103 protein-coding genes and 1 tRNA gene (1 of these 104 running past the window's edge) are annotated in these 112,780 nt (G+C 67.7%); 61 read left to right on the plus strand and 43 right to left on the minus strand.

Annotation, left to right across the window (positions count from 1 at the left end):
• Positions 1–216: 216 nt before the first annotated feature.
• The 3 genes from AC1DZQ_RS02880 to AC1DZQ_RS02890 are packed head-to-tail and all read right to left on the minus strand — an operon-like array spanning position 217 to position 2,946.
• A complete protein-coding gene (locus AC1DZQ_RS02880; protein WP_476962074.1) occupies positions 217–1,161 on the minus strand; it encodes a COX15/CtaA family protein in 945 nt (314 codons plus the stop codon).
• A gap of 7 nt (positions 1,162–1,168) precedes the next feature.
• Positions 1,169–1,981 (minus strand): ABC transporter permease, encoded by an 813-nt coding sequence (locus AC1DZQ_RS02885; protein WP_476962075.1) that lies wholly within the window; start codon positions 1,979–1,981, stop codon positions 1,169–1,171.
• The gene (locus AC1DZQ_RS02890) at positions 1,978–2,946 is read right to left on the minus strand and encodes an ABC transporter ATP-binding protein (protein ID WP_476962076.1); all 969 of its coding nucleotides are present in this window, start codon (positions 2,944–2,946) and stop codon (positions 1,978–1,980) included. Before AC1DZQ_RS02890 ends, AC1DZQ_RS02885 begins: the two co-directional genes overlap by 4 nt.
• A 106-nt stretch (positions 2,947–3,052) precedes the next feature.
• Between AC1DZQ_RS02890 and AC1DZQ_RS02895 the strand changes: the two genes are divergently transcribed.
• The 7 genes from AC1DZQ_RS02895 to AC1DZQ_RS02925 all read left to right on the plus strand — a co-directional run bounded on the left by AC1DZQ_RS02895 (position 3,053) and on the right by AC1DZQ_RS02925 (position 9,112).
• Complete coding sequence (locus AC1DZQ_RS02895; protein ID WP_476962077.1) at positions 3,053–3,922, plus strand: helix-turn-helix transcriptional regulator; 870 nt, start codon at positions 3,053–3,055, stop codon at positions 3,920–3,922.
• Positions 3,922–5,385, plus strand: a complete 1,464-nt coding sequence (gene sufB, locus AC1DZQ_RS02900; protein WP_090577773.1) for a Fe-S cluster assembly protein SufB — start codon at positions 3,922–3,924, stop codon at positions 5,383–5,385. Before AC1DZQ_RS02895 ends, sufB begins: the two co-directional genes overlap by 1 nt.
• The gene (gene sufD, locus AC1DZQ_RS02905; RefSeq protein ID WP_476962078.1) at positions 5,385–6,671 is read left to right on the plus strand and encodes a Fe-S cluster assembly protein SufD; all 1,287 of its coding nucleotides are present in this window, start codon (positions 5,385–5,387) and stop codon (positions 6,669–6,671) included. The genes sufB and sufD overlap by 1 nt, the downstream gene beginning before the upstream one ends.
• A 31-nt stretch (positions 6,672–6,702) precedes the next feature.
• Entirely contained in the window at positions 6,703–7,062 is a 360-nt protein-coding gene (locus tag AC1DZQ_RS02910) for a non-heme iron oxygenase ferredoxin subunit (RefSeq protein ID WP_476962079.1), read from the plus strand.
• An 89-nt stretch (positions 7,063–7,151) separates the two neighbouring features.
• On the plus strand, positions 7,152–7,949 hold the full coding sequence (sufC, locus tag AC1DZQ_RS02915; RefSeq protein ID WP_476962080.1) for a Fe-S cluster assembly ATPase SufC: 798 nt from the start codon (positions 7,152–7,154) through the stop codon (positions 7,947–7,949).
• 13 nt (positions 7,950–7,962) lie between these two features.
• Positions 7,963–8,295: a metal-sulfur cluster assembly factor gene (locus AC1DZQ_RS02920; protein ID WP_018772973.1), complete on the plus strand. Its 333-nt coding sequence runs from the start codon at positions 7,963–7,965 to the stop codon at positions 8,293–8,295.
• Between the two features lie 217 nt (positions 8,296–8,512).
• Positions 8,513–9,112: a hypothetical protein gene (locus AC1DZQ_RS02925; RefSeq protein ID WP_476962081.1), complete on the plus strand. Its 600-nt coding sequence runs from the start codon at positions 8,513–8,515 to the stop codon at positions 9,110–9,112.
• Between the two features lie 43 nt (positions 9,113–9,155).
• On the opposite strand, the gene ypfJ is transcribed toward AC1DZQ_RS02925, so the two are convergent.
• A complete protein-coding gene (ypfJ, locus tag AC1DZQ_RS02930) occupies positions 9,156–10,043 on the minus strand; it encodes a KPN_02809 family neutral zinc metallopeptidase (RefSeq protein ID WP_476962082.1) in 888 nt (295 codons plus the stop codon).
• 58 nt (positions 10,044–10,101) lie between these two features.
• On the opposite strand from ypfJ, the gene AC1DZQ_RS02935 reads away from it, so the two are divergent.
• Together AC1DZQ_RS02935 and AC1DZQ_RS02940 are read left to right on the plus strand one after the other, a co-directional pair.
• The gene (locus AC1DZQ_RS02935; protein ID WP_476962083.1) at positions 10,102–11,499 is read left to right on the plus strand and encodes a class I adenylate-forming enzyme family protein; all 1,398 of its coding nucleotides are present in this window, start codon (positions 10,102–10,104) and stop codon (positions 11,497–11,499) included.
• 34 nt (positions 11,500–11,533) lie between these two features.
• The gene (locus AC1DZQ_RS02940; protein ID WP_476962406.1) at positions 11,534–12,748 is read left to right on the plus strand and encodes a thiolase family protein; all 1,215 of its coding nucleotides are present in this window, start codon (positions 11,534–11,536) and stop codon (positions 12,746–12,748) included.
• 380 nt (positions 12,749–13,128) lie between these two features.
• Here the strand turns inward: AC1DZQ_RS02940 and AC1DZQ_RS02945 are convergent, their stop codons facing one another.
• The 3 genes from AC1DZQ_RS02945 to AC1DZQ_RS02955 are packed head-to-tail and all read right to left on the minus strand — an operon-like array spanning position 13,129 to position 15,253.
• Positions 13,129–13,761 (minus strand): energy-coupling factor transporter transmembrane component T family protein, encoded by a 633-nt coding sequence (locus AC1DZQ_RS02945; protein WP_476962084.1) that lies wholly within the window; start codon positions 13,759–13,761, stop codon positions 13,129–13,131.
• Positions 13,758–14,609, minus strand: a complete 852-nt coding sequence (locus AC1DZQ_RS02950) for an energy-coupling factor ABC transporter ATP-binding protein (protein ID WP_476962085.1) — start codon at positions 14,607–14,609, stop codon at positions 13,758–13,760. The genes AC1DZQ_RS02945 and AC1DZQ_RS02950 overlap by 4 nt, the downstream gene beginning before the upstream one ends.
• Positions 14,606–15,253, minus strand: a complete 648-nt coding sequence (locus AC1DZQ_RS02955; protein ID WP_476962086.1) for a biotin transporter BioY — start codon at positions 15,251–15,253, stop codon at positions 14,606–14,608. Before AC1DZQ_RS02955 ends, AC1DZQ_RS02950 begins: the two co-directional genes overlap by 4 nt.
• A gap of 327 nt (positions 15,254–15,580) precedes the next feature.
• Here AC1DZQ_RS02955 and AC1DZQ_RS02960 point away from each other — a divergent pair, with 327 nt between their 5' ends.
• A complete protein-coding gene (locus AC1DZQ_RS02960; protein ID WP_476962087.1) occupies positions 15,581–17,179 on the plus strand; it encodes an ABC-F family ATP-binding cassette domain-containing protein in 1,599 nt (532 codons plus the stop codon).
• Between the two features lie 5 nt (positions 17,180–17,184).
• On the opposite strand, the gene AC1DZQ_RS02965 is transcribed toward AC1DZQ_RS02960, so the two are convergent.
• From AC1DZQ_RS02965 to AC1DZQ_RS02980, 4 genes are read right to left on the minus strand one after another with little or no spacing between them, the layout of a single operon-like run.
• Complete coding sequence (locus tag AC1DZQ_RS02965; RefSeq protein ID WP_476962088.1) at positions 17,185–17,664, minus strand: YbaK/EbsC family protein; 480 nt, start codon at positions 17,662–17,664, stop codon at positions 17,185–17,187.
• A 3-nt stretch (positions 17,665–17,667) separates the two neighbouring features.
• Positions 17,668–18,546 carry an SURF1 family cytochrome oxidase biogenesis protein gene (locus AC1DZQ_RS02970; RefSeq protein ID WP_476962089.1) on the minus strand — a complete coding sequence of 293 codons (879 nt, stop codon included), beginning with the start codon at positions 18,544–18,546 and terminating at the stop codon, positions 17,668–17,670.
• Positions 18,547–18,840: a hypothetical protein gene (locus AC1DZQ_RS02975; protein ID WP_476962090.1), complete on the minus strand. Its 294-nt coding sequence runs from the start codon at positions 18,838–18,840 to the stop codon at positions 18,547–18,549. It abuts the gene before it with no gap.
• Positions 18,837–19,289, minus strand: coding sequence for a DUF3099 domain-containing protein (locus tag AC1DZQ_RS02980; protein WP_476962091.1), 453 nt, complete (start codon positions 19,287–19,289; stop codon positions 18,837–18,839). The genes AC1DZQ_RS02975 and AC1DZQ_RS02980 overlap by 4 nt, the downstream gene beginning before the upstream one ends.
• 150 nt (positions 19,290–19,439) lie before the next feature.
• On the opposite strand from AC1DZQ_RS02980, the gene AC1DZQ_RS02985 reads away from it, so the two are divergent.
• From AC1DZQ_RS02985 to AC1DZQ_RS02995, 3 genes are all read left to right on the plus strand, one after another.
• Positions 19,440–20,165: a beta-ketoacyl-ACP reductase gene (locus tag AC1DZQ_RS02985; protein WP_230008961.1), complete on the plus strand. Its 726-nt coding sequence runs from the start codon at positions 19,440–19,442 to the stop codon at positions 20,163–20,165.
• A 248-nt stretch (positions 20,166–20,413) separates the two neighbouring features.
• Positions 20,414–20,833 (plus strand): Hsp20/alpha crystallin family protein, encoded by a 420-nt coding sequence (locus AC1DZQ_RS02990; RefSeq protein ID WP_476962092.1) that lies wholly within the window; start codon positions 20,414–20,416, stop codon positions 20,831–20,833.
• A 165-nt stretch (positions 20,834–20,998) separates the two neighbouring features.
• A complete protein-coding gene (locus AC1DZQ_RS02995; protein WP_476962093.1) occupies positions 20,999–21,763 on the plus strand; it encodes an SDR family oxidoreductase in 765 nt (254 codons plus the stop codon).
• Positions 21,764–21,865: 102 nt separating this feature from the next.
• On the opposite strand, the gene serB is transcribed toward AC1DZQ_RS02995, so the two are convergent.
• The gene (serB, locus tag AC1DZQ_RS03000; RefSeq protein WP_476962094.1) at positions 21,866–22,825 is read right to left on the minus strand and encodes a phosphoserine phosphatase SerB; all 960 of its coding nucleotides are present in this window, start codon (positions 22,823–22,825) and stop codon (positions 21,866–21,868) included.
• Between the two features lie 132 nt (positions 22,826–22,957).
• Between serB and AC1DZQ_RS03005 the strand changes: the two genes are divergently transcribed.
• From AC1DZQ_RS03005 to AC1DZQ_RS03025, 5 genes are all read left to right on the plus strand, one after another.
• Positions 22,958–23,743, plus strand: a complete 786-nt coding sequence (locus AC1DZQ_RS03005; protein ID WP_476962095.1) for an ABC transporter ATP-binding protein — start codon at positions 22,958–22,960, stop codon at positions 23,741–23,743.
• An 18-nt stretch (positions 23,744–23,761) separates the two neighbouring features.
• Complete coding sequence (locus tag AC1DZQ_RS03010) at positions 23,762–24,547, plus strand: sulfite exporter TauE/SafE family protein (protein ID WP_476962096.1); 786 nt, start codon at positions 23,762–23,764, stop codon at positions 24,545–24,547.
• A gap of 34 nt (positions 24,548–24,581) precedes the next feature.
• Positions 24,582–25,391 carry a TrmH family RNA methyltransferase gene (locus AC1DZQ_RS03015; RefSeq protein ID WP_476962097.1) on the plus strand — a complete coding sequence of 270 codons (810 nt, stop codon included), beginning with the start codon at positions 24,582–24,584 and terminating at the stop codon, positions 25,389–25,391.
• A 170-nt stretch (positions 25,392–25,561) separates the two neighbouring features.
• On the plus strand, positions 25,562–25,819 hold the full coding sequence (locus tag AC1DZQ_RS03020) for a type B 50S ribosomal protein L31 (RefSeq protein ID WP_011691973.1): 258 nt from the start codon (positions 25,562–25,564) through the stop codon (positions 25,817–25,819).
• A gap of 122 nt (positions 25,820–25,941) precedes the next feature.
• Entirely contained in the window at positions 25,942–27,045 is a 1,104-nt protein-coding gene (locus AC1DZQ_RS03025; protein WP_476962098.1) for a lipoate--protein ligase family protein, read from the plus strand.
• A 142-nt stretch (positions 27,046–27,187) separates the two neighbouring features.
• Here AC1DZQ_RS03025 and pepN read toward each other — a convergent pair whose 3' ends face one another.
• Positions 27,188–29,827: an aminopeptidase N gene (pepN, locus tag AC1DZQ_RS03030; RefSeq protein WP_476962099.1), complete on the minus strand. Its 2,640-nt coding sequence runs from the start codon at positions 29,825–29,827 to the stop codon at positions 27,188–27,190.
• Between the two features lie 34 nt (positions 29,828–29,861).
• The gene (locus tag AC1DZQ_RS03035) at positions 29,862–30,878 is read right to left on the minus strand and encodes a YeiH family protein (protein WP_476962100.1); all 1,017 of its coding nucleotides are present in this window, start codon (positions 30,876–30,878) and stop codon (positions 29,862–29,864) included.
• Between the two features lie 152 nt (positions 30,879–31,030).
• On the opposite strand from AC1DZQ_RS03035, the gene AC1DZQ_RS03040 reads away from it, so the two are divergent.
• From AC1DZQ_RS03040 to AC1DZQ_RS03050, 3 genes are read left to right on the plus strand one after another with little or no spacing between them, the layout of a single operon-like run.
• Positions 31,031–32,632: a circularly permuted type 2 ATP-grasp protein gene (locus tag AC1DZQ_RS03040; RefSeq protein ID WP_476962101.1), complete on the plus strand. Its 1,602-nt coding sequence runs from the start codon at positions 31,031–31,033 to the stop codon at positions 32,630–32,632.
• Positions 32,625–33,551 carry an alpha-E domain-containing protein gene (locus AC1DZQ_RS03045; RefSeq protein WP_026266338.1) on the plus strand — a complete coding sequence of 309 codons (927 nt, stop codon included), beginning with the start codon at positions 32,625–32,627 and terminating at the stop codon, positions 33,549–33,551. Before AC1DZQ_RS03040 ends, AC1DZQ_RS03045 begins: the two co-directional genes overlap by 8 nt.
• The gene (locus tag AC1DZQ_RS03050; RefSeq protein WP_476962102.1) at positions 33,548–34,399 is read left to right on the plus strand and encodes a transglutaminase family protein; all 852 of its coding nucleotides are present in this window, start codon (positions 33,548–33,550) and stop codon (positions 34,397–34,399) included. The genes AC1DZQ_RS03045 and AC1DZQ_RS03050 overlap by 4 nt, the downstream gene beginning before the upstream one ends.
• Before the next feature lie 94 nt (positions 34,400–34,493).
• On the opposite strand, the gene AC1DZQ_RS03055 is transcribed toward AC1DZQ_RS03050, so the two are convergent.
• Positions 34,494–34,991: a pyridoxamine 5'-phosphate oxidase family protein gene (locus tag AC1DZQ_RS03055; RefSeq protein ID WP_476962103.1), complete on the minus strand. Its 498-nt coding sequence runs from the start codon at positions 34,989–34,991 to the stop codon at positions 34,494–34,496.
• A gap of 157 nt (positions 34,992–35,148) precedes the next feature.
• Between AC1DZQ_RS03055 and AC1DZQ_RS03060 the strand changes: the two genes are divergently transcribed.
• A complete protein-coding gene (locus tag AC1DZQ_RS03060) occupies positions 35,149–36,849 on the plus strand; it encodes a GAF domain-containing sensor histidine kinase (protein WP_476962104.1) in 1,701 nt (566 codons plus the stop codon).
• Between the two features lie 86 nt (positions 36,850–36,935).
• On the opposite strand, the gene AC1DZQ_RS03065 is transcribed toward AC1DZQ_RS03060, so the two are convergent.
• A complete protein-coding gene (locus AC1DZQ_RS03065) occupies positions 36,936–37,667 on the minus strand; it encodes a response regulator (protein ID WP_476962105.1) in 732 nt (243 codons plus the stop codon).
• A gap of 294 nt (positions 37,668–37,961) precedes the next feature.
• Here AC1DZQ_RS03065 and AC1DZQ_RS03070 point away from each other — a divergent pair, with 294 nt between their 5' ends.
• Complete coding sequence (locus AC1DZQ_RS03070; RefSeq protein WP_476962106.1) at positions 37,962–38,405, plus strand: universal stress protein; 444 nt, start codon at positions 37,962–37,964, stop codon at positions 38,403–38,405.
• A 24-nt stretch (positions 38,406–38,429) separates the two neighbouring features.
• Here AC1DZQ_RS03070 and AC1DZQ_RS03075 read toward each other — a convergent pair whose 3' ends face one another.
• From AC1DZQ_RS03075 to glgC, 3 genes are all read right to left on the minus strand, one after another.
• Positions 38,430–38,897 carry a pyridoxamine 5'-phosphate oxidase family protein gene (locus AC1DZQ_RS03075; RefSeq protein ID WP_476962107.1) on the minus strand — a complete coding sequence of 156 codons (468 nt, stop codon included), beginning with the start codon at positions 38,895–38,897 and terminating at the stop codon, positions 38,430–38,432.
• A gap of 96 nt (positions 38,898–38,993) precedes the next feature.
• A complete protein-coding gene (locus AC1DZQ_RS03080) occupies positions 38,994–40,502 on the minus strand; it encodes an SDR family NAD(P)-dependent oxidoreductase (RefSeq protein WP_476962108.1) in 1,509 nt (502 codons plus the stop codon).
• 60 nt (positions 40,503–40,562) lie between these two features.
• A complete protein-coding gene (glgC, locus tag AC1DZQ_RS03085) occupies positions 40,563–41,978 on the minus strand; it encodes a glucose-1-phosphate adenylyltransferase (protein WP_476962109.1) in 1,416 nt (471 codons plus the stop codon).
• A gap of 102 nt (positions 41,979–42,080) precedes the next feature.
• Between glgC and glgA the strand changes: the two genes are divergently transcribed.
• Positions 42,081–43,286, plus strand: a complete 1,206-nt coding sequence (glgA, locus tag AC1DZQ_RS03090) for a glycogen synthase (protein ID WP_043423194.1) — start codon at positions 42,081–42,083, stop codon at positions 43,284–43,286.
• A 112-nt stretch (positions 43,287–43,398) separates the two neighbouring features.
• Here glgA and AC1DZQ_RS03095 read toward each other — a convergent pair whose 3' ends face one another.
• Together AC1DZQ_RS03095 and AC1DZQ_RS03100 are read right to left on the minus strand one after the other, a co-directional pair.
• Positions 43,399–45,588: an acyl-CoA dehydrogenase family protein gene (locus AC1DZQ_RS03095; RefSeq protein ID WP_476962110.1), complete on the minus strand. Its 2,190-nt coding sequence runs from the start codon at positions 45,586–45,588 to the stop codon at positions 43,399–43,401.
• A 73-nt stretch (positions 45,589–45,661) separates the two neighbouring features.
• A complete protein-coding gene (locus tag AC1DZQ_RS03100) occupies positions 45,662–46,387 on the minus strand; it encodes a TetR family transcriptional regulator (protein ID WP_476962111.1) in 726 nt (241 codons plus the stop codon).
• Positions 46,388–46,448: 61 nt separating this feature from the next.
• On the opposite strand from AC1DZQ_RS03100, the gene AC1DZQ_RS03105 reads away from it, so the two are divergent.
• Genes AC1DZQ_RS03105 through AC1DZQ_RS03115 form a run of 3 tightly spaced genes read left to right on the plus strand, consistent with a single transcriptional unit; the run spans position 46,449 to position 50,108 of the window.
• Entirely contained in the window at positions 46,449–47,831 is a 1,383-nt protein-coding gene (locus AC1DZQ_RS03105; RefSeq protein WP_476962112.1) for an acetyl-CoA C-acetyltransferase, read from the plus strand.
• Between the two features lie 10 nt (positions 47,832–47,841).
• Complete coding sequence (locus AC1DZQ_RS03110; RefSeq protein WP_476962113.1) at positions 47,842–49,182, plus strand: 3-oxoacyl-ACP reductase; 1,341 nt, start codon at positions 47,842–47,844, stop codon at positions 49,180–49,182.
• A 29-nt stretch (positions 49,183–49,211) separates the two neighbouring features.
• A complete protein-coding gene (locus AC1DZQ_RS03115) occupies positions 49,212–50,108 on the plus strand; it encodes a MaoC family dehydratase (RefSeq protein ID WP_476962407.1) in 897 nt (298 codons plus the stop codon).
• Between the two features lie 50 nt (positions 50,109–50,158).
• Here the strand turns inward: AC1DZQ_RS03115 and AC1DZQ_RS03120 are convergent, their stop codons facing one another.
• The 5 genes from AC1DZQ_RS03120 to AC1DZQ_RS03140 form a co-directional block, all read right to left on the minus strand.
• A complete protein-coding gene (locus AC1DZQ_RS03120; protein ID WP_476962114.1) occupies positions 50,159–51,310 on the minus strand; it encodes an FUSC family protein in 1,152 nt (383 codons plus the stop codon).
• 83 nt (positions 51,311–51,393) lie between these two features.
• Positions 51,394–52,536, minus strand: a complete 1,143-nt coding sequence (locus tag AC1DZQ_RS03125) for a serine hydrolase domain-containing protein (protein ID WP_476962408.1) — start codon at positions 52,534–52,536, stop codon at positions 51,394–51,396.
• Positions 52,537–52,606: 70 nt separating this feature from the next.
• The gene (locus tag AC1DZQ_RS03130; RefSeq protein WP_476962115.1) at positions 52,607–53,674 is read right to left on the minus strand and encodes a glutathione S-transferase family protein; all 1,068 of its coding nucleotides are present in this window, start codon (positions 53,672–53,674) and stop codon (positions 52,607–52,609) included.
• Between the two features lie 9 nt (positions 53,675–53,683).
• Positions 53,684–54,472, minus strand: a complete 789-nt coding sequence (locus tag AC1DZQ_RS03135) for a M50 family metallopeptidase (protein WP_476962116.1) — start codon at positions 54,470–54,472, stop codon at positions 53,684–53,686.
• On the minus strand, positions 54,469–54,822 hold the full coding sequence (locus tag AC1DZQ_RS03140; protein ID WP_476962117.1) for a TraR/DksA family transcriptional regulator: 354 nt from the start codon (positions 54,820–54,822) through the stop codon (positions 54,469–54,471). Before AC1DZQ_RS03140 ends, AC1DZQ_RS03135 begins: the two co-directional genes overlap by 4 nt.
• 155 nt (positions 54,823–54,977) lie before the next feature.
• On the opposite strand from AC1DZQ_RS03140, the gene malQ reads away from it, so the two are divergent.
• From malQ to AC1DZQ_RS03165, 5 genes are all read left to right on the plus strand, one after another.
• Complete coding sequence (gene malQ, locus AC1DZQ_RS03145; RefSeq protein WP_476962118.1) at positions 54,978–57,206, plus strand: 4-alpha-glucanotransferase; 2,229 nt, start codon at positions 54,978–54,980, stop codon at positions 57,204–57,206.
• Between the two features lie 187 nt (positions 57,207–57,393).
• Positions 57,394–58,446 carry an alkaline phosphatase family protein gene (locus tag AC1DZQ_RS03150; protein WP_476962119.1) on the plus strand — a complete coding sequence of 351 codons (1,053 nt, stop codon included), beginning with the start codon at positions 57,394–57,396 and terminating at the stop codon, positions 58,444–58,446.
• Between the two features lie 185 nt (positions 58,447–58,631).
• On the plus strand, positions 58,632–60,152 hold the full coding sequence (locus tag AC1DZQ_RS03155; RefSeq protein ID WP_476962120.1) for a CYTH and CHAD domain-containing protein: 1,521 nt from the start codon (positions 58,632–58,634) through the stop codon (positions 60,150–60,152).
• Positions 60,153–60,182: 30 nt separating this feature from the next.
• Positions 60,183–61,316, plus strand: a complete 1,134-nt coding sequence (locus AC1DZQ_RS03160) for an AI-2E family transporter (protein WP_476962121.1) — start codon at positions 60,183–60,185, stop codon at positions 61,314–61,316.
• A 120-nt stretch (positions 61,317–61,436) separates the two neighbouring features.
• A complete protein-coding gene (locus AC1DZQ_RS03165) occupies positions 61,437–63,416 on the plus strand; it encodes an APC family permease (protein ID WP_476962122.1) in 1,980 nt (659 codons plus the stop codon).
• Between the two features lie 152 nt (positions 63,417–63,568).
• Here AC1DZQ_RS03165 and AC1DZQ_RS03170 read toward each other — a convergent pair whose 3' ends face one another.
• On the minus strand, positions 63,569–64,819 hold the full coding sequence (locus tag AC1DZQ_RS03170) for an MFS transporter (protein ID WP_476962123.1): 1,251 nt from the start codon (positions 64,817–64,819) through the stop codon (positions 63,569–63,571).
• 74 nt (positions 64,820–64,893) lie between these two features.
• Here AC1DZQ_RS03170 and AC1DZQ_RS03175 point away from each other — a divergent pair, with 74 nt between their 5' ends.
• The gene (locus tag AC1DZQ_RS03175) at positions 64,894–65,436 is read left to right on the plus strand and encodes an ArsR/SmtB family transcription factor (RefSeq protein WP_476962124.1); all 543 of its coding nucleotides are present in this window, start codon (positions 64,894–64,896) and stop codon (positions 65,434–65,436) included.
• Positions 65,437–65,622: 186 nt separating this feature from the next.
• On the opposite strand, the gene AC1DZQ_RS03180 is transcribed toward AC1DZQ_RS03175, so the two are convergent.
• Positions 65,623–65,705, minus strand: a tRNA-Leu gene (locus AC1DZQ_RS03180).
• Positions 65,706–65,869: 164 nt separating this feature from the next.
• Here AC1DZQ_RS03180 and AC1DZQ_RS03185 point away from each other — a divergent pair.
• Together AC1DZQ_RS03185 and AC1DZQ_RS03190 are read left to right on the plus strand one after the other, a co-directional pair.
• Complete coding sequence (locus AC1DZQ_RS03185) at positions 65,870–67,186, plus strand: M20/M25/M40 family metallo-hydrolase (RefSeq protein ID WP_476962125.1); 1,317 nt, start codon at positions 65,870–65,872, stop codon at positions 67,184–67,186.
• 10 nt (positions 67,187–67,196) lie between these two features.
• Positions 67,197–68,360: an acyl-CoA dehydrogenase family protein gene (locus AC1DZQ_RS03190; protein WP_476962126.1), complete on the plus strand. Its 1,164-nt coding sequence runs from the start codon at positions 67,197–67,199 to the stop codon at positions 68,358–68,360.
• A gap of 85 nt (positions 68,361–68,445) precedes the next feature.
• On the opposite strand, the gene AC1DZQ_RS03195 is transcribed toward AC1DZQ_RS03190, so the two are convergent.
• Positions 68,446–68,679: a DUF5703 family protein gene (locus tag AC1DZQ_RS03195; protein ID WP_476962127.1), complete on the minus strand. Its 234-nt coding sequence runs from the start codon at positions 68,677–68,679 to the stop codon at positions 68,446–68,448.
• 40 nt (positions 68,680–68,719) lie between these two features.
• Here AC1DZQ_RS03195 and AC1DZQ_RS03200 point away from each other — a divergent pair, with 40 nt between their 5' ends.
• Positions 68,720–68,992, plus strand: coding sequence for a hypothetical protein (locus tag AC1DZQ_RS03200; protein ID WP_476962128.1), 273 nt, complete (start codon positions 68,720–68,722; stop codon positions 68,990–68,992).
• A 29-nt stretch (positions 68,993–69,021) separates the two neighbouring features.
• On the opposite strand, the gene AC1DZQ_RS03205 is transcribed toward AC1DZQ_RS03200, so the two are convergent.
• Positions 69,022–69,957: an aldo/keto reductase gene (locus tag AC1DZQ_RS03205; protein ID WP_476962129.1), complete on the minus strand. Its 936-nt coding sequence runs from the start codon at positions 69,955–69,957 to the stop codon at positions 69,022–69,024.
• A gap of 50 nt (positions 69,958–70,007) precedes the next feature.
• On the opposite strand from AC1DZQ_RS03205, the gene AC1DZQ_RS03210 reads away from it, so the two are divergent.
• Together AC1DZQ_RS03210 and mshC are read left to right on the plus strand one after the other, a co-directional pair.
• On the plus strand, positions 70,008–70,841 hold the full coding sequence (locus AC1DZQ_RS03210) for an undecaprenyl-diphosphate phosphatase (protein WP_476962130.1): 834 nt from the start codon (positions 70,008–70,010) through the stop codon (positions 70,839–70,841).
• A 15-nt stretch (positions 70,842–70,856) separates the two neighbouring features.
• A complete protein-coding gene (gene mshC, locus AC1DZQ_RS03215) occupies positions 70,857–72,137 on the plus strand; it encodes a cysteine--1-D-myo-inosityl 2-amino-2-deoxy-alpha-D-glucopyranoside ligase (RefSeq protein ID WP_476962131.1) in 1,281 nt (426 codons plus the stop codon).
• Positions 72,138–72,213: 76 nt separating this feature from the next.
• On the opposite strand, the gene AC1DZQ_RS03220 is transcribed toward mshC, so the two are convergent.
• Together AC1DZQ_RS03220 and AC1DZQ_RS03225 are read right to left on the minus strand one after the other, a co-directional pair.
• Positions 72,214–72,732, minus strand: a complete 519-nt coding sequence (locus AC1DZQ_RS03220) for a DUF1269 domain-containing protein (protein ID WP_476962132.1) — start codon at positions 72,730–72,732, stop codon at positions 72,214–72,216.
• 278 nt (positions 72,733–73,010) lie between these two features.
• Positions 73,011–73,916 (minus strand): PAC2 family protein, encoded by a 906-nt coding sequence (locus tag AC1DZQ_RS03225; RefSeq protein WP_476962133.1) that lies wholly within the window; start codon positions 73,914–73,916, stop codon positions 73,011–73,013.
• A gap of 153 nt (positions 73,917–74,069) precedes the next feature.
• Between AC1DZQ_RS03225 and AC1DZQ_RS03230 the strand changes: the two genes are divergently transcribed.
• The 19 genes from AC1DZQ_RS03230 to AC1DZQ_RS03320 all read left to right on the plus strand — a co-directional run bounded on the left by AC1DZQ_RS03230 (position 74,070) and on the right by AC1DZQ_RS03320 (position 96,119).
• The gene (locus AC1DZQ_RS03230) at positions 74,070–74,855 is read left to right on the plus strand and encodes an HAD family hydrolase (RefSeq protein WP_476962134.1); all 786 of its coding nucleotides are present in this window, start codon (positions 74,070–74,072) and stop codon (positions 74,853–74,855) included.
• A complete protein-coding gene (locus AC1DZQ_RS03235) occupies positions 74,848–76,035 on the plus strand; it encodes a site-2 protease family protein (protein ID WP_476962135.1) in 1,188 nt (395 codons plus the stop codon). Before AC1DZQ_RS03230 ends, AC1DZQ_RS03235 begins: the two co-directional genes overlap by 8 nt.
• Positions 76,036–76,137: 102 nt before the next feature.
• Entirely contained in the window at positions 76,138–77,214 is a 1,077-nt protein-coding gene (locus AC1DZQ_RS03240; RefSeq protein ID WP_476962136.1) for a tRNA (adenine-N1)-methyltransferase, read from the plus strand.
• A gap of 84 nt (positions 77,215–77,298) precedes the next feature.
• Positions 77,299–79,110, plus strand: coding sequence for a proteasome ATPase (arc, locus tag AC1DZQ_RS03245; protein WP_476962137.1), 1,812 nt, complete (start codon positions 77,299–77,301; stop codon positions 79,108–79,110).
• Positions 79,107–80,780: a depupylase/deamidase Dop gene (gene dop / locus AC1DZQ_RS03250; RefSeq protein WP_476962138.1), complete on the plus strand. Its 1,674-nt coding sequence runs from the start codon at positions 79,107–79,109 to the stop codon at positions 80,778–80,780. The genes arc and dop overlap by 4 nt, the downstream gene beginning before the upstream one ends.
• Positions 80,781–80,870: 90 nt before the next feature.
• Positions 80,871–81,074 (plus strand): ubiquitin-like protein Pup, encoded by a 204-nt coding sequence (locus AC1DZQ_RS03255; protein ID WP_026266331.1) that lies wholly within the window; start codon positions 80,871–80,873, stop codon positions 81,072–81,074.
• A gap of 86 nt (positions 81,075–81,160) precedes the next feature.
• Positions 81,161–81,991, plus strand: a complete 831-nt coding sequence (prcB, locus tag AC1DZQ_RS03260; RefSeq protein WP_476962139.1) for a proteasome subunit beta — start codon at positions 81,161–81,163, stop codon at positions 81,989–81,991.
• A 1-nt stretch (position 81,992) separates the two neighbouring features.
• Positions 81,993–82,700, plus strand: a complete 708-nt coding sequence (gene prcA / locus AC1DZQ_RS03265; RefSeq protein ID WP_476962140.1) for a proteasome subunit alpha — start codon at positions 81,993–81,995, stop codon at positions 82,698–82,700.
• A gap of 1 nt (position 82,701) precedes the next feature.
• The gene (gene pafA, locus AC1DZQ_RS03270) at positions 82,702–84,066 is read left to right on the plus strand and encodes a Pup--protein ligase (RefSeq protein WP_476962141.1); all 1,365 of its coding nucleotides are present in this window, start codon (positions 82,702–82,704) and stop codon (positions 84,064–84,066) included.
• Positions 84,067–84,177: 111 nt separating this feature from the next.
• Complete coding sequence (locus tag AC1DZQ_RS03275; protein ID WP_476962142.1) at positions 84,178–85,113, plus strand: FKBP-type peptidyl-prolyl cis-trans isomerase; 936 nt, start codon at positions 84,178–84,180, stop codon at positions 85,111–85,113.
• Between the two features lie 46 nt (positions 85,114–85,159).
• A complete protein-coding gene (locus AC1DZQ_RS03280) occupies positions 85,160–85,555 on the plus strand; it encodes an FKBP-type peptidyl-prolyl cis-trans isomerase (protein WP_229994972.1) in 396 nt (131 codons plus the stop codon).
• Positions 85,556–85,804: 249 nt separating this feature from the next.
• A complete protein-coding gene (locus AC1DZQ_RS03285) occupies positions 85,805–87,838 on the plus strand; it encodes a helix-turn-helix transcriptional regulator (RefSeq protein WP_476962143.1) in 2,034 nt (677 codons plus the stop codon).
• A gap of 5 nt (positions 87,839–87,843) precedes the next feature.
• The gene (locus AC1DZQ_RS03290; RefSeq protein WP_476962144.1) at positions 87,844–88,218 is read left to right on the plus strand and encodes a hypothetical protein; all 375 of its coding nucleotides are present in this window, start codon (positions 87,844–87,846) and stop codon (positions 88,216–88,218) included.
• Positions 88,219–88,253: 35 nt separating this feature from the next.
• Complete coding sequence (tatA, locus tag AC1DZQ_RS03295) at positions 88,254–88,523, plus strand: Sec-independent protein translocase subunit TatA (RefSeq protein WP_018772900.1); 270 nt, start codon at positions 88,254–88,256, stop codon at positions 88,521–88,523.
• 48 nt (positions 88,524–88,571) lie between these two features.
• Positions 88,572–89,366 (plus strand): twin-arginine translocase subunit TatC, encoded by a 795-nt coding sequence (tatC, locus tag AC1DZQ_RS03300; protein WP_476962409.1) that lies wholly within the window; start codon positions 88,572–88,574, stop codon positions 89,364–89,366.
• A 24-nt stretch (positions 89,367–89,390) separates the two neighbouring features.
• Complete coding sequence (locus AC1DZQ_RS03305) at positions 89,391–92,336, plus strand: DEAD/DEAH box helicase (protein WP_476962145.1); 2,946 nt, start codon at positions 89,391–89,393, stop codon at positions 92,334–92,336.
• A 117-nt stretch (positions 92,337–92,453) separates the two neighbouring features.
• Entirely contained in the window at positions 92,454–94,133 is a 1,680-nt protein-coding gene (locus tag AC1DZQ_RS03310) for an amidohydrolase (protein WP_476962146.1), read from the plus strand.
• 454 nt (positions 94,134–94,587) lie between these two features.
• The gene (locus AC1DZQ_RS03315; RefSeq protein WP_459384751.1) at positions 94,588–95,334 is read left to right on the plus strand and encodes a polyprenol monophosphomannose synthase; all 747 of its coding nucleotides are present in this window, start codon (positions 94,588–94,590) and stop codon (positions 95,332–95,334) included.
• Positions 95,335–95,381: 47 nt separating this feature from the next.
• Positions 95,382–96,119, plus strand: coding sequence for a VOC family protein (locus tag AC1DZQ_RS03320; RefSeq protein WP_476962147.1), 738 nt, complete (start codon positions 95,382–95,384; stop codon positions 96,117–96,119).
• A 131-nt stretch (positions 96,120–96,250) separates the two neighbouring features.
• Here the strand turns inward: AC1DZQ_RS03320 and AC1DZQ_RS03325 are convergent, their stop codons facing one another.
• The 4 genes from AC1DZQ_RS03325 to AC1DZQ_RS03340 form a co-directional block, all read right to left on the minus strand.
• On the minus strand, positions 96,251–96,598 hold the full coding sequence (locus AC1DZQ_RS03325) for an RNA polymerase-binding protein RbpA (protein WP_026266329.1): 348 nt from the start codon (positions 96,596–96,598) through the stop codon (positions 96,251–96,253).
• Positions 96,599–97,018: 420 nt separating this feature from the next.
• Positions 97,019–97,975, minus strand: a complete 957-nt coding sequence (locus tag AC1DZQ_RS03330) for an SPFH domain-containing protein (RefSeq protein WP_476962148.1) — start codon at positions 97,973–97,975, stop codon at positions 97,019–97,021.
• Between the two features lie 89 nt (positions 97,976–98,064).
• On the minus strand, positions 98,065–98,526 hold the full coding sequence (locus AC1DZQ_RS03335) for an NfeD family protein (RefSeq protein WP_476962149.1): 462 nt from the start codon (positions 98,524–98,526) through the stop codon (positions 98,065–98,067).
• 232 nt (positions 98,527–98,758) lie between these two features.
• A complete protein-coding gene (locus AC1DZQ_RS03340) occupies positions 98,759–99,625 on the minus strand; it encodes a methyltransferase domain-containing protein (protein ID WP_476962150.1) in 867 nt (288 codons plus the stop codon).
• Positions 99,626–99,763: 138 nt separating this feature from the next.
• On the opposite strand from AC1DZQ_RS03340, the gene AC1DZQ_RS03345 reads away from it, so the two are divergent.
• The gene (locus AC1DZQ_RS03345; RefSeq protein WP_476962151.1) at positions 99,764–101,848 is read left to right on the plus strand and encodes a S9 family peptidase; all 2,085 of its coding nucleotides are present in this window, start codon (positions 99,764–99,766) and stop codon (positions 101,846–101,848) included.
• On the opposite strand, the gene AC1DZQ_RS03350 is transcribed toward AC1DZQ_RS03345, so the two are convergent.
• The 6 genes from AC1DZQ_RS03350 to AC1DZQ_RS03375 all read right to left on the minus strand — a co-directional run bounded on the left by AC1DZQ_RS03350 (position 101,809) and on the right by AC1DZQ_RS03375 (position 107,712).
• Positions 101,809–102,516 carry a peptide deformylase gene (locus AC1DZQ_RS03350; RefSeq protein WP_476962152.1) on the minus strand — a complete coding sequence of 236 codons (708 nt, stop codon included), beginning with the start codon at positions 102,514–102,516 and terminating at the stop codon, positions 101,809–101,811. The genes AC1DZQ_RS03345 and AC1DZQ_RS03350 overlap by 40 nt on opposite strands.
• A gap of 9 nt (positions 102,517–102,525) precedes the next feature.
• A complete protein-coding gene (locus AC1DZQ_RS03355) occupies positions 102,526–103,515 on the minus strand; it encodes a hypothetical protein (protein ID WP_476962153.1) in 990 nt (329 codons plus the stop codon).
• Positions 103,516–103,536: 21 nt separating this feature from the next.
• The gene (locus AC1DZQ_RS03360; RefSeq protein WP_476962154.1) at positions 103,537–104,385 is read right to left on the minus strand and encodes a PhzF family phenazine biosynthesis protein; all 849 of its coding nucleotides are present in this window, start codon (positions 104,383–104,385) and stop codon (positions 103,537–103,539) included.
• Positions 104,386–104,532: 147 nt separating this feature from the next.
• Positions 104,533–105,711 carry an FAD-dependent oxidoreductase gene (locus AC1DZQ_RS03365; RefSeq protein WP_476962155.1) on the minus strand — a complete coding sequence of 393 codons (1,179 nt, stop codon included), beginning with the start codon at positions 105,709–105,711 and terminating at the stop codon, positions 104,533–104,535.
• Positions 105,704–106,414, minus strand: a complete 711-nt coding sequence (locus AC1DZQ_RS03370) for a class I SAM-dependent methyltransferase (protein WP_476962410.1) — start codon at positions 106,412–106,414, stop codon at positions 105,704–105,706. The genes AC1DZQ_RS03365 and AC1DZQ_RS03370 overlap by 8 nt, the downstream gene beginning before the upstream one ends.
• A gap of 62 nt (positions 106,415–106,476) precedes the next feature.
• Positions 106,477–107,712, minus strand: a complete 1,236-nt coding sequence (locus tag AC1DZQ_RS03375; protein WP_476962156.1) for a type III polyketide synthase — start codon at positions 107,710–107,712, stop codon at positions 106,477–106,479.
• Positions 107,713–107,816: 104 nt separating this feature from the next.
• Here AC1DZQ_RS03375 and AC1DZQ_RS03380 point away from each other — a divergent pair, with 104 nt between their 5' ends.
• From AC1DZQ_RS03380 to AC1DZQ_RS03390, 3 genes are all read left to right on the plus strand, one after another.
• Positions 107,817–108,266 carry a helix-turn-helix transcriptional regulator gene (locus AC1DZQ_RS03380; protein WP_476962157.1) on the plus strand — a complete coding sequence of 150 codons (450 nt, stop codon included), beginning with the start codon at positions 107,817–107,819 and terminating at the stop codon, positions 108,264–108,266.
• Positions 108,263–108,682, plus strand: coding sequence for a VOC family protein (locus tag AC1DZQ_RS03385; RefSeq protein ID WP_476962158.1), 420 nt, complete (start codon positions 108,263–108,265; stop codon positions 108,680–108,682). The genes AC1DZQ_RS03380 and AC1DZQ_RS03385 overlap by 4 nt, the downstream gene beginning before the upstream one ends.
• Positions 108,683–108,794: 112 nt before the next feature.
• A complete protein-coding gene (locus AC1DZQ_RS03390) occupies positions 108,795–111,188 on the plus strand; it encodes an ATP-binding cassette domain-containing protein (protein ID WP_476962159.1) in 2,394 nt (797 codons plus the stop codon).
• Here AC1DZQ_RS03390 and AC1DZQ_RS03395 read toward each other — a convergent pair.
• Positions 111,173–112,780 carry the 3' portion of a CocE/NonD family hydrolase gene (locus AC1DZQ_RS03395; RefSeq protein WP_476962160.1) on the minus strand. It continues 135 nt past the right edge of the window, so 1,608 of the gene's 1,743 nt are visible here — the last part of the coding sequence; its start codon lies off the right edge, out of view; its stop codon occupies positions 111,173–111,175. The two genes, AC1DZQ_RS03390 and AC1DZQ_RS03395, sit on opposite strands and share 16 nt — an antisense overlap.

The following is a 112,780-nucleotide window of genomic DNA, read 5'->3' on the forward strand; positions in this document are numbered from 1 at the left end:
TCAGCGTCACGGGAGTGAAAGAAAAGAACCCACGGCCGCGACGATCCATATCCATGCCATCCCATAGTCCTCCCGGTGTTCCCGTCAAGGCCAGCCCGCCGCACATATGACAAACGCGGGGTCACTTATGGCCCGTCCGGACGTGCCGGATGGGCCATACGTGACCTCGCGTTTCTGTGTTGAGGGGAAGTGCTGGGGGCTGTTCGGGTCGGGGGGCTACTCCACCGGGCTGTACCGGGCGAGGTCCGCCGCGTTGGTCGCTGCGCTCATCAGCAGCGCCGCTGCCAGCATGTGCGCACCGACCAGCAGCGCCGGGATGCCGTTGTAATACTGCGTGAAGCCGATGGCGGCCTGCAGCACCGTGACGCCCAGGAGCATGAACACCGCGGAGCGGAACGGCCCCTGGATCCGCCCGCGGACCACCAGGACCAACGCGAACAGCGCGCCGGCGGTCACCAGGTAGGCGGGCACGGCGTGGATGTGGGCGAACAGGTCCCAGTCGAGGTCATTGCGTGGGGCGTTCGCGTCGCCTGCATGCGGGCCGGCGCCGGTTACCACCACGCCCAGGCAGACGGCGACGGCGGAGAGGACGGCGACGGCGGTCATCACCGGGCGCGCAGCCCCCGGCAGGGCGGGAAGCTGCACGGTCCGGGCCATGCCCGTGCGGCCGTAAGCCCGGTTCACCAACAGGGTAGCGAGGACCACGAGGGCCATGGAAACGAGGAAGTGCAGGCCCACGACCCACGGGTTCAGTCCGGTCAGCACCGTGATGCCGCCGATGACGGCCTGGGCCGGGATGCTGGCGAGCAGGCCGAGGGCGAGCAGGAAGAGGTCGCGGCGCTCCTTGCGGAGGTTCCACAGGTAGACCAGCATCATCACCGCGACGGCCGCCAGCGCGAACGTCAGGAGCCGGTTGCCGAATTCGATGATTCCGTGGATCCCCATTTCCGGGGTGGTCGCCAGGGATCCTTCCGTGCAGCGCGGCCATGTGGGGCAGCCAAGGCCCGAGGCCGTCAGGCGCACGGCGCCGCCGGTCACCACCAGGACGATCTGGCCGATGAGGGACAGCACAGCCAGGCGCCTGATTGTCTTGTCGACGCGGACTGGCAGCCGGGAGGTGATTCCGGAGACGATCCGGGGGGTTCGTGACGCCGTGCTCACAGTTTTCTCAATTCCATTTGAACCAACGGGTTGCTGCGCCGCCGGCGATGGCGGTCCAGAGCAGCAGGACAAGCACGGCGGCACCATTGACGCTGCCGTACAGGAAAGCATCCCTCAACGCCTGGCCCAGCGCGCCGGAGGGGAGGAAATGCACCACGGCCTGGGCCAGCGCCGGGAGCCGTTCGGCCGGGATCACGATGCCGCCCAGCGCGCCGAGCAGAATCCAGAGCAGGTTGGTGATGGCCAGAGTCGCCTCCGGCCGGACCGTCCCGGCGACCAGCAGCCCGAGTGCTGTGAAGGCGGCGGCACCCAGGACCAGGATGGCCAGGCCGGGCACCCAGCCCGCGGGGTTGGGCTGCCAGCCCAGCGTCAGGGCCACTGCCGTCACGATCAGCACCTGCAGGAACAGCACCGCCAGGACTGCCAGGACCTTCCCCGCAATCAGGCCGGTGCGGCCCAGGGGAGTGGTGGAAAGAAAGCGCAGGACACCGTAACGGCGGTCGAAGCCGGTGGAGATGCCCTGGCCCGTGAAGGCCGTGGACATGGCGCACAGGGCCAGGATGCCGGGAACGGCGACGTTGATACGGCTCGAACCGACTCCGTCCAGCAGCGGCGTCACGGTCAGCCCGACCATGGCCAGCAGCGGCAGCACGATCGCGAGGATCAGCTGCTCGCCGTTCCTGAGCATGGTGATGGTTTCGTACTGCCCCTGCAGCAGGATGCGGCGCAGCAGGGAGGCGGGGGCGCTGCCATGCGCGGCAGGGGGCGCGCCGGCCCGGCGTGCGCTCTCCAGCGGGGCGCCACCTGTTACGCGGGTCATCGGATCTCCCTTCCGGAGATGTCCAAAAAGACGTCCTCGAGGCTGCGCGCTTCAAGGCTCAGGGAGCTGGGCATGATCCCGCGCTGGGCCCACCACGCGGTGATTGCGGCGAGGTCGGCGGGGGTCAGGGCGCCGGTCACGGCATAACTGCCGGCCCGCGCCTCGGTGACGTCGACGCCGTCGGGCAGCACGCCGGTGAAGTCCAGTCCGGGTTCGGTCTCGAACAGCAGCGTGCGGATGTGCTGCGACGCGTCGCCGGCGGGCAGCTGGTGCCGCAGGAGCTGGGCGACAGTGCCCTCGGCGACGTTGCGGCCGGCGTCGATGATGTAGACGTAGTCCGCGAGGCGTTGGGCGTCGTCCATCAGGTGCGTTGTCAGGATGATGCCCATGCCGCTGTTCCGCAGTTCGGAGATCAGATCGAAGACCATCTGGCGGGACTGCGGATCCAGGCCGGCGCTGGGCTCGTCGAGGAATAGAACCTCCGGATTGCCGACCAGCGCCGCGGCCAGGGCGAGGCGCTGTTTCTGCCCGCCGGACAGGCGCCGCACGTTGGTGCGGCTGAAAGAGTCGATCCCCAGGCGTCCGATGAGCTCATCTACCGGCCACGGGTCCTGGTACATGCCGGCGATGTGCCGCAACAGGGGGATGGGCCGGGCCGACGGCGGCAGGCCGCCGTCCTGCAGCATCACCCCCACGCGGGCGCGGAGACCCGCACCGGCCGAATCCGGGTCCTGGCCCAGTAGGCTGATGGCGCCGGCGGTGCGTTTTTGCAGCCCCTGGGCGCATTCGATGGTGGTGGTCTTGCCGGCGCCGTTGGCACCGAGCAGGGCCGTGACCTGGCCGCGTTCGGCGATGAGGGAAAGGCCGCTGACCACGCGCAGCATCTTGCCGTCGAGGGTGGGCAGTGGACCAACATCCTTGACAAGCCCGTTGATGGTCAGAACGGGGGATTCGGGAGATCGCACCACAGCATTCTACGCGATGTAGTACGTCGCCTCCCCGGAGGGGCCGGTCCGGCAGGCAAGCCATGCCTTACTGGAATGCCGGACTAAATTACGACATGATTGTGTTGTGTATTCCATGAGCCCCTCTGCGTCCGCAGTCCCGTCCGGGCGCGGCGCCGCGCGCGTCGGGTCCGTCCGGGCACACGTGGCGGCCGTACCGGACGTCGTTCCCGCGGCCGCCGGCAACCACACGCACGACGCCGAAGAGCGCACGCGTGACCGCGTCCTGAACGCGGTGCTGGAGCATGGACCCATCAGCGCAGCCGAACTCGGCGACCTCCTGGGCTTCACCCCGGCTGCCGTGCGCCGCCACCTCGACCACCTCGCGCGCAGCGGAGTGATTGAGGTCAAGCGGGTTGCCCGCGCCGGTGCCGGCGCCGGCCGGCCCGCCCGCCGCTACGTCCTGAGCTCCCAGGGCCAGTCGAACCTCGGCAACGACTACCTTGACATCGCCTCCGTGGCGCTGCGCCGCCTGGAAGAGGCGGCCGGCCCAGAGGCCGTGCGGCAGTTCGCCGTCGAGCGTTTCGCCGACATGGAGCGCCGCTACGCACCCGAGATCGAGCAGGCCGGACCGGACATCACAGCCCGCGCCCAGGCTCTCTCCGAGGCGCTGAGCCGCGACGGTTTCGTGGCCTCGGCGCAGTCACTTGTTGCCAAGGCGCCGCTTCCGGCCGCGCTCTCCAGCGTCCAGCTCTGCCAGGGGCACTGCCCCATCCAGCACCTGGCCGCCCAGTTCCCCGTGTTCTGCGACGTGGAGACCGAAATGTTCGCCCGGCTGGTCGGCGTCGATGTGCGCCGGCTCTCCACCCTGGCGCGCGGCGGGCACGTCTGCACCACCCACATACCTACGGGCCGTCCGGCCGCCGTCGGGACTTCCAGTCCCGCAGCCCCGGTCAACCCGGACGAAGTATCCAACCATCTCCAAGAAAGGCCGTGATGACGGACCAACTATCAGAGAAAAAGGTTGCTGACTCTACTGTGATTTCGGAGATTCTGGAAAAGAATCCCGAGCTCCACGGAATCGGCACCTATGAGTACGGCTGGGCCGACAAGAACGACGTCGGGGCCAACGCGCGCCGCGGCATCGATGAAGACGTTGTCCGCGACATTTCGGCCAAGAAGAACGAGCCGGAATGGATGCTCGACCTGCGCCTCAAGGGCCTGAAGTATTTCGACCGCAAGCCCATGCCCACCTGGGGCGCGGACCTGTCCGGCATCGACTTCGACAACATCAAGTACTTCGTGCGCTCCACCGAGAAGCAGGCCGCAACCTGGGAAGACCTCCCCGAGGACATCCGGAACACGTACGAGAAGCTCGGCATCCCGGAAGCCGAGCGCAGCCGCCTCGTCTCCGGCGTCGCCGCGCAGTACGAGTCTGAGGTTGTCTACCACCAGATCCGCGAGGACCTGGAACAGCAGGGCGTCATCTTCCTCGACACGGACACCGCGCTGCGCGAACACCCGGAGATCTTCCAGGAGTACTTCGGCACCATCATCCCGGTGGGCGACAACAAGTTCGCCTCGCTGAACACTGCAGTCTGGTCTGGCGGTTCGTTCGTGTACGTGCCCAAGGGCGTCCACGTGGACATCCCACTGCAGGCCTATTTCCGCATCAACACGGAAAACATGGGCCAGTTCGAGCGCACGCTGATCATCGCGGACGAGGACTCCTACGTCCACTACATCGAGGGCTGCACGGCGCCGATCTACACCTCGGACTCGCTGCACTCCGCCGTCGTGGAAATCATCGTGAAGAAGGGCGCCCGCGTCCGCTACACGACCATCCAGAACTGGTCCACGAACGTGTACAACCTGGTCACCAAGCGCGCCATCTGCGAAGAGAACGCCACGATGGAATGGATCGATGGCAACATCGGCTCCAAGGTCACCATGAAGTACCCGGCCGTCTACCTCGTGGGCGAAGGCGCCAAGGGCGAGACCTTGTCCATCGCGTTCGCCGGCGAAGGCCAGCACCAGGACACCGGCTCCAAGATGGTCCACATCGCGCCCAACACCAAGAGCTCGATCATCTCCAAGTCCGTGGCCCGCGGCGGCGGCCGTGCTGCCTACCGCGGCCTGGTCCAGGTCCGCGAAGGCGCCAAGCACTCGGCCAACACGGTCCGCTGCGACGCGCTTCTGGTGGACACCATCAGCCGGTCGGACACCTACCCGTACATCGACATCCGCGAGGACGACGTCACGATGGGCCACGAGGCTACGGTCTCGCGGGTCAGCGAAGAGCAGTTGTTCTACCTGATGTCCCGCGGCATGCGCGAAGACGAGGCCATGGCGATGATCGTCCGCGGCTTCATCGAGCCGATTGCCCGCGAACTGCCGATGGAATACGCCCTCGAGCTGAACCGACTGATTGAACTGCAGATGGAAGGATCGGTCGGTTAATGACTGACATCACTACTGAAAAGGCCCGCATCGGCGCGCCCTCAGCCCAGCCGTTCATCAACGGTTTCACCGAGGAAGGCGAAAGCCTTTCACCGCTGAACGCCGCGGAGTCCAAGGCGCCGCTGGCCGGCGAAGCCGTCAAGCGCCACTCGCACGGGGGCGGCGTCGGTATTCCGGACAGCTCGCGCGCCGGCCGCCTGACTTCCTACAAGCTGGCGGACTTCAAGCCGCTGACCGGCATGGAAGAGGACTGGCGGTTCACGCCGCTCAAGCGCCTCCGCGGCCTGCACACCGACATCCTCAACGGTGCGGCGCCGGCCGTGAGCGTCACCGCCCCGGACAGTGTCAGGGTCGAGACCGTCGGCCGCGACGACCGCCGGATCGGCTCCGCCGCCATCCCGGAGGACCGCGTCTCCGCGAACGCCTGGGAGAACTTCACCGAGGCCACCGTCATCACGGTCCCGTCCGAGGTCCAGGTGGACGGTGAGGTCAGCGTGCTGCTGACCGGCCAGGGCACCGAGGCTTCCGCGCAGCACATCGTGATCGTCGCGGAAAAGTTCTCCAAGTCCGTCGTCGTCCTGGACCACCAGGGCACCGCCGTCGTCTCGGAAAACGTCGAAATCCTCGTTGAGGACGGCGCGCAGCTGACCGTCATCTCGCTCCAGGAATGGAACGACGACGCCGTGCACGCCTCCTCCCAGCAGGTCAAGCTCGGCCGCGACGCCAAGTTCAAGCACATCGTTGTCAGCCTCGGCGGCGACCTCGTGCGCGTCACGCCCTCGGCACGGTTCACCGCCCCGGGCGCCGAAGTGGAACTGTTCGGCCTGTACTTCGCCGACGCCGGCCAGCACCTGGAGCAGCGCCTGTTCGTGGACCACGCCGTGGCCAACTGCAAGTCCAACGTCCTGTACAAGGGCGCCCTGCAGGGCCGCAACGCGCACACCGTGTGGGTGGGCGACGTTCTGATCCGCAAGGAAGCAGAGGGCACCGACACCTACGAGGCCAACCGCAACCTGGTCCTGACCGACGGTGCCCGCGCCGATTCCGTGCCGAACCTTGAGATCGAGACCGGCCTGATCGCCGGCGCCGGCCACGCCAGCGCCACCGGACGATTTGATGACCAGCACCTGTTCTACCTGATGGCCCGCGGCATCCCGGAAGAGGTGGCCCGCCGCCTGGTGGTCCGCGGGTTCCTGCACGAGATCATCCAGAAGATCAACGTTCCGGCCATCGAAGAGCGCCTCACGGAAGCCGTCGAGCGCGAACTCGCGGCGACCAACCACTAGTGCGCAGCACTAGAGAACACGGACTACATCAATGACTGAACAGCCAAAGGGCGAGCTAGTCTGCAACGCCAGCGAGATCCACCTCAAGCAGGCGCTGCGGATCCTGATCGACGACTACCCCGTAGCGATCGTGAAGGACTCGATGGGGGAGATCCACGCCATCGGCGACACCTGCTCGCACGCGGACATCTCCCTCTCCGAAGGAGAGGTTGAAGGCTGCAAGATCGAGTGCTGGGGCCACGGTTCCCAGTTCGACCTGCGCACCGGCGAGCCGCTCCAGCTGCCAGCCTATGATCCTGTTCCCGTGTTTGCCGTGACCGTCCTGGATGACGAGGTCTACGTGGACTTCACCAACGTCCTGAACGGCGCCGAGGCTCCAAACTTCAGCTAGCTGCCTGCAGCCGGCAACCCGCACAAGAAAACTTATCGCCAAGAAAACGCACCGTGCCGGAGGGCACGGTGCAGAGGAGAACAAGACATATGTCGACTCTTGAGATCAAGGACCTGCACGTCAGCATTGACACTGAGCAGGGCACCAAGGAAATCCTGAAGGGCGTCAGCCTGACCATCAGGACCGGCGAGACGCACGCCATCATGGGCCCGAACGGTTCCGGCAAGTCCACACTGGCGTCCACCATCGCCGGGCACCCGCGCTACAACGTCACCTCCGGCACGATCACCCTCGACGGTGAAGACGTCCTGGCGATGACCGTTGACCAGCGTGCCCGCGCCGGCCTGTTCCTTGCCATGCAGTACCCCGTCGAGGTCCCAGGCGTGAGCATGACCAACTTCCTGCGCACGGCCAAGACCGCGCTCGACGGCGAAGCACCCAAGCTGCGCACCTGGACCAAGGACGTCAAGGCTGCCATGGCGCAGCTGCGCATCGACGCCGACTTCACCCAGCGCAACGTCAATGAAGGCTTCTCCGGCGGCGAGAAGAAGCGCGTCGAGATCCTCCAGCTCGAGCTCTTCAAGCCGAAGTTCGCCATCCTCGACGAGACCGACTCCGGCCTGGACGTCGACGCGCTCAAGGTTGTCTCCGAGGGCGTCAACCGCGCGCACGGCGAAGGCAACATGGGCACCCTGCTCATCACCCACTACACCCGGATCCTGCGCTACATCAAGCCGGACTTCGTGCACGTGTTCGTCGATGGCCAGGTTGTGGAAGAGGGCGGCCCGGAGCTCGCCGACCGCCTCGAAGACGAAGGCTACGACCGCTACGCCACCGGCGCAGGGGCGGCCACCATCGCTGCCGCCTCGGCTGCAGCCCAGGCGTAGTTAGGACTCCGCGATGACCGAACTCAATGTGGCCCGCACGGGCCTCGAGGATGTCGAAGAGGCGCTCAAGGATGTGATCGACCCGGAACTCGGCGTCAACATCGTTGACCTGGGCCTGCTGTACGGTCTGAAGTACTCGGACGACGACGGCGCCCTGCTGATCGACATGACGCTCACCACGGCCGCCTGCCCGCTCACCGACGTGATCGAGGAGCAGGTCGGCAAGGCCCTGGACGGGATCGTCGACGATTGGCGGCTCAACTGGGTGTGGATGCCGCCATGGGGTCCGGAACGGATCACCGAGGACGGCCGCGACCAGATGCGCGCCCTGGGCTTCAACATCTAGCTCCGCACGCACAGCTGCACCCGCACGCCCGGGCCGGCACGACCCGGACTGCGAACGACGGCGGCCCCACCTCACCGAGGCGGGGCCGCCGTCGTCATTCCGTTCGTCATTCCGTTCGGCGTTCCCATATCGCCGTGGCGGTGGTCTGATAAAGACAACGGGTCCACGCGGGCACGCGCTGCGGACCGGCACACCGCCGAACAGGAGGCACACGGGAATGGATGCCACTCCACCGCCGCGGCCGTCCGGTGCCAGCGGGGACTTTGTGGTTGTCGAGGACAGCGGCGAGTTCTCCTACTACCGCTCCGGTGACGACCTCCTGGCCGACTTTGAATATGTTGGCGAGGCTCCGTGCATCTTTGACCGCGGCGCCACCACGTACCGGCTCGAGCTGGACGAGAACCGTCACCTGCGCATGGGACCGCCCCTGGGATCCGTTGAATTCCACTGGCTGCGCCAGGCCCTGGCTGAGGCGCGGGACGTGCATCCCGAGGAGCACCGGCTGCAGCGTGTCGACCCCGCCGGGCTCGCCGGGCTCGTGACCGGACTGTTCGAGACGCTGCAGCTGGAACGCGGAACGGATGCTGAGCTGGGGCTTTGGAGCCTGGACATCGACGGCCTGGCGACGCGGCGAAATGCGCTGGCCGACGTCGACCGCCTCCTGGCCGGAAACAACCGGCTGGACACGGTCCTGGTGACCGACCCGTTCGGGCACCAGTACCGCCCGGTATGGCACCCCAAGCACCGGCATCTGGGCCACGCCGGATTCCTCAGCTACGTCGAAGTCCCAATCCGGCGCTGGCCGCGCCGCGGCTGAGACCGGGCGGATGGGACCAGCCGGATGGGCCAGGGCGTTGGGACTAAGGGGTGGCCACCGCGAACGTGTCGCACTTGTTGATGTCCCCGGTCGTGTAGCCCTGGTAGAACCACTTCTGTCGCTGGGCACTTGACCCGTGGGTCCAGGCCTCCGGTGAGACGCGGCCCGTGGCGGCCTTCTGGATGCGGTCATCGCCCACGGCCGAGGCCGCCGAGAGCGCGTCCCGGATGTCCTGGTCCGTGAAGGGCTCGAGGTAGGGCTGGCCGGTCTTGGGATCCGCCTGCGTCGTCGCATAGTGCGCCCACAGCCCTGCATAGCAGTCGGCCTGCAGCTCAACCCGGACAGCTCCGGACCCGGGGCCCTGGGGATCCTGCTGCGCCCGGTCCAGGTTGCCGAGCAGGTTCTGGACGTGGTGGCCGAATTCGTGGGCCACGACATATTCCTGGGCCAGCGGCCCGCCGGAGGAGCCGAACCGGTCCACGAGTTCCTGGAAGAAGCCGGGATCGAAGTACGCCGTGGAATCCGTGGGGCAGTAGAACGGGCCTACTTCCGAGGTAGCGGCGCCGCAGCCGGTGTTGGTCGCGCGGGTGAAGATCACGGCCTCGGGCTGCGGGTACTTCGTGTTGTACTGGGCCAGATACGCCGGCCAGAACGCGTTCAGGCTGTTGACCGTGCCGGTGATCCGGCAGTCGAGGCGGGCGTCGGCGTCGGCGCCGGTCCGGCAGGCGGGGGCAGAGCCCTGGCTCTGTGACTGGGGGTCCTGGACGGTGCCGGCCAGGCCCTCGAGAAGCTGGGGGTTGATGCCGAAGAGGGCTGCCAGCAGCAGGATGATGCCGCCGCCGATCCCGCCGCCGATCATCGGGCCGCGGCCCATGCCTCGGCGGTCCTGGACCTGCGACGGATCCAGCGGGGCGTTGTCGTTAAAGCTCATGGAGTCACAATATCCCGCACWGGCCCCGGTGGCGGCCGGCAACGGTAAAGTTGGGGCGATGCCTTTTCTCGACAGACTCCAGCGCTGGGCCGATGACCGTCCCGACGAGACAGCCGTCGTCGTGGCCGGAGAGCACCTCAGCTGGTCCGGCGTGCGGGATCGGGCGGCGGCGCTGGTGCCCGCGGCGCCTGCGATCACCGTGCTGTGCGAACAAAATTCCACCCGCTTCGCCGTAGCGTTCGCGGCGGCCGTCGCTGGTGAGCGGCAGTGCGCGGTGTTGGACCCGGCCTGGCCGCAGCAACTCCAGGACGGCATCACCGCCCGCATCACCGGGACGGAAGCGGGTCCGGTGTCGAGGACCGAGCTCGTGGACGGGCCGCCCGACACATCGTTCCTGATTGGCCTGACCTCCGGCACCACCTCGGTGCCCAAGGCGTTCACCCGCTCCCGGCGCTCCTGGCAGGAATCGTTCGAGGCCTCCATTGAATTCTTCGGACTGACGCAGGACGACAAAACCCTGGCTCCCGGCCCGCTCGCGGCAAGCCTGAACCTCTACGCCCTCGCCGAATGCCTGTACGCCGGCGCGGAATTCCACAGCCTGGACCACTTCGACGTCGGCGCCGCCCACGCGGCCGTCAGCCACGACGGCATCACCCGCCTGGTCCTGGTGCCCACCATGCTCCGGCTGCTCAGCGAGCGGGGCCTGGCCGGCGGGGTCGACGCCTCCGGCATCCGCAGCATCATCTGCGCCGGTTCCAAGCTGGACGCCCGGACGCTGGAGGCGGCCCGGCGCTGGGCACCCAACGCGACCATTTTCGAGTACTACGGCGCCTCCGAACTCAGCTTCGTCTCGGGCGCCGGGTTGCGTCCTGGCGAGCCCGTTGAGCCAGGCGGGACCGGCATCGGGAAGCCATTTCCCGGCGTCGATATCCGCATCCTCGACGATCGCGGCGCCGAACTCCCGGACGGCCGCGACGGCAACATCTGCGTCCGCAGCGGGATGGTCAGCAACGGCTACCTTTGGGGTGACGACGGCCAGGCGCTGCGCTGTTTCGACGGCTGGTACACGGTGGGGGACCAGGGCTACCTCTCCGGAGGGACCCTGCACATGCTGGGCCGCCGCTCCGACATGATCATCACCGCTGGCACGAACGTCTACCCGCACGAGGTCGAGATGGCGCTGGCCTCCGTCCCGGGCGTCGCGGCGGCGGTGGCGGCCGGCATGATTGACGACCTTCGCGGCCAGCGTGTGGTGGCCGGCGTCGTGCCTTCGCACGGGGCGGTCACGGCCACCCAGCTGAGGTCCGGGATCGACGATGTGCTGGCACGGAACAAGCGCCCCCTGGAGTACTTTGTGCTGACCGAGCTGCCCCTGACGGACCGGGGCAAGATCAGCCGGCAGCTCCTGCTGGACTGGGTGGCCCGGAACGATCCCAGGATCCGGCGTCTTGGCTGAGCCGCGCGCGGGAGCGGGGCCGGCACCACTCGGGCTGCCCGTCCCCGGAACATCCTTCCCCGGGCTGCTGCCGGAGGACAGGCAGCCGGTGATCATCGGCGCGCGCCGGACGCCGCTCTGCCGGGCCAACGGGGCCCTGAAGAAGCTGCGCGCCCACGAACTCCTGGCTCCGGTGCTCCGCAGCCTGCTCGCCGACGCGGATACGGGTGCCGGCCCCGGCCCGGAGTCCGTGGCCGACGTCGTGATCGGCAACGCCGTGGGCGGCGGCGGGAACGTGGCCCGGCTCGCCGCGCTGGAGGCGGGCCTGCCCGTCACCGTCCCCGGCGTCACCGTGGACCGGCAATGCGGCTCCGGTCTGGACGCGATCGTCCTGGCCTCCCGGCTGGTCGCGGCGGGCGGCGGTGGCCTGTACCTTGCAGGCGGCGTGGAGAGCATCAGCACGGCTCCGCTCCGGGCCCACCGCAACGAGGACGGCAGCCCGGACTACTACAGCCGGGCCCAGTTCGCCCCGCTGAGCCTCGGCGATCCGGACATGGGGGTGGCGGCCGAGAACGTCGCCGCCCGCTTCGGCATCAGCCGGGAACGCCAGGACGCCTTCGCGCTCCGCAGCCACCAACGTGCCCTGGCCGCCGCGGCTGCCGGGAGGTTCGACGGCGAAATCGTGCCCCTCGCTGCCGGCTCCGGGGCGTCCGCGGCAGCCGACGACGGTCCCAGGCCGAGCCTTAGCCCAGCCCTGATGGCCCGTTTCCCGCCCGTGTTTGCCAGCGGCGGCACGGTCACGGCCGGGAACTCGTGCTTCGACGCTGACGGTGCTGCCGCCGTCGTGATCACGTCCATGGAACGGGCCCGGCAGCTGGGCGCCGCGGACGGGTTGCTGGTGCTGGGAACCGACACCGCCGGGGTGGCGCCGCAGCTCCTGGGCATCGGCGCGGCCGCAGCGGCCGAACGGCTCCTGGCGGCACACGGTTTGACGGCCGCGGACGTGGGCCTGGTGGAATTCAATGAGGCCTTCGCCGCCCAGACGCTCGCGTGCTTTGACCAGCTGGGGATCGACCCGGAGCAGGCCAACCTCGACGGCGGCGCCCTGGCCCTGGGGCACGCCTATGGAGCCTCGGGCGCGGTGCTGGTCACCCGGCTGCTGGCACAAGCCCGCAGGTCCGCGGACCCGGGCCAGCTAGCCTTGGCGATGATCAGCATTGCAGGCGGCATGGGCACGGCCGCGCTGCTGGGGTACACGCGCCTCACCTAACCCCGCCGGGGGACATGCCCATTCCTGGGCGCGAGGAGTGGACATGTAGGCCATATGTCCACTGGCTGCGGGCAGGGGAGGGCATGCCCAAATTCCGAACCAACGTGACGTCTTCTCCGCGGGAAACCTGAGTGGGACATGTCCATTCTTAGGGGAGAGGAATGGGCATTGCGGCCACATGTCCACTGGCTGCGGCCAGGGGAGGGCATGCTCAATATCCGAACCGGCGGGGCAGCTCTTCCGCCGGCAACCTGAATCGGACATGCCCATTCTTGAGTACGAGGAGTGGGCATGAGGGCCACATGTCCACTGGCTGCGGCCACGGGAGGACATGTCCGGTGGGGAGGCAGCGGGGAGCCGGGGCGCGGGCACCCGAGCGGCTAGTCCTCCGGGTCCTCTGGCTCACCCAGTCCACGGGCGGCGAGGGCTTCGCCGGTCTGCCGGGCGAAGGCCACCGTGCTGATGAAGACGGGCAACACAAGGGCCCTCGGATTGCGTTCGAGTCCGCGGGCCCGGGCCGAGTCGCGCACGTCCGTGTAGGCCTCGGCAATGAAGGGGATGCTGCGGAGCATGATGGCGATGGTCAGGGCGAAGCGTTCCGGGTCCGCACCGAAGCGACGGAACGGCCGGGCCAGGGATGCCACGCCGTCGAGCAGGGCCTGCACCGGGGTGGTGGCGGTCAGGATCGAGGCCGCGACGACGCAGACCAGGACGTTCAGCACGATCCGCGCGGCGGTCGGTGCGCCCAGCTGCCAGCACTGGAAGAGACCGATCGCCACGAGTACAGGAAGGACCGGGCGCACTGCGCGAAACAGCCGGGCCGGACCGGCGCCGCTGAGCAGGAACAGTCCGCACAGCAGCGCCAGCATGGCGGCCGACACGGCCCAGTCTGCGACGAGGAACGACGTCATTCCGCACCCAACTACCAGCAGGAACTTCAGCCACAGCGGCGCCCGGTGGATCAGGGACGAGCCCGGCACATACGCGGCCAGGAGGAAGCCGTGGCCGCTCACGCCTGCTCCAGCCGGGCCTGCTCCGGCACGGCCCGCTCGGGCCGGCCGCCATCCAGCCCGCCGCCGTCCAGCCGGACACCATCCAGCCCGCCACCAAGCCCGCCGCCGCCCGGTCCACCATCGATACCGCCACCCGGTGCGGGCAGGCCCGCAGCGCTCAGCGCGCGGTAGTGCGCGACGGCGGCCGCCGGTTCGCCGTCGAACACCACCTTCCCTGCGTCCACCACCAGGACGCGGTCCATGTCCCTGGCCAGCTCGAGGTCGTGGGTGGACAGAATCACCTGCTGGCGGAGCCCGGCCAGCGTGCGTCGCAAGAGTTCTCGGTTGCGCAGGTCCAGCAGAGTGGAGGGCTCGTCCAGGACCAGCACTTCCGGATCGACGGCCAGGACGGCGGCCAGCGCCAGGAGCTGGCGTTCGCCGCCGGAGAGTTCGTAGATGCTCTGGTCCGCCAGCGGCAGGAGGCCGAACCGTTCCAGGACTGACTCCGCGTGGGCACGGCGCTCCGTGGCGTTGCGGATGGAGCGCCGCAGGGACAGTTCCACATCCTCGCGTCCGGTGGGCATGACGAGCTRGGAGAGTGGGTCGGTGAAGACAAAACCCACGCGGCGGCGGACCTCCCGGACGGCCCGGACGGTATCGGCGCCGTCGACCCTCACGGTGCCGTCGCTGGGTGCCACGAGCCCGTTCAGGAGCCGCAGGAGGGTGGACTTGCCGGAGCCGTTGGCCCCGATCACCCCGATCCGCCGTTCCGTGAGGTCGAGCGAAAGCTCCTGGAGCAGCGTCTTGGGTGCGGGGCGGCCGTCAACCGGCACCCGCACCGAAACCCGGTCCAGGACGATGATGCTCACGGGCGGGTGTCAACCGTCCGGACGCGGCGCAGCAGCAGATCCGGGAAGGCCTTGTGCAGGGCCAGGGCGATGCTGACGGCGAGGACGTTCTTGATGATGTCGCCGGGGTAGAACACGAGATCGGCCAGGAAGGCTTTGGAGAAGTCCAGCTTGGCGTTGACCATCATGCCCAGGATGCCCAGGCCGTGGATGAAGACGATGCTGCTCACCATGGCGGCGGCGAACAGGAGGATGGCACGCAGCCTGCCTTTGCGGTTGGCGGTGCGCGCGAGCACGACGACGGTCAGCCAGCCGACAGCCGTGGCGGCCAGCAGGAACCCGATGATGTAGCCGGCGGAGGGTCCGGCGAGGACGCCCAGCCCGCTGCGGCCGCCGCTGAAGATCGGCAGGCCAGCGAAGCCCAGAAGGAGGTACAGGCCGACGGCGGCGAAGGCCCGGCCCGGGCCGAGGGCCAGGCCCGTGAGCATGACGGCAAGGGTCTGCAGCGTGATGGGCACGCCGAGCCCGCCCACGGGAATGGCGGCGATCAGTGCCGAAGCGGCCACAAGGGCAGCGAAGACGGCGATGAGGCCAAGGTCAGTGGCATTCCAGCGGACCCGGCGGCGCGGGGTCCTGGCTGCGGCGGGACGGTCGGTTTGCGTCATGATGTTCCTGTCAGGGTGCTGCTCAGGGAGCTGCGGCGGAAATATGGATTGTGATATTGACTGTACGGCCGCGGCGCGGACGGTTTTTTGTAGGCGCCCCACTAACCGGCGGGCCGGAAGCTGGAGGGCGCCGCCAATGAACACGGCCAGCTGGCCGGACGAGCACCGCGACGGCGGCTGCGTACTGCCATACGTGCCAATGTCATGGAGCCGGGGTGGTGCCGGTAGACTTGCAGAGGCCGTGCTCTCGCACCGCCCTGCCCCGGCCCCGCCCAGACTCCACCCGTCGTGCCGCGGCATTCCCTGTTGTGAAAGGCCTTAGCTGCATTGATTACCGTCCAGGATCTCGAACTTCGCGCCGGCGCCCGCCTCCTCATGGACCAGGTGAGCTTCCGGATCGACAAGGGAGACAAGATCGGTCTGGTCGGCCGTAACGGTGCAGGCAAGACGACGCTGACCCGGGTGCTCGCGGGCGAGGGCCTGCCCGCCGCCGGCAAGGTAACCCGCAGCGGCGAAATCGGCTACCTGCCGCAGGATCCCCGCACCCCGGACATGGAGCAGCTCGCGCGGGACCGGATCCTGTCCGTCCGCGGCCTGGACATCGCCGTGGGCAAGCTCCGCGTTGCGCACGAAGAGATGGCCAGCGAGGACGCCGCGGTCCAGCGCAAGGCGATGAATCGCTATGACCGGTTGGAATCCGAGTTCCTGGCCGCCGGCGGCTATGCCGCCGAAGCCGAGGCGGCAGCGATCTGCTCGAACCTCGCCCTGCCGGACCGGCTGCTGAACCAGCCGCTCAAGACCCTGTCCGGTGGACAGCGGCGCCGCGTGGAGCTTGCACGCATCCTGTACTCGGATGCCGAAACCATGCTCCTCGATGAGCCCACCAACCACCTCGACGCCGATTCCATCTCCTGGCTCCGTGAGTTCCTCAAGAACCACCAAGGCGGGCTGATTGTCATCAGCCACGACACCGAACTGCTTGAAGCGACTGTCAACAAGGTCTTCCTCCTCGATCCCAACCGCGCCCAGATCGACTTCTACAACATGGACTGGAAGCGCTACCTCACCCAGCGCGAAACGGACGAGCGCGCCCGCAAGCGTGAGCGTGCCAACGCGGAGAAGAAGGCCCAGGTCCTCATCGACCAGGCCAACAAGATGCGCGCCAAGGCCACCAAGGCCGTCGCTGCCCAGAACATGGCCAAGCGTGCCGAACGTCTGCTCGGCGGCCTCGAAGCCGTGCGCGCGACCGACCGCGTGGCAGCCCTGCGCTTCCCGGATCCTTCACCCTGCGGCAAAACCCCGCTCACCGCGGACGGCCTCAGCAAGTCCTACGGCTCGCTGGAGATCTTCACCGACGTCGACCTCGCGATCGACCGCGGTTCCAAGGTGGTCATCCTGGGCCTCAACGGCGCCGGCAAGACCACGCTGCTGCGGATGCTGGCCGGCGTCGACAAGCCGGACACCGGCGAAGTCGTTGCGGGCCACGGCCTGAAGGTGGGCTATTACGCGCAGGAGCACGAGACGCTCGACGTGGACCGCACCGTCCTGCAGAACATGCGCTCCTCCGCCCCGGACATGAACGACGCGGAAGTCCGCAACATCCTGGGCTCGTTCCTGTTCTCCGGCGACGACGTCGACAAGCCCGCCGGTGTGCTCTCCGGCGGCGAGAAGACCCGGCTGGCGCTGGCCACCATCGTGGCCTCGAGCGCGAACGTGCTGCTCCTTGACGAGCCCACCAACAACCTCGACCCCGCCAGCCGCGCGGAAATCCTCGGCGCCCTGAGCAACTACACCGGCGCCGTCGTCCTGGTCAGCCACGACGAGGGCGCCGTCGAGGCGCTCAACCCGGAGCGCGTCGTCCTGCTTCCCGACGGCATCGAGGACCACTGGAACGAAGACTACCTGGACCTCATCACGCTGGCGTAAGCCGGTCAGCGGACCGGCATCTCTTCCGCGCCCGTGATCCGGTGCAGGTCCTCGTAGCTGATGGAGAACATCGAGTTGTGGTCCCCTGCCCCTGCCCAGAGCACGCGGTGGGCTGACAGCGACTCGTCCAGCAGGGTCCGGATCCTCTCCGGGTGGCCTACCGGGGCCACGCCGCCTACCTCCTGGCCGGTGTGTTCCAGGACGAACTCGGGGGAGGCGCGGCGGATCTTTCCCGTGCCCAGCTGCTCTGCGACCTTGCGGACGTCCACCTTGGCCGCGCCGCTGGCCAGGATGAGCAGCGGCGTGCCCTCGACGTCGAACACCAGGCTGTTGGTGATCGCCGCGACGTCGCAGCCCAGCGTGGCGGCCGCCGCTGCCGCCGTCGGGACTTTTGATTCGAACACTGTCACCGTGTCCTTGGCGCCCAGGGCGGTCAGGGCACGCTTGACGTTTGCCACCGGTCCGGGCACGGCGTCAGGGCTCAACGTTCAGAACCCCTGGGCGTCGAGGATGGCGTCTTCCTCTTCTTCCGCCGTCGCGTTCTTGCGCTTGCGCGGAGCGGGACGACGGCGGGCCACCGGGCCGCTGGAGTGCAGGAACACGCCCTCGGCTGCTTCGGCTTCGGCGTCCTCCGCGTCGATCGCGGCGTTGCGGGCCTGCTGCCGGGCCGCGTAGCCGAACCCGAGGAACATCAGCACGCCGAACGCGAACCACTGCAGGGAGTAGGACAGGTGGGTGCCCTCATCGGTGGACGGTTTGGGGAACGGGAACGGCATGTCCTGCACCGCGGGTGACTCCGAGGCGAGCTGTCCGTAGGCGCCGGTAAGCAGTGGATACCCCAGCTGCGCGGAATAGGCAGCGAGATCGATTGAGGCCAGCTGGCCGTCGGGGGCGCCGCGCTGCAGCTCGGGCTCGGCCGGCTTCAGGCGGGCAACGACCGTCACCGGACCCTGCGGCGGGGCAGGCACTGAGTCGGGCCGGCCCGGGGTGTTGTTGCCGATGGGCAGCCAGCCGCGGTCGATCACCACGGTTTCGCCGGACTCGAGCTTGAACGGAACCACCACCTCGTAGCCGGGCTGGCCGTTGAGCGGGCGGTTGCGGACGATGCGCTGGCTGGCGGCGTCGTAGCTGCCCTTCAGTTCCACCTGGGTCCACTCGCGTTCCGGGTTCAGCCGGCTGAACTGGTCCCGGACATCGGCGAACGGCACAGGGGTGGCCGAGTAGTTGGAGACCACCCGGTTGATTTCGGCCAGGGTCTCGGCGCGACGGTCCATCTGCCACCGGCCCAGCCCAACGCAGCCGGCAGCGAAGATCGCGGCCAGCAACAAGTACCCCAGCCACTTACTAGAGAAGAGAAAGCGGTACATTCAGCCGATCCTGCCTGACGGGTCGAGGGGGGCGGTCGCTTCCGGGAGGGAGACGGTCTCGGCGCCGAGGACCACAGTCTCTTTCCACAGGCCGCGCGTCTGGAGGTAGTCCTCAAGCCAGGCGCGGTGCTCGCCGCACGCCAGCCAGATCTTGCGCCGCTCCGGGGTGTGGATCTTGGGGTTGTTCCACAGCAGCTGCCATTCCGCCGCCGCGCGGCAGGCCTTCCGCGAGCAGACGGTGCCGGGGCCCGTGGCGGTGTCGCCACCGGTCCCGGCCAGGTCAAAGAGGTTCATGAAGCTGCCCGTCCGTGGTCGTCGTCGTCGTTCTCATCTTCGATCAGCTCGCCTTGCAGCAGCGTCCCCGAGTCGTCTTCGCCGTCAGCCGGGTACTGCGCGGCCGGGTCTGCGGTGTCCGCGGCGTCCAGCTCTGCGAGCGGGGCATAGTCCAGGAGCGAGTCGCTATGGATTTCCGCCTTGTCGCTGCCGTTGGCGATCACCACCGCAATCCAGGGCAGGAAGACGGCGCCGGCAATCGGCAGGAGCCTGAACCAGCCATCCACGACAAAAATCAGGATCAGGCAGACCATGCGGATGCCCATGGCGACGGCGTACTTGACCATCCGCTGGTGCATCTCGTCCGAGTGGGCAGCAGCGGCGTCGGTGATGCTGTGCACCTCGGTACCGCCGGGCTCGGAGTCCGGCCTCCCGGGCACATGCGCACCGGGTCGGTTTTTGAGTGTCACGGCTGTCAGATCACGCTCCCAAGGCTTACTTCAATTCTCTCACCATCGGCGGAGCCGCCCAAACGGATGCGAACCGGGCGCTAAGATCGGAGGCAGGAAAAATCCAGCCCCCAGCGCGGCCCTCCCTGCCGCAGAATCCCGGAGCCCCATATGACTGACACATCCACCACCGGCCGCAGCGTTCTGATCACCGGCGGAAACCGGGGGATCGGCCTGGCCATTGCCGAGTCCTTCCTGGCCAACGGGGACAAGGTGGCCGTGACCTTCCGCAGCGAATCGTCCCTGCCCGAGGGCATCCTCGGCGTCAAGGCCGACGTCACCGACGAAGCTTCGGTTGACGCTGCGTTCGCGGAAGTCGAAGCCGCCCACGGCCCGGTGGAAGTACTCGTGGCCAACGCCGGCATCACCAAGGACACCCTCCTGATGCGCATGAGCGAAGACGACTTCACCTCGGTGATCGACACGAACCTCACGGGCGCCTTCCGGGTCATCAAGCGCGCGTCCAAGGGCATGATCCGGGCGCGCAAGGGCCGCGTGGTGCTGATTTCGTCCGTCTCTGGCCTGTACGGCGCGCCGGGCCAGATCAACTACTCTGCCTCGAAGGCAGGCCTGGTGGGCATCGCCCGGTCGCTCACCCGCGAGCTCGGCGCGCGCGGGATCACAGCGAACGTGGTCGCGCCCGGCTTCATCAACACGGACATGACGGCCGAGTTGCCCGAGGCCACGCAGAAGGATTACCTGACCAAGGTTCCCGCCGGTCGCTTCGCCGAGGCCTCCGAAGTTGCCAACGTTGTGCGCTGGATCGCCAGCGATGAGGCGTCCTACATTTCGGGTGCGGTCATTCCGGTCGATGGCGGCCTGGGAATGGGCCACTAGCCCGGTCCCCGCAGGACCACTCCGGATACAGCGGACGACGGCGGCTTCCGCCGTCGTCCGCTGTGCCCTGTCCTCTGCTGTGCCCTGTCCTCTGCAACCGGTACAACCGGCACCGCCGCCGGCAACGAGAGGCCTGCGGTCTTCCGCGCCGGGCCTTTTTGCCCTTGGCTCAGGGGCGCCGGAGGCGTGTAATGGGCTCACAGCCCCTGCCCATGCCGTGGCAGGGGCGTGGACTCAGGAGGAAAATCATGAGTGATCTCAGCAAATGGACGCCCTCGGACATGCTGGAACCGGTCCGCCGTTTCCTTGACGGTGATCTGTCCATAGCGCCAGGGATCAAAATCGAACAGTTCCAAGAGGGCACCACCTTGGTGGTTCGGGCGGAAGTGCCGGGAATCGACCCGGAGCGGGACGTCGACGTCTCGGTCGGTGAGGGGATGCTGAATATTGCCGTGGAGCGGCGGGAATCGTCCGAACACAAGAGCAAGGACGGCTACCGCTCGGAGTTCCGCTACGGCCGGGCTGCCCGGAGCATTGCGCTGCCCGCGGGGGTGAGGGAAGAAGACATCACCGCCACGTACAAGGACGGCGTCTTGGAAGTCCGCGCACCGGCTCCCAAGGTTGTGACCGGCGAAGCGACGACGAAGATCCGGATCGACCGCGGCTGACCGAACCGCCGGCCGGTTCCGGGCGCGGCGCCTTCCGGCGACGGCACGATGGAACTACGCCGCCGGGGCTTCTTTGTGGATGCTGAACAACTGTAATGGCGCGATCCGCTGGCATGATGGATGGCAGACCCACAGTATTTGGACGTTTGGAACAAAGGAGCTCGTATGGGACTGCTGGAGAACAAGACTGCGATCGTGACCGGTTCGTCGCGTGGAATCGGCGCCGAAGTGGCCAAGATCCTGGCCGCCGAAGGTGCGGCCGTCGTCGTCAACTACCGCCAGAAGGCGCCGCGCGCCAACAAGGTTGTCGCCGAGATCGAAGCCGACGGCGGCCGTGCCGCGGCCGTYGGGGCGGACCTCACCACCCAGGAAGGCGTCCAGGCCCTCGCCAGCGCCGCGATGGAGAACTTCGGCTCGCTCGACCTCCTGGTCCTCAACGCCTCCGGCGGCATGGAGACCGGCATGGAAGAGGGCTACGCGCTGAAGCTGAACCGCGACGCGCAGGTGAACATGCTCAACGCCGCCGTGGCGCTCATGCCCGAAGGCTCGCGCGTGGTCTTCGTGACCAGCCACCAGGCCCACTTCATCGACACGGTGCCCACCATGCCCGAGTACGAGCCCGTGGCCCGCAGCAAGCGTGCCGGCGAGGACGCCCTCCGCGCACTCGTCCCGAACCTGGCGGACAAGGGGATCACGCTGGTGGTCGTCTCCGGCGACATGATCGAGGGCACCGTCACGGCCACCCTGCTTGACCGGTCCAACCCCGGCGCCATTGAGGCCCGCCGTGCCGAAGCGGGCAAGCTGTACTCGGTCAAGGAGTTTGCCGCGGAGGTCGCCAAGATGGCCTCGGCCGATGTCGAGACCGGCCACACCGAATACGTCGGCGGCGCCGACTACTTCGGCAAGACAGCCGATACGAGCTCCAGCTAGGAGCGCACACCGCCAAGCGCGTCGGAATGGCGCGCCGGGATGGCGCGTCGCGGCAATGTTTACCCCAACATTGCCGCGACGTGCCATCTTGCGGTTAACGCGTCAGACTCCCGCGATGTACCGCACGGCGTCGAGATAGGGCAGGTTGACGGCGGCGTCCGCGGCCGCACGGACGGCCGGCTTCGCGTTGAAGGCGATGCCGATCCCGGCCGCGCCAAGCATGTCGAGGTCGTTGGCGCCGTCACCCACGGCAATCGTGTGTTCCATCGGGATGCCCTCGGCAGCGGCCCACTCGCGCAGGTACTTCTCCTTGGCGGCCCGGTCGATCACGTCGCCGAGCACCTTGCCGGTCAGCGCGCCGTCGACGATTTCGAGTTCATTGGCGATCCAGTAGTGCAGCCCCAGGTCTTCGGCGATCGGCCGGAGGATCTGGTTGAACCCGCCGGACACCACGGCCACGGCATGGCCGGCAGCCTGGAACGCCGCCACCAGCTCGGCCGCGCCCTCGGTCAGCCTGACCTCGGCGCGGACCGACTCGACGACGTCCGCGGGCAGTCCGGCGAGGACCGCCACCCGGGCGTGCAGGCTCTGCGCGAAGTCCAGCTCGCCGCGCATGGCCGCCTCGGTCACCGCCGTCACTTCCTCGCGCTTGCCGGCGTAGGCGGCCAGCAGCTCGATCACTTCCTGCTGGATGAGCGTGGAGTCCACGTCCATGATGAGGAACTTCCGCGGCGCGCTGCGCAGCGCTGCCGGAACCAGCGCCGTATCGACGCCGTCGATGCCGGCGGCCGCCAGCGCACGGCGCGGACCGTCCAGCCGGGCATCCGCCACCGCGGCGGCTGTGGCGGCGTCTGCATTCCGGCCATCCACTCCGGTGCTCTGTGAGATGTCCAGTGAGGTGTCCAGCGCGCAGTCCACGGCGTACACCTCGAAGCGGGCATCGCCGGTGCGGGTTTCCGCCCCGACGCTCAGCCCGGCAGCCGTCAGGAGCGAACGCAGCCGCTGGATGTCGGGAAGGGACAGTTTCAGGCCGTAGCTCACTGCAGTCACGTTCGAACTCATGGCCTCAATCCTAGCGAGCGGGCGGTGGGCGGCCCGAATTCGTTGCGCCCGGGCCGGCGCCGCGTGACGCTCCACGGCAGGCCGCAGCCCCGGTTATCAGTCGCCCGCTTTTTTGTCCTAGTGTCTACTCCTATGAGTGATGTTCTTGAAATGGCCGGGGTCAGTGTTGTACGTGGGGCAAAGACGCTCCTGGACAAGGTGGACTGGCAGGTCAAGGAGGGCGAACGCTGGGTGATCCTGGGCCCCAACGGCGCCGGCAAGACCACACTCCTCCAGCTGGCCGCGGCCCGCATCCACCCGACGTCCGGAATGGCGGGCATCCTCGAGGAAGTCCTCGGCGCCGTCGACGTCTTCGAGCTCCGCCCGCGGATCGGCCTGTCCTCCGCCGCGCTGGCCAGCCAGATCCCCGAGCACGAGAAGGTCCTCAACGTGGTGGTCACCGCCGCGTACGGGGTGACCGGCCGCTGGCGCGAAGGATACGAGAAGAACGACGAGCGGCGCGCCTTCGGGCTGCTGAACGAGTGGGGGATGGGCCCGCTGCTCAACCGCCCTTTCGCCTCGCTTTCCGAAGGGGAGCGCAAGCGCGTCCAGATCGCCCGCGCCCTCATGACCGATCCCGAGCTCCTGCTCCTGGACGAGCCGGCCGCAGGGCTCGACCTCGGCGGGCGCGAGGACCTGGTCCAGCGCCTGAGCGAACTCGCCCGCGACGACGCCGCCCCGGCGATCGTCCTGGTCACCCACCACCTCGAAGAAGTTCCGCCGGGCTTCACGCACGCGATGCTCATGCGCGACGGCGGCGTAGTGGCCTCCGGCCCGCTGCCGGAGGTCCTCACGGCCGCAAACCTGAGCGAAACGTTCGGCCTGCCGCTTGACGTCAGCGTCAACGCCGGCCGGTACACCGCGACCGCCAGCCGCTGACGGGGCCGCTGACCGCGCGTGGAGCTCCTCAATAGCGCCTTCATATTCTTCGCCGGGCTGTGGGCGGGGACCATCAACAGCGTCGTCGGATCCGGCACCCTGGTCACGTTTCCGGTGCTGATCGCCCTGGGCTATCCCCCCGTCACCGCCTCCATCAGCAACGCCATGGGGCTCGTGGCCGGCAACGCCACCGGCGCCTGGGGCTATCGGAAGGAGCTCGAAGGCCGCGGCAAGCAGCTGCTCCGGCTCCTGCCGGCCTCGCTGCTGGGCGCCGTCACCGGCGCCTACCTGCTGCTGCACCTGCCCGAGAAGGTCTTCTACTACGCCGCCCCCATGCTGATCGTGCTGGCCCTGCTGATGGTGGTCTTCCAGCCACGGCTGCAGCGGTGGGTGAAGAACCGCGAGGAAAACCCAGAGCACGCCATCCGGGACCGCCGCCACGGTGTCCTGCTCCTGGTGCTGGTGTTCCTTGCCGGCGTCTATGGCGGTTACTTCGTCGCGGCCCAGGGCATCCTGCTGGTGGGCATCCTGGGAGTGTTCATGACCGGGACCATCCAGAACGCCAACGCGATGAAGAACTTCCTGGTCCTGGGCGTGAACGTGGTGGCCGCCTGCTCCTACCTCTTGTTTGCCTTCGACCGGATCGACTGGGGCGTGGTCGGGCTGATCGCGGTGAGCTCCCTGATCGGCGGCGTGATTGGCTCCAGGGTGGGCCGCCGGCTCTCCCCGGTGGTCCTGCGCGGGGTCATCTTCACCCTTGGCCTGGTGGCATTGGGGTTCATGATCGCCAACCTGTTTAAATAGCCCCTTCCAACAGCCTCTCAGGAATGACCTGCCCGTGACCTTTCACTTTCTCGAATCCGCCGACGACCCGCGGGTTGCGGACTACACGCAGCTCACGGACGTGCACCTGCGCAAGGTCCGGGAACCCGCCGAGGGCCTGTACATCGCCGAGTCCTCCCGCGTCCTGCGCCGGGCGCTGGCCGCGGGGCACCGGCCGCGGTCCTTCTTCCTGGCCGAAAAGTGGGCCGGGGACCTGGCCGATGTCTTTGAGCAGTACCCGGATGTCCCGGCCTATATCGGCTCCGCGGCGCTGCTCGAGGAAATCACCGGCTTCCACCTGCACCGCGGCGCCATGGCCGCCATGCACCGGCCCGCCCCGGTGCCGCTGGCGGAGCTGCTTGCCGGAGCCCGCCGGGTTGCGGTGCTGGAGGACATCGTGGACCACACCAACGTCGGGGCCATTTTCCGCTCGGCCGCGGCCCTGGGCGTGGACGCCGTCCTGGTCTCGCCGCGCTGCGGGGATCCGCTCTACCGCCGCAGCGTGCGCGTCAGCATGGGGACCGTGTTCCAGGTGCCGTGGGCCCGGCTGGAGGACTGGGCGGTGGGCCTTGCCGCGCTGCAGGAGCAGGGCTTCACCGTGGCGGCCATGGAACTCACGGATGACGCGGTGGACCTCGACGTGCTGGCGGCCCGCCGCCCGGAGCGGCTGGCCCTGGTGCTGGGCACGGAAGGCGCGGGCATGAGCGCAGGAACCCTGGCCGCCGTCGACCTCGCCGTGAAGATCCCGATGCGCCCTGGCGTCGATTCACTCAACGTCGCCGCGGCGTCGGCGGTGGCGTTCTGGGAACTCCGCCCGAGGGACTGAGGCGAGCTGACTCGAACGGCGGCGGCGCCGCGCTGACGTGCGCCAACGGTGTTCGTCAGCGGTCCGTCGATCGGCTATGATTGATAGCTGGCCGTCCGGTGCTTTCCGCCGGCCATCCCATTCATACCTGGCAACTGGCAAAATCCAGTTGTGCGAACAAAGGTCCAATTATGAAGTCTAATACTCACCCGAAGTACGAAGCTGTTGTTTTCAACGACCTGGCTTCCGGCGTCAAGTTCCTGACCAAGTCCACCGTGTCTTCCAAGAAGACCATCGAGTGGGAAGACGGCAACACCTACCCGGTCATCGACGTCGAAATCTCCTCCGAGTCCCACCCGTTCTACACGGGCAAGCAGCGCATCATGGACTCTGCAGGCCGCGTCGAGCGCTTCAACGCTCGCTTCAAGGGCTTCGGCGGCAAGAAGTAACCTTCTTCCCCAAAGTCTGATGGAAAGCCCGCACCGGCAACGGTGCGGGCTTTTTGCGTCCGGCCGGTATTTCGGTTTCCCAGGTTCCCGGGTTCATGGATGCATGCGGCAGGATGGAGGTCATGACATCCCATCCCGTGGCCACCGCTCCCAGCACCGACGACGACGGCGGCCGTCACCACGGCGAGTACAAGGTGCCGGGTGGCAAACTCGTGGTCGCCGACTTCGATGTCGTCGATGGCGTCCTGGCCCACGTCTCGCTGAGCGGGGATTTCTTCCTCGAACCGGACGAGGCGCTGCCGGAGATCAACCGGGCGCTCACCGGGCTGCCCGTCGATTCAAGCGCCGCGGACATCGCGGACGCCGTGACGGCGGCGCTGCCCGAAGGCACCGTGCTGTTCGGCTTTTCCGCCGACGCCGTCGCGGTTACCGTCCGCCGCGCCCTGGCGAAGGCCACCGGCTGGGCGGACCACCACTGGAACATCATCGCCCCGTCCGTCCTGCCCACCCACGTCAACGTCGCCCTGGACGAGGTCCTGACGGAGGAAGTCGGCGCCGGGCGGCGCAATCCCACCCTGCGGTTTTGGGACTGGGAGGAGCCCTCCGTGGTGATCGGCAGCTTCCAGTCCGTCCGCAACGAACTCCACCCCGAAGGCGTGGCCCGGCACGGCATCAGCGTGGTCCGGCGGATCAGCGGCGGGGGAGCGATGTTCATGGAGGCCGGGAACTGCATCACCTACTCGCTCTACCTCCCGCAGACCCTCGTGGACGGCATCAGCTTCGCGGACTCCTACCGATTCCTCGATGCGTGGGTGATGGCGGCCCTGGAAAAGGTCGGCATCAGCGCCTTCTACGTGCCGCTCAATGACATCGCCACAGAGCACGGGAAGATCGGCGGGGCGGCGCAGAAGCGGCTCGCCAACGGCGGGATGCTCCACCACGTCACCATGAGCTACGACATCGACGCCGAGAAGATGGTGGAGGTGCTGCGGATCGGCAAGGAGAAACTGTCCGACAAGGGCACCCGGAGCGCCAAGAAACGCGTGGATCCGCTCCGCCGGCAGACCGGCCTGTCCCGCGCCGAGATCGTCGCAGCCATGATGGACGTCTTCGCCGAACGCTACGGCGCGACACCGTCCGTCCTCACCGACGCCGAACTTGAAACCGCCCGCCGCCGCGTGGACGCCAAGTTCGGCACCGCGGAGTGGCTGCACCGAGTTCCCTAAAAGCGGGTTCCCTAAAGAGCCCGCTCCTTAACAGCCTTCATTCCCGTCGATTGCTCCCCACCGGCCCCCTCGCCTCGCAAGCTCGGCCAGGGAACCCTGCCGGCGTGGGCCCAGCCGCCGTTTTCAGCCGTCAAAAGGGCGGTTACGGAGCAGCCGATGGTGCTATGGCCGGCGCCGTCAGGGCCTGCGCCTTGAGGGAACGGTGCAGCTGGCTGCGCTGTTCGATGATGATCCGGCGCAGGGCACGCGGCGCATCAGGGTGGGCGGCCAGCCAGTGGTCGGTGCGGACAATCACTGAGTGGGTTTCGGGCGTTCCACCGTGCCCGTCCAGGTCCTGTCCCGCGGGATACAGGCCGCGGACAATCCGGCTGGCGATCTCAATGCTCCGGTCCGCCCAGACCTGCTCGAGGGATTCGAAGTACGGGTCGATGAACCCGGCCAGCAGGGAGGCCGAGCTCGTGTTGAACCCGGCAATCGTGGCGCTGAGGAGCTGGTTGGACAGGCCCGTGCCGTGGACGGCTGCCTCCCAGGCGGCCGCCTTGACGGACGCCTCGGGGCGGGCGGCAAGGGCGGTGGCGTGCCCGGACTTGCCTGCCGCCGTGTTGTCCCGGGCGAGCTCCTGGTCGAGTTGCTCCTCTGAGGCCTGGCCGTTGGCCGCCAGGGCATGCCAGAGATTCCAGCGCAGTTCGGCGTCGACCGCGAGGCCGTCGATCACGGTGCTGCCGTCCAGGATGCCCCGGAGCAAGTCCAGCCGGCCGGCGTCGTAGCGGCTGGTCGCGGCGAGGGTCCGGGCCCAGGCCAGTTGCTGGTCGGAACCCGGCGCCGCCGCCTGCAGCTGTTCGGCGGCCGTGGTGAGGAAGCCGTGGCGCACGGCGCCTCGCTGGCCGCGGGGGACGTAGCGGTCGACCGCCGTCGAGGCGTTGCCCAGCACGTTGAGGAGGACGCCGATTCCGGGCTCGGCGGGCCCGAAGCGCTGGGCGGCGTCGACGTAGCGGGCGGCCGGTGTGACGGCATCGCGGGCTGAGTCCCACAGCGCCGTCCAGCACAGTGCCCGCGCCATGGGGTCCTTCAGCTTGTCCAGGGAGCCGCGGACGGTGGACTCGGAGTGCGGGTCAAGCCGGACCTTGGCGTAACTGAGGTCCTCGTCATTGACCAGCAGGAGCGCGGGCCGCGGCTTGCCGGCCAGTGCGGCCACGTCGGTCCGGGCGCCGCTGACGTCGGTCTCGACGCTGTCCGTGCGGACCAGGGCGCCGGCGTCGTCGAAGTCGTAGAGGCCGATCCGCAACCGGTGCGGGCGGGGCTCCTGCCGGCCGGTGGCGGGATCCACGGCGTCCTGCAGGACGGCGACGGAGCTGAGCGCGTCCCCGTGTACGGTGATCTCGCTGGAGAGGGTGGAGATGCCGGAGGTCTGGAGCCATTGGCGGGCCCATTCGCCGAGGTCGCGGCCGGACGCCGCGCTCAGTGCCGCCAGCAGCTCAGCGAGGGTGGTGTTGCCGTAGGCGTGGTCCCGGAAGTACTGCCGGGACCCGGCGATGAAGGCCTCGAACCCGACGTAGGCCACGAGCTGCTTGAGCACCGAGGCGCCCTTGGCATAGGTGATGCCGTCGAAGTTCTGCTTTGCGGCCTCAAGGTCCGGGATGTCGGCAACGATGGGGTGCGTGGTGGGCAGCTGGTCCTGGACGTAGGCCCACGCCTTGCGGTTGTTGGCAAAGTTGACCCAGGCCGTGTCCCAGTCCGTGGTCCGGTCCACGCCGAGGGTGCCCATGTAGTCGGCGAAGGATTCCTTGAGCCACAAGTCATCCCACCACTTCATGGTGACGAGGTCTCCAAACCACATATGCGCCATCTCGTGCAGGAGCGTGTTGGCGCGGGCCTGGTACTGCGAGTCGGCGGCCCGGGAGGTGAAGACGTAGCTTTCGGTGAAGGTCACCAGGCCCGGGTTTTCCATGGCGCCGAGGTTGTATTCGGGCACGAACGCCTGCTCGTATTTGCCCCACGGGTAGGGGAAGTCAAAGAGCTCGTTGAAGAAGGACAGCCCGTTCCTGGTGAGGCGGAACAGGGCGTCGGTGTCGAAGGACGCGGCCATGGAGGCGCGGCAGTAGAGCGCCAGCGGCACGTCCAGGACCGTCCCGTCGTCCAGCGTGCCGCGCCAGGCGTCCTCGGCCTTGAAGTACGGTCCGGCAAGGACGGTGGTGATGTAGGTGGACATCGCCTTCGTGGGGGCGAAGTCCCAGCGGCTCGTGGCGGGATCACTGGTCAGTTGGGTGCGCAGCACCTCGGCGCCGTTGGAGGACACCTGCCAGTCGGAGGGGGCCATGACGTGGAAGGTGAACTCGGCCTTCAGGTCAGGCTGTTCGAAGTTCGCGAACACCCTGCGGGCGTCGGCGGGTTCGTACTGCGTGTAGAGGTAGCACTGACCGTCGGCGGGGTCGACGAAGCGGTGCATGCCTTCACCGGAGGTGCTGTACAGGGCTGTCCCCGTGATGGTGACCTGGTTCTCCGGCTGCAGGTTCTCGAGCCGGATCCGGGAGCCGTCCACGACGTCGGCGACGGCGAGTCCCTTGCCGTTGAGGAAGACGCTGTGCACGCTGCCGGCGATGAAATCCACGAAGGTCGTCGCCCCGGGTTCATTGGCCGAGAAGGAGATGATGCTGCGGCTCGTGTAGCCGGCGACGTTCGGGTCGGCTGCCTGCCGGACATCGAGGGAGACATCGTAGCTGTGAGTGGTGATGAGGGCGGCGCGGGCCGCGGCCTCGTCGCGGCTCAGATTCTGGTTTGACACCCAGCTATCTAATCACGGGAGCGTGTGTGCCCGATCACGCCGGGGGGAACATCAGGAATGCGGCCGCCAGGCCCAGCAGTGCGATCAGCAGCCAGGAGGCCAGCGCGGCCAGCAGCGCGCGGGCTCCGCCGTCCGGGTGCAGCAGCTGCCCCACCCGGACGGCGGAGCCCAGCCCGAACAACGCCATGCCGAGCAGCAGGTCCTGGAGGGCGGCGGCCGCCTCCAGGACTGCGGGGGAGAGCCACCCGGTGGTGCGCAGGGCCGCCAGGGCCACGAATCCGATGACGAACAGCGGGATCACCGGCGGCCGCTTGGCGCCGTCGGCCGCGGTGCCGAGCCGGTGGTGGAACCCCGCGGCGGCGACCATCGGCGCCAGCAGGATCACCCGGGTGAGTTTGACGACGACGGCGACGGCCAGGGCCGCGGGTCCCGCGGTCTGGGCGGTGGCGACCACCTGCCCGACGTCATGCACCGAGGCGCCGGTCCACGCCCCGAAGACCTCCGGCCCGAGGCCCAGCGGCCGCGCGAGCAACGGCAGCACACCGATCGCCAGCGTTCCGCACAGGGTCACGAGCGCCACGGGCAGCACGGTTTCCTCCTGCCGGATTCTGCGCACGGCGGCCATCGCCCCGATCGCGGACGCCCCGCAGATGGCGAATCCCGTGGCCACCAGCAGCGATACACGGGGAGGCAGCCGGAAAAGCCTGCTGATCCCATAGGTGCCGGCGAAGGCGGCCAGCACCACGGCCGTCACCAGCAGCAGCGCAGCCCAGCCCAGGCCCAGCACATCGCCGAGGCTGACTTTCAGGCCCAGCAGCACGATCCCGGCCCGCATGAGGTGCTTGCCGGCGAAGTCCAGCCCGGGACGCGCCGGCCCGGCGGTCCAGCCCGCCACTCCCGGCAGGTTTGCCGCCAGGAGCCCAAGGAGCACGGCCAAGGTCATCGCCGGCAGCGCCGGGAGCAGCAGATGGACGGCGACGGCGACGGCAACGGCCACCGCGGCGCCGGTGAGGCCTGGCGCGGCCGCGGCCGCGGAACTTTTGGGGGGCACGCCACTACATTGCCGTACCGGACCGGAAAAACCGTAACCGCGGCCATCCCGGCAGGCTGCCCCGCACCACCGGCGCTGCGCCGCGAGCCGTCCAAATGATGCCGCGGGCCGTCGAAATGATTTCGTAACGAAAAAGTGGTTGGCTAGTGACCATGTCTGACCTATTCCAGGATTACTCCGAGGCGGCCGGCCGAACCGGCGCCTACGACGAGATGTTTGCCCCCGGCCAGCAGGCCCGGAAGTCCTACGGGCAAGTGGCCGTGGCCCTGCGCGAACTTTCGCTGGCTGACGTCAGCGCCCGCGCCGATTCCATGGCGCGGACCTTCCTGGACCGCGGCGTGACCTTCGACTTCGCGGGTGAGGAACGGCCCTTCCCCCTGGACATCGTGCCCCGGGTGATCCCCGCCGATGAATGGAGCGTCCTGGAACGCGGTGTGGCCCAGCGCGTGCGCGCCCTGGAGGCCTTCCTCAACGACGTCTACGACAAAATGACGGTAGTGGCCGACGGGGTCATCCCGCGCCAGCTCGTCACCACGAGCGCGCACTTCCACCGCCAGGTGCACGGTTTCGAGCCGGCCGGCGGCGTTCGGGTCCACATTTCCGGAATCGACGTCGTCCGCGACGCCGAGGGCACGTTCCGCGTCCTGGAGGACAACGTGCGTGTGCCGTCCGGGGTCAGCTACGTCCTCGAGAACCGCCGGGCCATGGCCAAGGGCCTGCCCGAGGCTTTCGGCCAGCAGCTCATCCGCCCGGTCGAGGAGTACCCGCGCCGGCTCCTGTCCGCCCTGCGGAAGACGGCGCCCTCCGGCGTCGACGATCCCACCGTGGTGGTCCTGACCCCCGGCGTGTTCAACAGCGCCTACTTCGAGCACACCCTGCTCGCCGGCCTCATGGGTGTCGAACTCGTCGAGGGCCGCGACCTCATCTGCCGCGGCAACCGGGTTTACATGCGCACCACGGCGGGCGAGCAGCGTGTGGACGTCATCTACAAACGGATCGACGACGAATTCCTGGATCCGCTGCAGTTCCGTGCCGACTCCATGCTCGGCTGCCCGGGCCTGGTCAACGCTGCCCGCGCCGGCGGTGTCACGATCGCCAACGCCGTGGGCAACGGCGTCGCGGACGACAAGCTGGTCTACAGCTACGTGCCCGACCTCATCCGCTACTACCTGAACGAAGAGCCTCTGATCGCCAACGTGGACACGTTCCGGCTGGAAGAAAAGGAGGCCCGGGAGCACGTCCTGGACCGCCTGGACGAGCTGGTGGTCAAGCCGGTGGACGGCTCGGGCGGCAAGGGCCTCGTGATCGGCCCGGACGCGTCCAGGGACGAACTCGATGCCCTGCGCAAGCGGATCATCGCCGACCCCCGCGGGTGGATCGCCCAGCCGGTGCTGCAGCTGTCCACGGTGCCCACGCTCAGCGGCGACAAGTTCGGCCCCCGGCACGTGGACCTGCGCCCTTTCGCCGTCAACGACGGCGAGGACGTCTGGGTTCTCCCCGGCGGACTGACCCGTGTGGCGCTCAAGGAGGGCTCTCTGATCGTCAATTCCAGCCAGGGTGGCGGCTCCAAGGACACCTGGGTCCTGGCCGATTCCCCGCAGGTCCCCGTCGAAGTGATCCCGCGGCCCACCATCGCAGTCCGCGAGCGGGTTTCGGTCTGGCCCGTGGAGAGCAACTGGCGCGACAGCCAGAAAGAGCAGCAACAGCAACAGCAGCAGATTTCTGACGCGCAGGAGGTAACCGCGAATGCTTAGCCGAATTGCCGAGTCACTGTTTTGGATCGGCCGCTACGTGGAACGGGCCGACGGCACCGCCCGGATCCTCGACGTCCACCTCGAACGGCTTAACCATCTGCCTATGGAGGAGCAGCGCAGCGTTGCGCAGGAACTCCTCGCCGTCATGGGGGCCCGTGCGCAAAGCGATGACTTCGGCCTGCCCGAACTGCTCAATGCCCTCGCCTACGACAAGCAGAGTGCCACCTCCATTGCCGGTTCCCTCGGCGCTGCCCGGGAAAACGCCCGCCGCGCCCGCGAGACCGTCTCCTCCGGGCTTTGGGAAAGCCTCAACACGACCTACTACGGGCTGAACCAGCACCGCAAGGACGTGGTGGGCACCTACCGGTTCTGCAACTGGGTCCTGGAGCGCACGGCCATGGTCAGCGGCCTCGCCGACACCACCGTCAGCCACGACGAGAGCTGGCAGTTCCTGGTCCTGGGCCGGTCGCTGGAGCGTGCCGACATGACCGCACGCATGCTCTCCACCCGCGATGTGCTCTCGGCCGGCATGTCCTGGGTGAACATGCTCCGCTGCGCCGGCGCCTACGAATCGTTCCTGCGGACCCGCCGTGCGGCGTTCGGGGACCAGCACGCGGCCGAATTCCTGCTCCTGGACCGGCTGTTCCCGCGTTCAATCGTCTACGCCCTGCGCGACGCCGACGAGTGCCTGGCGAAGCTCGATCCCTCGGCCCAGCGCGTCGGGTTCATCAACGACGCCCGCCGGATTGTCGGCCAGGCCCGCACCTTCCTGGAGTTCCACCGCACCGATGACCTCATGTCGGAGCTGCCGGAGCACATGGAGCGTGTGCAAAAGGCGGTTTCGCAGGCCTCCGATGCCATTTCCCGTAAGTACTTCAATCAGGCAGACGAGCTGGCCTGGGTGGGAGAAGTTTCATGACCCGGCTGAAAATCGTCCACAAGACGGCGTACAAGTACAACAAACGCGTCACCCTGTCCTACAACGAGGCCCGGATGACCCCGCTGACGGACACGCAGCAGGTGGTACTGGAGTCCTCCATGAAGGTTTCGCCCTCGCAGGCGGCCCTGAGCAGCTACCGCGACTACTGGGGCACGCGGGTGACCGCTTTCGACATGCAGATGCCGCACGAGCACCTCGAAGTCCTGTCCACCACCACCGTCGAGGTGCACCGGGTCGAGAAGTACGCAGCCGTGGCCGACATCGTCGGGTGGGACGTCCTGGCCGCCCCCGAGACTCTGAACCAGTTCAGTGACTGGATCCCGCAGTCCCAGCTGACGGGTCCCGGCTCCGAAGTGCTCGCCATCATTCCCGGGGTTGTGGAGGGAAAATCGCCGCACGAGGCCGCCATGGCGGTCTTTGCCTGGATGCGGGGTGAAATGACCTACATGAAGGGCTCCACCGGCGTCACCACCAACGCCGAACAGGCCTGGAACCAGCGGCAGGGCGTCTGCCAGGACCTGGCGCACCTTGCCATCGGTTCACTGCGCAGCTGCGGTATCCCTGCCCGCTACGTGTCCGGCTACCTGCACCCCCGTTCGACGGCGGAGCTCGGCGAGACAGTTGCCGGCCAATCCCACGCCTGGCTCGAATGGTGGGACGGCGAATGGCGGAGCTGGGACCCGACCAACCACAAACCGGCGGGGGACTTCCACGTCACTGTGGCCCGGGGCCGCGACTACCGCGACGTGCCGCCGCTCAAGGGCATCCTGTCCGGCGGCGGCGGATCGGCCCTCACCGTCAGCGTGGAGATCACCCGCGTCGCCTAGACACCGCCCCGCCCAACGTTGCGCTATCAGATAGAGCTGCTCTGAAGCCCTCAGAGCCGCCCTATCTGATAGCGCAACAGGTGTTTTGGGGAAGCTATTCGAGGCCGGACCGGGTGGAGTCGTCCAACGGCGTCCACCACGTCTGCGGCGGCACCACTTTGAAGCGCCGGCCGGTGACGGTGTCCGGGGTGATCCGGACGAAGTGTTCCTTCTTGCCGCCCTGCCACGGGAAAAGCAGCAGGCCCACCGTGTCAATGAGTTCCTGGGGGTTCTGCACCGGGGCGGCCTGGCCCTTGATGACGACGCTCCAGGCGACTCCGGTGTCCGCGTTCACGCCGTCCGTTTCCAACGCCACCGGCGCGTCGCTGGTGGCCGCCTGCAGCTTGGTGCCCTCCGCGGTGCGGAACACCAGAGTGCCGTGGTCCACTTTGTAGTTGATGGGGAAGATGTCCGGGTGGTCGTCCACCCAGACCGCCAGCCTGCCCACGGAGACACTGCGCATTAGCCGCCAGCATTCGTGATGATCGAGGTTTTCCACGGTGTGGGTCTGGTCTTTTGGCTCGTGACTGCCCGGGCTCGAATCAGTGCTCATGCCGGCGAGCGTACGCGGCCGGGCCGACTGCGGCTAGGGCAAATGGGCCCGGACGCCGGGTAAAACTCTGGATTCTGAGGCTTTCCTGAGTTGTTCGCGGTATTCTGGCATCAGGCCGTCAGCGTCTACATGGGCCGGAGCGAGTGGGGGCAATGACATGCATTCAACGGGTGAGGGCTCAGGCCATACCGTATCCGAGCCAAATCCCGTAGTTGAGGAGCTGCTGAAGGGCTTCGGCGCCCGGGCAGAAGAGCTGCTCCAATCCAAGGAACGCATGGCAGGCCTGCTCGAAGCAGTCGTCGACCTGGCCGAGGACCTGAGCCTGGATGCCGTTTTGGAACGCGTGGTCGAATCGGCTTGCCGGTTGTTGCATGCACGGTTCGGCGCCTTGGGCGTGATCGGTGATGACCACGCGCTGAGCCACTTCATCACTGTCGGCATCGATGGCGACCAGGCAGGGCAGATCGGGCCGCTGCCGACCGGCCACGGCGTCCTCGGCCTCCTGATTACAGATCCGCGGCCGCTCCGGCTGCATGAACTTAACAAGCACCCTGAGGCCTACGGGTTCCCCGCGCAGCACCCTCCCATGCAGTCCTTCCTGGGGGTCCCGGTCCGCGTCCGGGACGTGGTGTTCGGCAACCTCTACCTCACGGAAAAAGAGGGCGGAGACGACTTTTCCGCCGAAGATGAGGCCTTGGCCGTTGCATTGGCGGCAGCTGCCGGCGTCGCCATCGAAAATGCCCGGCTCTATGACGATGCCCGGCGCAGGGCCCGCTGGCTGGAGGCCTGTATGGACATCTCCGGGCTGATGCTGAGCACGGACCGTGACTACACTTCGGGCGGCCTGGATCCGATTGCCGGACGCGCGCTCCAGGAGTCCGCGTCCTCACTCGCCCTGCTCGTGGCCCCCGCGGCCAACGGCGTGGCCCACGTGGTGATCGGCGTTGCCGGTGAGCGGGGCGCGTTGTTTTCGGGGCGGTCACTGCATTTGGAGTCAGAACTCCTGGAAGGTGTCCTCGAAGGCGGCGAGCCGGTGCTGTTCGACGACGCATCCGAAGTGTTGGGGGAGGTCGACGGCGGAGTCACCGGCCCGCTGCTGGCAGTGGCGCTGAGCACGCAGGGCGCCCACCACGGCCTCCTGCTGCTGGCGCGGAACAAGGATTGGGTTCGCTATGCCCGGACCGACATCGAAATGGGGGCCGTCTTCGGCTCCCACGTGGCCTTGGCCTTGGAACTGGCCCGGGTGCACCGGCTGCGCGAGGAACTCCTGGTCTTCACCGATCGTGACAGGATCGCCCGGGACCTGCACGACCTCGTCATCCAGCGGCTGTTCGCCGCCGGGCTGAGCGTGCAGAGCCTGACCCGTTTCACCAAGGAGGAACTGGCGTTGGAGCGCATCCGCAATATCACCGGCGAACTCGACGAGGCGATCCGCAGCCTGCGCGACACCATCTACTCACTCAAGAGCAACGCAGGCGAGATCGAACTGCTGAGCGGCCGGATCCGTCGGGTCACGCGCAGTTCGTCCAAGTCCATGCCCTTCCCGCCGCGCCTGACCATTACGGGACCCGTGGATGCCGTGACACCGGACAAGGCCGACAACGTCGTGGCTGTGGTTTCCGAAGGGCTCAGCAACGCCATTCGGCACTCCGGGGCGGATACCATCTCGGTCTCGGTTGCGGTCGTCAGGGGCCGGGTAACGGTGGTGATCAGCGACAACGGGTCCGGGTTCGCCCAACCCGAAAAACGCAACGGGCTGAGCAACCTCGAAGACCGGGCGCGCATGCTCGACGGCAAATGCACCATCACGACCGCGCCCGACGCCGGGACCAGCCTGGAATGGTCGGTGCCCCTCTAACCGCGGCCCCCCTAGCGGCCGCGCACGGAGGATCGTTGGCGGCGGAGCCTATCGGACACCGCGGAGCCTATCGGACACGGCGAAGCCTACCGGACGCTGTGCGGCCGGATTACTTCGGCGGTTCTCCCATTGGTGGCCGCCGGAAATGCCGGGCTGGCGATGAAGACAGCAGCCTGCGTGCGGCGTTCGAACCCGAGCTTGGCCAGCAGCGACGATACGTAGTTCTTGACGGTCTTTTCCGCCAGGAACATTTCGGCGGCAATCTGCCGGTTGGTCAGTCCGCCGCCCACCAGCTCCAGGACCTTGCGCTCCTGGGGCGTGAGGGAGGAGGTGCGCGGGTCGACCTCTTCGGCCTCCACCAGACTGTCCACGACGCCGGCGGCCACGCCTTCCTTGAAGAGGGTCTCGCCCGCTGCTGCCCGCCGCAGGGCGCCGATCAGGTCCGTGCCGCCGATCTCCTTCAGCACGTATCCCCGTGCGCCGGCCAGGACCGCGCCGCGCAGGGCCTGCTCGTCGTCGAAGCTCGTCAGGATGATGCAGTTCAGGGACGGGTCCACCGACCGCACGTCCCGGCAGACCTCAATGCCGGTCCCGTCCGGCAGGCGGGCGTCCAGCACACAGACATCGGGGTGCAGTGCGGGAATCCGGCGGGTCGCCTCCACCGCGGATCCGGAACTGCCGACGACGGCGAACCCCTCGCCTTCGAGGAGTTCCTGCAGCCCGCGCCTGACAAGTTCGTGGTCATCAAGGATAAAAACACGGATCACCGCCTGCCCGCCATCAGGTGCAGTGAGACCTGCGTCTGCCCAGGCAATCATGGTTCTCCTGTCCGGCCGCTTGCGGGACCGCTCGATGGTGTCTTTAACTCGATGCTGTACTTCATGTGACTGACCCCAGCCTCTGCCATTCTTCTGCACCGGGCCGCCGCGGACAAGGGTCATACGGCCCAACACGTCGCGTCCGGCCATTTGCACGGCATGTTTTTGGCTAACCCGCGGGCTGGTGTGCCCGCATGTCCTTTGGCCCTAGGCGCCCGGACGGGCGGAGGAAATCATGGGAGCGTTGCCATCTGGCGCAGGAGGCTCGGCCGGTACGAGGGACAAGGTTCACCGATGAAAGAAGTCAGGGATGTCCGCAGGATCGTGGTTGGGGTTGACGGCTCTGAGGCTTCGGTGTGGGCGTTGCGGCATGCCCAAGTCCTCGGGGCGCCGCTGGCCGCCAAGGTCGTCGCCCTGGCCTGCTGGGACAAGCCGCAGGTGTATGACGGCTATGTGGCCGTCGGCATCGAGGACTTCGACGTCCGGGCCCGGGAAATCCTGATCGAAGCGGTGTTTAAGGCTTTCGGCCCCGACACTCCGGCCAACGTCGAGGCCAGCCTCCTCCAGGGACATCCCCGCCACGCGCTCATCGAGGAGAGCAAATCCGCGGACATGCTCGTGCTGGGCCGCCGCGGCCACGGCGGGATCGGCGGACTTCTTCTGGGATCGGTGAGTTCTGCCTGTGTGGCACACGCGCATTGCCCGGTGCTGGTGGTCCACTCGCCAGAACACGACTGACGCCGCAATCCCGCCCGGCGTGCCCTATTCGAACGTTGCCCGGCGCGGATCCGAGAGCCGGGTGGTCCACACGTCGGGAGCGGTGACCTTGAAGCGACGTCCGGTCAGGGCTTTGGGAGCCACACGGACGTAGTATGCCTTCACGCCGGGCTGCCACGGTTCCAGCAGCAGGGCGTCCACCGCGTCCTTCTCCTCCTGGCTCTCGATCACCTCGGCTTCGCCGCGCGCCATCACGCTCCAGGCCGTCTCCTCGTGGGCGTCGTAGCCGTCGATTTCGAACGCGACCGGCTTGCCCGTAATGGCGCCCCAGAGTTTAGTGCCGCCGGAGGTGCGGAAGACAATCGCGCGGCGCTCCAGCACGAAATTCACCGGAAAAATCTCCGGATGGCTGTCCACGATCAGCGCTACGCGCCCCACGACTTCGGTGTCGAGCAGCGTCCAGCACTGGTCGATGGTCAGGGAGTAGTCCGGCGGTGGCGTCGTTGTATCCATGAGGAGACACACTACCTATCGGCCCGGACCCCGGTCAGGGCCATAAGGCCTGCGGCATGCTCCTTAGCGGTGCGGCGTGTGGCCGGCCGGCTCCGGTCACCAGGGGCTGGGCTTGTAGTCCTTCAGGAAGACGCCATACTGGTCCTCGCCGGACTCGCCCATCACGATGGGGTCGTACACGCGGGCGGCGCCGTCGACGAGGTCCAGGGGCGCGTGGAAGCCCTCTTCCATGAGGCGGACTTTGGTGTAATGCGGCCGCTCGTCCGTGATCCAGCCGGTGTCCACGGCCGTCATCAGGATGCCGTCGGCGTCGAGCATTTCCTGGGCACTGGTACGCGTCATCATGTTAAGCGCCGCTTTGGCCATGTTCGTGTGCGGGTGTCCCGGACCCTTGTAGGCGCGGGAGAACTGGCCTTCCATGGCGCTGACATTGACGATGTACTTCCGCCGCGCGGTGGAGCGTTTCATGGCGCCGCGCAGCCGGCTGACCAGCAGGAACGGAGCCGTCACGTTGCACAACTGCACTTCGAGCATTTCCAGCGGGTCCACTTCGTCCAGCACCTGGGTCCAGCTGTTGATCGTGGCGAGGTCCGGGACCAGTCCGCCGGCGTCGATCGCGGTGCCGGAGGCAATGCGCTCCAGCGACGCGGAACCCGTGGACAGGGCCAGGGAAGTGATCGCGTCACCGGCCAGTACGGGATGGTCGAGCACGCTGCTGGCGAGGGCAAGCGGGTGCTTGTCGTGGGCGTGGCCGAACGTGACGAGTTCCGGGCCCCCGTTGGCAGCCTGCAGCGCGGCGGGCAGCGGCTCGTCCTCGGCGTCGACGAGGGGCTTGTAGGCGTTGCCGGAGCGCCGCACCGTCTGGGCCGCGTTGTTGATGATGATGTCCAGCGGCCCTGCAGCATCCAGGGAATCCGTCAGGGCCATCACCTGGGACGGGTCGCGGAGGTCGATGCCCACGATCCGGAGCCGGTGCAGCCAGTCGGCGCTGTCCTCCATCGCTGCGAAGCGGCGGGCGGCGTCCTTCGGGAACCGGGTGGTGATGGTGGTGTGGGCGCCGTCCCGGAGCAGACGCAGCGCGATGTACATGCCGATCTTCGCCCGGCCGCCGGTCAGCAGTGCCCTGCGGCCGGTCAGGTCGGTGCGGGCGTCGCGCTTGCTGTGGCTGAACAGGGCGCATTCGGGACACAGCTGGTGATAGAAGGCATCCACCTGGGTGTAATGCTGCTTGCAGATATAGCACGGCCGGGACCGGATCAGATGGCCGGCGATCTCCCCGGTCGCCGACGTGGCGAGCTTGTTGCCGCGCGTCTCGTCGTCGATCCTGTCGGGGGCCGCCGTCGCCGTCTGGGCGATCACGGCGCGGTCCGCCTCGGCGATCTCATCCCGCTTGCTGACCCGCCGGTGGCGCTTGACGGCCTTGAACATCTTTCCGGTGGCGCGGCGGACTGAGACGTAGTCCGGGTGTTCCTCGTCGTAGGCGTGGATCGTGTTCAGGACCTTCAGGCACGCCTGGATTTCCTCCGGGGTCAGCCCGGCGGGGCCCGCCTCGACACAGCCGGGCCCGGCGGGGGGAAATTCGGAGGACAGATCGGGGGAGCTCATTGCCCTAATTTTACAGGCTGCGGGGGCCCGGCCTGACCGCAGTGCCGGGCCCCCGCCTGCCTATGCCGTGGGGGATTGCTTGGCCGGTGCGTCCGCGCCGACGGCGGCGGCCTGGACGTCGGCCACCTTGTCCACGGACTCCCGCAGTTCGGGCCAGCTTTCGGTGGCGGTGCGGACGGCATCCGGCACCAGGCGCAGGTTGGCCGCGGAGAGCGCCCGTTCCGCATCACTGGGGTCCGGGACAAGCTGACCCTTGGACAGGACCGTGATTCCGGAGTCGGTGACCTTGAACCCGCGGGCGCGGTCCAGTTCGGCGTCGAGTCCGATCGCTGCCCCGGCCGGCACCTTGACGTTCTTGTCGATGATGGCGCGCTTGATCACGGCGCCTTCGCCAACATTGACCTTGTCCATCAGGACCGAGTCCAGGACCCGGCTCGAAGTGCCGACGTAGACGTCGTTGGAGAGCACGGAGCCTTCCACGATGCCGCCGGAGACGACGACGCCGCTGGCCACGATGGAATCCAGTGCCGTGCCCACCGTGTTGGACTTGCCGCGGACAAACTTGGCCGGCGGCGAAATGCTCTGGCGGGTGTAGATCGGCCACTCGGAGTTGTAGAGGTTGAAGACCGGGACGGGGGAGATCAGGTCCATGTGCGCGTCGTAGAACGAATCGATGGTGCCGACGTCGCGCCAGTAGGTGCGGTCCCGTTCGGTGGACCCRGGAATGTCGTTGAGAGTGAAGTCGTAGACGCCGGCCTCACCCTGGTTCACGAAGTAGGGAATGATGTCCCCGCCCATGTCGTGCTTGGTATCGAGGCGCTCGGCGTCGACGTGGAGGGCTTCGACCAGGGCGTCGGCGTCAAACACGTAGTTGCCCATGGAGGCCAGGAACTGGCTGGGGTCGGCCGCGAGGCCCGGCGTCGAGGACGGCTTCTCGACGAACGCGGCAATCTTCTCCGGGTTGTCCGCATCCGTTTCGATCACGCCGAACTGGTCCGCCATGTGCAGCGGCTGGCGGACGGCGGCGACCGTGGCCTTGGCCCCGCTCGCGACGTGCTGCTCCACCATCTGGGAGAAGTCCATCCGGTAGACGTGGTCTGCGCCGACCACCACCACGATGTCGGGATTGGCGTCATGAATGAGATTTAGGGACTGATAGATGGCGTTGGCGCTCCCCAGGAACCAGCTCTTGCCAACGCGCTGCTGAGCCGGAACCGAGGCCACGTAGTTGCCCAGCTGAGTGGACATGCGCCACGTTTCGGAAATATGCCGGTCAAGGCTGTGGGACTTGTATTGCGTCAACACCACAATTTGCAGATAGCGGGAATTCACAAGATTTGAAAGGGCAAAGTCAATTAGCCGGTAGCTTCCTGCAAACGGGACACCAGGCTTGGCCCGGTCCGCCGTCAACGGCATGAGCCGGTTTCCCTCGCCACCTGCGAGGACAATTGCCAAAACTCTCTTTTGATGCGGCATGGTGATCGCTCCTGAACGCCTTCGTTACTCCCCAATACAGTCCGGCATGCCCGAACGTCTTCACACTAGATCAGTTCCACCGTAACGACTACCTTGGTGCATGTGCGAATAGATATTGTGACCAAAGAATTCCCGCCCGAAATCTACGGCGGCGCCGGGGTCCATGTGGCCGAGCTCAGCAGGGTGCTGGCCCAACGCGTGGACCTTCAGGTGCGTGCCTTCGGCGCGCCCCGCGAGCCCGGGTATCACGGAGCGACCGTCACGTCGTATTCCGTGCCCGAAGACCTGGGCTCAGCAAACGCCGCTATCCAGACCCTCGGGGTGGACCTGAGGATCGTTCCGGACATCGCCGGCGCGGACCTGGTCCACTCCCACACCTGGTATGCCAACATGGCCGGACACATCGCGTCGCTGCTCCACGGCATCCCGCACGTACTAAGCGCCCACAGCCTGGAGCCGCTGCGTCCGTGGAAGGCCGAGCAGCTCGGTGGCGGCTACGCGGTGTCCTCATGGGTGGAAAAGACCGCCTACGAGGCCGCCGCCGCCATCATCGCCGTCTCGGAAGGCATGCGCCAGGACATTCTGCGCAGCTACCCGGACGTTGACCCGGCCAAGGTCAAGGTGGTCCACAACGGCATTGACGTCAGCCAGTGGAACCGGGACGAGGCTGATGACATCATCCGTCCGCTCGGGATCGATCCGGAGCGCCCCAGCGTTGTTTTTGTGGGCCGGAACACCCGGCAGAAGGGCGTACCGTACCTGCTGCGGGCCGCCGCCAAGCTCCCGGCCGACGTACAGCTGGTGCTTTGCCTCGGTGCCGCGGACACTCCGGAACTGGCGGCCGAGACGGCACGCCTGATCGAGGAGCTCCAGAGCCAGCGCAGCGGCGTGATCCTGATCGAGCGGATGCTGCCCCGCAACGAGGTCATCCAGGTGCTCAGCCACGCCACCGCGTTCGCGTGCCCGTCCATCTACGAACCGCTGGGCATCGTCAACCTGGAGGCGATGGCGTGCGGCGCCGCCGTGGTGGCCAGCGCCACCGGCGGTATTCCGGAGGTCGTCGAGCACGGCAAGACCGGACTGCTTGTTCCGATCGAGCAGGTCACGGACGGCACTGGCATCCCGCTGGACCCGGAGAAGTTCGTCACCGACTTTGCCGAGGCCCTCATCGAAGTGGTGTCCGATCCCGCCCGGGCGCGCGCCATGGGCGAAGCCGGCCGGCGCAGGGCCGAGGAGCACTTCTCCTGGGAATCCATCACGGAGACCACGCTTGAGGTTTACCGTTCGGTGCTCAACAAGGACTCCTGACTCCGCGTCCGAACAGTAGTACGACGACACGCTAGTACGGCGACACAACAGCACGACGACGGCGCCGCCCCGGCTGAGGGGGCGGCGCCGTCGTCGTCGTGCGTCGGCAGGGTCAGGCGCCGCGCGCCTTTGTCCCGCTGGCCTTTGCGCCGTGAGCCTTTGACCCGTGGGCCGTGCGGGCAAGCAGGATCTTCTCATCCAGGGGTGCCTGGCCGCTGGCCCGCTGCTTGCGGAAGTAGGCCCGTGCCTCGTCCTGGCGGACCTTCTCCGCGCCGGTGGAGATCTCCGCGCGCAGGTGCTCCGGCCCGTAGCCGAAGGCATCCACCAGGTCCACGGCGTGCGGGCGGATCTTCACGAGCAGGCGGTTGATGTATTCACCCACGGTGCGTCCGCGCTGCATCGACAGCCTGCCGTTCATGAGGTACCAGGACAGGTTCTTCTCGATCAGGGACAGGCCGAACAGATCGCGCAGCCAGGTCAGGACCTTGTGCGTGCCGGGGTCCGTGATCTTGCCGAGGGCCTCGGTGAAGGCCTCCCATTGCAGCAGCTCCGCATGGGCCTGGGCGGCTTCAATGAGTTCGTGCTGGTGCGCGTTGAACAAGGCGGCGCCTTGCTGCTGCGGGAGCTTGTTCGCACCCTTGAGGGCCGTGGCCACCTCCGCGACCATGGTCTGGACGCGGTCCGTCAGCAGGGTCCGCTGGCTCCCTTCGTCCTTGATCGCCAGCGCCGCTTTCTGCACCGACCCGGAGTCCGCCACGAACTGGGCGACTCCGCGCAGTCCGGTGCGATGGATCGCGGCACCGGTGGCCTGGCCCACCACGTAGCGGGCCAGCACGCCGACGTTGACGTTGCGGAATTCCTTGGCGTAGTCGGCCAGCAGGCGCTTGGCGACCAGCTGCAGCAGGACCGTGTTGTCGCCTTCGAAAGTGGCGTAGACGTCGAGGTCGGCGCGTAGCGAGGCGAAGCGGTTCTCGATCAGGAAGCCGGCGCCGCCGCAGGCCTCGCGGCATTCCTGCAGGGTATCCAGTGCGTGCCAGGTGCTCAGCGGCTTGAGAGCCGCGGCCAGGGTCTCGAGGTCCTGGCGGTCCTGGTCCGTGTCGTGGCGGCCGGAGAAAACATCGTCGAATTTCTGCAGCAGCTGCTCGCTGGCGAAGCTCGCGGCGTAGGTGGTGGCCAGCCGGGTGAAGAGCCGGCGCTGGTGCCGCTGGTAGTCCAGCAGGACTTCCTCATCGGTCTGGGAGGAGGCATTGAACTGCCGGCGTTCGGTGGCGTACTGGATGGCGGTTTTCAGGGCCAGTTTCGACGCCGTCACGGCGGCGCCGTCGAGGGAGACCCGCCCCTGGACGAGTGTGCCGAGCATGGTGAAGAAGCGGCGGCCCGGACTGGCGATGGGGGACGTGTAGTTGCCTTCGGCGTCGACGTCGCCGTAGCGGTTCAGGAGGTTGGTGCGGGGGATCCGGACGTTCGTGAAGTGGAGCCGGCCGTTGTCGATGCCGTTCAGGCCACCCTTGACGCCGTCGTCCTCGCCGCCGATGCCCGGCAGGAATTCCTTGGTCTCGGGGTCCCGGAGGTCCACGTAGAACGCGTGCACGCCGTGGTTGACGCCCTTTGTCACCAGCTGGGCGAACACGACGGCCGCCAGACCATCAGTGGCGGCGTTGCCGATGTAGTCCTTCCACGCGGCACGGAACGGCGTGTGGACCACGAACTCCCCGGCGGCGGGGTCGTAGGTGGCGGTGGTGGCAATGCTGGCCACGTCCGAGCCGTGCCCGGTCTCGGTCATGGCGAAGCAGCCCGGGATGTCCAGGCTCATGATGCCCGGCAGCCACTTCTCGTGGTGTTCCGCCGTGCCGAGGTGGTTCACTGCGGAGCCGAACAGTCCCCACTGGACGCCGGCCTTGATCTGCAGCGACGGGTCGGCGATGACCAGTTCCTGGAATCCGGCCACGTTCCCGCCGTGATCATCGGAGCCGCCCACGGACGTTGGGAATGCGCGGTGGACGGCGCCGTTGTCCACCAGGATCTTGAGCTGTCCGAACGCGCGTTGGCGGTGCTCGGTGTGGGTCTGGCCCTCGATCTTGTGCAGTTCCGGGCGGCCGGCGAGGCCCCTGGACTGCAGCCGGATATCGGCCCACTTGCCGAGCAGCTGTTCGCCAAGAGCCGCGACGTCGACGGCGGGGGCCTCAGCGGAGCCGGGCAGGGCGCCGGAACGCCCGGCTGTTTTGGTCGCTGCCGGTGTCGCTACCGGGGTCATGGTGCGGCGGGGAGCGTTGCCGGTGGTGCGGTCGGCTAGTTCAGTCATGTCGTTTCCTTCTGTGGTTCTGACAATCTTTAGTGCTGACAATTCAGTTCGCAGGCGTGGCCGGAGTGCCGCGTTACGGTGTGCCCGGGCCTGGCAGGTCCGCCGGTGGCGGGGCTGCAGGTGATTGCAGCTCGGGGGCGATCCCAAAGCAGAGCCAGTCCGTGATCTGCCGCGCCATGGCCTCTTGGTCCGGTTTGGCGGGTCCGGGCGGGCTGGCGAGCCACTGTTCTCCGGCATTGCGCACCAGGCCGATCGCGGCATTGGGCCAGTAGCCGATCACGGCTTCCTTGTCCTGGCCGCCGCCCAGATGGCTGCGCATCGGCCGGGCAATCATGTCGCTGATCGCGGCGAAGAAGTGGCTCAGGGCTCCGGCTGTGGACATGGACGGGCCGGCCGTTTCCGCCTCGCCGGGGGCGTGGCGGGTGACGAAGGTGTAGACATTCGGGCTGGTCTCGGCCATCTGCAGGTACGCGGACACCATGGCGAACAGGCCCTCGCGGGGCGTCTGGGCGCTCTGGGCCGCCTCCTGGATGCGCCGTTGCATCTGGCTCAGGACCACCTCGCCCACGGCCTGCTGGAGTCCGGCCTTGTCGCCGAAATAGCGGTAGAACACGGACTTCGACGTTCCCGCGGCTGCGGCAATGTCCTCCATGGACGCGTCACTGCCAAGGGCGTGCACCGCCCGCCGGGCCGACTTGATCAGCTCCCGCCGCCGTTCCTCGCGGTGGGACTGCCAGCGGGAAGCGCGGCCGTCGATAGCGGCCTGCCCGGCGGGCGGGGTAGCTATGGGGTTGTTCACGATACCCAGCGTATCAGGTACGCTGGGTATCGGTAACCGCTTTGATTGAAGGAGACAGCCCATGTCCGTCAACGGACAGTCAGTGCCCCGCCCCCAACCAGCAGCCGCATCAGCCGCAACGTCCGCCGCGGGAGCCGCCCCCTCGGCGCGGCTTCGCAGGGCCGTGGTCGTGGGCGGCAACCGCATCCCGTTTGCCCGGACCGGCGGCGCTTACACCAAGTCCTCCAACCAGGACATGCTCACGGCCGCCCTGGAAGGACTGATCGCCCGCTTCGGACTTCAGGAGGAGCGGATCGGGGAAGTCGCTGCAGGGGCGGTCCTCAAACACTCCCGGGACTTCAACCTCACCCGGGAAGCCGTACTCGGCTCGGCCCTCTCTGCCGAGACCCCGGCTTATGACCTCCAGCAGGCCTGCGCCACCGGCCTGGAAACGGTGCTCGGGCTGGCGAACAAGATCAAGCTGGGCCAGATCGATTCCGCGATCGCCGGCGGCGTTGACTCCGCCTCCGATGCCCCCATCGCCGTCAGCGAGGGACTCCGCGAGGTGCTCCTTGACCTCAACCGTGCCAAGACGGTGTCCCGGAAGCTGCAGGTCCTCAGCCGGCTCCGTCCCAAGGATCTGGCCCCCGATGCCCCGAACACGGGGGAGCCGCGTACCGGACTGTCGATGGGCGAGCACCAGGCGCTGACCACGGCGCAGTGGAAGATCACCCGCGAGGCCCAGGATAAGCTGGCCTTCAACAGCCACCGCAATCTTGCCGCGGCCTACGACGCCGGCTTCTTCGACGATCTCCTGACCCCGTACCGGGGACTGAGCCGCGACTCCAACCTGCGCGCCGATACGAGCCTGGAGAAACTGGCCACCCTGAAGCCCGTTTTCGGCAGGAACCTGGGCGCCGAGGCGACCATGACGGCCGGTAATTCCACGCCCCTGACCGATGGCGCCTCCACCGTGCTGCTCGCGTCCGAGGAATGGGCCGACGCCCACGACCTCCCCAAGCTCGCCACGGTCGTCGACGGCGAGGCCGCCGCCGTCGACTTTGTCCACGGCAAAGACGGGCTGCTCATGGCGCCCGCATTCGCGGTGCCCCGGCTGCTCGCACGCCACAACCTCACCCTCGCCGACTTCGACTTCTTCGAGATCCACGAGGCCTTCGCCGGCACGGTGCTGAGCACCCTAGCCGCGTGGGAGGACGAGGAATTCGGCCGCACCCGCCTTGGCCTGGACGGCGCCTTCGGCAGCATCGACCGGGCCAAGCTGAACGTCAACGGCTCTTCTCTTGCCGCCGGACACCCGTTTGCAGCCACGGGCGGCCGGATCGTGGCGTCACTGGCCAAAATGCTGCACGAGAAGGGCCAGGTCAACGGGCGTCCGGCCCGCGGTCTGGTGTCCATTTGCGCCGCCGGCGGCCAGGGCGTCGTCGCAATCCTCGAAGCACTCTAGGGAGAATCGGATGAGCGACAAATACACCCGGTTGGTCAGCCACGGCCTCGGCAAGGACATCGCCAAGCGGCTCAGCCTCCCGCAGCCGGTGGTCCTCCGGCGGCACCAGCCCGGCCGCCCCCTCATCGACGGACCGGTCCTGGTCCAGGGGTCCTCCGGCGGCGCCGATGACCTCGCAGCCGCCCTTCTGGACTGGAACCTCGACGTCCGCCGCCACGCGATACCCAAGGAGAAGCTCGGCGCCATCATCCTGGTGCTGGACGAGCTGGCCCATCCCGGCGACCTCGAGAAACCGGTACTCACCGCCGCCACCTCGCTGCGTGACCTCGCCCCGAATGCCCGCGTCATCACCGTGTCCCGCACGGCGGGGTCGGCCGCGGAGCCGGCAACGGCGGCGGCCAGGCAGGGCGTTGACGGTCTCCTGCGGTCCTTGGCGAAGGAACTCCGCGCCGGCGCCACCGGCAACGGCATCCTGCTCGCGGACGGCGCCCGGGCCACGAGCCCCGCAACGCTGGGGGCGTTGAGGTTCTTCCTTTCGGGCCGCTCGGCGTTCGTGGACGGGCAGTTCCTGACCGTCAGCTCCGGCGCCGGTCGGCTGCCCGACGACGTCGAGAAGCCGCTGGCCGGCAAGGTGGCCGTCGTGACCGGTGCCGCCCGCGGAATCGGTGCCGCGATTGCCCGCACCCTGTACCGCGACGGCGCCACGCTCATTCTCGTCGACATTCCGGCGGCCGGGGACCATCTGGCGGCGGTAGCCAACGAGGTCCACGGGACGGCCCTGCAGCTGGACATCAGCCGCAACGACGCCGGCCAACGGATCATCGACCACGCCGCGGCACGGCACGGGCGGCTGGACATCATGATCCACAACGCCGGGATCACCCGCGACAAGCTCCTGGCCAACATGGACGCCGGCCGCYGGAACTCCGTGGTCGCCGTCAACATCGCCGCTCAACTGCGGATCAATGAAGCCCTCCTGGCCTCGGAGCACTTCCGCGACTCGCCCCGGATCGTGTCCGTGGCCTCCACCAGCGGGATCGCCGGAAACCGCGGCCAAACCAACTATGCCGCTTCCAAGGCCGGCGTGATCGGCATGGTCCGCGCCACGGCGGTGCTGATCGGCGAGCGCGGCGGGTCCATCAACGCCGTCGCCCCGGGCTTTATCGAAACGGAGATGACCGCCAGGATCCCCTTCGCCACCCGCGAAGTGGCGCGCCGGCTCAACTCCCTGCAACAGGGCGGCCAACCGGGCGACGTCGCCGAGGCCATCGCGTTCCTGGCCAGCGACGCTGCGGGCGGGATATCCGGCGAGGTGCTGCGCGTCTGCGGGCAGAACCTGGTGGGCGCGTGAGCGGATCCCAGACTGTCATCCTGGGCGAAATGCCGGCCCTGTCCAAGCTCTACGTCAACGCGGCGGCCGCGGCGGCACGACGCCGGGTCCTGGGCACCCACGGCGGCACCAAACTGCCGGCCTACACTCACGAGGTCCGTGGCGTGCGGGCCGACGTCGCCAACCTGACGGCCTACCAGCACCTGATCGGCGAGAGCGCGAGCGATGTCCTCCCCGCCGGCTTCATCCACGCCCTGGCGTTTCCGCTGGCCATGAGCGTGATGAACCGGGACGACTTTCCGCTGCCCCTGCTGGGCATGATCCACCTGACGAACCACGTGGTGCAGTCCGCGCCGGTCCTGTTCACCCAGGCATTGGATATCCGGGCCCGGGTGGAGAACCTGCGCGGGCACCGGGCCGGCACGCAGCTCGATGTCGTCGCGGAGGTCCGTGCCGCCGAGCAGGACGCCGCCGGGCAAGAAGGAGTCCGCTGGCGCGGGGTCTCGACCTACCTGGCCAAAGGGGTCTTCCTTCCGGGGATCGACACGGCCTCGGCGGCCGTGCCGCCGCCGCCGTTCACTGTGCCGGATCCCACGGCCCTGTGGCAGCTGGGCGTCGATACCGGGCGCGCCTACGCGGCCGTGTCCGGAGACTTCAACCCCATCCACCTCAGCGTCCTGACTGCCAAGGCTCTCGGCCAGCGGCGGTCCCTTGCCCACGGCATGTACCTTGCGTCCCGGGCGCTGGCCGACGTCGGCGCCGTCAGGGGGGATTCGTATCGCTGGGAGGTGGCCTTCGAGGCGCCTGTGTTCCTGCCGGCCCGAGTGGCGCTGGACATCAGCACCGTGCAGGCCGACGGCGGCCCGTGGCAGCGCTCCGACTATGTGGCGTGGAACCCGCTGTCCGGGCGCAGGCACTTCAGCGGTTCTGTCGCGGCGCTGCCGTAGCCGGACCCGGACGAATCAGAGGGGCCGGCCGGCGAACGGCGCGTGTTTTCCTAGTCTGCGGGTGCGGTGGCCGGTTTCGCCTCCGGCCGGCCGGGCTTGGCCACCCGGAGCATGCGGTGCAGGCTCACGAGGATGGATTCCACCGCGCTGGGGGCGTCCGCGCTGTGCTGTTCGGAGCCGATCCTGACGGTCAGATCGTTGATCGCTGCCTCGGCGGCGCGCGTCAACTCGGCTTGGCGTTCCGGCTGCTCCTCCTCCAAGGCCCGCAGCACGTCGCCGACGGAAGCCATGGCGTCCCCCAGGGGCACTGCGTATTCGTCGGGCACCACGAAGGGGGTGTCCTCGGCCCAGATGACGTCCGAGAGCACCTGGGTCACGTCCTGGACGTGGAAAGTCAGGCGCTCGAGGTCCCGCAGGTTCCGGTAGTCGAGCTCCATGTCGCGCGGATGCAGGCGGCGGCGGGGATTGGCCCGCCGGCTCGCATCGGCCTTCTCGACGGCGAAGCGTACGGAGCGGGCGTGCGCTGCGAGTGCCTCCGAACGGCGGGACCAGTCCTGATGTTCCGGCGGCCAGCTTTCCTTGAGGGCCTTGCCCATGTCCCAGAGCTGCTGGGCAAGTGCCTGTCGCAGTTCCGCGATACTCAGGGCCGCGGCCCGGAAGTGCAGCGGCGGGAAGACCAGCAGGTTCACGATGATGCCCACCGTGACGCCTACGCCCATCTGGAAGAGGTAGCCGAAGGAGAACGTGTCCGGATTATGGCCGCCGACCAGCAGGACCAGGAGAGCTGCCGTCGGGATCCAGTCCCGGCCCGACCCGATCTTGGGCAGGCCGGCAAGAATAACGCCCAGGCCCATGACCACGGCGACAGTCCAGGGAGACGGCGAGCCGAGGCTGAACAGCATGAACGCAAGACCCACCCCGATCGCCAGGCCGACGAGCGTCTGTACGCCCTGGCGCATGGAACCGGCGACGTTCTCATACATGGCCACCAGGGCGCCAAGCGGGGCGTAGTACGGATATTCTGCCGCGGAGCCTGGCATGAAGGGGGCGATCGCGAAGGCGATACCTGCCGCCAGCCCTGCCTTCAGGGCCAGCTGGAGGCGCGGCCACAGCACCGCCGCAGCGACTGCGCTACCCGTGGCGCGAGCCCATCGGCGCGGCAGGGAGGGTGGGCTGTCTGCTGTCTTTTCTGGAGTGACCATCCCGGCTCACCCTAGGGCCGGGAGGCTCCTGCGACAACTGGACGAACCCCGTGGAGGTGACGACCCACCCGAAACGAAGCCCGTCAGGACGCGGTGTGGGCGGCCCGCCGCACCGCCGCGGACAGCCGCTGGCCCCGCCCCGCGGTCCTGCCTTCCTCGCTGCGGCGGGGCACATACCCAAACCCGAGACCGTAGCCGGGATCGGCGAAGCCGAGGGCTGCGTTGGCGCCCTCATGCCCGAACGCCAGATGGCTGCCGAAGTTCCGCCCCGGCTGGGGTTTCATGAACACGACGGCAAAGGCGTTGTCCTGTCCCGAGCAACGGTCCAGTCCCCAGACCTGCTCCGCGGCCATGAGATCGATGGTGGCCGGGCTCAGGAACGCGGCACTGCCGTCCACCCCGGTCGTAGCGGCGGCGTAGAGCCTGGCCATCCCTTCGGCTGACCCCACGCCACCGGCGCCGCTCATGCCCGAAGCCCTCACGGCGCGATGGTTGGGAAGTTCCATGATGGTACTGACCGGCGCGTTGCTGCCCAGCCCGTCGAGGCTGAGCGGATCCAGCCACGGCTGGGCCGGGTCAATGTCGTAGAGCACCTCGCGGTATCGCGCTTCGTGGTCCTCGGGCAGGCCCAGGAAGAAATCAATGCCCCACGGGTGGCGGATGCGTTCGTCGTAGAGTTCCTGGAGCGGCTTCCCCGAGGCGCGGCGGCAGAGCTCCTCCATCAGGATCCCCATTGTCAGTGCGTGGTAGCCGAAGGTTGAGCCCGGCCGCCACAGCGGAGCCGAGGCCGCGAGACGCCGTGCGGCGGCAGGGGTCGTGAATTCCGCCAAGGCAATACCGCCGACGACGCCGGGCAGCCCCGCCTGATGGGAAAGGGCCTGCCGCACGGTGAGCCGGTCCTTGCCGTGGACGCCGAACTCGGGCCAGTAGGACGCGACGGTCCGGTCGAGGTCGAGTCTGCCGTCCTGGACGAGCAGGGCGATGACGAACGCGGCGACCCCCTTGGAACAGGAGTAGGTGCCCGTGATGTCGCCAGGTGCGAATCCCGGGCCGCCGCAAAGATCCAGCACCTTGGTGCCGTGGCGGTAGACGGCCAGTTGCGCGCTGTAGTCCGGGTCATCGGACAGGAAGGAGTCGAAGAGCTCACGCACACCCGTGAAATCGGGGGTGGCAAAGCCAGACGAGACGGACTGCCCCGTGTGTTCCACCGACACTGTGTGTTCCATCGACCTCGGGTGTTCCGTCGACCCCATCTTCATGTCCAACACCCTAGCGCCGCGCCGGCCGCCGCCGGCATCAGGCCGCGCCGTGTCCCGGGGCGACCTCTTCGCCGGCCCGAACCGGTCCGGGAGGCGTGCCGTCGCCGAACGGACGGCCGCCGAGGGCTTCGCGGCCGTGCTCGGAGAGCCAGTTGTCCAGTTCCGGTCCGCGCGGGACCACTCCGGTGGGATTGATGTCCTCATGAACGATGTAATAGTGCTGCTTGATTTGCACAAAGTCGGTGGTGTCACCGAATCCGGGCGTCTGGAACAGGTCGCGCGCGTAGGCCCACAGGACCGGCATCTCGCTGAGCTTTTGCCGGTTGCACTTGAAGTGGCCGTGGTACACGGCGTCGAAGCGGGCCAGCGTGGTGAACAGGCGGACGTCTGCCTCCGTGATGGTCTCGCCCACCAGGTAGCGTTGGCCGGCCAGGCGTTCCTCGAGCCAGTCCAGGGCGGTCCACAGCCGATCATATGCGGCGTTGTAGGCCTCCTGGGAACCGGCAAACCCGCAGCGGTAGACGCCGTTGTTCACCTCGGTGAAGACGCGCTTGTTGACGGCGTCGATTTCTTCCCTCAGGTGCACCGGGTACAGCTTCGGCGCGCCGGGGCGGTGGTATTGCGCCCACTCCGTGGAAAAGTCGAGTGTGATCTGGGGGAAGTTGTTGGTGACTACCTGCCCGCTCGGGACGTCCACGATCGCCGGGACGGTAATCCCGCGAGGGTAGCCGGGGAAGCGGCGGAAGTAGGCGTCCTGGATGCGTTCAATGCCGAGGACGGGATCCTTGCCGTCCGGGTCGAGGTCGAACGTCCAGGACCGTGCGTCGTGGGTGGGGCCGGGCTGGCCGAGGGAGATGACCTCTTCCAGACCGAGCAGCCGGCGCACGATCACGGTGCGGTTGGCCCACGGGCACGCACGCGCTGCGATGAGGCGGTAGCGGCCAGGTTCCACCGGCCAGCCGGGCTCGCCGTTGCTGCCCGTGCCGCCGTCGCGGGTGATCCGGTCCTCGATGTAGTTGGTGTCCCGGGTGAATTCCTCGCCGCCGGTCACGTAGGCGCCCTTGGTGCTGAATCCCGGATCGTCGGTGTGGGTAGTCTGGCTCATGGTCCCAGCCTAAGGCCGGGAATTGAACAGCCCGAACGTGGCGGTGAACACCGGTGCCATCGGCTGCCAGGCAAACCACCAGGCGCCGGCAACCACCACGGCGAAGAGGGCAATCCACACCGCGGCGGGGACGGAGGTGGCCCGGGCCAACAGATAGGCGTCCGACGTCGGAAGCCTGTCACGGTGCCGCAGATGGACGTTGGCCAGTTTGCCGAGATCCCTGACGGCGGCGACCAGGAGCGCCAGGCCCAGCACGATCATCACGTGTCCGTTGAACACCGGAGGCACAGACAGCACCAGGAGCGCCGCGGCCAGCACGGCGGCGGCGGTGATGAGGAGGCCGACGCCGTTGCGGAGGAACACGAAGGACGCCAGCAGGATGAGGGTGCCCACCGACATCGCGGCGGGACCCCAGCCGTTAAAACCGCACCAGACCATCACCGCCCCGACGACGGCGGGCACGGGGTAACCCCAAAAGGTCGACCAGGCGGCGGAGAGACGGCTCTTGCTGTACGTCGTGGTGGTGCCCGAGTGGTCCAGGCCCAGCCGGATGCCGCCGAGCCGCTGGCCGGTGGTGAGGGCGGCAAACGCGTGGCCGAGTTCGTGGGTCACGGTGGCGAGCAAGCCAAAGTAACGCCAGGAAAGGCGGGGCAGGGACACGGCCACTGCCAGCAGGATCACCGCAACGAGCTCGGTACCGCTCACGTGCGGGCTGGAGGCATGGGTGAATCCGGCAACGATCCGCTCCCACCATGTCAGGGCGAGGTTCGGTTCCCCCAGCAGGCCGAGCCCGGTCATGCCTTCCCCGAGGCATGCTCGATGCAGTACGCGGTCCAGGGCCTGGCCTCCAGCCGGCCCTCGGGGATAGGGGCCCCGCACACTTCGCAGATCCCGTAGGTGCCCGAGTCCATCCGGGCAAGAGCGGCATCGATCTGTATCAGGGAAGCCCTGCTTTGTTCCAGGAGCGCGGATGCCTGGGACAGTTCGAAGGCGATCGTTGTGCCCTCGGGGTCGTGTTCGTCGTCGACATTGGAGTCGAGACGGGCGGCAGTGACCGAGGTGATGTCCCGGCGGAGAGCGGGCAGGAGGGCAAGCTTCCGGTCACGTTCCTCGCGCAGGAGGATCCGGAACCGTTCGACGTCAACCATAGGGTTCAAGGCTAGCGCGGTCGCTGTGGGGGCGCCTAAACGGGCGGAAAGTCCCGTCCGCACCGGGAACCGTGGAAGGACTCGAGGACCTGGTAGGTGAATCCCACATCCACGGAAAGGGCGCGGGGGTTGGGGGCAGCGTCTAGAGTGGGCGCATGGTGGACCAGACGCACTCCGAGAACCCCGCAAATCCCGAGGATCCTGCAAACACCGACACCGCCGCGACCCCTGGAAGTCCCGGGCGGCCCGGGGACACTGACACGGCCGACGCACTCCTGCGCGAACTCGCCGCAGGCCATGGCGTCGACACAAGCTACTGGGGCTGGGACGGAGTGCAGCGTTCCGTGGCCGCCGGAACCCTGCGGGACGTGCTGGCGGCCCTGGGGGTCCCCGCCGACGGGCCCCAGGAGCAGCAACGCTCCCTGGACGAGTCCCGGCTGGCGCCCTGGCGGCGCATCCTGCCCCCGGTGCTTGTGGTGAGGGAGGGACGGGAGACCCACGTCGATGTCCACGTCCCGCACGGGAGCGAGGTCCGTGTTTGGATCGACGCTGAGGACGGCAGCAGGCACGAGGCCGCCCAGCGGGAGAACTGGGACCCGCCGGTCGACGTCGACGGCGTCCTGACGGGACGTGCCACGTTCGCCATCCCCGCCGACCTCGACCTCGGCTGGCACACCCTGAGAGCCGACGCCGCAGGCACCGCAGCGCAGTGTCCGCTGGTTGTTACGCCCGGCCAGCTCCGGGCCTCTGCCCAGCTCGCGGACCGCCGCACCTGGGGGCTGACGGCCCAGCTGTATTCTGTGCGGTCCTCCCGGTCTTGGGGGATTGGCGACTTTGCAGATCTCAGCGACCTCGCCGAGGTTGCCGGTGAGCAGGGGGCCTGCTTTGTGCTGGTCAATCCGCTGCATGCCGCCGAACCAGTGCCGCCGGTCGAGGACTCCCCGTACTTGCCCGCCACACGGCGTTTTTTCAACCCGCTCTACCTGAGGGTGGAGGAAATCCCTGAATACGGTTACCTGGACGCTGCCGGCCGGGCAGAGGCAGCACGCCTGGCCGAAGGACCGCAGGCGGCCAACCGTTCCCGGGACCTTCTGGACCGCAACGCCAGCTACGCGGCGAAGCTCTCAGCCCTGGAACTCGTCTTTGCGGTCCGCCGCGGCCCCGCCCGCACCCGGCAGTTCGCCGACTTCTGCGCCGAGCAGGGGCAGGGGCTCGAGGACTTTGCGCTGTGGTGTGCGCTCGCCGAGGAGTTGCCGCCGTCGGCGCCGGAATGGACCGGAGCGGCGGCATCCCCGGCGTCGCCGTACTGTGCCGAGCAGCGGCAGAGGCTGGCGGCCAGGATCGAATTCCATTGCTGGCTCCAGTGGCTCTGCGACCAGCAGCTCGAGGCGGCACAGCGTTCGGCGCGTCAGGCGGGCATGGGGATCGGCGTCGTCCATGACCTCGCCGTCGGCGTAAAACCCGGCGGTGCAGACGCCTGGACCCTGTCCGGCGTTCTTGCCCGGGGCGTGAGCGTGGGTGCACCTCCGGACATGTTCAACCAGCTGGGCCAGAACTGGTCGCAGCCGCCGTGGCATCCGGGCCGGCTCGCCGAATCCGGCTACGCCGCCTACCGGGACATGCTCCGCACCGTGCTGCGGCACGCCGGCGGCATCCGCGTTGACCATATCCTCGGCTTGTTCCGGTTGTGGTGGATCCCCGAGGGCGCGGGCCCCGAGAGCGGCACGTATGTGCACTACGACCACGAGGCGCTCATCGGCATCCTTGCTCTCGAGGCGCAGCGGGCCGGGGCGATCGTGATCGGCGAAGACCTGGGCGTGTTCGAGCCGTGGGTCCGCGGCTACCTGGCCGAGCGGGGGATATTTGGCACGTCGATCCTCTGGTTCGAACACGACGCCGACGGCCCGATCCCGCCGGAACACTACCGCCAGCAGTGCCTGACCAGCGTCAACACCCACGATCTGCCCCCGACGGCGGGCTACCTTGCCGGTGAACACGTCACTTTGCGCGAATCGCTCGGGCTCTTGCGGCGCCCCGTGGCTGAAGAACACGCCGAGGCCGTGGCCGAGCAGGAGGCAGTGCTTGCCAGGGTCCGGGCACGCGGCCTGCTGGCAGACGACGGCGGCGCAGACGTCCGGACCACGGTGGAGGCGCTGTACGCCTACACGGCGCTGGCCCCGTCAGCGCTGCTGGGAGTGGCGCTTGTCGACGCCGTGGGGGAGACCCGGACCCAGAACCAGCCGGGCACCAGCACCGAGTACCCGAACTGGCGCATCCCGCTGGCCGCACCCGAGGGCGTGGTGCTGATCGATGACCTTCCGGACAACGAGCGGTTCCTGTCCCTGCTGGGCACCGTCCGCAGTGCGCTCCGTCCCGAAGCTTGACCTGACGCGGGACCGGCTGAGCACAGCCCTGAACACTGAGCCCCTGAACTGAACTCCTGAACTTAACTGGGCTGAGCTGGGCCTGAACACCGGGCAGGGCGCCGGCAGTCAAGTGACCTGAGCCTGGCCTGAGACCGGGATTGCCGACGGCGTTGGCCGCACCGATACCGGCCGCTAGCATGGTCCGATGACGCGGATCGGTCGACGCTCGCTGGCCGGCGGATGGGCGCTGGCGATGCTGCTGGTGGGGTGCACGCCGGTGCAGCCCGTCCAGCCCGGCCCGCCTGCGCCGTCCGAGTCCCCATCTGCGCCGTCCCCGCCGGCCGAATCGCCGCCCACGCCGTCCGGCCAGGGCGCGCCCCCGGCGGTGACCCCACCACCCTCGCCGTACTTCGCGCAGCCGGCGCCGCACCCGGCGCCCGGCGCGCAGGGCGGCGGCGCGCAGGGCGCCGGCGGAATCGCGCACATTGTGGTCATCGTCCAGGAAAACAAGGCGGCCTCGCAGATCATGGGCGCCAGCGAAGCGGGCTACTTCAACCAGCTTGCGGCGGAATTCTCAGTGGCCGCCAACTACCGGGCAATCACCCACCCGAGCCTGCCCAACTACCTCGCCCTGACGAGCGGAACCAGCGCGGGGATCACGAGCGACTGCAAACCGAAGTCCTGCACCGCCGATGTGCGCTCCATCGCCGATGAGGTCACCCAATCCGGACGGACCTGGAAAATGTATGCCGAGGGAATGCCGGCGCCCTGCGCCGCGCGTGACTCCCGGCGGTATGCAGTGAAGCACAATCCGTTCATGTACTACCCCGCCGTGACAGGGGACAAGGCCTCCTGCTCGGACCATGTTGTGCCGTATGGCCGGCTGGAGCAGGACTTGCAGTCGCCGTCGACCCTGCCGGACTACTCCTTCATCAGCCCGGACATGTGCAACGACACCCACGACTGTCCCATCAGCACCGGAGACGACTGGCTCGCCCACGAAGTGCCAAGGATCCTTGGGTCACCGGCCTTCACGACGCAGAACTCCCTGCTGGTGCTCACATGGGATGAGGGCAGCAAAGAGGACAACAGGGTGGCCACGGTTTTTGCCGGCCCGGCGGCGCGGAAGGGCTTCACCTCAAATGCCGCCTACTCGCACTACTCCCTGCTGCACACCATCGAGGACGTGTGGGGGCTGGCCCCCCTGACCGACGATGTCCGCAATGCGCCCCTCATGAGCGAATTGCTCAACTCCTAGCGGACAGCCTTTTCCCGGCCAATACACAGGATCCACTGCCCATAATGGTCCCGAAGCTCCGGTCAACCGCTATTTGACCGGAGCTTCGCCACATGCCCCGGGCCAGCGCCGCCGCTGCGCCGGCTTCCTGCGATCAAGGGCTTTGGGCACGGGCCGGGCCGGCCTGCTGGTTCCTAGAATGGACTATGGCCGGTTCCGAAGTCATCGAAATGGAACACAAGTACAGCCCTTCGGAATCCGACGCCCTCCCGCCCCTGGCATCCATCCCAGGGGTAGACCGCGCGGGGCTACCCGCCAACGAACAGCTGGACGCCGTCTACTTTGATACCGAGGCGCTGGCATTGGCCGCGCAACGGATCACCCTGCGCCGCCGGTCCGGCGGTCCGGATGCAGGATGGCACCTCAAACTCCCCGTCGCCGCGGGGGAGCGCCGGGAGATACGGGAGCCGCTTGGAGGCGATCAGGATGCCGTGCCGGAAAATCTGCGACAGCTGGTGCTCGTCCACACCCGGTGCCACACGCTGGTGCCGGTGGCACGCATCAAAACCAGCCGAACGTCGACGCCGCTGTACGCCGCCGACGGCGCGGTCCTTGCCCACTTCAGCGATGACGACGTCGAGGCGCAAGCCCTGCTGACCCCTGCGGAACCGTCTCGGTGGCGGGAATGGGAACTTGAACTCGCCGACGGCCCCAGACGTCTGCTCCAGGACGCTGATGCAGTGTTCGCAGCAGAAGGAGTCACGGTCGCCGCCCTGCCCTCCAAACTGGCCAGGGCGCTCGGATCGTCCTATCCGGAGAATCCCGCCACGGCTCCAAAGCCGAGCCGGAGCGGGCCGGCTTCGGACGTCGTGCTGTCCTACATATCCCAACAGGTACGCGCCCTGAAGGTGAATGATCCTCGCGTCCGCGTCGATGCGCCCGATGCCGTGCATCAACTTCGGGTGGCCGCGCGCCGCTTACGGTCGGCCCTGGCGACTTTCCAGAAGCTCACAGATACGACGCCGGCCAGGTTCCTGCGGGCCGAGCTCCAGTGGCTCGCCGGCACTGTGGGCCAGGCCCGGGACACCGAGGTCATCCGCGCCCGGCTGAAGGACCTGGTCAGTGCCGAACCTCCGGAACTGTTGATCGGTCCAGTTGCGCAACAGATCGAGGAGCACCTCGGCACCGTCCAGCAACAGGGCCGTGCCGCAGGCTTGGCGGCGCTGGACAGCAGCCGCTACTTCCGCCTCCTCGATTCCCTCGATGCCTTCCTTGCAGAACCTCCGCTCAGCGGCTCAGCCGGGAATGAAGCGGTGGGGACGGTTGGCCGGCTCGTCTCGGCGGAACGAAAACGCCTCAAGGCAGCCGTCCGGTCCCTGGGTGGCGGCGCAGGCGGGACGCCGCAGGATGCCGCACTGCACGAAGTTCGAAAGAGCGCCAAGCGGCTGCGCTATGCCGCCGAGGCGGCTACCCCCATCTTCGGCACTCAAGCAACGGCCCTTGCCCGCGCCGCGGAGAACATCCAGGAAATACTCGGAGACTTCCAGGACAGCGTCGTCATCCGGGAAACCCTGCTGGTGCTGGCGGCCCAGGCCGCGGACGGCACGGGCATTGGTTTCACCTACGGGCGCCTGCATGCGCTGGAACAGCAGCGCGGCAATGAAGCCCGCTTGCGGTTCTACGATGTGTGGCAATTGTCCAGGCCAAAACCCCTGCGCTGGACCTAGTCACCGCGTCCGAACGCCGGGAGAACCCCTATGACCGAACCCCGCAGCGGAATGCCGGCCATCTGGTCGGACGGACTGGGCCGCGCCAGCATCCGCTCCGTCCAGGTCCTCGCCGTGTCCGCCCTCGCGTGCGCGATCATCTGGGCCGCCAGCCGCATCCCGCTCGTCATCATCCCGGTCCTGATCGCCGTCATCCTGGCCGCAGCGATCTCTCCGCTGGTCCGCTGGCTCACGGGGCACGCCTGGCCGCGCGCCCTCGCGGTGGTTGCCTCGTTCGTGGCCATTCTCGCCGTCTTCGGCAGCATCATCGCCGGCATCGTCATTCTGGTGTCCAACCAGTGGGGGGAGCTCACGGCCCGCGCCGCTACCGGGGTCGAGCAATTGCACTCCTTCCTGAACCATGGACCTGTCCCCGTCAGCGACCAACAGATCACCGCCGCCTTGGACTCTGTGCGGGAGTTCTTCACCTCGAGCACCTTCGGTGCAGAAGCCCTCATCGGCGCCCGCACCGCGGTGGAAATCTTCACCGGCGCGGTGCTGATGGCCGTCACCCTGTTCTTTTTCCTCAAAGACGGGCCCCAGATCCGCGCCTTTCTCATTGGCATGCTGCCCGCTGACCAACACGCCAAGGCACGCCTGGCGGCAGATCGCAGTACCGTCGTCTTGGGCGGGTACGTCCGAGGCACCGCCATGGTGGCCGCGGTTGACGGTCTCGTGGTCGGGATCACCCTCGCCATCATGGGAGTGCCGCTGGCCCTGCCGCTGGGTGTGTTCATCTTCATCGGCGGATTCATCCCGATCGTCGGTGCCACCGTCGCAGGCACCCTCGCTATTGCCGTCACACTGGTCTCCAACGGGCCAATCCAGGCGCTCATTGTTGTGGCCGTGGTCATCGGAGTGAACCAGCTGGAACACCACTTCCTCCAGCCGGTCCTGATGGGCAAAGTCCTCAGCATCCACGGCCTGGCGATCCTGCTCGTCCTGGCGGCCGGCACCATACTCGCCGGCATTGTCGGTGCGCTGCTGGCCGTGCCGATCACCGCCGTCACCTGGACCGTCGTCAGGACCTGGTCCGGCAAGGACCCGCTGCCCGGCAAGGACCCGCTGCCAGGGTCCGACCCGCTGCCAGGGTCCGACCCGCTGCCAGGGCCTGAGGCGCGATAGCCTCGCCGTTCTGGAGCTGCCTGCCGTTGACGGCCGGCAATAGGGGCCGGCACTACAATTGACCGGTTCCTACGACTTGTTCCTGCCCGGCAGACGCCCGGCCACCGACAGAGAGATCCGATGCAGACCACTTCTGACCACGCCGTCCCGGCCCAAGTTGACCTGAAGCAGGCCGGCAGCCCGGACCGCAAGCCCTTGGTCCGCTGGCTACTCGCCAACCAGGTCGCACCCGCCGGCCCCGAAGCCGAGGAAGATCACAAGCCCAACGCCTGGTGGAAGGTCATGTGCTTGACCGGCGTCGACTATTTCTCCACCCTGTCGTACCTTCCCGGCATCGCGGCCCTGGCCGCCGGCGCCCTGTCCCCGCTGGCCACCCTGCTCATTGTGGCTCTGACGCTGCTGGGCATGCTGCCCATGTACCGCCGGGTCGCGCAGGAGAGCCCGCACGGGCAGGGCTCGGTTGCCATGCTGGAGAAGCTGCTCCCGTTCTGGCGCGGCAAGTTTTTCGTGCTGCTGCTGCTCGGGTTCGTCGCGACCTCGTGGATCATCACCATCACCCTTTCCGGCGCCGATGCGACGGTGCACCTGCTGGAGAATCCGGTCGTCCCTGAAGGCTTGAAAGGCAGCGCCGTGATCATCACGGTGATCCTGCTGCTGATCCTGGGCGGGGTGTTCCTGCTCGGCTTCAACGAGGCCGTCGGAGTCGCCATCCCGCTCGTGGCCGTCTACCTGCTCCTGAACGCCGCCGTCGTCGCCGCTGGATTCGCGCACGTCCTCTCCGATCCGTCCCTGATCGCCGGCTGGACCGACCGGCTGCTGGCCAGCGCCGGCGGCGGACCCACGGACCTGATCGGCCCGGCAGTCATCGCCTTCCCGCTGCTGGTCCTGGGCCTGTCCGGGTTCGAGACCGGCGTGTCCATGATGCCGCTGATCAAGGCCACCGGAGACACCCCCAAGGAGGTCATGGCCTCCCGGGTCAAGAACACCCGCAAGCTGCTCACCACCGCGGCCGCCATCATGAGCGTCTACCTGATGTCCACCAGCTTCCTCACCACAGTCATGATCCCGGCCGAGGAGTTCCAGACGGGCGGACAGGCCAACGGCCGCGCCCTGGCGTTCCTCGCCCACGAGCTGTTCGGCGCCGGGTTCGGCACCGTCTACGACATTTCCAGCGCCCTGATCCTCTGGTTCGCCGGGGCCTCCGCCATGGCCGGGCTCATCAACATCGTGCCCCGGTACCTGCCGGCCTACGGCATGGCACCGGAATGGGGCCGGGCCGTCCGGCCGGTCGTGATCGTCTACACCGTGCTGAGCGTCGGCATCACCGTCGCCTTCAACGCCGACGTCAACGCCCAGGCAGGCGCCTATGCCACCGGCATCTTGGCCATGATGGTCTCCGGAGCCGTCGCCGTGACGGTCTCCGCGGTCCGCCGGCACAGCCGCGCCGGCACGATCGGCTTCGGTGCGCTGACCTTGGTCCTGCTGTACGCGCTGGGCGCCAACGTCATCGAAAAGCCGGACGGCATCGCGATCTCCGCGTTCTTCATCGCCGGTATCATCATCGTCTCGCTCATCTCCCGGGTGCAGCGCACCACCGAACTACGGCTGGAAACCATCGAGTTCGACGAGGCAGCCCGGCAGTTCATCACCGATTCGATCGCCTTCGACGGGCAGTTGAACGTCATCGCCAACAAACGCCAGGCCGGTGACAAGGCCGAGTACGCGGACAAGGAGTACGAACAGCGCGGGCTGAACCCGGTCCCAGGCCCGGCGGATGTCATCTTCCTGGAGGTGGAAATCTCCGACCCGTCGGCGTTCAGCCACACGCTCCGGGTCGAAGGCGTCGAAGTGGACGGATACCGGGTCCTGCGGGTGAAGTCCCCGGCAGTGCCGAACGCGATCGCAGCGGTCCTGCTGGCCATGCGCGACTCGACCGGCACGAAGCCCCAGTGCTATTTCGAGTGGTCCGAGGGCAACCCGGTCGGCCACCTCATGCGGTACCTGTTCCTGGGGGAGGGCGACACCGCGCCGCTGGTGCGCGAAATCCTCCGCGAGACCGAGCCCGACCCTGCACTCCGGCCTGCCATCCACGTCGGCTAGGCACGTGGGCTAGGCACGGCGCAGGAACCACCACAACGAACAGCCCCACCGGGATTCCGGCGGGGCTGTTCGGCTGGATAAGCCGGGCGTTCCAGGATCCGGGGGCACAAAAGAACCGGGCCGGCATGATGCCGACCCGGTCTTCTAGCCACTTAGGATTCGACGTCGGCCGCGGCCATCGCCTTGTCCGTGAGGATGGGCATCATCCCGAGGAGCGCGAGGGTCAGCACTCCCATGATGCCGAACATGACCTGCAGGCCCAGCCATTGGGCCAGCAGACCGCCCGCTGCTGCACCGAGCGGCATGGTGCCCCAAGCCAGCAGGCGGTAGGCGCTGTTGACTCTGCCCAGCAAGCGGTTGGGAGTAATGCGCTGGCGCAGGGATACGGTGATGACGTTCCAAAGCACGATCAGCATGCCGCCCACAAAGAAGATGGGGCCAAGAACATAGGGGTTGTCCGTCATGGCGGGCGCACCTACGAACAGCGCGGCCCCGAAGATCGTGAGCATCAGGGACTTCGACCGGCCCAGCCTGACCTCGGCCCATTCGGAGAAGAACGAGCCAACGAAGGCGCCGAGTGCGGAGGTGGTCAAAAGTAGGCCGAACTCCACTTCGGACAGTTCCATCTCTGAAGCCGGGCCCACGGCGAACAGTACCAAGACCGCAAATGCCGCGTTGGATGCAAAGTTGAACACCCCGGTCATCACCGCGAGCGTGCGAAGGATCTTCTGACTCCAGAGGAACCGCAGACCCTCCGCAATGTCGAATCGCAGTGTCGTCTTCTGCTCCCGCTTTATGCGAAAAGCCCCCGGGACCAGCAGCAGGCCACCGACGGCCGCAAGCCACAGTGCCGCCGGCACGGCAAGGCACGAAACGACGCCGATGGCCACCAGCAGCCCACCCAGCGGGGGACCCACGAACTGGTTGGTGGTGAGCTCCACGGCGTAGAGCCGGCCGTTGGCGCGCGAAAGCTGATCCCTGTGCACCACCTGGGGCATGATCGACTGCGCGGAGGTGTCGTAGAGCGTTTCAGCCACACCCACCATCAATGCGACAACGTACAGGGTCCAAATGGAGCCGAAATCCAGCAGGATGACGATGACCAGCAAGGCCGGCAGCACCGCGCGGCTGAGGTTAGCCCACAACATGAGGCTGCGACGGTCCAGCCGGTCGGCCAGCGCTCCGGCAGTTAGGGCGAAGAGAAGCCAGGGAAGCGTCGCTGCGACGGTCAGCCCGGCAACCAGCGTGGGCGACTGAGTGAACTGAATCGCCAGCAGCGGCAGCGCGATCTTGAAGACGCCGTCCGCGAGGTTGGAGAGCCCGGATGAGGTCCACAGCTTCCAGTAGGACGCACCCAGCGGCGCACGATGCCGTTCTTTCACCTGCGCCGCGTGATCAGTCATAGGTGAACCATTCCCTATTGATTGAGAAAATTCAAGGTGGTTGAATCCAGTACATCAGTTTGTACGATGGATACATGACGGACGCAGAACAGGCGAGAGCGGACGAAAAAAGACCCGCAGCAAGCGCCCGGGAAATTAAGGCGCTGGCCCATCCGCTGCGCTTAAGGATCCTGCGCCTGTGCGGGCTCCACGAACTGACCAACAAGGAACTCGCCGACCGGCTGGGCCAGGATCCGGGGACGATGCTCTACCACGTGCGGCAGTTGCTCTCAACCGGATTCCTTGAACCCGCCGAGGTCCGCACGGGAGTCAGTGGTGCGCTGGAGAAGCCGTATCGTTCCACGGGGCGGTCCTGGAACTTGGACACCGCACTCGGTGATGCCGGTCCGGAGGGTCCACTGGCACCGCTCGAGGCGTTTCGGGAAGAGCTGACGGAAGCAGGGCCGGACGCACTCGCCAGCCTCTCACGCTTCGTACTGCACCTCTCACCGGAAGACGCCGAGGACCTCAGCACGCGCGTCTACGCTGTGCTGAGCGAATACACCGACAGTGATCGGCAGCGATCGGACCAGCCCGCGTACGGCGGCATCTTTGTCCTTCACCGGACGTCAGACTAGGCCGTCCGCCCCTTCAAGCACGAGTCAAGCACGAGCCTTCACTGCTGGCTGCGCCAAATAGCGTTGTTAGCCAAATAGCGTTGTTAGATGCGCGAAACGCGGCCGGTGCGTCCGCGAAACAGGGCCCCCATGCGTGGGGACAGAAAAAAACCCCTGGAATCCTTGGATTCCAGGGGTTTTCCCTTGTGCGCGGAGGGGGACTTGAACCCCCACCCCCTTTCGAGGACTAGCACCTCAAGCTAGCGCGTCTGCCATTCCGCCACCCGCGCAGGTGGTAATTCCGAGTTCGTTTCGCCTTTCAGCGTTTTGCTTTTCTCGGAAGCAGCGAGAAAGACTCTAGCACGACTTTTCCGGAAACAAATAATCGGGGTCCGCAGGGGTGGTGTGGGTAGGCTGAAGCAAGCAATTGAGCCACCCGCCACGAGGAGCCGCTATGACTGACAACCGGACCGAAACCAGGCCTGAGGACGAGGTCGTCAGGATCTGCCAGGAGCTGATCCGGATCGACACATCCAACTACGGCGACGGCTCCGGCCCCGGTGAGCGCGCGGCCGCCGAATACACCGCCGGGCTCATGGCCGAAGTCGGGCTGGAGGCCGAAATCTTCGAGGCCGCCCCCGGCCGCGCCAGCGTGGTCACCCGGCTGGCGGGGGAGGACCCCTCCGCCAGCGCCCTGGTGGTCCACGGACACCTGGACGTTGTCCCGGCCCTACGCGAACAGTGGTCGGTTGACCCCTTCGGCGCCGAACTGAAAGACGGCATGATCTGGGGCCGCGGGGCCGTGGACATGAAGGACATGGACGCCATGATCCTGTCCGTGCTGCGCAACTTCGCCCGCACGGGACGCAAACCCAAACGCGACCTCATCTTCGCGTTCTTCGCCGACGAGGAAGCCGGCGGCACCTACGGTGCCCGCTACGCCGTCGAGAAGCGGCCCGAACTCTTTGAGGGCGCCACGGAAGCGATCTCCGAGGTGGGCGGCTTTTCCGCCACCATCGGCGGCCAGCGCACCTATCTGCTCCAGACGGCGGAAAAAGGCCTCTCCTGGCTCCGCCTGGTGGCCCACGGCCGCGCAGGCCACGGCTCCCAGATCAACACCGACAACGCCGTGACCAGGCTTGCCGGCGCGGTCTCCCGGATCGGCGCCTACAACTGGCCGATCGAGCTCACGCCGACCACCCGGCAGTTCCTCGACGGGGTCACCGAACTCACCGGGGTCGAATTCGATCCCGACGATCCGGACAAGATCCTCAAGGAACTCGGCACGGTGGCCCGCTTTGTCGGCGCCACACTGCAGAACACCACCAACCCCACCCTGCTCAAGGGCGGCTACAAGCACAACGTCATTCCGGAATCGGCCGAGGCCCTCATCGACTGCCGGACCCTGCCCGGGCAGGAGCAGCAGGTGCTGGAAATCGTCCGTGAGCTTGCCGGCACCGGGGTGGACATCAGCTACGTGCACAACGATGTCTCGCTGGAGGTGCCGTTCGCCGGCAACCTCGTCGACTCGATGATCGATGCCCTGCATTCCGAGGACCCGGGCGCCAAGGTGTTGCCGTACACACTCTCCGGCGGGACCGACAACAAGTCCCTGAGCCGGCTCGGCATCACCGGCTATGGCTTCGCCCCGCTGATGCTTCCGGACGAACTCGACTTCACCGGCATGTTCCACGGCGTCGACGAACGCGTCCCGGCGGATTCCCTGAAATTCGGCGCACGGGTGCTGGACACCCTGCTCACCAACTACTGAGCGGACACCCATGACGCCCGAGGACATCCTGAGCGGGCCGCTGCTGGAACGGATCCGCGGCCGCGCCGCCGGCTACGACCGCGACAACGTCTTCTTCCACGAGGACCTCGCGGAGCTCACGGCGGCCGGCTACCTGAAGATCTTCGTCCCCGCGGTCGACGGCGGCCTCGGCCTCGGGCTGGCGGAAGCGGCGCAGCTGCAACGCCGGCTGGCGACCGCGGCGCCGGCCACGGCGCTGGCCGTCAACATGCACCTGGTGTGGACCGGCGTCGCCCAGGTCCTTGCCGCCCGGGGTGACTCGTCGCTGGACTTCATCCTCCAGGAAGCCGCGCAGGGCGAGGTCTTCGCCTTCGGCAATTCGGAGGCCGGCAACGACTCCGTGCTGTTCGATTCCCGCACCGAGGCCGCCCCGCTGCCCGACGGCGGCTACAGCTTCACCGGCCGCAAGATCTTCACCAGCCTGTCACCGGCGTGGACCCGGCTGGGGATCTTCGGGAAGGACTCCAAGGCCGCGGACGGCGCCGGTGAACTGGTCCACGGGTTCATCACCCGGGAGACGCCCGGCTACGAGATCCTGCCCGACTGGGACACGCTCGGCATGCGGGCCAGCCAGTCCAACACGACCGTCCTGGACGGCGCCGTCGTGCCGGCGGATCGCATCTTCCGGAAACTGCCGGTAGGCCCGAACGCCGACCCGCTGATCTTCGCGATCTTCGCCTGCTTCGAGACCCTGCTCGCCGCGGTGTACACGGGAATCGGCGAACGGGCCCTCATGCTCGGGGTGGAAGCCGTGCAGCGCCGGACATCGTTCAAGAACGGCGGCCGCAGCTACGCCCAGGACCCGGACACCCGCTGGAAGGTGGCAGAGGCGGCGATGGCCATGGATGCGCTCTACCCGCAGCTGTCCCGCGTGGCGGCCGACGTCGACGAACTCGCAGAGCACGGCGCCCAGTGGTTCCCCCGGCTCGTGGGGCTCAAGATCCGGGCGACGGAAACGGCGCGCGCCGTGGTGGACCTCGCCATCCGGGTATCCGGAGGCTCCAGCTACTTCCGCGGCTCCGAGCTGGAGCGGCTGTACCGGGACGTGCTCGCCGGCATGTTCCACCCGTCAGATGATGAGTCGGCGCACAATACCGTGGCGAACGCCTGGCTGGGCCCGCTGGAGACACCCTAGGGCTGCCCCGGACTCCCCGCGGCGTTCGCGGCTGTCGACCGCCGGCCGGCGTGCCCGGCCGGCGTGCTGGCGGGGCCCGGGCGGCCTAGACGGTGCGCTGGACCTGGATGAYTTTCCGGCGCAACCAGAAACGCCGCCCGCCGCCCACGTAAAGGCGGCTGCGTTCCAGTTCCCATTTGCCGTACTCGGAATGCTCCACGAGCCGGCGGCGGGCCTCGGGGAGGGAATCCTCAGGACCGACCGTCAGAACGAGGTACTCGTACTGCTTCACATAGTCCCGTTCCCGCCGGACCGAGCTGCTCAGAAAATGTTCTTTCATTTGCTCTCCATTTTCGTCTTTTTCCGACTAACGTGAAGTCATGAGCATCGATCCGCGTGTCGCGCTTCAGTCACTGACCTCTGCGTTAGAAGAACACCTGGCGGCGGCTTCCGCCCGCAGAAGTGACGGGGACCCCGCGGTCGAGGCGGCGTTCTTCGCCGTTGCTGACGCCTTTGAAGTCTACGACGACGCCCTGTACGAGGCGTACGGGGAAGTGACGCCGCTCCAAGTCATCGACGAGGACGAAGACGACGAAGAAGACGATGTCGACGACGAAGAGGACCTCGAGATCCTGCAAAATTCGGAGAACTAGGCGGACCTGCGGAACTCCGTGGGCCGCCCTCAGCCGGGGTCGGACACGTCTTCGAGCGCCTGTGCGATCTCCGGCGGCAGCGGTGCGAGCGCCGAATCCAAGATCTCCTTGAGCTGAACCGGTGTCCGGGGCCCGACCACGGCGGTTGCCACGCCTTGCTGGGACAGGAGCCAGCTCAGCGACACATCCAGCGGCGTCCGGCCGAGTCCCTTGGCCGCCATGGCGACGGCCTCGACTACGCTTGAGGCCGGTCCCTCGAGATAGGGTTCCACGTACGTCGCCAGCCGCTGGTTGGCGGCACGGGAATCAGCCGGGATGTGGCCGCGGTATTTGCCGCTCAGGACACCGCGCCCGATCGGACCCCAGGCCATCAGGCCCAGCCCTGCGTCCTCGATGGCCGGAATCAGCTCAATCTCGGCGCTGCGCTGCAGGAGCGAGTACTCGGACTGGTTGGCCACGAGGGGGAAGCCCGCGATCGCGGCGGCCTTTGCTGTCTGCCAGCCATTGAAATTGGAGACGCCGGCGTAACGCGCCCGGCCGGACCGCACTGCGTGGTCCAGCGCGGACAGGGTTTCCTCCAGCGGAACATTCGAATCCCAGGCGTGCGCGAACCAGAGATCCACGTAGTCGGTTCCCAGCCGGGCAAGGCTCGCGTCCAGCCCGGAGAGCATGCCGTTGCGGGAGGTGTCGACGCTGCGGCGCCCGTCCGCCGTCGTCAGTCCGGCTTTGGTGGAGATCACCACTTCGGAACGGGCCACGACGTCGCCCAAGATTCCGCCGAGCATGGCCTCGGCCTGCCCGTCGGCGTAGGACGCCGCGGTATCGATCAGGGTTCCGCCGGCATCGACGAAGGACCGCACCAGGGCGGCGGCATCCTGTTCCTCGGTTTCCCGGGCCCAGGACATGGTGCCAAGGGATAGGGCGGACACGCGCAACCCACTGTTGCCGACATAACGCTGCTGCATGTCAGCAAGCTTACGGGGTCGGGCTGCTTCGTAACGTAGGGTCTATAAACGTGAACTGGATACAAGCGGCTCTGCTGGGCCTGGTACAGGGGTTGACCGAGTTCCTCCCGATTTCCTCGAGCGCCCACCTGCGGATTTTCGGTGCCTTCCTGCCGGAGGCATCCGACCCCGGCGCGGCATTTACGGCTATCACCCAGCTGGGCACCGAGACGGCGGTCATTGTCTACTTCTGGCGCGACATCCTGCGGATCGTCCGCGCGTGGGCCGGTTCGCTGACCGGCAAAACGTCCCGGCAAGACCCGGATGCGCGCATGGGCTGGCTGGTGATCCTGGGCAGCATCCCGATCATCGTCCTCGGCCTGCTGTTCCAGGACCAGATCGAATCGGTACTCCGCAGCCTGTGGGGCGTCGCGACCATGCTGATTGTGTTCGGCATGGTCCTCGCAGTGGCCGACACCATCGGCAAGCAGGACCGCGAACTGACGCAGCTGACCTACAAACACGGCCTCTATTACGGACTCGCGCAGGCCCTGGCCCTGTTCCCGGGCGTGTCCCGCTCCGGCGGCACGATCAGCGCCGGCCTCCTGATGGGCTACACCCGTGAGGCGGCGGCCCGCTACTCGTTCCTGCTGGCCATCCCCGCCGTGTTCGGCAGCGGCCTGTACCAGCTGTACAAGGTGGTCTCCAAGGAAGGCATCACGGGCCCGTACGGTCTCCCGGAAACGGCCCTGGCCACAGTGATCGCGTTCATTGTGGGCTACGTCATCATCGGCTGGTTCCTGAAGTACGTCTCCACCCGCGGTTACCGGCTCTTTGTCTGGTACCGGATCATCCTGGGAATGTCCCTGTTCCTGCTGCTCGGTTTCAATGTCATCAGCGCCTAGCACTAGGCTTGGGCTGTGAAATCCTGGATCTCCCGCCCTGTTGCCCAGCTCCCCGGCAGCATGCCCGCCCTCCGCATCTTCGACACCGCCAAGGGCGGAATCGTCACCCTGGAGGCCACGGGTGAGCAGTCCATGTATGTCTGCGGCATCACCCCGTATGACGCCACCCACATGGGCCACGCGGCCAGCTATGTCGCCTTTGACCTCCTGAACCGCGCGTGGCGGGACGGCGGGCAGCAGGTCTCCTACGTCCAGAACGTGACCGACGTCGACGATCCCCTCCTGGAGCGCGCCACGGCTACAGGAGTCGACTGGCGTGAACTCGCCGCGAGCCAGATCGAGCTCTTCCAGATCGACATGGAGGCGCTGAACGTCCTCGCCCCGGACCACTACATCGGTGCCGTCGAGGCCGTTCCGATGATCGTTCCCGCCATCGAGCGCCTCCTGCGCAACGGACTGGCGTACCGCGTCCCCGGCACCGGCGGCGAGCCCGACGGCGACGTCTACTACGACGTCGAAGCCGCCGGGAAGCACTCGACGGATGACGTCGACGCCTGGACCCTGGGATCCATTTCCGGACTCTCCGACGCCGAAATGCTGGAACTCTTCGCCGAACGCGGCGGCGACCCGGGACGGGCCGGGAAGCGCCAGGCCCTGGATCCGCTGCTCTGGCGGGTTGCCCGCGAGGGCGAGCCCAGCTGGCCCGGCGGCGAGCTGGGGGAGGGCCGGCCCGGCTGGCACATCGAATGCACCGTGATCGCCCAGGACTACCTGCCCAAGCCGTTCACCGTCCAAGGCGGCGGCTCCGACCTCATTTTCCCGCACCACGAAATGGGTGCCGGCCACGCGTACTCACTGGCCGGCGTGCCGCTGGCCCGCCACTTCACGCACGCCGGCATGGTGGGCCTCGACGGCGAAAAGATGAGCAAGTCCAAGGGCAACCTTGTCCTGGTCTCCAGACTCCGCGCTGACGGGGAAGAGCCTGCCGCGATCCGCCTCGCGATCCTGGCCCACCACTACCGCACGGACTGGTCCTGGACCGGTGCCGGGTTCACCGAGGCCAAAGACCGGCTCCGCACCTGGCGCGAGGCCCTCGCCGTGGCTCCGCAGGGCTCGGCCGCGGCCCTCATCGGCCGGCTGCGGACCGAGCTCGCCAATGACCTGAATGCGCCCGGCGCCCTCGCCGCAGTCGACGCCTGGGCCACCTTCGCCCTGGCAGCCCCGGGGGAGGCCTCGGCCACGGACGCCGCGCTGGTGAGCGACGCCGTCAACGCGCTGCTCGGCGTCGAACTCTAGCCCGTCAACGAACGGCCCCGCCCGGGGGCAATCCCCGGAAGCCAGCGGCTATCTCCGCGTTGGTTGCGTCGGCCGATCAGGAGGAAGCGGCTTCGATGATCTTCTCGTCGCCCTCGTTCACGGCCTTGACGACGGCGTCGTAGTCACCACTTTCGACGGCCTTGCTGACCTTCTTGGTGGCCTTGTCGATCGCCTTGTCGACGCGGTCGAGGTAGAGATCGTCGACGACGGCAACGATCGCCGAGGAGCCCGGCGGCAGCCACTCCTCCGCGTCGACGCCGATGGACTTCTCCTCGTGACGCTTCCTGATGGCGCCAACACCTGCGCCGATCCCGGCACCGATCACGCCGGACAGCAGCAGCGGCGGAGCGAACAGTCCGACCACCAGCCCGCCGATGGCGCCGGCCGTGGTGCCGCCGGCGACCAGTCCGCCCCCGTGCTCCTTGACCTCGGTCTGGCCCGAGGCGTCACGCGACAGGACGACCGCAGCCGCCACGGCCGCGTCGTCCAGGCCCTTGATCGCCTTGAAATCTTCTGCCGCCGAGCCCTCGTCGGCGTACGACGCTACGAACAAGATGTAGTTGTGATCTGCCATGGTGTACCTCCAGCGAGCTCTGGCCGGCGCAGCGGCCACTCCGCTTCTTTAATCGACTCTTTACCGACGCTGACGGTCCGGAAGGTACGGGACAGACCCGAATCCCGCACGGCGGGCGGCCTGCCCGGTCCAGACCGCGGCGGTACGCAAACCGGTCGTCGCGCAGGTCCAACTCTTGCCCCGACAGCCGCGCCCCGGCAGGGTCATAAGACTCTGGTCCGGGGATGAACCCTTCGGCATCTACCGGGCCGGGGATGCCGTCAATAGGGAGAAACGGACTAGGGCTTGTCCTTGCCCCGGCGCTTGAGGTAACGCTCGAATTCGCGGGCGATCGATTCACCGCTGGCCTCCGGGAGGTCGGCGGTGTCCTTGGCCTCCTCCAGCTGGCGGACATACGCCGCGATTTCGGGATCCTCCGTGGCGAGTTCGTCCACGCCGCGCTCCCACGCGTCGGCCTCCTCGACGAGTTCCGTGGTGTCCAGCGGGACCTGGAGCAGCTCCTCGATCCGGTGCAGCAGGGCCAACTGTGCCTTCGGTGACGGGGCCTGGGCTACGTAATGCGGCACGGCCGCCCAAAGCGAGACTGTCGGGAGCCCCGCCAGCAGCGCGACCTCGCCGAGCACGCCCACAATTCCCACCGGCCCCTCGTACTGCGAGGCCTCCAGGTCCATCCGCTCACGCAGTGCGGCGTCGTCCGTGGAAGTGCTGACCGGAATCGGCCGGCTGTGCGGCACGTCAGCCAGCAGCGCACCGACCAGGATGACGTAGTCGACACGCAGTGCCTCCGCGTGCACCAGCAGCTCCGCGGTGTAGGCACGCCACTTATAGGACGGCTCAGTGCCCTGGACGAAGATGACGTCCACATTCGACTCAGGGACGCTGGCCTTGAAGATCCGCGTGGACGGCCACTTGATCTTCCGCTCACCGGCCGCCGTCCGTCGGATCGTGGGCCGGGTGAACTGAAAGTCGTAGTACTCGTCGGCGTCGATGGCCCCGACCTTCTTGCCGCCCCAGAGTTTGTTCAGGTAGCGCAGGGCATCGCTGGCGGCCTCCCCGGCGTCGTTCCAGCCTTCGAAGGCCGCCAGCATGACGGTGATGCGCCGGCCCTCGGGGACGGGCTGCAGCAGCCGCTCCGGCTCGGAGACGGCGCCTGGTTCGGTGGGGTCTGCCTCGAAGCTGTTCATCCCATCACCCTACGTCCAAGAACCCGCCCTGCGCAGGCAATCGCGCGCCACGGAAACGCAAATTCCGCCCGGAATCCCGCGGCCGACCGGACAGAATTCGCCGTAGGCGTAGCGCGGGCGCCCCGCCGCGGGCTTCCCCGTAGACTGGAAGGCATGCGATCCTCAGCTTCCCGGCCCCTCCTTAAAGCAGCGCTCTGGGACATGGATGGCACCATTGTCGACACCGAGCCCTACTGGATCGAAGCCGAACGCGCGCTCGTCGAAGCCCACGGCGGACAGTGGTCCCAGGACCAGGCCATGCAACTCGTGGGACAGTCCCTGATGTTTTCCGCGGGGATCCTGCAGGAGGCCGGCGTGGCGATGGAACGGCGCGAGATCATCGACACGCTCACCGGCCATGTGATCAGCCAGGTCCGGACCTCCATTCCCTGGCGGCCCGGGGCCCGCGAACTGCTCGACGAGCTGTACAACGCCGGCGTCCGCTGCGCCCTCGTCACCATGTCCGAGGCCCCGCTGGCCCGGGAGATCGTTGCGAGCCTGCCGGAGCCCTACTTCGAGTTCCTCGTCACGGGGGACACGGTCACGCAGGGCAAGCCGCACCCGGAGGCCTACCTCACGGCCGTCGGGCTCCTGCAACAGCAGGACCCCGAACTCGGCCTGCACCACTGCGTGGCCCTGGAAGATTCCGTGCCTGGTGTCGCCGCCGCCGTCGCGTCCGGCGTTGTCACGGTCGCCATCCCGCACATCCTGCCACTCCCGCACGATCCCCGCCGCGCCACCTGGGACACCCTGGAAGGGCGGACGGTCTCGGACCTGGAAGAGCTCGTGGCCCTGCGGCATGAATTCCCGGACGCCACCTTGGGCGCCGCCGCGGACTCAGCCGGCCACGTAACCGCGGACTCAACCGTCCGCCCGACCGGAAGCCACGTCCGTGGCTGACACCGGCAGCCAGGGACAGCCCGGCAAGAGTCCGGCGACCCGCCGGGAGGGCATCCCACTGGGCCGCATTGCCGGCATTCCGGTGTTTCTGGCGTATTCCTGGTTCATCATCGCGGCCTTCACGGTGATCGCGTACGGGCCGGTCCTGCAGAGCAACAATCCGCGCCTCGGCATCACCGCGTTCTTCGTCGCCTTCGCCTACGCGCTGCTGCTCCTGATTTCCGTGCTGGCCCACGAACTCGCGCATGCGCTGACCGCGAAGCTGTTCAACTGGCCCACGGAGAAAATTGTCCTCAACCTCTGGGGCGGGCACACCCAATTCCAGAGCTTCACGGCCTCACCTGGCCGCTCCGTCCTGGTGGCGATGGCCGGCCCGGCCGCGAACTTCGTCCTGGCCGGCGCGGGCTGGCTCCCGCTCGCGTACGGAGACCTGAGCGGCGTTGCCGATATCCTGGCCAACATCTTTGTCTGGGCCAACCTGCTGATCGGCATCTTCAACGTCCTTCCCGGCCTTCCGCTCGACGGGGGCCGGCTGGTCGAATCCGCCGTCTGGAAGGCCACCGGCAGCCAGGAGAAGGGCACCATTGCCGCCGGTTGGGCGGGCCGGATCATCGTGATCGGCCTGGCCCTGTGGTTTATTGTCCTGCCCCTGGTCAGCGGCGCACGGCCCGATATTTCCTTCACCCTCATCACCGCCCTGGTGGGCAGCTTCCTGTGGATGGGGGCATCGGCGTCGATCCAGCAGGCCCGCCTGCGGGGCCGGCTGTACCTTGTCGACGCCGCTGCCCTCGCCGAACCCGCCGTCGGCCTCCCGGAAACCGCCACGGTCGCGGACCTCCTGGACCGGGCGCCGGCAGGAAAGCCCGCCGCGGTGCTGTGCGACCGGGACGGCCGGCCCGTGGGCATCGTCGACGCCGCAGCCGCAGCCACCGTGCCGGCCAACCTGGCCGCGGAGACTGCCCTGTCCGCCGTTTCCTACCCCCTTGGCGCCGGCGCCTATGTGCCCGAATGGTCCAAGGGCCAGGAGCTGGTCCAGTACCTGGCCCAGATCGAGGGCCAGGAGTACGCGGTGGTGGACCGGGAGGGCGCGGTCACCGGGCTGCTGCGCCAGTCGGCCGTCCTCCGTGCCATTACGGGCAAGTACCGGAACGAACGCCAGAACCAGGGCCAGAACCGGTAGAGTTACTGGGCGGTCGTGATTTTCCGGCCCCCCACGCGCAAGGACCGGTGCCCGCCGGCATGTCCGCGGCCACACAGCTTTACAGGAGCGAGGAACATCTTCATGAGCAGCGACACTGCCGCCAACACCACTGCGGCCAACACCACCACGGCCGCTGGCACCACAACTGCTGCCGGCGCGAATGGTGCGACGGGTGCGGCGCGCCGCCGCGGACCGTTCCGCGAAGGCGAGCGGGTCCAGCTCACGGACGAGCGCGGCCGCATGAACACGATCACACTCGAAGTCGGCGGGGCCTTCCACACCCACCGGGGCTTCCTGAACCATGACGAGATCATCGGCAAGCCTGACGGCTCGGTGGTGGTCAACAACGTCGGACAGCAGTACCAGACCCTGCGCCCGCTGCTCTCGGACTTCGTGCTCTCCATGCCGCGCGGCGCGGCCGTGGTCTACCCCAAGGACGCCGGCCAGATCGTGACCATGGCGGACATCTTCCCCGGCGCGCGCGTTGTTGAAGCCGGCGTCGGCTCGGGCGCCCTGTCCATCTCGCTGCTGCGCGCGGTGGGGGACAACGGGTACCTGCATTCCTTTGAACGCCGCCAGGAGTTCGCGGACATTGCCCGCGGCAACGTCGAGACCATCTTCGGCGGCCCACACCCGGCCTGGAAGATCTCGCTCGGCGACTTCCAGGAGGAAGTAGTGCGCACCGAGGAACCCGGCTCCGTGGACCGCGTGGTCCTGGACATGCTCGCGCCGTGGGAATGCCTCGACGCCGTCGCCACCGTTCTGGCACCCGGCGGCGTGTGGATCAATTATGTCGCGACTGTGACGCAGCTTTCGCGAACAGCCGAAGCCATCCGCGCGGACGGACGTTTCACCGAACCTGACGCGTGGGAATCCATGGTCYGCGGCTGGCATCTCGAGGGCCTGGCCGTGCGCCCGGACCACCGCATGGTCGCCCACACGGGCTTCCTGCTGGTAACCCGCCGGCTCGCCGACGGCGTCACGGGAATCTCGGTGAAACGCCGCCCCTCCAAGACCGACTTTAACGAAGAAGACGTCAACGCCTGGACCCCGGGCGCTGTGGGCGAGCGTGCCGTCTCGGATAAGAAGCTGCGCCGCGCCGCCCGCGACGCAATCGCCGGAACAAACGTCGTCGACGCCCCGGAGATAACGAACTAGGCAGCATATTTCGGATGTCTCCAGCGGCACCCGCCTTCTTAGGGCTATGGTCTTAACAGAAGAGCAGGAAGGGGCTGATGCACGATGGAGACTCCGAATACTGACCCGGGCCGCACACCGTCCGAGGACGCAGCGGATGCTGCCGCACGCTTGGACGCGGCCCGCGCCGCAGCCGGCGACGGTGACCGGTACGCCGCCAATGAACTGTCCGTCGCAGAGCGGCAAGTCAACATCCTCCGGGACAAGCTCCGCCACATCGACCGCCAGCTTGCCGCCGCGACGCAGAACAACTCCAAACTGGTCAGCATGCTGGAAACGGCCAAGGCCGAGATCCTGCGGCTGAAAAACGCCCTCGACCAGGAGGGACAGCCGCCGTACAGCTTCGGCACTATCCTCCAGCTCAACCCGAAACGGCAGCCGACGGCCGGGAACAGCGGCCAGGCGGCCACCGAAGAATCCGTGGATATCTTCAACGCCGGCCGCAAGATGCGGGTGGGGATCAGCCCGCTGGTCAACATCAGCCAGCTGGCCGTCGGGCAGGAAGTCCTGCTCAACGAAGCCCTGATGGTGGTTGCCGGGCTAGGCTACGAGCGGGCCGGGGACCTCGTCACGCTCAAGGAAATGCTGGGGTCGGACCGCGCCCTTGTGGTGGGCCGCGCCGACGAGGAGCGGGTCATCCGGCTCTCCGGTGCCCTGCTCGCCCAGCGCCTCCGGGTCGGCGACGCGCTGTCGATCGATTCCCGCACCGGTTACGCCCTGGAAAAAATCCCGCGCTCCGAGGTGGAGAACCTCGTGCTCGAGGAAGTCCCGGACATCACCTACCAGGACATCGGCGGCCTGGGCCCGCAGATCGAACAGATCCGCGACGCCGTCGAGCTGCCGTTCCTGCACCCGGACCTGTACCGGGAGCACGGGCTGAAAGCGCCCAAGGGCATCCTGCTGTACGGCCCGCCCGGCTGCGGCAAGACCCTGATCGCCAAGGCGGTGGCCAACTCGCTGGCCGCACGGGCCGCTGAGCGCGCCGGCAAGACGGACATGAAGAGCTACTTCCTGAACATCAAGGGACCCGAGCTGCTCGATAAGTACGTCGGCGAGACCGAACGCCACATCCGACTGATCTTCGCGCGCGCCCGGGAGAAGGCGTCCGAGGGCAGCCCGGTGGTGGTGTTCTTCGACGAAATGGACTCCCTGTTCCGCACCCGCGGCACCGGCATTTCTTCCGACGTCGAAACCACCATCGTCCCGCAGCTCCTCAGCGAGATCGACGGCGTCGAACGGCTGGACAACGTGATCGTGATCGGTGCCTCCAACCGGGAAGACATGATCGATCCGGCGATCCTGCGCCCGGGCCGCCTGGACGTCAAGGTGAAGATCCAGCGACCCGACGCCGAGGCAGCGGCCGACATCTTCAACAAGTACATCACCACGGATCTGCCCTTCCACGAGACCGACCTCGCCGAGCACAGCGGCGACGTGCAGGCGACGGTGGACGCCATGGTCCAGCGGACTGTCGAGGCGATGTATTCCACCGAGAAGTCCAACGAATACCTCGAGGTCACCTACGCCAACGGCGACACCGAAATGCTCTACTTCAAGGACTTCAATTCCGGCGCCGTGGTGCAGAACGTCGTGGACCGGGCCAAGAAGTACGCCATCAAGGATCTGCTGACCATCGGTCAGAAGGGCCTGCGGATCGACCACCTGCTCCGGGCGGTCGTGGACGAGTTCCGTGAACACGAGGACATGCCCAACACCACCAACCCGGACGACTGGGCACGCATCTCCGGCAAGAAGGGCGAGCGCATCACGTACATCCGCACCATCGTCCAGGGCAAGGCCGGCCAGGAGCCCGGGAAGTCCATCGAGACGATGCCCAGCACAGGCCAGTACCTGTGACGGCTGTAGTACCCGGCAAGCCCGCCGACACTTCCGGCGGCCTGCCGGTCGGCGGGGCGATGAGGGTGATGGGCTCGGAGACCGAATACGGCATCCACGCGCCCTCGGCCCCGGGAGCCAACGCCACGATGATGTCAGCCCGGGTCATTCAGGCGTACGCCCAGGTGACCCGGCAGCGGGCCGCCGGCGGCGCCGAGACCCGGTGGGACTACACCGACGAGGAACCGCTGCACGACGCCCGCGGCTGGACTTTGGAGCGCAGCAGCGCGGACCCGGAACAACTCACCGACCAGCCTCCTGTCCTCGACGCCGAGGCGATCGCCCTCGCCTACGGGCGGCAGGAACTCGAGGCCGACGGCGAGGACGAGACCGGCACGCTGCTGATGAACATGGTGCTGGGCAACGGCGCACGGTTGTACGTGGACCACGCCCATCCGGAGTATTCCAGCCCCGAGGTGACCAACCCCCGCGCCGCCGTCACGTGGGACGCCGCCGGTGACCTCGTGGCCCTGGCCACGGTCCGGCGCCTCGCCGCCGATCCCGAACTTCCGCCGATCAACCTGTATAAGAACAACACGGACAACAAGTCGGTCTCCTACGGCTCGCACGAGAACTACCTGATGCCCCGCTCGGTGCCGTTCGGCGAGATCGTGCGCGGCCTCACGCCGTTTTTCGTCACCCGGCAGATCATTTGCGGTGCCGGGCGGGTGGGCCTCGGGCAGGACAGCGCCCGGGCCGGCTACCAGATCAGCCAGCGCGCTGACTTCTTCGAAACCGAAGTGGGCCTGGAAACCACCATCCGCCGCCCCATCATCAACACCCGGGACGAACCCCACGCCACCGCAGACAAATACCGCAGGCTGCACGTCATCATCGGCGACGCCAACCTGAGCCAGGCGTCCAACTTCCTCAAGTTCGGCACCACCGCCATGGTCCTGAGCCTGATCGAGGCCGGGCTGGCACCGCGGATTGAAGTCCACGAGCCCGTCGCCGCCCTGCAGGCCGTCAGCCACGACACCTCGCTCACCGCGCTCCTGCGCCTGGGCGACGGCCGGCGGATCAGCGCCCTGGACCTGCAATGGATCTATTTCGAGGCCGCTTCCAAGCGTGCACAGGACACCGGCGTCGCCGACGCCGTGGACGGTGACGGCCACACCCACGAGGTCCTGGAGCGGTGGTCCGCCACGCTGAGCGAACTCGGCGGTGACCGGGCGGCGGCCGCTTCCTCGGTGGAGTGGCTCGCCAAGCTGTCCCTGCTGGAGGGCTACCGCCAGCGTGACGGCCTGGAGTGGGACAACGCGCGGCTGGGCCTGGTGGACCTGCAGTGGGCCGACATCCGCCCCGAAAAAGGGCTCTACTACCGGCTGCTGGCCCGCGATCGGATGCAGCGAATCGTCGACGACGCCGCGATCGCGCGTGCGGTGACCGAACCGCCGTCGGACACGCGGGCGTACTTCCGCGGGCGCTGCGTCAGCAGGTTCGGCGCAGACCTCGCGGGGGCCAGCTGGGACTCGGTGATCTTCGATGTCCCCGGCCGCGGCAGGCTCCAGCGGGTCCCAACCCGGGAGCCGCTGCGCGGAACCGAAGCCCTCACAGGCGGCCTGTTTGCCCGGCACCGGGAGGCCGGGACGTTCCTGGCCGAGTTGCTCGGGCTTAGTCCCGGTTCCTAAAAACAAAGCCCCCCGCGGGCGCCCCGGGCGTGGCACTATTGCTACAGGATGTCCCTTAGGAGAAAAGGGACGGACATGAAGGAGAAAACAATGGCAGGCCAGGAGCAGCAGCAGCCGCAGTCGCGGGACACCGAGGTTGACGAGGACGTCCCCGCCGCRCCGCCGGCCCCGGCGGACGCCCAGGCGTCGGCAGCCACCCAGGGCGTCGACGATCTCCTCGACGAGATCGACGGCGTGCTGGAGTCCAATGCCGAGGAGTTCGTCCGCGCATTCGTCCAAAAGGGCGGCCAGTAGGAGCGCCGCCGGCCGCCGGATGAGGGCGGCGGGAGGGGCTAAGGGCCGGACGAGTCGTTGATCCACCACGTTGAGGGAGAGCGTCAGTGCAGGAAACAACAGCCAACCGAGTAGCAGCCAACGCGACGTCCTCATTCACCGAGCATCTGCAGCGCGAACGGCCCGACTTAATGCCCTTCGGCCAAGTGCCTTTCAACCAGTTGCCCGCCGCCCATCCGGCGGCACCGCTGCAGGCCCCGCACGGGACCACGATCGTGGCGATGACCTACGCCGGGGGAGTGCTGATGGCCGGGGACCGCCGCGCCACCATGGGCAACGTGATCGCGAGCCGGCACATCGAGAAAGTCTTTCCCGCCGACCAGTACTCAGTGCTGGGCATCGCCGGGACCGCCGGAATCGCCCTGGACATCACCCGGCTGTTCCAGGTCGAACTGGAACACTACGAGAAGATCGAGGGCACACTCCTCAGCCTGGACGGCAAGGCGAACCGGCTCGGCGCCATGGTGCGCGGCAACCTGCCGATGGCTATGCAGGGCCTGGCCGTCGTCCCCCTGTTCGCGGGATTCGACCGGCCCGCAGGCTTCGGCCGGCTCTTTTCCTACGACGTCACGGGCGGCCGCTACGAGGAGCAGGAGCATCACGCGGTGGGATCCGGCTCGATGTTCGCCCGCGGCGCGCTGAAAAAACTCTGGCGGCCCGGCCTCTCGGAGCAGGACGCCGTGGCGGTCGCCGTCGAGGCCCTGTACGACGCCGCCGACGACGACTCCGCCACGGGCGGCCCGGACCCGGTCCGGCAGCTATGGCCGGTGGTGTACATCGTGAACCGAACAGGCGCCTTCCGGGTCCCGGAACGCGATCTCGCCGCAGTGGCCGGCCGCGTCATCGAATCCCGGACCGTCGCCCAGCGGGAGGCCTGAGATGACCCAGCAGTTCTATGTATCCCCCGAACAGCTGATGAAGGACCGCGCGGATTTCGCGCGGAAGGGCATCGCCCGCGGACGCTCGGTGGTGGTCATCAGTTGCCGGGACGGGATCGCCCTCGTGGCGGAGAACGCGTCCCCGTCGCTGCACAAGATCGGCGAGATCTACGACAAGATCGCGTTCGCGGCCGTCGGAAAATACAACGAGTTTGAGAGCCTGCGGCAAGCCGGGGTGCGGTACGCCGATGTCCGCGGCTACTCCTACGACCGCGAGGACGTCACGGCCCGCGGCCTGGCAAGCGTGTACGCGCAGAGCCTCGGCGCGGTGTTTACGGCCGAACAGAAACCCTTCGAGGTCGAACTGGCCGTGGCCGAAGTCGGTCAGGTCCAGGAGGCGGACCATCTGTACCGGCTGACCTTTGACGGGTCCATCGCCGACGAGCACGGCTTTATCGTGATGGGCGGTCAGGCGGACAAGGTCTCCGAGGCTGTCGCGGCGGGCTGGCGGGGCGAACTCGACTTCGCGGGCGCCATCCGGCTGGCCCTTGCCGGGCTCGTGGCGGACAAGGAAACCACCACCCTGCCGGTATCCGCACTGGAAGTTGCGGTACTGGACCGGGGATCGGAAAGCGGCCGCGGCACCCGCCGGGCCTTCCGCCGGCTTGAGGACCCGGACATCGTGGCACTGCTGGCTGAGGAGAAGTGAGATGGACAAGCGCATATTCGGCATCGAAACCGAATTCGGAATTTCCTATTCAAGCCCGGAGTCCCGGCCGCTGGCGCCGGAGGAAGTCGCCCGCTACCTCTTCCGCAAGGTGGTCAGCTGGGGACGGTCCTCCAACGTCTTCCTGACGAACGGCTCGCGCCTCTACCTGGACGTCGGGTCCCATCCGGAATACGCCACGGCCGAGTGCGACGACCTGGCCCAGCTGATCGCCCATGACCGCGCCGGGGAACTGATCCTGTGCGACCTCGTGGACGAAGCCCAGGAACGGCTGGCAGCGGAGGGCTTCAACGGGACCGTGTACCTGTTCAAGAACAACACGGACTCGGCCGGGAACTCCTACGGCAGCCACGAAAACTACCTCATCCCGCGGCGCGGGGAATTTTCCCGGCTCGCGGAGATCCTCATCCCGTTCCTCGTGACCCGCCAGTTGATCGCCGGGGCCGGCAAGATCCTCAAGACCCCGCACGGGGCGACGTTCGCGTTTTCCCAGCGGGCAGACCACATCTGGGAGGGCGTCTCCTCCGCCACCACCCGCTCCAGGCCCATCATCAACACCCGGGACGAGCCGCACGCGGACGCCGAGTTCTACCGGCGCCTGCACGTGATCGTGGGTGACTCCAACATGTCCGAAACGACGGCCCTGCTCAAGATCGGCACTGTGGACCTGATCCTGCGGATGATCGAAGCCGGTGTGATCATGCGCGACATGCGGATGGAGAACCCGATCCGCAGTATCCGGGAAATCTCCCACGATCTCAGCGGCCGGGCACTGGTCCGGCTCGCCAACGGCCGGCAGCTCACGGCCCTGGAAATCCAGCGTGAATACCTGGGCAAGGTGACCGCGTTCGTGGCCGAACACGGCGCGCACAACGCCCACGTCCCGCTGATCCTGGACCTCTGGCAGCGCACGCTGGACGCCATCGAAAGCGGCGACACGAGCACGATCGATACCGAAGTGGACTGGGCCATCAAGAAAAAGCTCATGGACAACTACCGGGAACGGCACGGGCTGGGGCTTGACGCTCCCCGGATTGCGCAGCTGGACCTGACCTACCACGACATTTCCCGTGGCCGCGGCCTCTTCTACCTGCTCCAGGCCCGCGGGGCGGTGCGCCGGGTGGTGGACGACACCGCGGTCAAGGATGCCGTGGATGCCCCGCCGCAGACCACCCGCGCCAAACTCCGCGGCGACTTCGTCCGGCGCGCCCAGGAGCTCGGCCGCGACTACACCGTGGACTGGGTTCATCTGAAGCTGAACGACCGCGCCCACCAGACCATTCTGTGCAAGGATCCGTTCAGGAGCGTGGACGACCGGGTAGATGCGCTGCTGGACTCGATGGGCTGATACCCAGCTTCGCACGTTATTCTGGGGTAGGGCCGCCCTGCGGCCGCCGCTTTCTTTGCCACGGGAAACCGAACGGCACTGAGTCCACCCTGCCTCGACGAAAGTTTCCAATTGCGCCGACTACTAGCAATTCTCCTTCCCGGACTGCTGCTGCTGACCGCCTGCGGCGGCAACGAAGCGCCTCCGGCTCCGGAACCCACCAGCCAGTCCGCGGGTGAGACCGCCAAGCTGGACTCGGTCAAATTGACTGAGAACGGTGACAAAAAGGCTCCCGGTGTTGAATTCACCAAGCCGCTCGACGTCAAGGAACCCACTGTCAAGGTGGTCACCGAGGGCAGTGGCGACCGGGTCAAGGCCAACCAGATCGCCAACATTTCGATCGTGGCGTTCAACGGCAAGGACGGCTCCACCCTCGAAGACACGTTCCCGAACGATCCCGAGCCGCTGGAACTGAACGACGAGCTCAAGAGCAGCAGCCCCGTCATCTACAACGCGTTCGTGGGTGCCAAGGTTGGTTCGCACATCGCCCTTGCCGTTCCCGGCCAGGCCGCAGCCGAGGGTGCCGAGGCCAAGCCGACGCAGCTCCTGATCGTCAAGGTGCTCGGCGCCAAGGACGCTCCGCCGGTCCTGGACAAGCCTGAGGGCGACGCCGTCACCCCGCCGGCCGGACTGCCGACCGTCAAGGAAAACGACAAGGGCGTCCCGGAGATCTCGGTGGCCGGCGTCAAGGCTCCGACCGCGCTGGTCTCCCAGGACCTCATCACCGGCAAGGGCCAGGCCCTCAAGGAGACCGACACCATTACCGTCAACTATGTCGGCGTCGCCCTCGCCACGGGCAAGGTCTTCGACTCCAGCTTTGAGAGTGGCAAGAAGGCCACCTTCCCGCTGACCGGCGTCATCAAGGGCTGGACCCAGGGCCTGGCCGGCAAGACGGTCGGCTCCCGCGTCCTTTTGGTCGTCCCGAAGGACCTCGCCTACGGTGATCAGGGCCAGGGCGACGCGAAGGGCGACCTCGTCTTCGTCGTCGACATCCTCGGCGTCAAGTAATCCACCGCACCACCACGTCATCACACGTCACCTCAAAGGAGTAACCATGTCATTTGGACAGCGCAACCTCGACCGCGAGAAGCCGGAAATTGACTTCCCCCAGGGAGACGTCCCCACCGAACTGGTCATCACCGACCTGATCGAAGGGGACGGCGCCGAGGCCAAGCCCGGCGACACCGTTTCCACCCACTACGTGGGCGTCGCCTGGTCCACCGGTGAAGAATTCGACGCCTCCTGGGGCCGCGGCGCGCCGCTGGACTTCCGGGTTGGCGTCGGCCAGGTCATCCAGGGCTGGGACCAGGGCCTGCTGGGCATGAAGGTCGGCGGCCGCCGCCGGCTCGAGATCCCGTCGGAGCTGGCCTACGGCTCCCGTGGCGCCGGCGGAGCGATCGGCCCCAACGAGGCCCTGATCTTCGTCGTCGACCTCGTCGCCGTCCGCTAATCCCCACCCGCCCCCTATCCTCGCAAGTCCCCACCGGCTCCCTGCCCTCGCAAGCTCGGGCTGGGGCCCTCGCCGGAGCGGCTCCACGGACGGACAGGGAACCCGGCGGGCGTGGGCCCACCGGCCGGTGGTACCAGCAGGCTGAATATGCTGCTGACATGCACGAAGCGCGGTAACAATCGGAAAAGTTCTTCCGGCTGTTGCCGCGCTTTCGTCATTTTCCGGGAGCGGCTTTAGTACCCTTGCGAGGTGTCCGCCTCACGTACAGAACGCCTCCTGAACCTGCTCATCGCCCTGCTCAACACCAAGTACGGCCTGCGCCGCAGCGAGCTGCGCGACAAGGTCTACCACGACACCACGAGCAGTGACGTCGCCTTCGGCCGCATGTTCGAACGCGACAAAGGCGAGCTGCGCCAGTTTGGCTTCGACATCGAGGCTGTGACGGACATGGGCTGGGGCTCCGACGACCCGGCGACCACCCGCTACCGGATCGGCAAGGAATCGAACCGGCTGCCCGATGTCAGCCTCACCCCCGAAGAGTGCACAGTCCTCACCCTCGCGGCGCAGCTCTGGGAGCACGCCGCCCTCGGCTCCGCCGCCGTGGACGCGGTCCGCAAGCTGCAGGCCGCCGGCGGCCTGGTCGACGCCGAGCTCCCCACCGGCGTCCAGCCGCGCATCCGCCCCGCCGGCCAGGCCTTCGAGGACCTGGTCGCGGCCATACACGCCCAGCACCCGGTCCGGTTCACCTACCTCGCCGGCAGCACGGGCCAGGAGCAGGAACGGTTGGTGGAGCCCTGGGGCCTGGGCAGCCGCTTCGGCCAGTGGTACCTCGTGGGCCACGATCGGGGCCGGGGGGACAAGCGGTTCTTCCGCCTGTCCCGCCTGACGTCCGCCGTGACCGTCCTGGACAAGGAGAGCTTCACGCCGCCCGCCGGGTTCAACGTCCGCGCTGAGCTGGCCGGCCTGGCCGAGCTGCCGGTGCGGAGCGCCGCCGTCGACGTCGAGCACGGGCGCCTCCTGGGGCTCCGCAAACGCGCCCAGGCGGTTCCGGACGGGGCGCCGGGAGCCGGAGCGCCGGAACAGGGAACACGGCGGCCCGCGGCCGGGACGGACCGGCTCACGGTGCACTTCCGCGATGCCGAGACGCTGGGCGAGGAGCTCGCCTCCTACGGGCCCCGGGTCACCGTGATTTCGCCACCCGAGCTCGCCGGCGCCGTCCGACGCCGCCTCACCGCAGCCGCCGCCTTCGCCGCCAGCCCTGTTCCGGACGTGGCCTTCCCCGAGGCCGGCCGTGCCGGCCGCACCCGTAAGCGCACCTCGGAGGACCAGCTCAAGCGGATGCTGCAGCTCGTCCCCTTCCTTGTCCACAACCAGGGGCTGCATATCAGCGAGGTTGCCGCCAGGTTTGGGATCACCCGCAAGGCGCTCGAGGACGACCTGCGGATCCTGATCTGCTCGGGACTGCCGGAAGGCTACCCGGACGATCTACTGGACATCCAGTGGGACGATGACCACGTATTCATCACCCAGGCCCTGGACCTGACCCGGCCCGTACGGTTCACCGTGGACGAGGCCTGCGCGCTCCTGACCGGCCTGGAGACCCTCAACAGCCTGCCCGAACTCGCCGAAGGCGGCGCACTCGAATCGGTGACGCTCAAACTGATGGCCGCGGCGGGGGAGGAGGGCGTCAAAGCGGCCGCGCTCTCCGGCCCCGAGGTCGCTCCCGGCGACTCTGCCACCCTCGACACCGCCCGCGCGGCCCTCAAATCCGGCGCGCAGCTGCACCTGAGGTACTTCTCGCCGCAGCGCGACGCCGTGTCCGAACGCGACGTGGACCCCTTGCGGCTCTATTCGCTGGACAACACGTGGTACCTCGAGGCGTACTGCCACTCCGCCGAAGGCCTGCGCAACTTCCGGCTGGACCGGATCGAAGCCCTTGAGCCCAACGGCCTGCCGGTGGCCGCGACGGCGAAACCGGCGGACAGCTTTCCGGTGAAACTCTTCACCCCGAACGACGACGACACGGTGGTGGTGGTGGAACTTGCGCCCCGTGGCACCGGCCTCGCCGATGACTATTACGCCGAGCGGACCGCGGCACTGCCCGGCGGCGGCATGCTCGCCGAAATCCGGTTCGGGAGCACGGACTGGCTGCCGATGTTCGTGGCCCAACACGGCGGGATGGTGCGGGTCCTACAGCCAGAGGCCCTCGCGGCCGCGTCGCGGGAGTGGCTCGCCGCTGCACTGTCGCAGTACGAAGCCTCGTCGGATCGCCCGATAGACTGATCCGCATGCCTTGGTGGTCATGGATTGTTATTTGGATAGCGCTCGTCGCGCTTTCGCTGCTGTTCTTCGGAGTGCTCGGCCTGCGGCTATACCGGCAAGCCATGACCACGCTTGAGGAATTAAGTGAAGCCGCCGACCGATTTTCCCGCCTGCCCTCGCCTGCGGGGCCCGGGGCCCGGTCCGCAACGGCCGACGCCGACGCCGCGGAAGCGGCCCTCCGGCCGGTGCCCGGCGACGCCGTTTTTGCCTCGCCCGCGCGGATGCGACATGATTACCACGCATCCAAGTTCGCCCGGCAGAACGCACGCCGGCTGCGCCGCATCCAGCGCAAGAAGGACCGCGGGCAGCCCCAGGCGCTGCGCGACATCGAAACGCGTTAGTCATAGGATGTATTCAAACGAAAGGACCTCTCCACATGAGGCTTGAAGGCTGGCATCTCATCATCATCATCGTTCTGGCATTGGTGCTGTTCGCTGCGCCGAAGCTGCCGGGCATGGCCCGCAGTCTGGGTCAGTCGATGCGCATTTTCAAGTCGGAAGTCCGGGAAATGAAGAAGGACGGCACCACCGATGCCAAGGACGGCTCCGAGCCGGTCGAGGGCCGGGTCATCAACCACCCGCAGGCCGGCGCACCGGAAAGCCGCACGGGCGACGGAACCGACGTTCCGCCGTCGACCCGCGCCTAAGACCGCATGGCAGTAACCATGAGCCGTCGATCGAACCCCGAGGGGAGGATGGCGCTCCTCGACCACCTCAAAGAGCTGCGCAACCGGCTCTTCAAGGCGGCAATCGCCGTCGTACTTGGGACGATAGTGGGTTTCCTTGTCTACCAGCCGATGCTGGCGGCGCTGATCAAGCCGATCCGCGACCTGAACGAGCACGAAGGCCGCCAGGCCACCCTGAACTTTGACGGCGTCGCGAGCTCCTTCGACCTCATGATCCAGGTCTCCGTGTTCCTGGGCCTGATTATCGCCAGCCCCGTCTGGCTCTACCAGCTCTGGGCCTTCATTGTGCCCGGGCTGCACAAGAAGGAACGCCGCCTGGCGCTGTCCTTCGTGGCGGCGGCCGTGCCGCTCTTCCTTGGCGGCGTCCTGCTGGCCTGGCTCGTGCTGCCCAACGCGGTGCGCGTCCTGACCGATTTCACGCCGTCGGGCGGCTCCAACTTCATCAGCGCCCAGGTGTACCTGTCCTTCGTGCTGCGGCTGCTGCTCGCCTTCGGCATCGCTTTCCTCCTCCCGGTGGTCCTGTTCGGCCTGAACCTGGCCGGCCTGATCAAGGGCCAGCAGCTGCTCAAGAGCTGGCGGATCACGGTTTTCCTGGTCTGCCTGTTCGCAGCAATGGCCGCTCCCGGCGCCGACGCCATGAGCATGTTCTACCTGGCCGGCCCCATGCTGGCGCTGTTCTTCGCCGCGATCGGGCTGTGCCTGCTCAACGACCGCCGGCGCGAGCGACGCGCCGTCAAACGCGACGCCGAGACCGAAGCCACCGCCGACCAGGCCACCCCCAGCTCCGAGCTGGAGAATCTCTAGCCTTTCGCGCATTAGGCTGGAAGCATGTCGTCACACCCCGGGCCGGAATCACCGTCCGAACGTTACCGCGCCAGCGTCGAGCGGGCTGCTGAAGCCAAGACCTATCTGGGCGGGTTCATCCGCTCGCTCGAATTCGAACTCGATGACTTCCAGCGCGAAGCGTGCCTGTCGCTGCAGGCCGGCCGGGGCGTGCTGGTGGCCGCCCCCACCGGCGCCGGGAAGACGATCGTGGGCGAGTTCGCCATCTATCTGGCTCTCCAGCGCGGGCTCAAGGCGTTCTACACCACCCCCATCAAGGCCCTGAGCAACCAGAAGTACTCCGAGCTGGCCGCCAAGTACGGCGCCGCCCAGGTGGGCCTGCTCACCGGCGATACCAGCATCAACGGCGACGCCCCGGTGGTGGTGATGACCACCGAAGTGCTCCGCAACATGCTTTACGCGGATTCGGACACCCTGGATGACCTCGGCTTCGTGGTCATGGACGAGGTCCACTACCTCGCCGACCGCTTCCGCGGCGCCGTGTGGGAGGAAGTCATCATCCACTTGCCCAGCGAGGTCCAAGTGGCGTCCCTGAGCGCCACGGTCTCCAACGCCGAGGAATTCGGTGCGTGGCTCGACACTGTCCGCGGGCAGACCGACGTGATCGTCTCCGAACACCGCCCCGTGCCGCTGTGGCAGCACGTCATGGTGGGCCGGAAGATCGTGGACCTGTTTGCGGGCGACACCAGCTTTGACGAGATCGCGCTGCCCGGTGAGGCAGCTGCCAGTGAGGCAGCCGCGGGTGAGGCCGTTGCCGTCAGTGCTGGTGCCGCTGCCGGCGGTGGCTCGGCGGCCGCCGTCACGGCAGAACTGCCCGGGCGGGCCGGCTTCGAGGTCAACCCGGAACTGCTGTCCATGGCCCGGGCCGAGAGCCAGATGAATTTCCGGGGCCGCTTCGGCCATGGCGGCCGGAACCAGCGCCGGCAGCAGCGCGGCCAGCGGGACGAACCGCAGAGTGCCCAGCGCAGCCCGGTGCGGAAGGCCAGCCGGCCGCAGGTCATCGCCAGCCTGGACCGGCAGGACCTCCTGCCGGCCATCACGTTCATCTTCTCGCGGGCCGGCTGCGATGCCGCCGTGGCCCAGTGCGTCGCCGCCGGACTCTGGCTGACCACCGAGCGTGAACAGCAGATCATCGCCCAGCGCGTCGACGAGGCCGCCCAGGACATCCCCTCTGACGACCTCGATGTGCTCGGCTTCTGGAGCTGGCGGGACGGCCTGCTCCGCGGACTCGCCGCGCACCACGCCGGCATGCTGCCGACCTTCAAGGAGGTTGTGGAGAAGCTGTTCGTCGACGGGCTGGTCAAGGCCGTCTTCGCCACCGAAACGCTGGCCCTGGGCGTCAATATGCCGGCCCGCTGCGTCGTGCTGGAAAAGCTGGACAAGTTCAACGGCGAGGCGCACGTCAACATCACGGCGGGGGAGTACACCCAGCTGACGGGCCGCGCCGGTCGCCGCGGCATCGACGTCGAGGGCCACGCCGTCGTCCTGTGGCAACCCGGCACGGATCCGGCCGCTGTCGCCGGCCTCGCCTCACGGCGGACCTACCCGCTGAACTCCAGCTTCCGGCCCACGTACAACATGTCGATCAACCTCCTGGCGCAGTTCGGCCGGCCGCGCGCGCGGGAGATCCTCGAATCCTCCTTTGCCCAGTTCCAGGCGGACCGTTCCGTGGTGGGACTGGCCCGGCAGGTCAGGAGCCGGGAGGAATCCATCGCCGGGTTCAGCAAGGCCATGACCTGCCACCTGGGCGACTTCACCGAATACGCGCGGTTGCGGCGGGCCCTGGGCGATGCCGAGACCACCGCCTCCCGGGGCACTTCCCGGGCCAGGAAATCCCTCACCGAGGACTCCCTGAGCAGGCTGCTCCCGGGCGACGTGGTGGACGTTCCGGCCGGCAAGTCGCCGGGGCTGGCGGTGGTGCTCAGCTCCGACCACGAATCCCGGGAACCCCGCCCCGCCGTCATGACGCTGGACAACCAGCTCCGCCGGATCGGCCTGCACGACGTCGAAGGGCCGTTGTCGCCGATCACGCGGATCAGGATTCCCAGGTCCTTCAACGCCAAGGTCCCCAAATCCCGCCGCGATTTGGCGTCCTCGGTGCGCAACGCCATCCGCGAGCACCGGCCGCCGGCGCCCCCGCGCCGCGACGACGACTTTGGCCGGGCCTCCGCGGCGCCCAACCAGGAGAAGCGGATCGCCGAGCTGCGCCGTGAGCTCCGCGCCCACCCGTGCCACGGCTGCAGCGAACGCGAGGACCACGCCCGGTGGTCCGAACGCTGGTGGAAGCTCCGCCAGGAAACGGACGGGCTCATCCGCCAGATCCAGGGCCGGACCAACACCATCGCCAAGACGTTCGACCGCGTATGCGGCGTCCTGACGGGCTACGGCTACCTGGAAACCTCGGACACCGGCGTGCTGTCCATCAGCCCCGACGGGCAGCGCCTGCGGCGGATCTACGGCGAAAAGGACCTGCTGATTTCGCAGTCCCTGCGGATGGGGGCGTTCAACGACCTCGACGCCGCCGAGATCGCGGCCCTGGCCAGTGTGCTCGTCTACCAGGCCAAGCGTGAGGACCGCGGCCTGCGGCCCAAGATGCCGAGCGTGTCCCTGGAATCCGCGGTAGACACCGTGGTCCACGAATGGTCCGCGCTGGAGGACGTCGAGGAAGCCAACAAGCTGCCCCTCACCGGCGAGCCCGAGCTCGGCCTCGTCTGGCCGATCTTCAAATGGGCCAAGGGCCGGCACCTCCAGGACGTGCTGAGCGGCACCGACCTGGCCGCGGGTGACTTTGTCCGCTGGGTGAAACAGGTGATTGACCTCCTGGACCAGCTCGCTGACATCCCGAACCTCGACCCCCGGATTGCACGGCTGTGCGCGGAGGCCATCAAACTCATCAAACGCGGCGTCGTCGCGTATTCCTCCGTGGCGTAGGGGGCGGGCCGTGCCGGCCCGCCCCCTGGACCACTCGCTGGCCCGCCACCGCGGCCTGCCAGACTTTCGAACCCGCCGGCGCTGGGCCGGCCACCAGCTACAAGGAGTTCCCGCCCCATGACCGATTCGCCGGCCGCCCCCCGCAACGTCACGCTGTACCGCAACGGCTCCGTCTACACTGCGGCCGATCCCTTTGCGACCGCGATGCTGGTCGACGGCGACACTGTCGCCTGGGTCGGCTCCGAGCAGGCCGCCACGTCCATCGCGGACTCCTCCATGGAGGTGATCGATCTGCAGGGCGCGCTGTTGGCCCCCGGCTTCGTCGATTCCCATGTCCACCTGACGGAAACCGGAATCGCGCTGGACGGGCTCCAGCTGGGCGGCGTGCGCTCGGCCGCTGAACTGCTCGACGCCGTAGCCGCCGCCTGCGTCTCCGCTTCCAACGCGGATGGTAGCGTCCTGGGCCACGGCTGGGACGAGACCACATGGGCCGATCCCACCCTGCCCAGCCGGGACGACATCGATCGCGCGGCTGGTGGCCGCCAGGTCTACCTGTCCCGCGTGGATGTCCACTCGGCCCTGGTATCGAACTCCCTGGCCGCGGCGGCCGGCCTGGACGGGCTCGACGGCGGCGCCGCCGGCAGCCAGGTCAAACGTGGGGCACACACTGCGGCCCGCCTGGCAGCCCGCCAGCTGCCGGCCGACACCCTGCGCGCCTACCAGCAGCGTGCCCTCGCCGAGGCTGCGGCAAACGGCTACGTGGCTCTCGCCGAGATGGCCGCCCCGCACATCGGAAGCATCGAGGACCTGCAGCTCGCGGCGGCCTGGAACAGCACCGCCAGCGGAGGCGCGAACGGGCTGAACGGCGTGGCAGTGCCGGAGATCCTGCCGTATTGGGGCGAGCTCGCCGCATCCGCCGAACATGCCCAGTCCATCCTGGACGGGTTGGGCCTGCCGGTGCTGGGCCTGGCCGGCGACCTCAACATCGACGGCTCAATCGGCTCACGGACCGCGTCCCTGCGTGAGGACTACGCCGATGCGCCCGGAGAGCGCGGCAGCCTGTACCTCTCCGTGGCCGAGGCAGCCGCCCACGTCGCGGCGTGCTCGCTTTTGGGGATCCAGGCGGGATTCCACGTGATCGGCGACGCCGGCCTGGACGCTGCCCTCGACGCCCTCGACCTCGCCGCGGCCGAGGTGGGGGAGCAGCGCGTGCGCGCCGCGGGGCACCGCTTCGAGCACGTTGAGCTCGCGGATGCCGCGGCCATCAGCCGGCTGGCACGCTATGCGATTACCGTCAGCGCGCAGCCGGTCTTCGACGCCCTGTGGGGTGGCGCGGACCGCCTGTACCAGCAGCGCCTCGGCTCCCGCCGGCTGGGAATGAACGCCTTTGGCAGCCTCTACGCGGCCGGTGTGCCGATCTGCTTCGGCAGCGACAGCCCGGTGACACCGCTGCGGCCGTGGTCCAGCGTGCGCGCGTGCCTGCAGCACACCAATCCTGCCGAACAGATCTCCGCACGCGCCGCGTTCCTTGGCCACACGCGGGCCGGCTGGCGGGCAGCCCGCTACCCCAACCCGATGGCCGGGCAGCTCGTGCCGGGAGCTCCGGCCAGCTTCGCCGTCTGGGAAGTCGAGGAACTCATGGTCCAGGTGGCCGACGGACGCGTGCAGTCGTGGAGCACCGACCCGCGCGCCCGCACCCCGCTGCTGCCGGCCCTGGACACCGGCAGCGATCCTGCCTGCCTCCTGACGGTACGGGACGGCCAGGAACTCTATGCCAGCGGCGCTCTCAGCGCCTGATCCCACGGCGCCTGAACCCGGCCCGACATCCAGCCGGCGGAGCCGAAACATTTCGGCCCGCGACCCCGCCCTGAACTGCAACGATAGACAAAACGGCAGGTCGCGGCTCGGTTGACAGATCGGTCCGCCCCCGTAGCATTGAGGGGCAACGGAGCCTTGCGTACGTCGCAGGCTCCGCGGTCCCCGGTCCATCCCAGGTTGCCGCACCCGCGGGAGCTTTACTGGTCATGACCACGGGCACCCCCAGGGGGCGGGTCTACTTCGCAGCAGAAAACGGTTCCGGCGCCGCAATTCGCGGCCTGCCGGAACTGGCCCGAAGCGGGTGGACCTGCCCGGGGGGTCACTTGGCCCCCCTTACGCGCGCGCAACTCCCTATAATGGGAAGTTGCGCCTGAATATCCTGAACGATTGACTTTCGGCGCACCGACCGCTCCCTTCAAGGAAAGGCCTCGCTGTGCGTGTCCTCACCATCATCCCGACCTACAACGAGCTGGAATCGTTGCCCAAGACCCTCGGTCGCCTGCGCACAGCCGTGCCCGCCTCCGACGTGCTGGTTGTCGACGACAACAGCCCTGACGGCACGGGGCAGTTGGCGGACCGCATGGCCGCCGAAGACGGCCAGGTCCACGTCCTGCACCGCGCCGGAAAGGCCGGCCTGGGAGCCGCGTACATCGCAGGCTTCAAGTGGGGCCTGGACGCCGGCTACGACATCCTCGTGGAGATGGACGCCGACGGCTCGCACCAGCCCGAGCAGCTGCCACAGCTGATCGAGGCCGTGGAGCAGGGCGCGGACCTCGCCATGGGCTCCCGCTGGGTTCCCGGCGGCCGTGTGGTCAACTGGCCGCTCTACCGCCAGGCCATCAGCCGCGTCGGCAGCACGTACGCCCGGATCATGCTCGGAGTGAAGATCAAGGACGTCACCGGCGGTTTCCGCGCGTTCCGCCGGACCACGCTGGAGAAGCTGAACCTGGATGCGGTGGACTCGGTTGGCTACGGCTTCCAAGTGGATCTGGCCTGGCGCGTGGCCAAGCTCGGCCTGACCATCGTCGAACGGCCCATCACCTTCGTGGAGCGTGAGCTCGGCGCTTCGAAGATGAGCGGCAACATCGTCGTGGAAGCCATGATCAACGTCACCAAATGGGGACTCACTGCCCGCTGGAACAAGCTCCGGGGCAAGCAGGACAGCAGGCAGGACGCCTAGGGCGTGTCTCCCAGAACGGGTATTAGCTGGGTATAGGGTCGGGCGGTATGGCGCTGCGACTTGTTCAGGTGAATTTCAAAGCTCGGGATGACTCGGCGCTCGGCCGGTTTTGGGCGGAGGCGCTTGGCTGGGGTGTTTCCAGCGAGGGACCCGGGGTAACCAATGTTGAACCCGTGGGTTTCGTCTTGCCGGACCCCACCGCCGTCTGCGTTGATGTCGTTACCGTCCCGGACCCCGAGACGGTGAGGTACCGCGCGCACCTCGATCTCGCCACCACCTCTGCGTCCCATCAGGCGGAACTGGTCGCGCACCTGTTGGAGCTCGGTGCGACGCCCGCCGACGCGGGCCAGGGTGATGTGCCGTGGACGGTGCTGGCCGACCCGGACGGCAACCTGTTCCGCGTGCTGGAGCCCCGATCGATCTATCGGGACACCGGGCCGATCGCCGCGGTGGTGGTCAGCTGTGCGGATCCGCGGGCCATGGCCCGGTTCTGGGGCGAGGCGATGGACTGGACCCTGCACGATGTGACCGACGATCATGCTTGGCTGCGTTCGGCCAAGGGTGTCGGGCCGTATCTGGAGTTCGTTCGCACCGCCCCCGTGAAGACCGTGTCTGGCCGTGTCCATCTCGACCTGAGGCCGTACCCCGGTGACGATCAAGCGGCAGAGGTGGCCCGGCTGCGGGCTCTGGGCGCCACTGACGCCGACGTCGGCCAGGGCGATGTGCCGTGGGTGTGCCTCGCCGACTCGGAGGGCAACGAGTTCTGCGTCCTCACCCCGGGCTGACACAGTGTCTCGGCTCCTATGCGCGCGTCCAGGGATGCAGACGCAGAGGATGTCGGCGGCGGAACAGAAAAGGGCCGGGCCCGCATCATTCGATGCGGGCCCGGCCCTTGCCGTAGCCGGTGCGCTGGGGTCTAGGCCGAGCGGCGTTCGCCGCGGCGTTCGCGCAGGATGGTGAGGCGATCTTCGAGGATCTGCTCAAGTTCGGGAAGCGAGCGGCGCTCCAGCAGCATGTCCCAGTGCGTGCGCACTGCCTTCTCGTTGCTGTTGACGGGACGTTCGCCGTCCACCAGCAACGCCTCCTTGCCCGTCTTCGAAACCCAGACCGGGGGGATTTCGGCTTCCGAGGAGAACGTCACGAACACCTGCTCGCCGTCCTCGCAACGGTATTCAACCCGCTGGCGCGGAGCCGGTTCGACGCCGGATTCGGTCTCCATGCTCTGTGCGCCAAGGCGCATACCCCGCAGGCTGCGATCGCTCATCTTTTCTCCCTCTATTCGGTTCGCAGGGTCCAGCCCTGCGTTGTCCGGGGACCGTCAGGCGCCGGACTTCTGGTTGCACCGCGCTGTACCGTTCTTGGCCCGGTGTGGCCCGGCCAGATGACAGTCACCAGTGGACAAAACTGTTTGAAACGTCATTGGAATCAACGCTGTGCGGAGCGTTTTTGTTCCGGACGGCTGAACTGACCGGACAAATATTCAAGTATACGGGAGTGGTGCATGCGAGGTAAAGCGAGTAGCCCTGCTGGGCGAACTGCGTAGCTTGTACCCGACAGGGCCGGCCTTAAGCTGCCTGGCCCCCGCAGCCGGGCCGAAACGGCCAGGCTGCGGGGGCCAGGACGGGACTACCCGGGCCGCGCAGCTATGCAGGCGGCGTCCTGGTGATCCAGCGCGGGCGCAGGATCAGGGCCGGGTCCCTTGGCCGTCGGAGGCGGCGGGCGCTGGGAGCGGAGCAACGTCCGGCGTCGAGGCCGCCTGCTCCGGCAGCGCGCTTGCAGCCAGTACGCTGCCGATCCCCTTGAGCGCCTCGCCAACCTCGCTGGGAATGATCCACAGCTTGTTCGAGGACCCTTCGGCAATCTTCGGGAGGGTTTGGAGGTACTGGTAGGCCAGCAGTTTCTGGTCCGGGTTGCCCTTGTGGATCGCGTCGAAGACCTTCTGGATGGCCTGCGCCTCGCCGTCAGCCCGCAGGATCGCCGCTTTCGCGTCGCCTTCGGCCTTCAGGATGGAGGACTGGCGCTGGCCTTCGGCGGTGAGGATGGCGGACTGCTTGGTGCCCTCCGCCGTCAGGATGGCGGCGCGGCGGTCACGTTCGGCCCGCATCTGCTTTTCCATCGAATCCTGGATCGAGTGGGGCGGATCGATCGCCTTAAGCTCCACCCGGGAGACCCGGATGCCCCAGCGACCGGTCGCCTCGTCCAGGACGCCGCGGAGCTGGCCGTTGATCTGGTCGCGCGATGTCAGCGCTTCCTCCAGGTTGAGGCCGCCAACCACGTTGCGCAGGGTGGTGGTGGTGAGCTGTTCCACGGCCTGGATGTAGTTGGCGATCTCGTAGGTGGCGGCGCGGGCGTCAGTGACCTGGAAGTAGACCACCGTGTCGATCGAGACGACCAGGTTGTCCTCGGTGATGACGGGCTGCGGCGGGAAGGACACCACCTGCTCGCGCAGGTCGAGCAATGGCAGCAAGCGGTCCACAAACGGGATCAGCAGGGTAAGCCCGGGATTCAGGGTGCGTTGGTATTTGCCCAGCCGTTCAACGACGCCGGCCCGGGCCTGTGGAATGATCCGAACCGACCGGACCAGCACAATAATTACGAACACAATTAGTACCAGCAGCACAATTGCGACTGCGATATCCATACTTCACCTATTCCCCAGTTGTTTTGTTTTAGTCTCGCTCCGCCAGTTTCGACGCCGGCTGGACAGCAATGCCCGCCGAACGGCGTCCCTTATTGGATGGCGGATTCCGGCTGCGGGGCCACGATCGCGGTGGCCCCTTCGATGGCGCTGACCACGGCCTGCTGTCCGGGCGCCAGCACTCCCGATTGGGACCGCGCACTCCAGACGTCCCCGCCAATCTTGACGAGCCCGCCGTTTTCGCTCACAGCCTCCATGACGACGGCGGATTCGCCGATGAGCCGTTCGATGTTGGTGCGCTGATCTGCCGGGCCACGGTGGAGGTGTTTGAGGGCCACCGGCCTGACGAAGCCGATCATGAGCAGAGATACCACGCAGAAGGCGATAATCTGCAGCCATGGATCGGCGCCGGCGAAGTCCGCCACCAGCCCGGCGAGGGCGCCGCCGCCGAGCATGATGAAGAACAGGTCCAGAGTGATCATCTCGACCACGGCAAACAGGAGAAAGAGCGTGAGCCACAACGCCCACCAATTCTCGATCAGCCATTCAGACATCAATTCCCCCTTGAGTTCCGGGAGCTGCAGGCACAGTTCCCCAGTACTGTGATTCCATCCTAAGCGGATGGGCAATAGCTGGGACCTGCAGCTGGGAATTGTTGGTCAAAGTGGCCAAGTCGTTATTTTGCGGGCCGATACCCGGTCCCGATCTGCCTCCCCATTTCCCTCTTCCGGGGTGGCTTCAGGACGTCCCGAAGGCATGCGACGCCGCGGTCCGCGGCGGGACTGCTCAGGAAATGGGTTCAAACACGCTGATCCGGAACCGGGCCGAGACTGCCGTCCGCGCCGGCAGCGCGGCCTCGAGGGCGGCGAGTGCGGCACGGTCCAGGTGGTGGCCGGCCGGTCCCATGTAGGCCAGGTTGGCGACGTCGCGCGGCCCCAGGGCCAATGGCACGTCCAGATCCCTTGCCTCGACGGGCGCGAAGTGCTGACCCAGGGACGTGGCGAGCCGCTCGTCCTTGGCCGGCTCGATCCCCAGCATCCCGGTCAGGCCGGCGACCTCCGCCAGGTGGCCGGGCCGTGGCGTGACCACGACCAGGCGGCCGCCGGGCCGGAGCACCCGGGCGAACTCGGGCGCGTTGCGCGGCGCAAAGACCACGGTGACGACGTCGACGGCGTTCTCCGCGACCGGCAACGGCTGCCAGACGTCCCCGACCACGTTCAATGCCTCGGGGTTCATCCTGGCTGCGCGGCGCAGGGCGAACTTGGAAATGTCCAGGCCGATTGCAGCGGCGGGAACATTGTCCGCGGCCCGGTCCAGGACGGCCCTGAGGTAGTGGCCGGTTCCCGTTCCGGCGTCCAGCACAACGGGCCGGCCGGCGGGGGCCGCCAGGAGCGCCGGTGTTGCGAGACCGGCAACGGCGTCGGCCAGTGGCTGGTAGTGCCCTGCGGAGAGGAAATCGAAGCGGGCCGCCACCATGTCTGCGCTGTCGGCTTCAAAAACAGTGCCCTTGCCGACCAGGAAGTTGAAGTATCCCTGCTTGGCCGCGTCAAAGCTGTGGCCGGCGCCGCACACAAGGGTGCGGGCGCCGGCACTGAACCGGAGGCCGGTGCGGCACACCGGGCACAAGAGGGGGAGGGCGGGGGCGGCAGGCATAGCTTTCATCCTAAGCGCGGATCCCCGGCCCGCCGCGCGGACCGTGCAGAGCGTAAGGTCGCTCCGAGGCGTGCCGCGCCGCACCGGCGGGACGTGAGGTGTTTCACAGCGGGCGCGCCACGGGCTAGGCTCGCAAACGTGAAATCTGAACATCTTCCGCTGCTCAATTCCGTGTCCGCCCCCGCCGTGCACCCCGACGGTTCCCGCGCCGTGGTATCCGTGATCCGCCCGGACTTCGATGCCGATGCCTACGTGGGCCAGCTGTGGACCGTGCCAGTGGGCCCGGACCTGAACGACCCGGACTTCAACAACCGGGACTTCAACAACCCTGACCAGCGGCCGCGCCGACTGACCCGTGGCTTCCGCGACACGGCACCGGACTTTGCGCCGGACGGCCGGGCCCTCGCGTTCCTGCGTGCGGCAGCCGGCGGAAAGCCGCAGCTGTACGTGGTGGAAGCAACCGGCGGCGAACCCCAGCCGCTGACCGAGGCGCCGCTGGGGGTCAGTTCCTTCACCTGGTCACCCGATTCCCGCAGCATTGCCTTCAGCGCCAGGACTCCTGACGAGGGCCGGTATGGCAGCGTCGACGGCGTGGGTGCGGGCAGCGAGGACGCCCGGCTGATCACGGATTTCCAGTACCGGATGAACGGTCTTGGCTACACCGCAGACAAGCCCCTGCAGCTGTTCATCCTCGAGGTGCCGCAGCTTGACGCCGAACCGAAGGTGGCGCCGGCCGGACGCGCCCTGAAGGCCCTCGGCTCTGCGGCCGATCCCGCGGAGGCGGCTGCCGGGCTGCTGCCGGCGGCCAAACAACTCACCACCGCGGCAGCGGACCACAACGACGCCAGCTTCAGCGCCGACGGCGGCACCATCTACTTCACCGCGGCCCTGCACGATGGGCGGGACACCGACCTCGTCAGCGGAATCTACGCGATTCCCGCCGCCGGCGGGCAGCCGCAGGCCGTGGTGCCGGCCAACACCGGACGGCAGACCATCAGCGCCGTGCGCCAGTCAGCGGATGGGCAGTGGCTGTTCTTCCTCGCCCAGGACCTGGGCGCATCCGGCCGGGACTTCGTGGCCAGGAACACCGCCCTCTATGCCATGCCGGCCGCCGGTGGACCCGCCACGGCGCTCAGCGACGCCGAGACCCTGGACCTGTCCGGCGGCAGCCGGATCGAGCTGCGAGGCGCCGCGGGTGCCTTGATGCTGAACAATGCGCGGGGAACCGTGGAGCTGCACGAATTCGTCGCGACAGGGGCCCACACCGTCCTCCTGGAAGGCAACCGGGTGGTGACCGGCGCAGCGGACGGCGGCGGGACGCTCGTGGTGAGTTTCAGCGATTCGACCACGGCCGGTGATCTTGCCGTGCTCGTCGGCGGGCAGGTGCGCCGCCTGACGGATTTCTCAGCGCAGCTGCGGAGCGTGGCGGGGATCAGCGAGCCGCAGGAACTGACTTTGCCGTCGGCCGACGGGTACCCGGTCCATGGCTGGCTCGTGAAGCCGGCGGGCCCGGGCCCGCACCCGGTGCTGCTGAACATCCACGGCGGCCCTTTTGCCCAGTTTGGCGTGGCGTTGTTCGACGAAGCGCAGGTCTATGCCGGGGCCGGTTACGCCGTGCTCATGTGCAATCCGCGAGGTTCGGCCGGCTACGGCCAGGCGCACGGACGGTCCATCAAGGAGCGGATGGGTACCGTGGACATGCAGGACGTCCTCGCGTTCCTGGACGGGGCCGTGGAGAAGTTCGAGGATCTGGACGCCGCCAATGTCGGGATCATGGGCGGATCCTACGGCGGCTACCTGACGGCGTGGACCATCAGCCACGACCACCGTTTCAGGGCGGCCATAGTCGAGCGCGGTTTCCTGGATCCCGTGAGCTTCACCGGTTCGTCCGACATCGGCTGGTTCTTCGGCGGCGAATACACCGGCCCGTCGGCGGAGCAGATGGCGGCCCAGAGTCCCATGGCGCGCGTGGAGAACGTTCGGACACCGTCCCTCGTGATCCACAGCGAGGAGGACCTCCGGTGTCCCGTGGAGCAGGGCCAGCGGTACTTCACCGCCCTCAAGCAGCAGGGCGTCGAGACTGGATTCCTGGTCTTCCCGGGTGAGAACCATGAGCTGTCCCGCTCCGGCACTCCGCACCACCGCAAGCAGCGGTTCGATGAAATCCTGAAGTGGTGGGCCCGCTACCTGCCGTCCGCTTCGAATCCGGCGCCGCTGCCGTAGTCCGCGGCCGGGTCCGGCAGGAACCCGAGTTCCTGCCGGGCGTGGCTGATGTCCGGCTGGGCCCAGCGGGCAGAGTATTCGGCATTGTTGGTGATGGAGCGCAGCTCGGCCCGGTCAAGGAACAGGACCCCATGCAGGTGGTCGGTTTCATGCTGGACAATCCTGGCCTGCCAGCCGGAGAAAGTTTGCTGGAGTTTCGTGCCGTCCGGCGCCGTGAAGTCGAGCTCGACCGATTCCGGCCGCACGACGGCCGCCTGCAGGCCTCCAATGGAGAGGCAGCCTTCGTAGAACGCCGCAGACCTGGCATCAAGGGGCCGATAGCTCGGGTTCAGCATGGCAAAAAACGGCAGGGGCTCGCGGCCGCGGACGGCAGCGACGTCGGGATCGACGTCGAACTGGTCCTCCAGGACGGCGAGCTGCAGCGGAATCCCCAACTGCGGGGCCGCCAGGCCGACGCCCGGGGCCTTGTGCATCACGCTGCGCATAAGGTCGATGAGGTGACCGAGTTCGGCATCAGTCAACTGGCCGTCGTACGGGGCCGCCACGTGCCGCAACACCGGATGTCCTGCCTGGACAATCGGCGGAAGGATGCCCGCGCTCAGGATCTCCTGGACGGCCTCGCCAATCCGGGCGGCGCTGAAGTCGGTGGGCCTGGCGTCAAAGGGCATGCCCCCAGACTACTGGCGGCCGCACGCCTTTGTAACAAAGTCGTAAATCCGGCCGCGAAGTTGGCTGCCGGCGTCGATCTTCAGAATTCCCTCCCGGCCCGCCACCCCGACCCGCAGCGGCAGGAGCGTGCCCACTTTGTCTTCGGCCACGGCGTGGGGATCGCAGCGGGAGGGCCGGATGCCGAGGCGCACTTCCGTCGGTGCCCCGCCGGCGCGGACCGTTACCGACCGGGGCCATGGGGCTTGACCGGCCTCCGCCAACAGGGTGGTTTCCTCGACCCGGTCAATCACCAGCTCACCGGCGCCAGCACCCGCGGCGTCGCCTGTCCCGCTGACAGTGCGCGGTTGCAGCAGCAGACGCACGACGGCGGTCCGCCCGTCCGCGGCGACCTCAAGGTCCGGAGCCAGTGCGATCGCGGCCACGGCCGAGGCATCCCGGGCCAGGCACATCTCGGAATTGTTCCGGGTCAGGACGCCGAACGGGTCTGTTGCCGGGGCCACGGCCGGCCCGGGTGCGGTTCCTTCCGGCGTTGCCAGCCGCAGGGACACACGGGCGTCGCCCGCAGCCCCGGGCGAGGCACCAGGCCCGGCTTCGGGTGCGGCCGGGCTGCCGCTGCCGCATTCCGGTGCGGGCAGCGGCGCCGGCAGGCTCTTCGTCTGGCCGGGCGGCAGCTCGATCCCGCCCGTGCGCGCCGGCCACGTGATCGGCGCCGCGAACAGCGGACTGGTCAGTTCCGCGCCGAGGACGGTCAAGGCAGTACCCGTGGTGTTGGTGAGCTGGATTTCGATGATTTGATTGCTGTAGTTGTCGCGGAACTGGCTGACTTCCGCGGCCACGGGGCCGGTGGAAACCGGAGCCGCCGTCGCAGTCGCCGTCTCCGAGGACGCGGACCCCCCGGCCGTACCGGTGCTGCAGGACGCCGCAACGCCCAGCACGGCCGCGGCCGCCGCAACCTGCAACAGGATGCGGCGCCGGCGCGTCACAGGAAGGCCGTCCATGCGCACAGTCTATTCCGAGGCTCAGAGCGTGACGTTGCCTCTGATGAGGGTGCGGCTGATGCCGCCGACCCAGACGGCATCAGCTTCGCTAGTGATCGTGAGGCGTCCGCCGCGGCCGAGGACTGTTCCTTGCTGGACAGTGTAGTTGCCCTCGACTGCACCCTCGCTGCGGAGCCACTGGGCCAGCCCGGCGTTGACGCTGCCGGTAACCGGGTCTTCGTCCACGCCGTGGCCCGGCGCGAACGCGCGGACCTCGAAGTCCGTGGGGCCGCCCTTTTGGTAGGCGCCGATGACGCCCAAATTGAACTGGCCCATGACGGAGAAGTCCGGCCGGAGGTCAAGGACCTGCCGGGCGGATTCCAGCCGGATACCGAGCCAGCCGGGGCCGTTGTCGATCCAGTTGCTTCCCAGGACGTGATCGGCGTTGATGCCGAGGCTGGCAATGACCTGATTCAGTGTTGCCGGTTCGACCGGACCGGACCTGGTCAGGGGCGGGGCTTGGAAGGAGAGCTCGGCGCCTGCGCGCCGGATCTTGACCAGCCCGGCCCCGCACTCCTGGATCAGCTGTTCCATGTCGTGCGGCTCACCGCCGTGTTCCAGCCAGGCGTGGGCGGATCCGAGTGTCGGATGCCCGGCGAAGGGAACTTCGGCGCGTGGGGTGAAGATGCGGAGCTTGTAATCTGCCGCAGGATTGGTCGGCGTCTGCAGGAATGTTGTCTCTGACAGATTCGTCCAGTTGGCGGAATTCTGCATTTGCTCGGTGGCCAACCCGTCGGCGTCATGGACGACGGCGACCGGGTTGCCGGCCTTAGGCCCGGGGGCGAAAACATCTACTTGAGAGAACGGGCGTGCGGATGCGGCGACGGTCATGTGGTTCTTTCTCCTGTGCGAATTGAAATGCGGCCCTGGGTGCGCTCCGATAAGACACTAGTGTTCAACTGGCCTCAAAATAAAGGTCCAGTTTCAGAAAGTGGCCGGGCCGAACAGGCCCCGTGATTGAAGGCGTCTGCGCGACCCCTACTGCATCGTGAAGCGGCGGGCGATCCAGGAATTCACCGGCGGAACCGTGGCCACGCCTGCGATGGCCCGGTTCCGCAGCGCCAGGAGACGGTCCGTGAGAGGCCGGCCCAGGGCCATGTTGATTTCCGCCTGGTGTGCCGCCCTGGCCGCAGCCCTCAACCGGGTCCGTTCCAACGTCCGGAGGGCTTCCGTGACATCCTGGCCACGCACGGCCGCCGACACGATGGGTGCCAGCGCCGCGGCATCCAGCCAGCCCAGGTTCATGCCCTGCCCGCCGATGGGACTGACCTCGTGGGCCGCATCCCCGATCATCACCACCCGGCCGGCCACCATCCGGCGGGCCAGACGCGAGCGGACGCCGAACGTGCTGAGCATGCTGTTGGTCCCGACGTCGATGTCGAGTCCCGTCCGCTCGCGCACGCAGCGCATGAGCCACCGGGCGTCCGCGCCCTGGCCGTCGCCGGCCTGAGCGCCGGCAGTGGGGGCGCCCGCAGTGGAGTCGTCGGCGCCCAACCGGACCACCCAGCGTCGCCGCTGACCGGGCAGGGGGAACGACTCCACGATGCCGGCTCCGGCCAGGAACAGCGCGGCGTCCGGACCGAACCCGGTCTCGTCCGCGAAGTCACCCATGAGGTAGCTGTCCGGGTACTCTTTCACGCGCAGGGCGATGCCCTGCAGCGCCCGCACCGTGGAACGCACGCCGTCGGCGGCAATAACCAGCGGCGCCGTGTAGCGCAGGGTGCCGCTCCGGGAGTCCGCTTCCACGCTGACCCGGGCGCCGTCGTCGGACAGCCGGGTGAGGCGGACGCCGCGGTGCAGGGCGCCCTCGGCGAGTTCATTGACCCGCCGTTCCAGGTGCGCCTCAGTACGGGCCTGGGGCAGGGACAGGACGAACGGAAAGCGGTCCGAGACGCCGGCAAAGGACATCTGCGCGAGACATTGTCCGCCGGCCAGGGCGACGCCGCGGCGGATCTGGACCCCCTCGGCAATCAGGGCTTCGGCAACTCCTGTTCCGGCGAGCGCGGCCAGCGCCGGCGGATGGATGCCGATGGCTCGCGAATGCGGTTCCGGGGCGCTCCGCTGTTCCAGGACCTGCACATCCACGCCGTCCTGCAGCAGCAGCGCAGCCATGAACAGTCCCACCGGGCCGGCGCCGATGATGAGCACCTCAGCCACCGGCGGCAGGCCCTGCCTGGTAGCCGCCGGCGGGAGGGTCGTGCAGCAGCAGGTTCCGGAAGGGAGCGTGGCGGGCAACCGTCCAGCCCGGGGGAGCGGCGGCGGCCAGCTCCGCGGCGGTGTAGCTTCGCCGGATCGAGGTCAGCCCGTCCTGCCGGATGTAAGAACCGGTGAGCACCCAGGAGCCGGCAAAGAAGAGCGCGTAGGCGGCGGGGCTGCGGCGGATGTCGTTGTGGATGACGGCGCCACTGGACAAGATGGCCGACTCGGCGAGGAACGCTCCCAGCCCGTCAAGATGGTGCAGGACATGGTTGGACACCACGAAGTCGTACCGGTGGCCTTCTTCGAGCAGTTCCGCCGCTGTCTCCTGGCGAAACGTCACGTCCGCCGTCCCGTGGCGGGCGCGGGCGAACAGGATTGCCCGCGGATCCGGGTCAATGGCGGTGACCTCGAGGCGCAGTCCGTCCCGGGCCGCCCATCGGGCCAGCAGCACGGAAACGTCGCCTCCGCCGCAACCGATATCCAGCAGGGAGGTGGCGGAGTCCGGGGACAGCCCGGGCCGGATCCGGGACCGATAGATACCGCGCCAGCCGGCGACGGCACGGTTGACGAGCGCAAACTGGGCATACGTGCGCTCCAGACGGCCGGGGTCGCAGCCGGGCAGGTCCATTTCCTCGACGGCGTCTGATGCGCGGTCCCGCAGCAGGGCCGCCCGAAAGCGTTCCGTGCCCTGCTTCGCGCTGAACGGTTTCAGCGTGGCCGCTTTCAGACCCGCACCGCTACGGGCTCGGCCGCTTCTGCCGGTTCCGCCGCGGACGCGGGCCGTGGAGCCGTAACGGATCGCGGGGCAGCCAGCCTGGTGAAGAGCGCCGTCTCGACCGTCAGGCCAGGGCCGAAGGCCATGGAACAGATCCTCTCCGCGCCGGGGCCGTCCGGGCTGGCCCCGGCGTCGTCCGCGGCCGGCAGCTCGAGGATGTGCTTGATGACGAACAGGACGGTGGCGCTGCTCATGTTGCCGAAGTTCCGGAGGGTTTCGCGGGCCGGGACCAGCTGTTCGTCGCTCAGGTCCAGCCTGGACTGGACCTTGTCCAGGATGCTCCGGCCGCCCGGGTGGATTCCCCAGTGCTGGATGTCCCGGTAGGGGAGTCCCTGCAGCGAACTGTCGCGGGACAGGAGAGGTTCCAGCGCGCCGATGATGTGGTCATCGATGATGTGCGGGACGTAGTTTCCGAGAACCATCTCGAAGCCCTCGTCGCCGATGTTCCAGGCCATCGAGTCCTCCCCGACGGGCGTCAGAACGGTTTCGAAGTGGTCCAGCCGCAACAGGGGCGCTTCCCCGGGGATGTCCCGCGCCGTGATGATGGCTGCAGCGGCGCCGTCGGCGAACAAGGCCGATCCCATAATGGTGTCCGGATCATTGGAGGTCCGGACGTGGAGGGAACAGAGTTCGGCGCAGACCACCAGCACCGTCGCATCCGGATCCGCCTCGCAAAAGGACTTCGCGGCCCGCAGCGCCGGGAAGGCGGCGTAGCAGCCCATGAATCCGAGGTGGTACCGCTGGACGGCCGGGTTCAGGCCGAGGGCCCGGACAATCTTGTAATCCGGGCCCGGATTGAAGAATCCGGTACAGGAGACGGTGATCAGGTGGGTGATGTCCTGGGCATCGACTCCCGGGCAGGCATCCAGGGCTTTTTGAGCGGCTTCAATGAAGAGCTTGGTCGCTTCCGTGGCGAAAATGCCGTTGCGGATCTTGGTGCTGGGGCTGAGCACCAAGCCGGTGGCCGGGTCGAAGAACTGGGGATCTTCCGCCTGGCTGTCTTTGGTGAGTTCCTCGACGGCCGTGTGCCGGGTGTCAATGGCTGCGGAATCAAAACACGTGTTGACCAGCCGGGATCCGAGCCGCGTAAGGCCCGGCTGGGCGGCGAACACGGCCCTGGCCTCGGGCTGGACAAGAATGGTCGGCGGGACTGCAGTTTCTAAGGACCTCAGGTAGACCGTCATGGTTCATTCTCAGTGAGCCTGCCGCCAAAGACAATGGAACGGCCCGAGATTTGGCATGACAGCGGGGCTGGACAACATCGGCGCGACGTAGCACGATCTCACATGTGACCAGCAATACCGACCGGGCGCAGCACTTGCGTGACCTCGCGCGGCTGCGCCGCGTCCGGGACCGAATGGACCGGGAATACGCGCAGCCGCTCGACGTCGAGGCCCTCGCCCGCGGCGCCCACATGTCCGCCGGGCACCTCAGCCGAGAGTTCCGCCTTGCCTACGGCGAATCGCCGTACAGCTATCTGATGACGCGGCGCATCGAGCGCGCGATGGCGCTGCTGCGCCGCGGCGACCTCAGCGTCACCGAGGTCTGCTTCACGGTCGGCTGCTCGTCGCTGGGCACCTTCAGCACCCGCTTCACCGAACTGGTTGGCGTTCCGCCCAGCGTCTACCGGCGCGAGGCTGCCCGTGCGACCGCGGGGATGCCGTCCTGCGTCGCGAAACAGGTCACCAGACCGGTCAGGAATCGAGAAGCGCCAGCCCCGGAACCGCAACTAGCATGACTTCCATGGACATCAACATTCACGCGAGTTTCCTCCCACACAACGATCCCGACGCCGCCCTGGCGTTCTATCGGGACACCCTCGGCTTCGAAGTCCGCAACGACGTCGGATACGGCGGGATGCGCTGGATTACGGTCGGCCCGGCCGACCAACCGGGCACTTCAATCGTCCTGGAACCGCCGGCCGCCGATCCCGGCGTCACCGACGACGAGCGCCGCATCATCGACGAGATGATGGCCAAGGGCACCTATGCGCGCATCCTACTGGCCACCAAGGACGTTGACGCGACATTCGAGCGGCTGCAGGCCAGCGGCGCCGAGGTGGTCCAGGAGCCGACGGAGCAGGCCTACGGGGTTCGCGACTGCGCCTTCCGCGATCCCGCGGGCAACTTGATCCGCATCCAGCAGCCGCTCTGAGCCGTCCGCCGGCCGGGACGACCGGACGAGCTGCCGCCAGCTGGTTAGATAGAGCCAGTCGACGACGACGGGGACCGCTGGGGGGCTGCCCCGACTAACAGATGGAGACACGATGAGCATTGCCACGGGCACGGACACGCAGGCGCCTGCGCTGCATGATGCGGACAGCCATGATCTGATCCGCGTGCAGGGCGCACGGGAGAACAACCTCAAGGACATCAGCGTCGAGATCCCGAAGCGCCGCTTGACGGTGTTCACCGGCGTATCCGGCTCGGGTAAGAGTTCGCTGGTGTTCGCCACCATCGCCGCTGAGTCGCAGCGGATGATCAACGAGACCTACAGCGCGTTCGTGCAGGGCTTTATGCCCAACCTGGCCCGGCCCGATGTGGACCACCTGGAGGGGTTGACGACGGCGATCATCGTGGACCAGGAGCGGATGGGCGCCAACCCCAGGTCCACGGTCGGCACTGCCACCGACGCGAACGCCATGCTCCGGATCCTCTTCAGCCGCCTGGGCATGCCGCGCATCGGGCCACCCACTGCTTTCTCCTTTAACGTCCCGACGCGCAAAGCGAGCGGGGTGATGAGTACCGAGAAAGCCGGCGGCCGGGTCGAGCGGAACGTGGTGCGCGATGTGGTCTATTTGGGCGGCATGTGTGCGCGCTGCGAGGGCATGGGCGCGGTTTCCGACTTCGACCTCACCGCGTTGTACGACGACAGCAAGTCGCTCAGCGAGGGCGCGCTGACGGTCCCGGGCTACAGCATGGACGGCTGGTACGGCCGCATCTTCAGCGGCGCCGGCTTCGACATGGACAAGCCGATCGCGAAGTTCACTAAGAAGGAAATGCACGACCTGCTCTACAAGGAGCCAACCAAGATCAAGGTCGAAGGCATCAACCTGACATATGAGGGGCTGATCCCGAAGATCCAGAAGTCGATGCTCTCCAAAGACGTCGACGCCATGCAGCCCCACATCAGGGCCTTCGTGGAGCGCGCCATCACGTTCCAGGCCTGCCCCGAGTGCGACGGCACCCGGCTAAGTCCGGAAGCCAGGTCCTCGAAGATCCAAGGCAAGAACATCGCCGACCTGTGCGAGATGCAGATCAGCGACCTCGCCGCGTGGATTCGCGAGCTCGACGAGCCTTCAGTCGCACCTCTCCTGAAAGGCTTGCAGCACCTGCTCGACTCGTTTGCCGAAATCGGGTTGGGTTACCTCTCGCTCGACCGGCCGGCGGGCACCCTGTCCGGCGGCGAGGCCCAGCGCACGAAGATGATCCGGCACCTGGGTTCGTCCCTCACAGACATCACCTACGTCTTTGATGAGCCGACGATCGGCCTGCACCCGCATGACATCGAGCGGATGAACCAGCTGCTGCTGCAGCTGCGGGACAAGGGCAACACTGTGCTCGTCGTCGAGCACAAGCCGGAGACCATCGCCATCGCCGACCACGTCGTTGACCTTGGCCCCGGCGCCGGCACCGAGGGCGGCAGCGTTTGCTTCGAGGGAACCGTGGAGGGCCTGCGGGGGAGCGACACCATCACCGGGCGGCACCTCGATGACCGGGCCAAGTTGAAGGAATCGGTGCGCACCCCGTCCGGCACGCTCGAGGTGCGGGGTGCCTCGACGCACAACCTCAAGGACGTCGACGTCGACGTTCCGCTCGGAGTGCTCTGCGTCGTCACGGGTGTTGCGGGTTCGGGCAAGAGCTCGCTGATCCACGGCTCGGTCGACGGCCGCGACGGTGTGGTGGTGATCGACCAGGGCGCCATCAAGGGGTCACGACGCAGCAACCCTGCGACGTACACAGGCCTCCTCGAGCCGATCCGCAAGGCGTTCGCGAAGGCCAACGGAGTGAAGCCGGCGCTGTTCAGCTCCAACTCGGAAGGTGCCTGCCCCACCTGCAACGGCGCGGGCGTCATCTTCACCGAGCTCGGTGTTATGGCCACCGTCGAGTCCACCTGCGAGGACTGCGAGGGCCGGAGGTTCCAGGCTTCCGTGTTGGAGTACACGCTGGGCGGACGGAATATTGCCGAAGTGCTGGCGATGTCGATGACCGAGGCCGAGGTGTTCTTCAGCGAAGGCGAGGCCCGCACCCCGGCGGCCCACAAGATCCTTGACCGGCTCGTGGACGTCGGCCTCGGTTACCTCACCCTCGGCCAGCCGCTCACCACGCTGTCCGGCGGCGAGCGGCAGCGCGTCAAACTGGCCACCCAGATGGCAGAAAAGGGTGAYGTCTACGTCCTCGACGAGCCCACCACCGGGCTGCACCTCGCCGACGTCCAGAACCTGTTGGGCCTCCTCGACCGGCTCGTGGACTCCGGCAAATCGGTCATCGTCATCGAGCACCACCAAGCGGTCATGGCGCACGCCGACTGGATCATCGACCTCGGCCCCGGCGCAGGGCACGACGGCGGCCGGATCGTCTTCGAGGGCACGCCCGACAGCCTCGTCGCCGGCCGCTCCACCCTCACCGGCGAGCATCTGGCGGTCTACGTCGGCTCCTGACCGGCCCGTGCCTTGCCCGTGGTGAACGGCAGGACGAGCCTGGACTGGTGGGCGGCGTCGCGGTAGATCTTGTGGGTGACGGGCCGGCCCACCGGCAGGTGGAAGGCATCCGGCGGCAGCAGCGCATTGTGTTCGTCGGCCAACGGTTCGCCGTTGGACAGTTCCGCCGTGAGGCGATGGCCCGGTTTGAAGGTGCTCGCGAAGGGGTAGAGGCGCAGCACGTACTCCTCGATCGTGCCGGGTTCCACCGGAACCGATCGGGTGTGCGGGTGGTGCGGGTTGCCTTCGGTGGTCCGCTCGTCGAGCTCGCGGTGTGAGGCCTTGAGGTAGCCGCTGGTGATGAGCTGCCGCTGGCCGTTGGGGGCGTAGTCCCACAGGCGCAGGATGAAGTTGGTGTCCGGCTGGTCGATCTCGGCGAAGATGTGCGCGGCACCGGTGCCGATCAGCTCCGTGTCCTCCTCGAAGGCAGGTGTGGACCAGCTGATGATCTCCACCTTGTCGGTCACCGTCAACGGTGCCTGGTAGAAGCCGTCAGGGGCGGCGTACTCGGCACCCATCAGCTCGGGCTCGGTGGACAGCTTGTGGCGCGGGCGCAGATAGAGCGACTTGTTCTCGACGTCCTTCGGCGGCCACGCCTCGGCGGTCACCAGCTCGCGGGAGCCCTCCACGAAGACGCTCACGGCCGGTTCGTCCATGACGCCGTTGTCGATGCCCTTGATCCAGTAGTCGTACCAGCGGAACATCTTGTCGTGTTCTTCGATGAAGGGACGCGACTGCATTGGCGGGTACGGCCCGATGTCCAGCTTTTTGGGGCCCTTCAGCTCGTTGAACAGCTCGATCGTGCCATCCATGGTCCAGCCGCGGCCCTGGTCGATCTGCAGCCACACCGGGATGTCGATGTTCGGGGCCAGCGTGATGGGGTTGCGCTCCTCGTACCAGTCCCCGTCGAGCTCGTTCATCACGATGTCGAACCAGGCTTCGTGGTTCTTCGGGTAGTTCAGGACATGGACCAGGTTCGGCCAGGCGGCGACGTCCGGGTCCTGCAGGCGCTTCTCGACGAGCCTCTTCAGCTCTTCGGGGGAGTGCTTCTCGATCATGCGGGACTTGACGTTGTCGGTGAACGCCCAGCCGGAGTCGCCGCCTCGGCCCTCGCGGGCGGCCCGCGGCATGAACCACATGATGCCGCCGTGGTAGGTGGTCTCGTAGAAGTCGTAGTGGCCGCCGGAGACGAAGATCGCCTTCAGGTGCGGCGGGCGCTCGGCCGCGGCCAGCACCTGCATGGAGCCGAAGTAGGAGATGCCGACCATGCCGACATTGCCGTCGCACCACGGCTGCTCGGCCACCCACTCGATGAAGTCGTACGCATCCTGGCCAAGCGAGACGCCGCCGGCGTTGTAATTGCCGATGTGCTCGCCGCCGGAATGGCCGGAGCCACGCAGGTCGCCGATGACGTGGACGTAGTCTTCCTTGACGATGCGGGCGATGTCGCCGGCCTCGATGCAGCCGTCCCACATCGGGCTGGGCCGCCGCTGCGGCGGGGTGGTGAGGGCGAGAGCCTGCAGCTCTTTGCCGTACGGACTCAGGGCCACCAA

This window comes from Arthrobacter sp. P1_C12_2 (assembly GCF_056406415.1).

What these genes read in the sequence shown, in the direction of transcription:
- AC1DZQ_RS03190 (WP_476962126.1), top strand. Translation starts at nt 67,197, where the DNA reads ATGACGCCCGAGGACATCCTGAGCGGGCCGCTGCTGGAACGGATCCGC.
- AC1DZQ_RS03065 (WP_476962105.1), bottom strand. Translation starts at nt 37,667, where the DNA reads ATGATTGCCTGGGCAGACGCAGGTCTCACTGCACCTGATGGCGGGCAG.
- AC1DZQ_RS03325 (WP_026266329.1), bottom strand. Translation starts at nt 96,598, where the DNA reads ATGAGCGATCGCAGCCTGCGGGGTATGCGCCTTGGCGCACAGAGCATG.
- AC1DZQ_RS03020 (WP_011691973.1), top strand. Translation starts at nt 25,562, where the DNA reads ATGAAGTCTAATACTCACCCGAAGTACGAAGCTGTTGTTTTCAACGAC.
- AC1DZQ_RS03105 (WP_476962112.1), top strand. Translation starts at nt 46,449, where the DNA reads ATGTCCGTCAACGGACAGTCAGTGCCCCGCCCCCAACCAGCAGCCGCA.
- sufD (WP_476962078.1), top strand. Translation starts at nt 5,385, where the DNA reads ATGACTGACATCACTACTGAAAAGGCCCGCATCGGCGCGCCCTCAGCC.
- AC1DZQ_RS03290 (WP_476962144.1), top strand. Translation starts at nt 87,844, where the DNA reads ATGCCTTGGTGGTCATGGATTGTTATTTGGATAGCGCTCGTCGCGCTT.
- AC1DZQ_RS03060 (WP_476962104.1), top strand. Translation starts at nt 35,149, where the DNA reads ATGCATTCAACGGGTGAGGGCTCAGGCCATACCGTATCCGAGCCAAAT.
- AC1DZQ_RS02985 (WP_230008961.1), top strand. Translation starts at nt 19,440, where the DNA reads ATGACTGACACATCCACCACCGGCCGCAGCGTTCTGATCACCGGCGGA.
- AC1DZQ_RS03375 (WP_476962156.1), bottom strand. Translation starts at nt 107,712, where the DNA reads ATGACGGTCTACCTGAGGTCCTTAGAAACTGCAGTCCCGCCGACCATT.
- AC1DZQ_RS03200 (WP_476962128.1), top strand. Translation starts at nt 68,720, where the DNA reads ATGAGCATCGATCCGCGTGTCGCGCTTCAGTCACTGACCTCTGCGTTA.
- AC1DZQ_RS03095 (WP_476962110.1), bottom strand. Translation starts at nt 45,588, where the DNA reads ATGACTGAACTAGCCGACCGCACCACCGGCAACGCTCCCCGCCGCACC.
- AC1DZQ_RS02920 (WP_018772973.1), top strand. Translation starts at nt 7,963, where the DNA reads ATGACCGAACTCAATGTGGCCCGCACGGGCCTCGAGGATGTCGAAGAG.
- AC1DZQ_RS03045 (WP_026266338.1), top strand. Translation starts at nt 32,625, where the DNA reads ATGCTTAGCCGAATTGCCGAGTCACTGTTTTGGATCGGCCGCTACGTG.
- ypfJ (WP_476962082.1), bottom strand. Translation starts at nt 10,043, where the DNA reads ATGAGCTTTAACGACAACGCCCCGCTGGATCCGTCGCAGGTCCAGGAC.
- AC1DZQ_RS03055 (WP_476962103.1), bottom strand. Translation starts at nt 34,991, where the DNA reads ATGAGCACTGATTCGAGCCCGGGCAGTCACGAGCCAAAAGACCAGACC.
- AC1DZQ_RS03310 (WP_476962146.1), top strand. Translation starts at nt 92,454, where the DNA reads ATGACCGATTCGCCGGCCGCCCCCCGCAACGTCACGCTGTACCGCAAC.
- AC1DZQ_RS03350 (WP_476962152.1), bottom strand. Translation starts at nt 102,516, where the DNA reads ATGCCCTTTGACGCCAGGCCCACCGACTTCAGCGCCGCCCGGATTGGC.
- tatC (WP_476962409.1), top strand. Translation starts at nt 88,572, where the DNA reads ATGGCGCTCCTCGACCACCTCAAAGAGCTGCGCAACCGGCTCTTCAAG.
- AC1DZQ_RS03155 (WP_476962120.1), top strand. Translation starts at nt 58,632, where the DNA reads ATGGCCGGTTCCGAAGTCATCGAAATGGAACACAAGTACAGCCCTTCG.
- AC1DZQ_RS03185 (WP_476962125.1), top strand. Translation starts at nt 65,870, where the DNA reads ATGACTGACAACCGGACCGAAACCAGGCCTGAGGACGAGGTCGTCAGG.
- AC1DZQ_RS03040 (WP_476962101.1), top strand. Translation starts at nt 31,031, where the DNA reads ATGTCTGACCTATTCCAGGATTACTCCGAGGCGGCCGGCCGAACCGGC.
- AC1DZQ_RS03220 (WP_476962132.1), bottom strand. Translation starts at nt 72,732, where the DNA reads ATGGCAGATCACAACTACATCTTGTTCGTAGCGTCGTACGCCGACGAG.
- AC1DZQ_RS03165 (WP_476962122.1), top strand. Translation starts at nt 61,437, where the DNA reads ATGCAGACCACTTCTGACCACGCCGTCCCGGCCCAAGTTGACCTGAAG.
- AC1DZQ_RS03175 (WP_476962124.1), top strand. Translation starts at nt 64,894, where the DNA reads ATGACGGACGCAGAACAGGCGAGAGCGGACGAAAAAAGACCCGCAGCA.
- AC1DZQ_RS03305 (WP_476962145.1), top strand. Translation starts at nt 89,391, where the DNA reads ATGTCGTCACACCCCGGGCCGGAATCACCGTCCGAACGTTACCGCGCC.
- AC1DZQ_RS03150 (WP_476962119.1), top strand. Translation starts at nt 57,394, where the DNA reads ATGACGCGGATCGGTCGACGCTCGCTGGCCGGCGGATGGGCGCTGGCG.
- sufB (WP_090577773.1), top strand. Translation starts at nt 3,922, where the DNA reads ATGACGGACCAACTATCAGAGAAAAAGGTTGCTGACTCTACTGTGATT.
- AC1DZQ_RS03230 (WP_476962134.1), top strand. Translation starts at nt 74,070, where the DNA reads ATGCGATCCTCAGCTTCCCGGCCCCTCCTTAAAGCAGCGCTCTGGGAC.
- AC1DZQ_RS03005 (WP_476962095.1), top strand. Translation starts at nt 22,958, where the DNA reads ATGAGTGATGTTCTTGAAATGGCCGGGGTCAGTGTTGTACGTGGGGCA.
- AC1DZQ_RS03140 (WP_476962117.1), bottom strand. Translation starts at nt 54,822, where the DNA reads ATGGTTGACGTCGAACGGTTCCGGATCCTCCTGCGCGAGGAACGTGAC.
- AC1DZQ_RS02925 (WP_476962081.1), top strand. Translation starts at nt 8,513, where the DNA reads ATGGATGCCACTCCACCGCCGCGGCCGTCCGGTGCCAGCGGGGACTTT.
- AC1DZQ_RS03125 (WP_476962408.1), bottom strand. Translation starts at nt 52,536, where the DNA reads ATGGAACACACAGTGTCGGTGGAACACACGGGGCAGTCCGTCTCGTCT.
- AC1DZQ_RS03025 (WP_476962098.1), top strand. Translation starts at nt 25,942, where the DNA reads ATGACATCCCATCCCGTGGCCACCGCTCCCAGCACCGACGACGACGGC.
- AC1DZQ_RS03225 (WP_476962133.1), bottom strand. Translation starts at nt 73,916, where the DNA reads ATGAACAGCTTCGAGGCAGACCCCACCGAACCAGGCGCCGTCTCCGAG.
- AC1DZQ_RS03330 (WP_476962148.1), bottom strand. Translation starts at nt 97,975, where the DNA reads ATGGATATCGCAGTCGCAATTGTGCTGCTGGTACTAATTGTGTTCGTA.
- AC1DZQ_RS03280 (WP_229994972.1), top strand. Translation starts at nt 85,160, where the DNA reads ATGTCATTTGGACAGCGCAACCTCGACCGCGAGAAGCCGGAAATTGAC.
- AC1DZQ_RS02990 (WP_476962092.1), top strand. Translation starts at nt 20,414, where the DNA reads ATGAGTGATCTCAGCAAATGGACGCCCTCGGACATGCTGGAACCGGTC.
- AC1DZQ_RS03355 (WP_476962153.1), bottom strand. Translation starts at nt 103,515, where the DNA reads ATGGACGGCCTTCCTGTGACGCGCCGGCGCCGCATCCTGTTGCAGGTT.
- sufC (WP_476962080.1), top strand. Translation starts at nt 7,152, where the DNA reads ATGTCGACTCTTGAGATCAAGGACCTGCACGTCAGCATTGACACTGAG.
- AC1DZQ_RS02955 (WP_476962086.1), bottom strand. Translation starts at nt 15,253, where the DNA reads ATGACGCAAACCGACCGTCCCGCCGCAGCCAGGACCCCGCGCCGCCGG.
- AC1DZQ_RS02975 (WP_476962090.1), bottom strand. Translation starts at nt 18,840, where the DNA reads ATGAACCTCTTTGACCTGGCCGGGACCGGTGGCGACACCGCCACGGGC.
- AC1DZQ_RS03340 (WP_476962150.1), bottom strand. Translation starts at nt 99,625, where the DNA reads ATGCCTGCCGCCCCCGCCCTCCCCCTCTTGTGCCCGGTGTGCCGCACC.
- AC1DZQ_RS03170 (WP_476962123.1), bottom strand. Translation starts at nt 64,819, where the DNA reads ATGACTGATCACGCGGCGCAGGTGAAAGAACGGCATCGTGCGCCGCTG.
- AC1DZQ_RS03050 (WP_476962102.1), top strand. Translation starts at nt 33,548, where the DNA reads ATGACCCGGCTGAAAATCGTCCACAAGACGGCGTACAAGTACAACAAA.
- AC1DZQ_RS02970 (WP_476962089.1), bottom strand. Translation starts at nt 18,546, where the DNA reads ATGTACCGCTTTCTCTTCTCTAGTAAGTGGCTGGGGTACTTGTTGCTG.
- AC1DZQ_RS03360 (WP_476962154.1), bottom strand. Translation starts at nt 104,385, where the DNA reads ATGACCGTCGCCGCATCCGCACGCCCGTTCTCTCAAGTAGATGTTTTC.
- serB (WP_476962094.1), bottom strand. Translation starts at nt 22,825, where the DNA reads ATGAGTTCGAACGTGACTGCAGTGAGCTACGGCCTGAAACTGTCCCTT.
- AC1DZQ_RS03160 (WP_476962121.1), top strand. Translation starts at nt 60,183, where the DNA reads ATGACCGAACCCCGCAGCGGAATGCCGGCCATCTGGTCGGACGGACTG.
- AC1DZQ_RS03205 (WP_476962129.1), bottom strand. Translation starts at nt 69,957, where the DNA reads ATGCAGCAGCGTTATGTCGGCAACAGTGGGTTGCGCGTGTCCGCCCTA.
- malQ (WP_476962118.1), top strand. Translation starts at nt 54,978, where the DNA reads ATGGTGGACCAGACGCACTCCGAGAACCCCGCAAATCCCGAGGATCCT.
- AC1DZQ_RS03070 (WP_476962106.1), top strand. Translation starts at nt 37,962, where the DNA reads ATGAAAGAAGTCAGGGATGTCCGCAGGATCGTGGTTGGGGTTGACGGC.
- AC1DZQ_RS03130 (WP_476962115.1), bottom strand. Translation starts at nt 53,674, where the DNA reads ATGAGCCAGACTACCCACACCGACGATCCGGGATTCAGCACCAAGGGC.
- prcA (WP_476962140.1), top strand. Translation starts at nt 81,993, where the DNA reads ATGACCCAGCAGTTCTATGTATCCCCCGAACAGCTGATGAAGGACCGC.
- tatA (WP_018772900.1), top strand. Translation starts at nt 88,254, where the DNA reads ATGAGGCTTGAAGGCTGGCATCTCATCATCATCATCGTTCTGGCATTG.
- arc (WP_476962137.1), top strand. Translation starts at nt 77,299, where the DNA reads ATGGAGACTCCGAATACTGACCCGGGCCGCACACCGTCCGAGGACGCA.
- AC1DZQ_RS03385 (WP_476962158.1), top strand. Translation starts at nt 108,263, where the DNA reads ATGACTTCCATGGACATCAACATTCACGCGAGTTTCCTCCCACACAAC.
- AC1DZQ_RS03135 (WP_476962116.1), bottom strand. Translation starts at nt 54,472, where the DNA reads ATGACCGGGCTCGGCCTGCTGGGGGAACCGAACCTCGCCCTGACATGG.
- AC1DZQ_RS03115 (WP_476962407.1), top strand. Translation starts at nt 49,212, where the DNA reads ATGCCGGCCCTGTCCAAGCTCTACGTCAACGCGGCGGCCGCGGCGGCA.
- AC1DZQ_RS02910 (WP_476962079.1), top strand. Translation starts at nt 6,703, where the DNA reads ATGACTGAACAGCCAAAGGGCGAGCTAGTCTGCAACGCCAGCGAGATC.
- pafA (WP_476962141.1), top strand. Translation starts at nt 82,702, where the DNA reads ATGGACAAGCGCATATTCGGCATCGAAACCGAATTCGGAATTTCCTAT.
- AC1DZQ_RS03075 (WP_476962107.1), bottom strand. Translation starts at nt 38,897, where the DNA reads ATGGATACAACGACGCCACCGCCGGACTACTCCCTGACCATCGACCAG.
- AC1DZQ_RS03120 (WP_476962114.1), bottom strand. Translation starts at nt 51,310, where the DNA reads ATGGTCACTCCAGAAAAGACAGCAGACAGCCCACCCTCCCTGCCGCGC.
- AC1DZQ_RS02935 (WP_476962083.1), top strand. Translation starts at nt 10,102, where the DNA reads ATGCCTTTTCTCGACAGACTCCAGCGCTGGGCCGATGACCGTCCCGAC.
- AC1DZQ_RS03335 (WP_476962149.1), bottom strand. Translation starts at nt 98,526, where the DNA reads ATGTCTGAATGGCTGATCGAGAATTGGTGGGCGTTGTGGCTCACGCTC.
- AC1DZQ_RS02885 (WP_476962075.1), bottom strand. Translation starts at nt 1,981, where the DNA reads ATGACCCGCGTAACAGGTGGCGCCCCGCTGGAGAGCGCACGCCGGGCC.
- AC1DZQ_RS03080 (WP_476962108.1), bottom strand. Translation starts at nt 40,502, where the DNA reads ATGAGCTCCCCCGATCTGTCCTCCGAATTTCCCCCCGCCGGGCCCGGC.
- AC1DZQ_RS03320 (WP_476962147.1), top strand. Translation starts at nt 95,382, where the DNA reads ATGGCGCTGCGACTTGTTCAGGTGAATTTCAAAGCTCGGGATGACTCG.